This window comes from Nonomuraea sp. NPDC050451 (assembly GCF_044458585.1).
Genome location: NZ_JBITHZ010000021.1, coordinates 119,392 through 204,091, shown reverse-complemented (window position 1 = coordinate 204,091; position 84,700 = coordinate 119,392). Strand labels below are relative to the sequence as shown.

At 70.4% G+C, this 84,700-nt stretch carries 80 protein-coding genes and 1 pseudogene; 49 read left to right on the top strand and 32 right to left on the bottom strand.

Annotated features, from left to right (window positions below; all coding sequences use genetic code 11):
* Positions 1 to 467: 467 nt before the first annotated feature.
* A complete protein-coding gene (locus ACIBI9_RS43405; RefSeq protein ID WP_397231550.1) occupies positions 468 to 1,193 on the bottom strand; it encodes a helix-turn-helix domain-containing protein in 726 nt (241 codons plus the stop codon).
* A gap of 539 nt (positions 1,194 to 1,732) precedes the next feature.
* Here ACIBI9_RS43405 and ACIBI9_RS43400 point away from each other — a divergent pair.
* The 3 genes from ACIBI9_RS43400 to ACIBI9_RS43390 all read left to right on the top strand — a co-directional run bounded on the left by ACIBI9_RS43400 (position 1,733) and on the right by ACIBI9_RS43390 (position 4,738).
* A complete protein-coding gene (locus tag ACIBI9_RS43400; RefSeq protein ID WP_397231548.1) occupies positions 1,733 to 2,062 on the top strand; it encodes a hypothetical protein in 330 nt (109 codons plus the stop codon).
* 503 nt (positions 2,063 to 2,565) lie between these two features.
* A complete protein-coding gene (locus ACIBI9_RS43395) occupies positions 2,566 to 3,696 on the top strand; it encodes a DUF418 domain-containing protein (protein WP_397231546.1) in 1,131 nt (376 codons plus the stop codon).
* Positions 3,697 to 3,862: 166 nt separating this feature from the next.
* Entirely contained in the window at positions 3,863 to 4,738 is an 876-nt protein-coding gene (locus ACIBI9_RS43390) for an oxidoreductase (RefSeq protein ID WP_397231544.1), read from the top strand.
* On the opposite strand, the gene ACIBI9_RS43385 is transcribed toward ACIBI9_RS43390, so the two are convergent.
* Positions 4,718 to 5,860, bottom strand: coding sequence for a helix-turn-helix domain-containing protein (locus ACIBI9_RS43385; RefSeq protein WP_397231542.1), 1,143 nt, complete (start codon positions 5,858 to 5,860; stop codon positions 4,718 to 4,720). The two genes, ACIBI9_RS43390 and ACIBI9_RS43385, sit on opposite strands and share 21 nt — an antisense overlap.
* Positions 5,853 to 6,614 carry a hypothetical protein gene (locus ACIBI9_RS43380; protein WP_397231540.1) on the bottom strand — a complete coding sequence of 254 codons (762 nt, stop codon included), beginning with the start codon at positions 6,612 to 6,614 and terminating at the stop codon, positions 5,853 to 5,855. Before ACIBI9_RS43380 ends, ACIBI9_RS43385 begins: the two co-directional genes overlap by 8 nt.
* A 177-nt stretch (positions 6,615 to 6,791) precedes the next feature.
* Between ACIBI9_RS43380 and ACIBI9_RS43375 the strand changes: the two genes are divergently transcribed.
* Positions 6,792 to 7,601, top strand: a complete 810-nt coding sequence (locus ACIBI9_RS43375) for a hydroxypyruvate isomerase family protein (protein WP_397231562.1) — start codon at positions 6,792 to 6,794, stop codon at positions 7,599 to 7,601.
* Between the two features lie 11 nt (positions 7,602 to 7,612).
* The gene (locus tag ACIBI9_RS43370; protein WP_397231560.1) at positions 7,613 to 8,494 is read left to right on the top strand and encodes a 2-hydroxy-3-oxopropionate reductase; all 882 of its coding nucleotides are present in this window, start codon (positions 7,613 to 7,615) and stop codon (positions 8,492 to 8,494) included.
* A gap of 2 nt (positions 8,495 to 8,496) precedes the next feature.
* On the opposite strand, the gene ACIBI9_RS43365 is transcribed toward ACIBI9_RS43370, so the two are convergent.
* Positions 8,497 to 9,156, bottom strand: a complete 660-nt coding sequence (locus tag ACIBI9_RS43365) for a DUF4386 family protein (RefSeq protein WP_397231538.1) — start codon at positions 9,154 to 9,156, stop codon at positions 8,497 to 8,499.
* Between the two features lie 81 nt (positions 9,157 to 9,237).
* Here ACIBI9_RS43365 and ACIBI9_RS43360 point away from each other — a divergent pair, with 81 nt between their 5' ends.
* On the top strand, positions 9,238 to 9,825 hold the full coding sequence (locus tag ACIBI9_RS43360) for a TetR/AcrR family transcriptional regulator (protein ID WP_397231536.1): 588 nt from the start codon (positions 9,238 to 9,240) through the stop codon (positions 9,823 to 9,825).
* On the opposite strand, the gene ACIBI9_RS43355 is transcribed toward ACIBI9_RS43360, so the two are convergent.
* Entirely contained in the window at positions 9,822 to 11,828 is a 2,007-nt protein-coding gene (locus ACIBI9_RS43355; protein WP_397231534.1) for a CehA/McbA family metallohydrolase, read from the bottom strand. The two genes, ACIBI9_RS43360 and ACIBI9_RS43355, sit on opposite strands and share 4 nt — an antisense overlap.
* Before the next feature lie 68 nt (positions 11,829 to 11,896).
* Between ACIBI9_RS43355 and ACIBI9_RS43350 the strand changes: the two genes are divergently transcribed.
* On the top strand, positions 11,897 to 12,586 hold the full coding sequence (locus tag ACIBI9_RS43350) for a rhodanese-like domain-containing protein (protein WP_397231532.1): 690 nt from the start codon (positions 11,897 to 11,899) through the stop codon (positions 12,584 to 12,586).
* A 6-nt stretch (positions 12,587 to 12,592) separates the two neighbouring features.
* On the opposite strand, the gene ACIBI9_RS43345 is transcribed toward ACIBI9_RS43350, so the two are convergent.
* Positions 12,593 to 12,877 (bottom strand): Fe-S cluster assembly protein HesB, encoded by a 285-nt coding sequence (locus ACIBI9_RS43345; RefSeq protein WP_397231530.1) that lies wholly within the window; start codon positions 12,875 to 12,877, stop codon positions 12,593 to 12,595.
* Positions 12,878 to 12,971: 94 nt separating this feature from the next.
* On the opposite strand from ACIBI9_RS43345, the gene ACIBI9_RS43340 reads away from it, so the two are divergent.
* The 13 genes from ACIBI9_RS43340 (at position 12,972) to ACIBI9_RS43280 (ending at position 26,718) form a co-directional block, all read left to right on the top strand.
* A complete protein-coding gene (locus ACIBI9_RS43340) occupies positions 12,972 to 13,625 on the top strand; it encodes an endonuclease (RefSeq protein ID WP_397231528.1) in 654 nt (217 codons plus the stop codon).
* A gap of 46 nt (positions 13,626 to 13,671) precedes the next feature.
* Positions 13,672 to 14,445, top strand: coding sequence for an enoyl-CoA hydratase/isomerase family protein (locus tag ACIBI9_RS43335; protein WP_397231527.1), 774 nt, complete (start codon positions 13,672 to 13,674; stop codon positions 14,443 to 14,445).
* 69 nt (positions 14,446 to 14,514) lie between these two features.
* Positions 14,515 to 14,883 carry a hypothetical protein gene (locus ACIBI9_RS43330; protein WP_397231525.1) on the top strand — a complete coding sequence of 123 codons (369 nt, stop codon included), beginning with the start codon at positions 14,515 to 14,517 and terminating at the stop codon, positions 14,881 to 14,883.
* Complete coding sequence (locus ACIBI9_RS43325) at positions 14,874 to 16,082, top strand: DUF6395 domain-containing protein (RefSeq protein ID WP_397231523.1); 1,209 nt, start codon at positions 14,874 to 14,876, stop codon at positions 16,080 to 16,082. The genes ACIBI9_RS43330 and ACIBI9_RS43325 overlap by 10 nt, the downstream gene beginning before the upstream one ends.
* A gap of 28 nt (positions 16,083 to 16,110) precedes the next feature.
* Positions 16,111 to 16,953 (top strand): M55 family metallopeptidase, encoded by an 843-nt coding sequence (locus tag ACIBI9_RS43320; RefSeq protein WP_397231521.1) that lies wholly within the window; start codon positions 16,111 to 16,113, stop codon positions 16,951 to 16,953.
* A gap of 50 nt (positions 16,954 to 17,003) precedes the next feature.
* Positions 17,004 to 18,554, top strand: coding sequence for a flavin monoamine oxidase family protein (locus tag ACIBI9_RS43315; protein WP_397231520.1), 1,551 nt, complete (start codon positions 17,004 to 17,006; stop codon positions 18,552 to 18,554).
* 75 nt (positions 18,555 to 18,629) lie between these two features.
* A complete protein-coding gene (locus ACIBI9_RS43310; RefSeq protein ID WP_397231518.1) occupies positions 18,630 to 19,142 on the top strand; it encodes a YbaK/EbsC family protein in 513 nt (170 codons plus the stop codon).
* 132 nt (positions 19,143 to 19,274) lie between these two features.
* Positions 19,275 to 21,230 (top strand): serine/threonine-protein kinase, encoded by a 1,956-nt coding sequence (locus ACIBI9_RS43305; RefSeq protein ID WP_397231516.1) that lies wholly within the window; start codon positions 19,275 to 19,277, stop codon positions 21,228 to 21,230.
* Positions 21,231 to 21,246: 16 nt separating this feature from the next.
* Entirely contained in the window at positions 21,247 to 23,073 is a 1,827-nt protein-coding gene (locus ACIBI9_RS43300; RefSeq protein WP_397231514.1) for a serine/threonine-protein kinase, read from the top strand.
* A gap of 35 nt (positions 23,074 to 23,108) precedes the next feature.
* Entirely contained in the window at positions 23,109 to 24,314 is a 1,206-nt protein-coding gene (locus tag ACIBI9_RS43295) for a serine/threonine-protein kinase (RefSeq protein ID WP_397231512.1), read from the top strand.
* A gap of 195 nt (positions 24,315 to 24,509) precedes the next feature.
* Entirely contained in the window at positions 24,510 to 25,289 is a 780-nt protein-coding gene (locus ACIBI9_RS43290; RefSeq protein WP_397231510.1) for an electron transfer flavoprotein subunit beta/FixA family protein, read from the top strand.
* A 19-nt stretch (positions 25,290 to 25,308) separates the two neighbouring features.
* Complete coding sequence (locus ACIBI9_RS43285; protein ID WP_397231508.1) at positions 25,309 to 26,262, top strand: electron transfer flavoprotein subunit alpha/FixB family protein; 954 nt, start codon at positions 25,309 to 25,311, stop codon at positions 26,260 to 26,262.
* Positions 26,263 to 26,442: 180 nt separating this feature from the next.
* Positions 26,443 to 26,718 carry a type II toxin-antitoxin system Phd/YefM family antitoxin gene (locus ACIBI9_RS43280; RefSeq protein WP_397231506.1) on the top strand — a complete coding sequence of 92 codons (276 nt, stop codon included), beginning with the start codon at positions 26,443 to 26,445 and terminating at the stop codon, positions 26,716 to 26,718.
* A gap of 229 nt (positions 26,719 to 26,947) precedes the next feature.
* Here the strand turns inward: ACIBI9_RS43280 and ACIBI9_RS43275 are convergent, their stop codons facing one another.
* From ACIBI9_RS43275 to ACIBI9_RS43215, 13 genes are all read right to left on the bottom strand, one after another.
* Positions 26,948 to 27,247, bottom strand: coding sequence for a hypothetical protein (locus ACIBI9_RS43275; RefSeq protein WP_397231504.1), 300 nt, complete (start codon positions 27,245 to 27,247; stop codon positions 26,948 to 26,950).
* 375 nt (positions 27,248 to 27,622) lie between these two features.
* A complete protein-coding gene (locus tag ACIBI9_RS43270; RefSeq protein WP_397231502.1) occupies positions 27,623 to 28,168 on the bottom strand; it encodes a hypothetical protein in 546 nt (181 codons plus the stop codon).
* Positions 28,165 to 28,458, bottom strand: coding sequence for a hypothetical protein (locus tag ACIBI9_RS43265; protein WP_397231500.1), 294 nt, complete (start codon positions 28,456 to 28,458; stop codon positions 28,165 to 28,167). Before ACIBI9_RS43265 ends, ACIBI9_RS43270 begins: the two co-directional genes overlap by 4 nt.
* Before the next feature lie 345 nt (positions 28,459 to 28,803).
* Positions 28,804 to 29,985 (bottom strand): helix-turn-helix domain-containing protein, encoded by a 1,182-nt coding sequence (locus ACIBI9_RS43260; RefSeq protein WP_397231498.1) that lies wholly within the window; start codon positions 29,983 to 29,985, stop codon positions 28,804 to 28,806.
* 61 nt (positions 29,986 to 30,046) lie between these two features.
* Positions 30,047 to 30,679: an HAD family hydrolase gene (locus ACIBI9_RS43255; protein WP_397231496.1), complete on the bottom strand. Its 633-nt coding sequence runs from the start codon at positions 30,677 to 30,679 to the stop codon at positions 30,047 to 30,049.
* Between the two features lie 259 nt (positions 30,680 to 30,938).
* Entirely contained in the window at positions 30,939 to 31,934 is a 996-nt protein-coding gene (locus ACIBI9_RS43250) for an RCC1 domain-containing protein (RefSeq protein ID WP_397231494.1), read from the bottom strand.
* Between the two features lie 158 nt (positions 31,935 to 32,092).
* Entirely contained in the window at positions 32,093 to 33,553 is a 1,461-nt protein-coding gene (locus ACIBI9_RS43245) for a sensor histidine kinase (RefSeq protein ID WP_397231492.1), read from the bottom strand.
* On the bottom strand, positions 33,550 to 34,251 hold the full coding sequence (locus ACIBI9_RS43240; RefSeq protein ID WP_397231490.1) for a response regulator transcription factor: 702 nt from the start codon (positions 34,249 to 34,251) through the stop codon (positions 33,550 to 33,552). Before ACIBI9_RS43240 ends, ACIBI9_RS43245 begins: the two co-directional genes overlap by 4 nt.
* 27 nt (positions 34,252 to 34,278) lie before the next feature.
* Positions 34,279 to 35,043, bottom strand: coding sequence for a hypothetical protein (locus ACIBI9_RS43235; protein WP_397231488.1), 765 nt, complete (start codon positions 35,041 to 35,043; stop codon positions 34,279 to 34,281).
* Entirely contained in the window at positions 35,040 to 35,939 is a 900-nt protein-coding gene (locus tag ACIBI9_RS43230; RefSeq protein WP_397231486.1) for an ATP-binding cassette domain-containing protein, read from the bottom strand. The genes ACIBI9_RS43235 and ACIBI9_RS43230 overlap by 4 nt, the downstream gene beginning before the upstream one ends.
* Positions 35,940 to 36,058: 119 nt before the next feature.
* On the bottom strand, positions 36,059 to 36,478 hold the full coding sequence (locus ACIBI9_RS43225) for a rhomboid family intramembrane serine protease (RefSeq protein ID WP_397231484.1): 420 nt from the start codon (positions 36,476 to 36,478) through the stop codon (positions 36,059 to 36,061).
* Positions 36,479 to 36,548: 70 nt separating this feature from the next.
* A complete protein-coding gene (locus ACIBI9_RS43220) occupies positions 36,549 to 37,748 on the bottom strand; it encodes an MFS transporter (RefSeq protein ID WP_397231482.1) in 1,200 nt (399 codons plus the stop codon).
* A gap of 477 nt (positions 37,749 to 38,225) precedes the next feature.
* The gene (locus ACIBI9_RS43215; protein WP_397231480.1) at positions 38,226 to 38,738 is read right to left on the bottom strand and encodes a TetR/AcrR family transcriptional regulator; all 513 of its coding nucleotides are present in this window, start codon (positions 38,736 to 38,738) and stop codon (positions 38,226 to 38,228) included.
* 53 nt (positions 38,739 to 38,791) lie between these two features.
* Between ACIBI9_RS43215 and ACIBI9_RS43210 the strand changes: the two genes are divergently transcribed.
* The gene (locus ACIBI9_RS43210; protein WP_397231478.1) at positions 38,792 to 39,955 is read left to right on the top strand and encodes a cysteine desulfurase family protein; all 1,164 of its coding nucleotides are present in this window, start codon (positions 38,792 to 38,794) and stop codon (positions 39,953 to 39,955) included.
* Positions 39,956 to 39,974: 19 nt separating this feature from the next.
* Here ACIBI9_RS43210 and ACIBI9_RS43205 read toward each other — a convergent pair whose 3' ends face one another.
* Positions 39,975 to 41,021, bottom strand: coding sequence for a DUF695 domain-containing protein (locus ACIBI9_RS43205; RefSeq protein WP_397231476.1), 1,047 nt, complete (start codon positions 41,019 to 41,021; stop codon positions 39,975 to 39,977).
* 67 nt (positions 41,022 to 41,088) lie between these two features.
* On the opposite strand from ACIBI9_RS43205, the gene mnmA reads away from it, so the two are divergent.
* A complete protein-coding gene (mnmA, locus tag ACIBI9_RS43200; protein WP_397231474.1) occupies positions 41,089 to 42,147 on the top strand; it encodes a tRNA 2-thiouridine(34) synthase MnmA in 1,059 nt (352 codons plus the stop codon).
* On the opposite strand, the gene ACIBI9_RS43195 is transcribed toward mnmA, so the two are convergent.
* Positions 42,140 to 42,772 (bottom strand): MBL fold metallo-hydrolase, encoded by a 633-nt coding sequence (locus tag ACIBI9_RS43195; protein WP_397231472.1) that lies wholly within the window; start codon positions 42,770 to 42,772, stop codon positions 42,140 to 42,142. The genes mnmA and ACIBI9_RS43195 overlap by 8 nt on opposite strands.
* Before the next feature lie 24 nt (positions 42,773 to 42,796).
* Here ACIBI9_RS43195 and ACIBI9_RS43190 point away from each other — a divergent pair, with 24 nt between their 5' ends.
* From ACIBI9_RS43190 to ACIBI9_RS43180, 3 genes are all read left to right on the top strand, one after another.
* A complete protein-coding gene (locus ACIBI9_RS43190) occupies positions 42,797 to 43,789 on the top strand; it encodes a methionine synthase (protein ID WP_397231470.1) in 993 nt (330 codons plus the stop codon).
* 82 nt (positions 43,790 to 43,871) lie between these two features.
* Positions 43,872 to 46,061, top strand: a complete 2,190-nt coding sequence (gene ligA / locus ACIBI9_RS43185) for an NAD-dependent DNA ligase LigA (RefSeq protein ID WP_397231468.1) — start codon at positions 43,872 to 43,874, stop codon at positions 46,059 to 46,061.
* A 271-nt stretch (positions 46,062 to 46,332) separates the two neighbouring features.
* Positions 46,333 to 48,405: a putative bifunctional diguanylate cyclase/phosphodiesterase gene (locus ACIBI9_RS43180; protein ID WP_397231466.1), complete on the top strand. Its 2,073-nt coding sequence runs from the start codon at positions 46,333 to 46,335 to the stop codon at positions 48,403 to 48,405.
* On the opposite strand, the gene ACIBI9_RS43175 is transcribed toward ACIBI9_RS43180, so the two are convergent.
* Entirely contained in the window at positions 48,389 to 48,817 is a 429-nt protein-coding gene (locus tag ACIBI9_RS43175; RefSeq protein WP_397231464.1) for a hypothetical protein, read from the bottom strand. The two genes, ACIBI9_RS43180 and ACIBI9_RS43175, sit on opposite strands and share 17 nt — an antisense overlap.
* Before the next feature lie 199 nt (positions 48,818 to 49,016).
* Here ACIBI9_RS43175 and gatC point away from each other — a divergent pair, with 199 nt between their 5' ends.
* From gatC to ACIBI9_RS43155, 4 genes are all read left to right on the top strand, one after another.
* On the top strand, positions 49,017 to 49,316 hold the full coding sequence (gatC, locus tag ACIBI9_RS43170; RefSeq protein WP_185068184.1) for an Asp-tRNA(Asn)/Glu-tRNA(Gln) amidotransferase subunit GatC: 300 nt from the start codon (positions 49,017 to 49,019) through the stop codon (positions 49,314 to 49,316).
* Positions 49,313 to 50,803: an Asp-tRNA(Asn)/Glu-tRNA(Gln) amidotransferase subunit GatA gene (gene gatA, locus ACIBI9_RS43165; RefSeq protein WP_397231461.1), complete on the top strand. Its 1,491-nt coding sequence runs from the start codon at positions 49,313 to 49,315 to the stop codon at positions 50,801 to 50,803. Before gatC ends, gatA begins: the two co-directional genes overlap by 4 nt.
* Positions 50,804 to 50,805: 2 nt before the next feature.
* On the top strand, positions 50,806 to 52,293 hold the full coding sequence (gatB, locus tag ACIBI9_RS43160) for an Asp-tRNA(Asn)/Glu-tRNA(Gln) amidotransferase subunit GatB (protein WP_397231558.1): 1,488 nt from the start codon (positions 50,806 to 50,808) through the stop codon (positions 52,291 to 52,293).
* Between the two features lie 135 nt (positions 52,294 to 52,428).
* Positions 52,429 to 53,790 carry an MFS transporter gene (locus tag ACIBI9_RS43155; RefSeq protein WP_397231459.1) on the top strand — a complete coding sequence of 454 codons (1,362 nt, stop codon included), beginning with the start codon at positions 52,429 to 52,431 and terminating at the stop codon, positions 53,788 to 53,790.
* Here the strand turns inward: ACIBI9_RS43155 and ACIBI9_RS43150 are convergent.
* The 3 genes from ACIBI9_RS43150 to ACIBI9_RS43140 are packed head-to-tail and all read right to left on the bottom strand — an operon-like array spanning position 53,774 to position 56,739.
* Positions 53,774 to 55,282 (bottom strand): tripartite tricarboxylate transporter permease, encoded by a 1,509-nt coding sequence (locus ACIBI9_RS43150; protein WP_394497487.1) that lies wholly within the window; start codon positions 55,280 to 55,282, stop codon positions 53,774 to 53,776. The genes ACIBI9_RS43155 and ACIBI9_RS43150 overlap by 17 nt on opposite strands.
* Positions 55,283 to 55,768, bottom strand: coding sequence for a tripartite tricarboxylate transporter TctB family protein (locus ACIBI9_RS43145; RefSeq protein ID WP_397231457.1), 486 nt, complete (start codon positions 55,766 to 55,768; stop codon positions 55,283 to 55,285).
* Positions 55,768 to 56,739: a tripartite tricarboxylate transporter substrate binding protein gene (locus ACIBI9_RS43140; RefSeq protein ID WP_366318498.1), complete on the bottom strand. Its 972-nt coding sequence runs from the start codon at positions 56,737 to 56,739 to the stop codon at positions 55,768 to 55,770. Before ACIBI9_RS43140 ends, ACIBI9_RS43145 begins: the two co-directional genes overlap by 1 nt.
* 135 nt (positions 56,740 to 56,874) lie before the next feature.
* Here ACIBI9_RS43140 and ACIBI9_RS43135 point away from each other — a divergent pair, with 135 nt between their 5' ends.
* The 3 genes from ACIBI9_RS43135 to ACIBI9_RS43125 all read left to right on the top strand — a co-directional run bounded on the left by ACIBI9_RS43135 (position 56,875) and on the right by ACIBI9_RS43125 (position 61,284).
* Complete coding sequence (locus tag ACIBI9_RS43135) at positions 56,875 to 58,449, top strand: ATP-binding protein (protein ID WP_397231455.1); 1,575 nt, start codon at positions 56,875 to 56,877, stop codon at positions 58,447 to 58,449.
* Positions 58,450 to 58,537: 88 nt separating this feature from the next.
* The gene (locus tag ACIBI9_RS43130; RefSeq protein WP_397231453.1) at positions 58,538 to 59,200 is read left to right on the top strand and encodes a response regulator; all 663 of its coding nucleotides are present in this window, start codon (positions 58,538 to 58,540) and stop codon (positions 59,198 to 59,200) included.
* Positions 59,201 to 59,292: 92 nt separating this feature from the next.
* Positions 59,293 to 61,284 carry a VanW family protein gene (locus ACIBI9_RS43125; protein ID WP_397231451.1) on the top strand — a complete coding sequence of 664 codons (1,992 nt, stop codon included), beginning with the start codon at positions 59,293 to 59,295 and terminating at the stop codon, positions 61,282 to 61,284.
* Positions 61,285 to 61,419: 135 nt separating this feature from the next.
* Here the strand turns inward: ACIBI9_RS43125 and ACIBI9_RS43120 are convergent, their stop codons facing one another.
* Positions 61,420 to 62,478 (bottom strand): PQQ-dependent sugar dehydrogenase, encoded by a 1,059-nt coding sequence (locus ACIBI9_RS43120; protein WP_397231449.1) that lies wholly within the window; start codon positions 62,476 to 62,478, stop codon positions 61,420 to 61,422.
* 149 nt (positions 62,479 to 62,627) lie between these two features.
* Between ACIBI9_RS43120 and ACIBI9_RS43115 the strand changes: the two genes are divergently transcribed.
* The 5 genes from ACIBI9_RS43115 (at position 62,628) to ilvC (ending at position 69,757) form a co-directional block, all read left to right on the top strand.
* Positions 62,628 to 63,425, top strand: coding sequence for a 2-hydroxyacid dehydrogenase (locus ACIBI9_RS43115; protein ID WP_397231447.1), 798 nt, complete (start codon positions 62,628 to 62,630; stop codon positions 63,423 to 63,425).
* Positions 63,426 to 63,661: 236 nt separating this feature from the next.
* Complete coding sequence (locus ACIBI9_RS43110) at positions 63,662 to 66,289, top strand: putative bifunctional diguanylate cyclase/phosphodiesterase (RefSeq protein WP_397231445.1); 2,628 nt, start codon at positions 63,662 to 63,664, stop codon at positions 66,287 to 66,289.
* A 204-nt stretch (positions 66,290 to 66,493) separates the two neighbouring features.
* Complete coding sequence (locus ACIBI9_RS43105) at positions 66,494 to 68,233, top strand: acetolactate synthase large subunit (RefSeq protein ID WP_397231443.1); 1,740 nt, start codon at positions 66,494 to 66,496, stop codon at positions 68,231 to 68,233.
* On the top strand, positions 68,226 to 68,750 hold the full coding sequence (ilvN, locus tag ACIBI9_RS43100; protein ID WP_394497471.1) for an acetolactate synthase small subunit: 525 nt from the start codon (positions 68,226 to 68,228) through the stop codon (positions 68,748 to 68,750). The genes ACIBI9_RS43105 and ilvN overlap by 8 nt, the downstream gene beginning before the upstream one ends.
* A gap of 23 nt (positions 68,751 to 68,773) precedes the next feature.
* Positions 68,774 to 69,757, top strand: coding sequence for a ketol-acid reductoisomerase (gene ilvC, locus ACIBI9_RS43095; protein WP_397231556.1), 984 nt, complete (start codon positions 68,774 to 68,776; stop codon positions 69,755 to 69,757).
* 957 nt (positions 69,758 to 70,714) lie between these two features.
* Here ilvC and ACIBI9_RS43090 read toward each other — a convergent pair.
* Both ACIBI9_RS43090 and ACIBI9_RS43085 read right to left on the bottom strand, forming a co-directional pair.
* Entirely contained in the window at positions 70,715 to 70,858 is a 144-nt protein-coding gene (locus ACIBI9_RS43090; RefSeq protein ID WP_397231441.1) for a hypothetical protein, read from the bottom strand.
* A gap of 325 nt (positions 70,859 to 71,183) precedes the next feature.
* Positions 71,184 to 72,497 carry an RNA-guided endonuclease InsQ/TnpB family protein gene (locus ACIBI9_RS43085; RefSeq protein WP_397231440.1) on the bottom strand — a complete coding sequence of 438 codons (1,314 nt, stop codon included), beginning with the start codon at positions 72,495 to 72,497 and terminating at the stop codon, positions 71,184 to 71,186.
* 54 nt (positions 72,498 to 72,551) lie between these two features.
* Between ACIBI9_RS43085 and tnpA the strand changes: the two are divergent.
* From tnpA to ACIBI9_RS43060, 5 genes and pseudogenes are all read left to right on the top strand, one after another.
* Positions 72,552 to 72,952 (top strand): annotated as a pseudogene (tnpA, locus tag ACIBI9_RS43080) (IS200/IS605 family transposase).
* A gap of 296 nt (positions 72,953 to 73,248) precedes the next feature.
* A complete protein-coding gene (locus ACIBI9_RS43075) occupies positions 73,249 to 74,226 on the top strand; it encodes an NAD(P)-dependent alcohol dehydrogenase (protein WP_397231438.1) in 978 nt (325 codons plus the stop codon).
* A 38-nt stretch (positions 74,227 to 74,264) separates the two neighbouring features.
* Positions 74,265 to 74,912, top strand: a complete 648-nt coding sequence (locus ACIBI9_RS43070; RefSeq protein WP_397231436.1) for a class I SAM-dependent methyltransferase — start codon at positions 74,265 to 74,267, stop codon at positions 74,910 to 74,912.
* On the top strand, positions 74,905 to 75,351 hold the full coding sequence (locus ACIBI9_RS43065) for an NUDIX domain-containing protein (RefSeq protein WP_397231435.1): 447 nt from the start codon (positions 74,905 to 74,907) through the stop codon (positions 75,349 to 75,351). Before ACIBI9_RS43070 ends, ACIBI9_RS43065 begins: the two co-directional genes overlap by 8 nt.
* Before the next feature lie 113 nt (positions 75,352 to 75,464).
* Positions 75,465 to 75,905, top strand: coding sequence for an HIT family protein (locus tag ACIBI9_RS43060; RefSeq protein WP_397231433.1), 441 nt, complete (start codon positions 75,465 to 75,467; stop codon positions 75,903 to 75,905).
* Positions 75,906 to 76,034: 129 nt separating this feature from the next.
* Here ACIBI9_RS43060 and ACIBI9_RS43055 read toward each other — a convergent pair whose 3' ends face one another.
* Positions 76,035 to 76,499, bottom strand: a complete 465-nt coding sequence (locus ACIBI9_RS43055; RefSeq protein ID WP_397231432.1) for a hypothetical protein — start codon at positions 76,497 to 76,499, stop codon at positions 76,035 to 76,037.
* A 400-nt stretch (positions 76,500 to 76,899) separates the two neighbouring features.
* On the opposite strand from ACIBI9_RS43055, the gene ACIBI9_RS43050 reads away from it, so the two are divergent.
* The 3 genes from ACIBI9_RS43050 (at position 76,900) to map (ending at position 78,993) form a co-directional block, all read left to right on the top strand.
* Positions 76,900 to 77,433: a PadR family transcriptional regulator gene (locus ACIBI9_RS43050; protein WP_397231431.1), complete on the top strand. Its 534-nt coding sequence runs from the start codon at positions 76,900 to 76,902 to the stop codon at positions 77,431 to 77,433.
* Positions 77,430 to 78,152, top strand: a complete 723-nt coding sequence (locus tag ACIBI9_RS43045; RefSeq protein WP_397231429.1) for a siderophore-interacting protein — start codon at positions 77,430 to 77,432, stop codon at positions 78,150 to 78,152. Before ACIBI9_RS43050 ends, ACIBI9_RS43045 begins: the two co-directional genes overlap by 4 nt.
* Before the next feature lie 73 nt (positions 78,153 to 78,225).
* Complete coding sequence (gene map / locus ACIBI9_RS43040; protein WP_397231428.1) at positions 78,226 to 78,993, top strand: type I methionyl aminopeptidase; 768 nt, start codon at positions 78,226 to 78,228, stop codon at positions 78,991 to 78,993.
* On the opposite strand, the gene ACIBI9_RS43035 is transcribed toward map, so the two are convergent.
* The gene (locus tag ACIBI9_RS43035; RefSeq protein ID WP_397231427.1) at positions 78,980 to 79,171 is read right to left on the bottom strand and encodes a hypothetical protein; all 192 of its coding nucleotides are present in this window, start codon (positions 79,169 to 79,171) and stop codon (positions 78,980 to 78,982) included. The two genes, map and ACIBI9_RS43035, sit on opposite strands and share 14 nt — an antisense overlap.
* Positions 79,172 to 79,721: 550 nt before the next feature.
* Between ACIBI9_RS43035 and ACIBI9_RS43030 the strand changes: the two genes are divergently transcribed.
* The 3 genes from ACIBI9_RS43030 to ACIBI9_RS43020 all read left to right on the top strand — a co-directional run bounded on the left by ACIBI9_RS43030 (position 79,722) and on the right by ACIBI9_RS43020 (position 80,928).
* On the top strand, positions 79,722 to 79,991 hold the full coding sequence (locus tag ACIBI9_RS43030; protein ID WP_397231425.1) for a hypothetical protein: 270 nt from the start codon (positions 79,722 to 79,724) through the stop codon (positions 79,989 to 79,991).
* Between the two features lie 203 nt (positions 79,992 to 80,194).
* Positions 80,195 to 80,461 (top strand): hypothetical protein, encoded by a 267-nt coding sequence (locus ACIBI9_RS43025; RefSeq protein ID WP_397231424.1) that lies wholly within the window; start codon positions 80,195 to 80,197, stop codon positions 80,459 to 80,461.
* Between the two features lie 194 nt (positions 80,462 to 80,655).
* Positions 80,656 to 80,928: a hypothetical protein gene (locus ACIBI9_RS43020; protein ID WP_397231423.1), complete on the top strand. Its 273-nt coding sequence runs from the start codon at positions 80,656 to 80,658 to the stop codon at positions 80,926 to 80,928.
* A 245-nt stretch (positions 80,929 to 81,173) separates the two neighbouring features.
* Here ACIBI9_RS43020 and ACIBI9_RS43015 read toward each other — a convergent pair whose 3' ends face one another.
* Positions 81,174 to 82,100 carry an adenosine deaminase gene (locus ACIBI9_RS43015; protein WP_397231421.1) on the bottom strand — a complete coding sequence of 309 codons (927 nt, stop codon included), beginning with the start codon at positions 82,098 to 82,100 and terminating at the stop codon, positions 81,174 to 81,176.
* 176 nt (positions 82,101 to 82,276) lie between these two features.
* Here ACIBI9_RS43015 and ACIBI9_RS43010 point away from each other — a divergent pair, with 176 nt between their 5' ends.
* Positions 82,277 to 83,434, top strand: a complete 1,158-nt coding sequence (locus tag ACIBI9_RS43010) for a PucR family transcriptional regulator (RefSeq protein ID WP_397231419.1) — start codon at positions 82,277 to 82,279, stop codon at positions 83,432 to 83,434.
* Here ACIBI9_RS43010 and ACIBI9_RS43005 read toward each other — a convergent pair.
* Positions 83,390 to 84,583, bottom strand: a complete 1,194-nt coding sequence (locus tag ACIBI9_RS43005; protein ID WP_397231418.1) for an amidohydrolase family protein — start codon at positions 84,581 to 84,583, stop codon at positions 83,390 to 83,392. The two genes, ACIBI9_RS43010 and ACIBI9_RS43005, sit on opposite strands and share 45 nt — an antisense overlap.
* Positions 84,584 to 84,700 lie beyond the last annotated feature (117 nt).

Sequence of the window (84,700 nt, the reverse complement as noted above, 5' to 3'; positions counted from 1 at the left end):
GACATGATCCACATTCCCCCGAATGCTGTGTGGTTGATCTTTACCTTCGATCATCTACCCAGAGTGATCATTTCCACACTTAGAGTGATACCCCCGCACCGACCCTCGCCAGCTCAGATCGTGACGAGCGGAAAGGGTCCAGGGCGCCCCAGTCGCCAGTCCGCTCGGCGGTGGTCGGCCAGCATTGGCCCGCTCTGCGGCGGCCCAGTCGCCATTGGCCCAGTCGCCATTGGCCCACTCGGCGGTGGTCGGTCGTCGGCAGTGCGCTGGCGGTGGCCAGTTGTCGGCGAGTGCGCTAGCGGTGGCCAGCCGGCAGTGCGTCCTGTGGTGGTCCATTGCGTTTCGGTGTGTCTGGTCGGTGCCGAGGTCGCGTGTTCGGGCGTATGGCATGGTTGCGCTCGTCCGCTGGTTGGCGATGGGCGTCGGTGTTGCCGTTTCGGGGGGTCGCGTTAAATTACTCCTCGTTACTAAGGGTTATCGCGGGCTTGTGGGATCAAAAGGTGACGCCAGCGTTCGGCCGTTTGGAGCATGTCCTCGCCGGTACGTCGAAGGAATTCGCCCACGAATTCACAGCGTGCGCCGGCGGGTGTCGTGGCGCCCAGGATGCGAGCCCCGTTGCGGGCGGTCTCGGCCAGCAAGAAGTTTCGCTGGGCGCTTGCCAGAAACGACCGATACCAAACGTTGTTGTCGACGCTGTACAGCTCGCGGCGCCACCGCGGATCCCGGTCGCGTCTGATCAGCTCCTGGTCCTCGAGGTAGGCGATGGCGGTGGAGATCGAGGCCGGGCTGACCTGCAGGCGCTGGGCGAGGTCCTTGGCCGTGAGCGCGCCGGTGTCGGTGGTGTAGAGGCAGGCCAGGACCCTCGATGCCATCCGTTGCAAGCCCGTGTGTACCAGGATTTCGACGAGGTGCTCCGCGAATTCGCGTATCTCCTCGGGGTCGCGGCCGTACGCCGTGTTGGTGGCCAGTGGCGCTGATCGCGGGGTCTGCTTGCGGCGGCGGGCGCGTCGTTCGGTCGCCTGATGAGCCCGGTCGGCCCGGTACGTTCCCAGGCCCCCGTTGCGGCTGACCTCCCGGCTGACGGTGGAGGTCGGTCGGCCCAGGCGCCGGGCGATCTCGGCGTAGCCGAGCCCTTCCGCCAGGCCTGCGGCGATGTCCCGGCGGTCCTGTTGGGTCAGCCTGCCTCCCGGCATTGGCACTCGCCTCCTGGGGCTCTGTCCCTGCGATCTGATGGGTCCCAGTATTGCGTTCGATTGCATTCCATTGCAATAGCAGTGAGCTTGGGAGTTGCATTCAGCTTCAGGTTTATTGCAATCTTCATCCCTATCTAGCTGCATAAATGCACGATTCTCCGGCTCTGGCTCATTGACATAAAGCTAAATGCAACGTAGCTTTTGGGTTCGACTAAACACGTACTATCGCGAATGGAGGGATGGTGGGAGTCCTTGTTCATGCGGGTGTCCGGCGGGCGCTGGACGAGGGGGCCGTGCCCCTCGCCGACGTTAGTGACGATCACGACAGGGAGTGCGGCACAGCAGGGGCCACCGACGTCACGACCGGTCGTGAGCGCGGCTCCGAGGCACGGTTCGGCTTCGGGAGCATCCCGGGTCGTTCGCAGCGACCGTGGTGCCGTTGACGCCGTTGACGCCGTTGACGCCGTTGACAGAGGTGACGGAAGGCGCAGATGACGAGGTGACGGAGGTGAGGTGACGGAGGTGATGAGCTGAGCCGGGTGACGCCGCTGGCGCTGCTGACGTTCGTGCTCACGTGGCTGGTGGCCGGCGTCGGCCTGGTGAGCAAGACCGCCGGGTCCACGGGCAGTGCCGCCCTGCCGCTGCGATTCCCACCCTTCCTCGGTAGTGCCATCGTCCCCCTGGAGTCCATGCCCGCTGGGGTGCGGTGGTTCGCCGAGTGCCAGCCGTTCGCCCCGATCATCGAGACGCTGCGCGGCCAGTTCACCCGAACGCCGGTCGGTGCCACCGGTCTCGTCGCCGTGGCCTGGTGGGCCGCCCTCGCGCTCGTCGGGTACGGCTGGGCGCGGGCGAGGTCCCCCCGCACCTGAGCGTTCAGCGTCGAGCGCAGCAGTTGGTCGAACGGACAGCGCCGTTGCTCGCGGCAGAACTCTGTCGAAGCGGCTCCCGGCCTGTCGTGGCTCCGCTGGTTGCGGATGAGTGCGGTGTCGAGGCGGTTCCTGGTGAGCCGTGGTGTCGCTGGGTGCGTGTGAGCGGTGCCGTCGAGGCGGTTCCCGGTGGGCCGTGGCTCCGCTGGTTGCGGATGAGTGCGGTGTCGAGGCGGTTCCTGGTGAGCCGTGGCGTCGCCGGTTGCACGTGAGCGGTGCCGTTGAAGCGGCTTCCGGCCAGTCGTGGCGTCGCCGGTTGCGCATGAGCAGCGCCGTCGAGGTGGCTCCCGGTGAGCCGGGACCTCGACGGACACGCGTGAGCAGTGCCGTTGAGGCGGCTGTCCGCGCAGGACAAGAAGCGGCGGACCTCCCCGCCGTGTCCCCAGTACTTGAGCGGCGCCGTCAGACCGCAGTGGTCCGGCGCGCAGAATCGGAAGGAAATCGACATGACCCTCACGGCCCCCACCAGCGTGACAGCGAGAGCGCTGGCGCCGGATCTGGCACGCGGCTTCATGCTGCTGCTGATCGCCCTGTCGCACGCGCCGGCGTTCGTCGGCGACTGGGACGCCGGGCCTGCCGCGCTCAACACCGCGGCGAAGTTCGTCAAGTCCCTGCTCGCCGACAACCAGGCCCGCGACATGTTCGTGTTCCTGTTCGGCTACGGGCTCGGGCAGTTGGTCCACAGCCAGGAGATCAGAGGGAGCGACTGGACCTCGATCCGGAGCCTGCTGCGACGCAGGGCGCTCTGGCTGATCGTCATCGGCTTCCTGAACACGCTGGTGCTCGTGCCCATCGACATCATCGCGGTGTACGGGCTGACCCTGCTGGTGCTCGCTCCCCTGGTGCGGGCGCGGGATTCGGTGCTGTGGTGGACGGGCCTGCTGACGCTCGTCCCCGCGACCCTCCTGCTGGCCTGGCAGAGCGTGGCGGCCCAGGCGAAGCCGGTGACCATGGCGGAGTTCATGGAGCCCACGTTCGCCGCGCACCTCGTCGCCGGCATCCCGTCCTGGCCGGTGGAGACCGCGATCTCCACCATCATGGTGGTGCCGGGCATGATGCTGGGCATCTGGGCCGCCAGGCGCCGGTTCCTCGACGAGCCCGAGCGGCACCTGCCGTTGCTGCGCCGCGCCACCGTGGTGCTCATCGGCGTGGCAGTGGCGGGCAGGCTGCCCGCGGCGCTGCTCGCGGCCGGTGGGTGGATGCCCACCTCGGCCCCTGTCAGCTGGGCGGTTGCCGTCGCGCACGATCTGACCGGGTACGCGGGCGGCATCGGCATGGCCGCCGCCGTCGGACTCGTCGCGGTCAAGGTCCGGGGCGGCCGGCTCACCACGGCTCTGGCGGCGCTGGGGCAGCGGTCGTTGACGTTCTACCTGTTCCAGGCCGTGGTCTGGGTGGTGCTCTTCTACCCGTTCACGCTGAACCTGCACGACGGCGTGAGCTTCGCCGCCACCTTCGGGATCGCCGTCGGGGTCTGGCTGCTGTCGATCGTGCTGGCCGAGTGGATGCGCGTCGTCGGCCACCGGGGCCCGGCGGAGGTGTTCCTCCGGCGGATGTCGTACGGCCGCCCCAAGCGGTGAGCCCGCGCCGGAAGCGCTGAGGCTGTCTGGCTGTGCGTGGAAAGGTGACCAGGGTGAGGTCGTCGACCAGTGGATGCCGCGGGCCATGTGGCTCCAGGAGCAGCGGGTACTGCCACCTGGAGCAGGCACGTTGCAGCGTGTCGACGGAATGAGAGGAAAGCATGAAATGTCGGATAACGTCCTGACACTTGCGGACGACCTCACCCTCAACCGTATGGGGTACGGCGCCATGCAACTGGCCGGCCCCGGCGTCTTCGGGCCGCCCGAAGACCGCGACCAGGCCATCGCCGTGCTACGCGAAGCCATCGAACTCGGGATCAACCACATCGACACCAGCGACTTCTACGGCCCCGCCGTGGTCAACGAGCTCATCAAGGAGGCCCTGCACCCGTACCCGGCGGACCTGCGCATCGTCACCAAGGTCGGCGCGCGCCGCGGCCCCAACGGGGAGTGGATGCCTGCTCAGGACCCCGCGGACCTCAAGATCGCGGTGCACGAGAACCTCCGGCACCTCGGCCTGGACGTCCTCGACGTCGTCAACCTGCGCGTGGTCACGCACGAGGGCACCACCGACGAGCCGCTCGCGGAGCGGTTCGGGGCGTTGGCGGAGTTGCGTGAGGAGGGCCTGATCCGCCACCTCGGCCTCAGCGCCGTCTCCGCGGCCCAGCTCACCGAGGCACAGTCCATCGCGCCCGTCGTCACCGTGCAGAACCTCTACAACGTGGCGAACCGGCAGGACGACGCCCTCGTCGAGCGGTGCGCGGCCGAGAACATCGCCTACGTGCCGTTCTTCCCCCTGGGCGGCTTCACCCCGCTCCAGTCGGACACGCTCCGGAACGTGGCCGCCCGCCTGGGCGCCTCGCCGCAGCAGGTCGCCCTGGCCTGGCTGCTGCAGCGCTCGGCCACGATCGTCCTCATCCCGGGGACCTCCTCACCGGCCCATCTCCGCGAGAACGTCGCCGCGGCCGACCTGGTCCTGCCCGCGGACGCGGTCGCGGAGCTGGACGCCATCGGCGCGGGGCTAAAGGACGAGCTTGAGTGAGGGCCGCTGGTCGGGCAGGCCGATCAGCTCGCGTACGCGGGTGATGGGCCAGGCCAGCTCCCGGGCGAGGGTGGCGGCGGTCAGGTCGCTCTCGCGGGTGGCCAGGTCGAAGGCGTGGGCGAGCAGGACCGGCTGCTCGCCGGGGTAGCCGGAGACGGGCTCGTTGGTGAAGCCCGGCTGGTCGCGCAGGGCGGCCAGGCGCTGGTAGGCGCGGCCGGCGGCGGAGTCGGAGATCAGCCCGGTCTCGCGGCACCGGTAGAGCAGCGAGTCGACCGACACCCCCCATGTCCGCCGCAGCTCGGCGAGCTTGCGCAGGTCGGCCCGCTGCGGCAGCTGCGGCAGGATGCTGTCGCGCGGCGTGAGGAACTCGGCGGCGAACGCGTCGGCCTCGCGCTCCTGATGGCTGTCGCCCGCCGCGGTGTCGCCGTGCAGGACGAGGTGGCCCAGCTCGTGGGCGGCGGTGAAGCGGTGGCGGTAGATGTCGTCGAACCGGTTGGGGGTCAGCACGACGATCGGCCGCGGCAGGCTGGAGGTGGAGAACGCGTCGACGGTGACCGCGTCGGGGTCGTGGCGGGGGAAGGCGACGACGATGCCGTGGGACTCCATGTGGCGTACGAGGTGGCTGACCGGGCCGGTGCCGAGCCCCCAGTGGGCCCGCAGCGCGCGGGCCGCGCCCGCCGGGTCGCGCGGCAGCGACGAGTGCATCTCGCCGCCCGCGAACCCGGGCAGGTCGACGGCCGGCAGCTGGACCCGCTTCTCCAGCGCGTACGTCAGCTCCCACACCTGCTCGACGAAGGCCACGGCCTTGGCCCGCTGGTAGGCGCGGGTGGAGCGCAGGCTGCGGAAGTGGGCCATGGAACCGTCGAGCTTGCCGTGCGGCCGTCCGGGCAGGAAGAACGCCATCGGCACGGCCAGCGCCTCGGCCAGCAGCGGGACCAGGTCGGGGCGCGGGCGGGTGACGCCCGCCTCGTATTGCCCGACCGCGGCGGGGGAGACGCCGAGGAGCTCGGCCACCTCCTTCTTGGTGAGCGCGGCCAGGTGACGGGCCTGGGTGAGGCGGGTGGCGTCGAACGCGTCGGCGACGGCCTGCGGGGTCGGCGTGCCGGTCTTGAACTCACTCACCGCCGGCGGCTTCTGCCCTGGTGATCGGTACGGCCTCGCTGACGGGCGCCGTGAGCCGCCCGGCCCCCGTGCGGGGGTTGAGCGACGGGGTGGGCAGGACGCCCTGGTCGAACGCGGCCGGCTGCGCCTCGCCCTGCCCGGCCGCCGTCGCGTCCTGAGCCAGGGGGATCGGCTCGCACACGTGCCAGCGCAGGCTCCCGGTGCGGTCGAGCAGCTCGGCCTCGCCCCACCAGGCGTCGAGCAGCCCCGCGTGCGCGTTGCAGGCGTAGGCGATCAGCACCAGGCCCGTGTCGTCGGGCAGGTCGGACAGCGCCTCGGCCACCGGCACCGCCTGCGGCGCGAGGTCGTGCAGCGAGAGCTGCCGCATCCGCGGCTCGGGCCCGAACCGGTTGAACAGCGCCTGCACCAGCGCCGACGGCCGGCCCTCGCCGATGCGCGCGCTCATCACGCTGATCGAGCGGTCCTTGGCATAGCGGAACGGGAACAGCAGCTTGCCGTCGAGCACCACCAGCTCGTGGGGGGACCCGGCGGGCTTGATGATGCGCACGTCGCCCATGTCCTCGAACGCCTCGGCCAGCGCCTCGAACTTGCGTGACATGAGCGTGAACCCGAACGGGTGCGTGTGCTCGGTCTGCGCGGCCGTCTGGGCGTCGCGGGCGTTGTCGAGCGCGACCGACAGCGCCTCGGCGATCGCCTGTCTGATCGCCGGCACCCGCTGCCCGAACGTGTCACGGGCCCACTGCGACTCCAGCATGCGCCGACCTCCGAACGCTCTGCCCGGCGGCGACCGGGGACCGGAGCCGCTTCAGTTTCCAACATCATAGACCCGCCACGACTTCACGAAGCCACTCCGCCGACACGCGCGTGTCGCCCGGCTTTTGTAACTCCTGCGCACTTGCGTGACAATGTTCCGAGTCTGACGGGAAGAGGCCTGCGCGTGACCAAGTGGACCGTGAACTGCTCGATCCTCTACACGGAGCTGCCCCTGCTCGAACGCCCGGCCGCGGCGGCCGCCGACGGATTCTCGGCGGTGGAGTTCTGGTGGCCGTGGCCGGTGGCCGTCCCCGCGGACCGGGACGTGGACGCGTTCGTCCGCGCCGTCCAGGACGCCGGGGTGCGGCTGACCGGGCTCAACTTCTTCGCCGGTGACATGCCGGGCGGCGACCGCGGGCTGGTGTCGTGGCCGGGGCGTTCGCGAGAGCTGCTGGACAACGTCCCCGTGGTGGCGGCCATCGGGGAGCGGCTCGGCTGCCGGGCGTTCAACGCGCTCTACGGCAACCGGGTGGACGGGGTCGCGGCGCAGGAGCAGGACGAGCTGGCGGTCGAGATGCTGGCGGCCTGCGCCCGGGGCGTGACCGGGACCGTGCTGCTGGAGCCGGTCAGCGGCGCGCCGCGCTATCCCCTCCTGACGGCGGACGACGCCGTGGCCGTGCTCGACCGGCTGGGCGACGGGTCCGGCGTGGGGCTGCTCGCCGACTTCTACCATCTGGCGACCAACGGCGACCACGTGCCCGCCGCCATCGAGCGGTACGGCCCGCGCATCGCCCACGTACAGATCGCCGACGCCCCGGGGAGGGGCGCGCCCGGCGAGGGCGCGCTGCCGCTCCAGCAGTGGATCGACGACGTGTACGCCGCCGGATATGACGGATATATCGGCCTCGAATACCGTTCCGAGGGCCCGGACCGCTTCGCCTGGCTCCCGCGCGACCGGCGCGCGGCCCCGGGAGCCTTGGGGCGCTGAAACGGGAAAGGATCAACGTGACCACCATCGCCTTCATCGGCCTCGGCATCATGGGCAGCCCCATGGCGATCCACCTGGTCAAGGCCGGGCACACGGTGACCGGCTACAACCGTTCGCCGGAGAAGGCCAAGGCCCTCGCCGAGGCCGGCGGCCGGGTGGCGGAGTCGATCGCCGACGCCGTGTCGGGAGCCGAGGCGGTCGCCCTCATGGTGCCCGACTCGCCCGACGTCCAGGACGTGCTGACCGGCGAGGACGGCGTGTTCGCGCACGCCGCCCCCGGCGCGCTGGTCATCGACTTCTCCTCGATCCGCCCCGACGTCACCCGCGAGCTGGCGGCCGAGGCCGCCCGCCGCGGCCTGCGCTATCTGGACGCCCCCGTCTCGGGCGGCGAGGCGGGCGCGAAGAACGCGGCCCTGTCGATCATGGTGGGCGGCGCGGGCGACGCCTTCGAGGCCGCCCGGCCGATCTTCGACGCCCTCGGCAGGACGGTGGTCCACGTCGGGCCGAGCGGCGCGGGCCAGACGGTCAAGGCCGCCAACCAGCTCGTCGTCGCCGCCAACATCGAGGCGCTGGCCGAGGCGGTCGTGTTCCTGCGCGCGTACGGGGTGGACCTGGAGGCGGCGCTGGAGGTGCTCGGCGGCGGCCTGGCCGGGTCGGCGGTGCTGGCGCAGAAGCGCGCCAACATGCTGAGCCACTCCTTCGAGCCCGGCTTCCGCATCGCCCTGCACCACAAGGACATGGGCATCGTCACGTCGGCGGCCCGCGAGGCGGGCGTCGTGCTGCCGCTCGGCGCGCTGGTCGCCCAGCTCGTGGCCGCCGCGAACGCGTCCGGGGACGGCGCGCTCGACCACTCCGCGCTGCTGCGCGTCGTCGAACGCCTGTCGGGGGAGTGAGCTCAGCCCGAGTGGGCGGGGACGGCCGGGGCGCGCCGGGGCAGGAGGCGGTCGCGGAGCGCGGCCAGGGCCACCACCCAGGCGCTCCAGGCCACGTACCCGGCGAAGTTGGCCAGGTCGGCGCCCGGCACGGCGAGCGGCGTGAGGACGCCTGCCGCAATGGCCAGCGCCGACCCGATCCCGAGCGCGGCGAACCAGCGCGGCGACCGGGGCAGCGCGGCCAGCACCAGCACGGTCCAGCCGGCCGTGAGCAGGTAGCCGAGCGTCTCGCCGACGCCGGTGCCGAGGTAGCCGTGCAGCGCCGCGAAGGTCGTCTCGGCGGCGCGCGGGTCGGGCGCGTCGACCAGGGCGGGCACGGCGTACGGCCACCGCAGCAGCCCGAGCACCTGCACGAGCCCGGCGAGCACGCCGACCGGCGTCGACAGCGAGGCCGCGGGCCCCGGGGGCAGCAGCCGTCCCAGGAGGACGGCGCCGGGCACGAGCGCCAGCGAGCTCGCCGCGAGCACCAGGAACCAGGCCGAGACCGCGCCCTGGTGGGCGGCGAACGCGGCCAGGATCCGCGCGGGAGGCTCGGCGAGCACGCCGGGGTAGCCGAAGGTGGCGGAGAGGCCGGCGAAGGCGACGTTCGCGGCGACGACGGCGACGATCAGGGTCCATCTCATGGCAGGGCTCCTAACTCTGAACGATGTTCAGTATTAAACACCGTTTAGAGTTGTCTTGTGAAGAGAGGACCTCAACGTTCGGTGGACCAAAGGGCCGTCCTGGACGCCGCCCTGGAGCTGATCGACGCCGGCGGGCTGACCATGCGGGCCCTGGCCACCCGCGTGGGCCTGACGCCCGGCGCGCTCTACACCTACTTCCCGGACCGGGCCGCGATCGTGACCGAGCTGGCCGACCGGCTGCTCGGCCAGGCCGACCTGGCGCTGCTGGAGGACGGGAGCCGCCCGCCGGGCGAGCGCATCGTCGCGTTCTCGCTCGACCTGCGCGACGTGCTGATGCGCCACCCCGCGGCGGTCCCCGCGATCCTCGGCGCCGCCTTCAGCGGCCCGGTCGCGCTGCGCGTGGGCGAATGCCTCCTGGCCGCCCTGCCGGATCCGCGGGCGTCGTACACGGTGATGGTGTACGTGCTGGGCGCGATCGCGCTGGAGGCCGCGGAGGTGCACGGCCCGGTCCCGCCGGAGGAGGAGCGGATCGCCGCCCGCCGCGCCGCACTCTCGATCGACCCCGAGGCCTTCCCGCGCACGCACGCCGCGACCGACGCGATCGCGGCGTACGTGTCGACGGAGCAGTTCCGCTGGGGCCTCGAACGCGTCCTGGCGGGCCTCGCCTAGGGGAGCCGCCGACGGTAGACGGCCCTGGCGCGCTCGTACAGCTCCAGATGGTCGTCCAGCTGGGCGGGCGTCTCGAACGTGCCGTACTGCCGCAGCAGGACCTCCAGCCGGTCCAGCCACGCCAGGCACCAGCGCACGTCCGCCTCCCTGGCCACGTGCCCGCCCGCGACGTCCACGTACACCGGGCTGGTGTGCGCGTACGCCCCCGACCGGTGCGCCGTGCGCGGGTGGGGCCCGCCCGAGGCCACCGCGACCACGTACGTCGGCTCGCCCGCCGTCATCGAGGCGACCAGCCGCCCGGGCGGCCCGTGCGCCAGGACGCCCTCGGCGGTGCGGATCTCCAGCGACTCGACCTCGGGCCCGATCGAGGAGACCACGATCTCCACCCGCTGTCCGGGCGCCAGCTCCAGCGTGTCGCCCGGCCCGTGCCCGTTCACGGTCAGCTCCAGCCACGGCCCGGTGGTGGCGAACGTACGGCCGAGCAGGATCGCCTCGGCGTAGGACTCGGCGGTGAGCGGGCCCCCGACGTTCGCGTAGACCCGCTCCCACCCCGGCGGGCTGGACGCGGTGCCGCGGCGGCAGAAGGACAGCACGGCGTCGGTGCCCGCGGTCACCGTGAGCCTGTTGCCCGCGCCGATCAGGCGGCGGTAGACGGCGGCGGTGCCGGCGATCGAGGAGTGGTTGAGCACGTCGAGCGTGTCGATCAGGCCGAGCGCGGCGTCGGCGACGATCTCCCTGGCCGAGCAGTCGCGCCCCCGGTCGAGCACCACGTCGGGCGGGTCGTCGTCGGAGAACGCCGTGTGGAACGGATGCCCGTACCCCGTCACCCCGCCGAGCCCGCGCAGCTCCTCCAGCGCGACCGCGTTCGGCGGCCAGTCGACCGTGCCCTCGAACCCCGTGTGGTAGCGCCGCGGCGGCTCCCGCAGGCCGAACGCGGTCAGGTGGCCGACGACGTCGTTGCGGTACTCGACGCCGAGCCTGGCCAGGTGGCGGTCGTCGGACCAGGGCAGGTCCTTGCCCACCCAGTGCTCCAGCGCCTCCACGTCGTAGACGCGCCCGCTCGCGACATTGCCCGCCACGAGGTTGAGCACGTGCAGGTCCTCGCCGTGCTGCGCCGCCGCGGCCAGCTCGGGCGCGGCGGGCTCCTCGCCCATCCAGTTGAGGTGAACGTGCAGGTCGCCGCCGTACCAGCCGCGGGCCGCCGCGTCGTACAGGCGCTCGGGGGCGAGCTCGACCAGCGTCTCCGCGCCCGCCTCCGGAGTGATCACGATCTCGGACGCGGTGTACTCCATGCCCCTGGCCACCGCCACCGTGACGGGCTCGGCGGGCACCGCGATCACGAGGTCGTCGCCGTGGAAGAACGGCCTGCGGTGGACGTCCACCTTGGGCAGGGCGCCCTCGGGGTACCAGCCCTGCCCGTTGGCGCCCGTCACACTCCACCGGCACGGGAACCCCGCCCGCACCCTGATCGTGGCCGCCTCCGCCCGCCTGCGCAGCGGCGACAGGTCCACGGGCTCCCCGGCCACGCTGACGTCCCGCTCGAGGCCGACCACCCGGGCGCCATGGGGAGGCACCTCGTACGGCGTGCCGTCCACGACCACCGTGACCGGCTCGTCCACGCCGGAGTCGAGGAGCAGCGACGTACGGAAGGGCCGCTCGTCCAGCACCACCCGGGTGACGGCCTCCAGCGCGAACCCCTCGGGGGTGAGGCGCAGCGCGGCCAGGTTGTCCAGCACGTCGCCCGCCAGCGCGTCACGCACCACCCGCTCCGGGTCCACCTCGTCGAGATGCTCCTCGATCTCCTCCGGGGGATGGCGCCCGGCGAGCTGCCGCAGCGCCGCTTGCCAGTAGTTGTGGCGGTGGTCGAGGAAGACGGTGGCCCAGGCCTGGACGACGTACGGGATGGGCGGCTCGCCCCAGCAGGGGCCGTGCGCGTCACGCAGTTCGCGATAGTCGGCGAGCGCGCGGGCCACGGACGCGGGCAGCAGCGGATCGTCACACATCGGGCACTCCCTGAAGAGGACGCCTCGTCATCGTGACACGAATCGCCGTCTGAGGGTACGTGGACGCCATGACGAACATCATCGATCGCGAAGCCGTGCGGGACCTGGTCGCCAACCGGCGGGCCCAGCTCGTGGAGGTGCTGCCGGAGAAGGAGTACACGTGGGCGCACCTGCCCGAGGCCGTGCACCTGCCGCTCGCCGCCATGCGCACGTCCGCCGGCGAGCTGGATCCGGGTCGGCCGGTCGTCGTCTACTGCCACGACTGGCTCTGCGACCTGAGCCCGCGGGCCGCCCACCGGCTCGAACACCTCGGGTTCGAGGACGTGTACGACTACCGGCAGGGCAAGATGGACTGGCTCTCCGCGGACCTGCCCTATGAGGGCACGGCCGCGCTGGTGTCGCGGAACCTGCGCCGCGACCCCGTACGGGCCGCCCTCGACGACCCCCTGGACGAGATCACCGAGCGCATCATCGGTGACCCGGCCGGGCTGGCGGTCGTCGTGGACGACGACGACGTGGTCCAGGGCGTCATCGGCTCGCGCGAGCTCAAGGGCGTCGACCTCAACGGCGTCGCCGAGCGGGCCATGCGGGTCGGCGTCACCACGGTACGGCCGAGCGAGGAGCTCGAACCGCTGGTCCAGCGCATGGACCGGGCCAAGGTGGACCACGTCGTCGTCACCCGGGTGGACGGGACGCTGGTGGGTCTGTTCGGGCTGGGCGACGTGCGCCCGCCCGAGACCGGGCCCGATTTCGGGTAGGACCTGTCAGGCCCGCCGATCCAGCCGGAACGTCGGCTGCCCCGGCGCGCCCGGCTGCGCGTCGAGCGCCTTGTCGTCGAGGATCTCGACCACGTCCTCGGCGACGAAGACGCGGACGTCCTCCTTCTCGACGACCTGGTCACCCGCTTCCGGCGTACTCGTCAGCGAGAGCTCCAGCGTTCCCGCCTCGTCGGGCTTCGGGGAGATGCGCAGGCCCGCGTCGGCGGGCACGTCCTCTCCGACCATCAGATCGCGGATCGCCTCGACGGCGTTGTCTGTCAAGGTCAGCACGGCTAGCTCCTTCGCAGTCGCCAACCCTCCGCCTCCCCAGCGACCTGCACCCCAAACCCGGCATGTCACGACACGCCGTGGGTAGCGGGCGGGCATGGGTAAGACCGAGAAAGCCGTCGTGGACGTGCTGCTCGACCGGTACGGCCGGACGTTCGCCCGGGAGGCCGGCATCAAACTCGCCGACCAGCCCAAGCCCCTGTACCAACTCCTGGTCCTGGCCACGCTGCTCAGCGCGCGCATCTCGGCCGAGGTCGCCGTCGCGGCCGCCAGGGAGCTGTTCGAGGCCGGGTACGGCACGCCGAAGGCCATGCGGGAGGCGAGCTGGCAGGACCGGGTGGACGCACTGGACCGCGGCCACTACGTCCGCTACGACGAGCGCACCTCGACGATGCTGGGCAAGGGCGCCGAACTGCTCATCGACCGCTGGAAGGGCGATCTGCGCCGCCTGCGCGAGGAGGCCGGCGGCGACGACCGCAGGATCGCGGCGCTGCTGACGGACTTCCCGGGCATCGGTCCCACGGGGGCCGACATCTTCCTGCGCGAGGTCCAGGCCGTGTGGCCCCAGGTCGCGCCGCACCTGGACCAGCGGGTGCTGGAGGGCGCGGGCAAGCTCGGGCTGCCGCGCCAGGCGCGCCCGCTGGCCAAGCTGGCCCACTCCAACGACGAGCTGGCCCGGCTGTCGGCGGCGCTCGTCCGCGCCTCCCGGAGCAGGAAGACGGTGGACGAGGTGATCTCCGCCGCTCGCTGACCGTGGCTGCCGTGGACGAACGCGATCACTCTGTTAGGTTCGGCTCATGGGTGAGTTTGTGAGCGTCGAGGTGGCCGACCAGATCGCCACGATCCGTCTTGACCGTCCGAAGATGAACGCCCTCAACGGGCAGGCCCAGCAAGAGATCGCCGAGGCGGCCCGCGAGGTGGACGCCGACCCGCAGGTGCAGGCCGTGATCGTCTACGGCGGCGAGAGGGTCTTCGCCGCGGGCGTCGACATCAAGGAAATGGCCGACATGTCCTACGCCGACATGGCCGCTCACTCCCGTACGCTCCAGGCCTGCTTCACCGCGGTCGCGCGGATCGGCAAGCCGGTCATCGCCGCCATCACCGGCTACGCGCTGGGCGGCGGCTGCGAGCTCGCCCTCTGCGCCGACTTCCGGGTCGCGGGGGAGTCGGCCAAGCTGGGCCAGCCGGAGATCCTGCTCGGCCTCATCCCCGGCGCGGGCGGCACCCAGCGCCTGCCCCGCCTGATCGGCCCGGCGCGGGCGAAGGACCTGATCTTCACGGGCCGCCACGTGCCCGCCGCCGAGGCCCTCGACCTGGGCCTGGTGGACCGGGTGGTGCCCGACGAGCAGGTCTACACGGCCGCCCTGGAGTGGGCCGCCACGTTCGTCGGCGGGCCCTCGGTCGCGCTCCGCGCCGCGAAGCAAGCGGTCGATCAGGGCCTGGACGCCGACCTCGACACGGGGCTCGAGATCGAGCGCCTGCAGTTCTCCGGGCTGTTCGCCACGGACGACGCCAAGGTCGGTATGCGGGCGTTCTCGGAGAAGGCCAAGCCCAAGTTCACCGGCCGCTGAAAAGGGAAAGTCGACCCATTCGAACGGCTCGTCCTATCGGGCGCGGGTTTGCCAGTATGGTGGCGTTTCATGATGCGCGTCCTGGTCCCTGCGCGGCTCCGGAAGGCCGTGCGTACGTGGTTCGACTCCCGCTACATCTCCATTTCCGACCACCGTCAGGACATCAGGGACGCGCTCTGGGAGGTCCAGACGCTCCGGCGGGAGATGGCCACCCTCCAGAGCGAGGTGGAGCGGCTCAGGAACGCCCGCCCGACCGCGACCGGCGCCGGTCTCGGCAAGGCTGACAGGGCGAAGCTGGACGACACCCACCGGCTCGCGCAGGAGACGGCCAAGGCGCTGGACGGCGTGCTCCAGAACGAGGTCCTGGTCTGGCAGGCCATCGACGACCTCCGCGCCGGCCGCGCCTCCGGGCAACCGGGGGAGCAGCCGTGCGCGTGACCTGGAGCGGCACGAGCCTGACCTTCCGCCTCGACGCGGAGGACGAGATCACGGGCAAGGCCTCCGACGAGCATCCCATCAAGCTGGCCATCAACTCCTGCTCCATCGGCGGCGTCCCCGACGACGCCCACCCGGACCTCTTCGCCCTCGCCGCCTGGACGGTCGTGGCGCCGTGGACCAGGAAGCGCATCTCCTTCGACCGCGCCATCTCGGCGGACCTCGCCGACGCCCTGCACTCCGGATGGGGCGTCGAGGCCGGGCCGGTGGGAGCCGAGCCCCGCCGTCCCGGGGCCCGGCTCGCGATCTCGTACAGCGGTGGCGCGGACTCCGTGGCGGCGGCCACCATCTACCCGCAGGCGCCGTTCGTGCACTTCCGGCGGGTGCCGCACCCGCGCGTCCCCAACCGCTGGTCCCACTACCGGTCGGACGTCCTGGCCAAGCTCGCCGCCAAGACCGGGCGCGAGCTGAGCACGGTCACCTCCGACCTCGAGTTCACCCTGGCCGAGCCGCGCCCCGGTTATCCGGAGCACCACGCGGTCGCGGCCGGCGCGCTGCTGCTCGCCGACCAGCTGGACCTCGGCGGGCTGGGCTTCGGCTACGAGCTCGGCTCGCGCTGGCTCGGCGGGGGCCGCTACCTGTGGCGCTACACGCCCGACAATCCCATGTGGTCGCCGCACGGCAGGTGGGGCCGGCTGTTCGCCGCTGCCGGCGTGCACATCGTGCTCCCCGTCGGCGGGGTGAGCGAGGCGACCACGATGCGCCTGGCCCTCGGATCAGACCTCAAGGACTATGTGCGCTGGTGCCTGCGCGGCACCGACGGCCCGTGCCGTACCTGCGGTAAGTGCCTCTACAAGGAGCTCATCCAGGCGGCCGTCGAGCGCCGCCCCCTCGACACGCCCATCACCGCCGACCGCCCCGTCGCGCAGAAGTATCTCAAGAAGCCGCCGTACGGCGGGCAGGAGATGATCCAGTACGGGTTCGCCCGCGTCCCCGGCATCGAGAACACGCTCTTCGCCAAGGCGCTCGACTACTTCGACGTCTCGGAGGAGTCGACGGCCTGGCTGGACCGCTGCTACCCGCGAGCCCTGGCCGAGATCCCGGATCGGTGGCGCGAGGAGGCCGCGGCGTTCGTCGAGAAGCACGTGGGGCTCATGACGGAGGACGAGGTCCGCCGGGTGGAGACATGGGGCACCCGATGAGGAGTGGCCTGATGAGGAGTGGGAGCGCGTGAAGGTTTATCTGTCCGTCGACATGGAGGGCGTGACGGGGCTGACCGACCCCGAGGAGATGCACGCCGGCAAGCGTGGGTACGAGCGCGGCTGCGAGCTGATGACGGCCGACGCGAACGCCGCCATCGAGGGCGCGTTCGACGCCGGGGCGACCGGCGTGCTGGTCAACGATGCCCACGGCTCCACCAAGAACCTCCGGATCGACCTGCTCGACCCGCGCGCCAGCCTCATCCGCGGCCCGGGCAAGGCGCAGCGGATGGCCCAGGGGCTCGACGGCTCGTTCCAGGCGGCGTGCTTCGTCGGCTACCACGCCCGCGCGGGCGTGCCGCACGGCGTGCTCAACCACACCTGGATGGGCAAGGAGATCCAGAACGTCTACCTGAACGGCGAGCTGTGCGGCGAGACCAGGCTCGTGGCGGCGTGCGCCGGGTTCCACGGGGTGCCGGTCGTCCTGGTGGCCGGGGACGAGGCCGTCGGGGAAGAGGCGCGCGAGGTGCTCGGCGACGTCGAGACGGTCGCGGTGAAGAAGGGGATCGACAAGTTCTCCGCCGAGTTGCTGCCGCCGAGCGTCGCGCAGGCCAGGATCCGTGAGGCGACGGCTCGTGCGCTCAACCGGTTGAGCGACTTCACGCCTTATGCGGTGGCTGCGCCGTACACGCTCGGGGTGGAGTGGAACTCCACCGCCATCGCGGCGGCCGTGGCGCTGATCCCGGGCGTGAAGTCGGTGGGGCCGCGGCACATCGAGTTCACGACGGACGACTTCGCGCAGGTCATGGCCCTGTTCGGCATCTTCGCCACCATCGGCGGCCAGATCGCCTGCGGCAGCGGCCCGTACGGCTGACCTTGGGTTTACGGCGCGGAGCGGTTTGTGGAGCAGGGAGGGAAGGCGGCGTGGAGGGTGCGGCGCTGACCCGGCGGGGGTTGCTCGTCGGGATCGGGGCGGTGGGCGGCGCGGGCGCCATGTACGCCGCCATGGGCGCCCTCGGCCTGGCGCCGTCCGAGCAGGACAAGCAGTTCGCCGCCCCCAGGCCGGGCGACTTCAGCCTGAGCGGCAAGGGGGCGGCGAAGGTCGTGATCCTCGGCGCCGGGGTGGCGGGGCTGACGGCCGCGTACGAGCTGGGCAAGGCCGGCTACGACTGCACGCTCCTCGAGGCCAGGGAGAAGGCGGGCGGGCGGAACCTCACGTTGCGCGGCGGCGACCGGCTGGCCGAGCTGAACGGCCCCGCCCAGGACGTGAAGTTCGGCGAGGGCGTCTACTTCAACGCGGGCCCCGGCCGGATCGCCCCCTGGATGGTGACCCTCGACTACTGCCGTGAGCTGGGCATCCCCATCGAGACCTTCGTCAACAACAACGCCGCCGCCTACGTGCACACCAACGGCCGGACGGTGCGGGCGCGCACTGCCCGAGCCGACATGTACGGCTATATCGCGGAATTACTGGCGAAAGCGACAAATGTCGGCGCGCTGGACAGGGCCATCAGCAAGGCCGACCAGGAGAGCCTGCTCGACTTCCTCAGGAGGTTCGGCGACCTGGGCCCGAAGCACGAGTACGAAGGGTCCATGCGCCGCGGTTTCACGAAATATCCGGCGATCGACACCGGCACCCCCCTCGACGCCCCGGGCACCCTCCACCAGGTCCTCGCCGCCGGCACCGGCCGGGCCATCACCAACGACTTCGGCTACGACCAGGCCACCCCCATGTTCCAGCCCGTCGGCGGCATGGACGCCATCGTCACCAAGCTGACGGAGGCCGTCGGCCGCGACCGGATCAAGACCGGCGCCAAGGTCACCAAGATCACCAGCCTGGCGGACGGCGTCGAGGTCGCCTGGGAGGGCGGCGGCATCAAGGCCGACTACTGCATCGCCGCCCTGCCGCCCCACATCCTCGCCAAGATCCCGCACAACCTCGGCGCCCAGGTCACCACCGCGCTCAGCACCCCGATCCCGGTCGCCGCCGGCAAGATCGGCTTGGAGTACGGCCGGCGCTGGTGGGAGCTGGAGGACCGCATCTACGGCGGCGTGACCGAGACCGACCTGGACATCACCCACATCTGGTACCCGTCCCACGGCTACCACTCCGAACGCGGCCTCCTCGTCGGCTACTACAACACCGAGCGCAACGCCGAGCTGTACGCGGCCCTCGCCCCCGAGGACAGAAGGCGCAGAGCGCTCACCCAGGGCAAGAAGATCCACGGCGACAAATACCGCCAGAACATCCTGTCCAGCGTCTCCATCGCCTGGGAGCGCCAGCAGCACATCCAGGGAGGCTGGGTGCGCTGGCCCGACTTTGATTCGTCCTTCACTTTTCTGCAACGCCCCGCCGGAAGGGTTTACTTCGCGGGCGACTGGCTCACCCATCTGATCGCGTGGCAGGCGGGGGCCATGGAGTCCGCCCGCAGCGCCGTCACCCAGCTGCACCAGCGAGTGCTGCAGTCCGCGTGAGGCCGCACGCTACTCCCGCGGCCACCGTAGGCTCCTGGGAGAAGCGATCTGCGGAGATGAAAACGAGGAGATGGGATGGCGTTGCACTGGGTGCCCGCCAACGAACGGACCGACCTGCTGGCCGACCCGGTCGCGCTCGCCGTGCCGGAGCTGGAGGGCGTCGACGTGGCCGAGATCGATCCTGAGCTGGCCGACACGGCGGCGTTCTGCGAGCGGTACGGCGTGACGCTCGACGAGTCGGCCAACTGCGTGGTCGTCGCGGCCAAGCGCGGCGGCGAGACGCGCTACGCGGCCTGCATGGTGCTCGCGACGATGCGCGTGGACGTCAACGGAGTGGTCCGCCGCCATCTTGACGCCCGCAAGGCGAGCTTCGCGCCGATGGCCGACGCGGTCGAGCTGACCGGGATGGAATACGGCGGCATCACGCCGCTGGGCCTGCCCGCCGACTGGCCGATCCTGGTGGACACGCACGTCGCGGAGCACCCCAGAGTGGTGATCGGGAGCGGTGTGCGCAGATCGAAACTGGCCGTGTCCGGTGCCGCGCTGGCCGGGCTGAAGAGCGCCGAGGTGCTGCCGCTGGCCGGTTGAGGGAAAACTGAAGCCGATTCGAGACCGTTGGATGGGAAACCGATGGGGCCTTTCTGGACGTTGTACGAGTGGGAATGTGGCCTCATGGTTCATCTCGTGGGCGGGGATTAAGCCGGTATGGTGCTTCATGCCATGAACGATGACCGACTAGGCCCTTACCGGCTGCTCAGGCGGCTCGGTGAAGGCGGGATGGGCGTTGTCCACCTCGCTGTCGACCCGCAGGGGCGGCAGGTGGCGGTCAAGGTCCTGCGCGGAGAGGTCGCCGGCGACGAGGTCGCCAGGCGGCGGCTTTCGCGCGAGGTCGAGACGATGCGGCGCGTGCGGAGCAAATACATCGCCGAGGTGCTCGACGCCGATGTCACCGGCCATCGCCCGTACATCGTCACCCGTTACGTCCCCGGCCGTCCCCTCGACGAGATCGTCAAGGACGACGGGCCCCTCGACCTGCCCTCGCTGGTCAAGGTCGCGCACGGGGTGGCCGCCGCGCTGGCCTCCGTGCACTCGGTGGGCGTGATCCACCGCGACCTCAAGCCCGGAAACGTGCTGATCCTCGACGGCGAGCCCGTCCTGATCGACTTCGGCATCGCCCAGGCGGTCGACGCGACGCGGCTGACGCAGACCGGCATGTTCATCGGCACGCCCGGCTATCTCGCGCCCGAGATCATCGAGGGCCAGGAGGCGGGGCCGGAGGTCGACGTGCACGCGTGGGCGGGCACGCTGCTGTTCGCCTCCACCGGCCTGCCGCCCTTCGGCAAGGGCACGCTGGAGATGATCTTCTACAACATCACCGCGGGCAAGGCCGACGTGAGCGCCGCCCCGGCGACGTTGCAGCCGCTGCTGAAGGCCGCGTTCCAGCGCAACCCGGCCAAGCGTCCCAGGGCGGCCGAGCTGGCCGAGCAGACCGCCCGGATGCTCCCGAAGACGCCGAGCACCTCGCCCGACGAGATCTCGACCGTTCCCCGGCCGACCGAGGCCCCGCGGGTGCAGGACAAGCCGTCGTACGACGTCTCCACGCCGCCGGTGACGCCCAAGCGCCTGCTGGAGCCCCAGGAGCAGCCCGCCGCGCCGCCCCAGGACCAGCAGTACGTCTCGCTCCTGCCCAACCAGCCGGACCCGTGGCCGACCCGCAGGGTGACGCCGGAGGAGTTGCGGCGCATCCAGCGCGAGAGCGGCCTGACCCCGCCGCCCTGGCAGCCGCAGCAGCCGGTCAACAACCACGGCCTCGCGGCCCCGCCGGGTGAGGGCGACGTGCCCACCCGACGGGTTCGCCCCGACTCGGCCGACTACGGGCGCATCCACACGCCGGTCCCGAACGCCCAGATGCCCAATGCCCAGGTGCCGAGCGCGGGTCCCGACGTGCCCGACTACGCCAGGCCGGCGCCGAGCCCGCTCCAGCCGCCCCCGTACATTCCGCCGCAGTACCCGCAGCCCGACCCGAGCACCAAGCGGGAGCCGTACATCCCGTCGGTCGCGCCGGGCAAGATGCTGCAGCGGTCCAGGGCGTACGGCGTGGCCGGCGCGATGCTGCTGGTCCTGCTGATCGTGGCGGCCGTGATCGCGCCCGTGCTGGTCGCGGTCGTGGCGATCCCGGCCGCGGTCCTGCTGCGCGCGGCCGACCTGGCCCAGCCCCAGCTGGCCTCCCGCAGGGCCGCGGGGGCCGCGGCGCTCGACGTGGTCAGGGTCTTCGCCTTCCCCCAGGCGCTGGCCAAATCGGTGGGCATCACGCTGGCGCTCGTGCTGTACGCGCTCATCCTGGGGCTGCCGGTGACGCTGCTGCTCACCGTGGTGGCCAGGATGGACCCGTCCAACGCCCTGGCCTGGGGCGCCGCGGTCGCGCTGTGGACCGTCTGCGCGGGCCCGGGAGTGGAGGGTCCTGGCAAACAGATGCGCAGAACGCTCTCATCGCTCGTACCCTCGAGGACAGTGGCGATGGTGATGGCGGGGGCTCTCGCGGCGGCCGCCGCGCTCTCGCTGATCCTCGCCGCCGGCACGTTCGGGGACAAGCCAAGGGGGGCCGTATGGACTCCGCTGAACGTCAATCCAGTGGTCGAACAGCTAGATGGGCTAAGGGGGAATTCCGGGGGATGACGCGGGGAAGGTGGCGATGAGCACCCAAGCACCAGAACGGCTGGGCCCGTACCGGCTGGTCAGGAAGATCGGCGAAGGTGGCATGGGGGTCGTCCACCTCGGTCTCGACGGTGAGGGCCGCGAAGTCGCCATCAAGGTTCTCCACCCGCACGTGGCCGCCGACCTCAAGGCCCGCGACCGGTTGACCCGCGAGGTCGAGACCATGCGCCGGGTGCGCAGCCCGCACGTCGCCGAGGTGATCGACGCCGAGCTCGTGGGCGGCCAGCCGTACGTCGTGACGCGCTTCGCCCCCGGGCGCACGCTGGAGGACACCGTCCTGGCCGACGGGCCGCTGGAGGCGCGCGAGGTCATCAGGCTCACCCAGGGCCTCTGCCAGGCGCTGGTGGCCATCCACACGGCCGACGTGATCCACCGCGACTTCAAGCCGTCCAACGTCATGCTGGTCAACGGCGAGCCGCTGGTCATCGACTTCGGCATCGCCCACCTGGTGAACGCGACCAGGCTGACCCAGACGGGCATGTTCGTGGGCACGCCGGGCTATCTGGCGCCCGAGATCATCCGCGACTCCGAGATCACCCAGGCGGCCGACGTGCACGCGCTGGCCTCGACGGTGTTCTTCGCCGCGACGGGGGCGCCGCCGTTCGGCACGGGAACGTTCGAGGCGGTCTGCTTCAACATCATGGAAGGGCGGGCGCAGATCGACAAGGCGCCCGCGTGGCTGCGCGGCTGGCTCGGCAGGGCGCTGCAGGTCGACCCCGCCTCCCGGCCCAGCGCGCACGAGCTGCTGCGGATGGCCAGGGCGCTCGACCCGGCCGTGACCACCTTCAACGAGACGTCCTTCGACGGGCCGACCGGCACCAAGCGCATGGGCAGCGGCACGCGGACCATGGACACGTTCTCCGACCTGCTGCCGCCGGTCGAGTACGGCAAGACCGCGCCGCCCCCGGCCAGGGAGGAGCGGCCGCCCACGCGCCGGGAGGAACGGCCACCTACGCGCCGGGAGGAGCGGCCGTACCGGGAGGAGCGGCCGCCGCCCTACGTGCCCGCGCCGGTCGCGGCCAGGCCGCCGATGCCCCGCACCGACCAGCGGGTCGCGGGCTACCCGGCGCCGCCGCCCACCTCGCCGTCGCAGGTCAGGCCGTACACGCCGCCGCCCCAGTACACCCCGCCGTCCGAGCGGAAGAGATACCTGTTCGGCAGCCAGGTCGTGGGCCTGCTCCTGCTGGTCACGCTGGTGGCGCTGACCGTCATGATGCCGGTCATGGTCGGCGCGATCGCCGTCGCGCTCGCGCTGGTGCTGCGGCTCGGCGAATACCTCTTCGGCGACCTGGTCAAGCGGCGCCAGATGCGTGGCAGCAGCTCGGCCGACCCGCTGCTGGCGGTCGTCGGCACGCCGTGGGCGCTGGTCAAGTCCGCGCTCGTGACGGCCGTGCACGTGCCGCTGGCGCTGCTGTTCGGCCTGTGCGTCTGGGGCCTGCTCCACTGGGTCGGCGGGATGAGCGTCAACGAGGCGGCCTCGTTCGCGTCGGGCGCCTTCGCGGCCGGGCTGTTCGTGCTGCCGGGCGGCGGCGCGCCACGCCAGGCCGTCACCCGCACGCTGACCGGCGTGCTGCGCAGCCCCGGTGCGGCGCTGGTAGCGGTCGTGCTGGTGGGCACGGCGGCGCTGTTCGCGGTGATGTTCGCGCTGGGGCAGGACGCGGTGTGGTACCCGTGGCGGGCGCCGGAGTCGGTCATCGACGAGCTGGCGAGCAACGCCAGGCAGAGCACGGTCGGGCTGATCACCGGGTTGATCGACAGCCTGCTCAGCGACCTCGGGCTGGGGTTCCTGACTCCCTGGTCCTGAGTGTCCCCATGGGCTCTCGGGGGGAGAGATGAGGTATGAGCGAGCACCTCGGCCCATATGAGCTTCTTTCGAAGCTCGGGGCTGGCGGGTTCGGCGAGGTTCATCTCGCCCTCGACGCCGAGGGCCGGACGGTCGCGGTCAAGGTGCTCCACCCCCACGTCACCGCCGACGGCGGGGCGCTGGCCCGGCTGGCGCGCGAGGTTGAGACCATGCGCCGGGTCGGCGGGCCGCACGTGGCGGAGGTGCTCGACGCCTCGCTCGATGACGACCGGCCCTACCTCGTGACCCGCTACGTCCAGGGCCGCCCGCTCAGCGCCGTGCCCGTGCCCGTACCCGACCTGCGCAGGCTGGCCTCCGGGCTGGCCGACGCGCTGCTCGCCATGCACGAGTCCGGCGTGGTGCACCGCGATCTCAAGCCGGCCAACGTGATGATGGCCGACGGCGAGCCGGTCGTCATCGACTTCGGCATCGCCAGCGCGCTCGACTCGCTGTCGGTCACGGCCTCCGGCGCCGTGGTCGGCACGCCCGGCTATCTGGCCCCCGAGGTGCTGGAGGGCAAGAGCGCGGGCATGGAGGCCGACGTGTTCTCCTTCGGGGCGACGCTGGCGTACGCGGCGACCGGGCGGCAGCCGTACGGGCAGGGGCCCGCCTCCGCGGTGGCCTACCGGGTCGTGCACCATTCGCCCGACCTGGAGGGCGTGCCCGAGTGGCTGGCGTCGCTGTTACGCGAGTGCCTGTCCACCGACCCCGCCGCGCGGCCGACGGCCGCGCAGCTCTGCGCCAGGCTGGGGGTCGAGCCGGTCTCCCACGTACGCCACGTCCAGCCCCGGGCGGTGGGCGCCGCCGACGACCTGACCACGAGGGAGTGGCGGCCGGGCAAGGAGCGTCCGCGCAGGTCGGTGGAGGAGTCCAGGGCCAGGCATCGGGAGAAGGTGCGCAGGCGCTGGCTGATCGGCTCGGGGCTGTTCGTGTCGCTGCTGGCCGCCGCCGCCCGCGAGCCGCTGCCCGAGGTGGCGCTGTTCCTGCTGGCGGCGTACGCGCTGGTCGTGGTGGCCGACGCCGGGGTGGCGCTGCTCTCGAAAGGCCTGTTCCGGCGCAGCCGCATGATCACGGACCTGGTCAGCGTGGCGGGGGCCGTGGGACTGTGTTTCGGGCTGGCGGCGGTGTTCAGCACGTTCACGCTGGCGCTGTTCGCGGGTACGGCACTCGTGGTGGGGGTCGTGTTCCTGCTGTCCGCCTAGACCGAACAAAGTTCTGTATAGTGGGTAGCTGCGGGTTTGCAGTTAAGCTACCCACGGGTAACATAACTCGCGAAAGCTAGGGCAGACCCTCTGTCAGTGGCCCGGTGGGCACCTGGCAGTCTGGACAGCATTGCATTCGGCGCCGGCCGCAACGAGGCGGTGGCGCACGCGAACACGGGAGGTCGGCCACCGGCCATGAACATCGTCGTCTGCGTGAAGCAGGTCCCCGACACTGCGACCGAGCGCAAGCTGCGGTCCGATGACAAGACGCTCGACCGCGACGCCGTCGACGGCGTGGTCAACGAGCTTGACGAGTACGCGGTCGAGGAAGCGCTGCGGCTCAAGGAGGCCCACGGTGGTGAGGTGACCGTGCTCACCATGGGCCCCGGCAAGGCCACCGAGACCATCCGCAAGGCGCTGGCCATGGGCGCCGACAAGGCCGTCCACCTCAGCGACGACGCGCTGCACGGCTCCGACGCGCTGTCCACCTCGTACGCGATGGCGCAGGTGCTCAAGAAGATCGGGTTCGACCTGGTCATCCTGGGCTCCGAGTCCACCGACGCGCGCACCGGCGTGCTGGCCGCGATGCTGGCCGAGCGCCTCGGCACGCCGCAGCTCACGCTGGCCAACAAGGTCGACGTCGAGGGTTCCTCGATCGCGATCCAGCGCATCACCGACTACGGCTTCGACAAGGTCGAGGCCGCGCTGCCGGCCGTCGTCTCCGTGGTCGAGAAGATCAACGAGCCGCGCTACCCGTCGTTCAAGGGCATCATGGCCGCCAAGAAGAAGCCGGTCGAGACGCTGGCCATCGGCGACGCCTCCATCGACGCCGCCCAGGTGGGCCTGGCCGCCGCGTGGTCCTCGGTCGTCGACTTCGCCGCCGCCCCGCCGCGCGCGGCCGGCACGATCGTCAAGGACGAGGGCGACGGTGGCGCGAAGGCCGCCGACTTCCTCGCGTCCAAGAAGTTCATCTGAGAACGGGAGTTTTGCTGATATGTCGGAGATTCTCGTTCTCGTCGAGCAGGTCGAAGGCGAGGTCAAGAAGGTCACGCTGGAGCTGCTGACCCTGGCCCGCTCGCTCGGCACCCCCTCCGCCGTCTGGGCGGGCCCCGGCCTCACGGCCGAGGCCAAGGCCAGGCTCGCCGAGTACGGCGCTGACAAGATCTACGTCGCTCCGTCGAGCGACATCGTCGACTACGTGGTCGCGCCCAAGGCCGAGCTGCTCGCCCAGCTCGTCGCCGCCAAGTCCCCGGCCGCCGTGCTCGTGGCCGCCACCTCCGAGGGCAAGGAGGTCGCCGGGCGCCTCGCCGTCAAGACCGACTCCGGCGTCATCACCGACGCCGTGGGCCTGGGCGAGGGCTTCGTGGCCGACCAGTCCATCTTCGGCGGCGGCACCAACGTGCAGTCCAAGGTGAGCAAGGGCACGCCGATCGTCGCCGTACGCCCCAACTCGACCGCCCCTGCGGCTTCCCCCGCCGCCGGCGCCGAGGAGGAGGTGTCGGTCACCCTGTCCGACGCCGCCAAGGCGGCCCGCATCGTCGAGCGGGTCAAGCAGGAGAAGGGCGCCCGGCCGGAGCTGACGGAGGCCGCGATCGTGGTCTCGGGCGGGCGCGGCGTCGGCTCCGCCGACAACTTCTCGATCATCGAGGGCCTGGCCGACTCGCTCGGCGCCGCCGTCGGCGCCTCCCGCGCCGCCACGGACGCCGGTTGGTACCCGCACCAGTTCCAGGTGGGTCAGACGGGCAAGACGGTCTCGCCGCAGCTGTACATCGCGGCGGGCATCTCGGGCGCCATCCAGCACCGGGCCGGCATGCAGACGGCCAAGACGATCGTCGCGATCAACAAGGACCCGGAGGCCCCGATCTTCGAGCTGGCCGACTACGGCGTGGTGGGCGACCTCCACCAGGTCGTACCGCAGCTCACCGAAGAGATCAACAAGCGCAAGTAGCGGCAGGGGGAAAGCATGGTCTTCGCGCTATAGCGCTCAGGCTGTGACATTGGGGGGCGCGGCCCCCCAAACCCCCGCCTAAAACCCGCTTCGCCGATTCGGCAGCCGATTCCGTGCGCGACAGGCATACGAAGTGGGAGAAGCTGTTGCTGGGCGTAGCCACTTGCCCACAGTTATGGCATGACTGTCATTCGTGCTCAGGAACTGCGCAACAACACCGCTGAGGTGCTGCGGAGCGTCGGGTCCGGCGAGGAGATTGAAGTTCTCCGGGACAATCGACAGGTTGCGAAGATCATTCCAGTCTCTTGTCGTCGCCGCTGGATTTCCGCGGTGGAAATCGGTACCGAACTGATCGGTCTCGACGTTGATAGGGCTGGCCTGACGGACGACCTTCGGGACGCTCTCATCGAGACGACGGACGATCTGCCGTGGGGCGCGCAAGCGCGCGCTGATTGATACGTCGAGCTTCAGCAGATTGGCAGCGGCGTGCTTCGACGCCAGTCGGTTCGCGTAGGGGATGTCGGTGGTGACGCTCGGGGAACTCAGCCTCCGGGGTGCTCCATGCTCGCGATCCCGACACATCCGTCCGCCCGCTCGACCCGTACCAACTCGCCGAACGCTTCAAGTTGATCGCGATCGACGAGGCTGTCTCTGACGCGTGTGCCTCGCTGGACATCTGGGCGAGTTACCCGCGTCGCCAACGTTCGGACTCTCTCCACGCTCGCTCGGCCTCGGCTATCGCTTCGTCGCTAACCGGTTCCAGCCAGGTGGTGGCCTCGTCCAAAGCGTCCTGAACATCGTCCATGGCGAGCTGGCGAGCCACCGCTCCATCGACGTAAGCGGAGAAGTCGCGGCTACCAGTGCGGGCCTCCACCCGTGCGACGGTCGAACGGCGCAACGTCACGGTCTTGCGCACCATGGTGTCGGCCGACACGGTCACGCCCTCTGGCGGCAGCTTCGGCTGCTTCTCGGATCTCGCGGCCATGCCGTCAATTGTGTGACACATAGTGTGATAGGAACTCGGGGTTTTGAAGTAGCCGGCTGACAGTCAAGAGCGGACTCGCCGACCGTCGTTGTGATGGTGGTAATTGTGATGATCAACCCGTCTGCAGGGGACTGCGGTGTCATCAGGCCGACGTGGGACCCGCGATCAAGCTGTGACCAGTAGCCGCGGTTCCCGGGATGAAAGACTCATGTGGGATGCCCTACCCCGTCGGCGGCATCGGCATGGAGGGGGAAGAGTGGGCAGCAACGCGGGCTCTCAACCCGCGGCGGCGTGAGGAGCCTCAACCGCGTTGCTGCCGTCTATGAGCGCAGCGATGGGGGCAGCTCCCTTCACGCTGGACAGGACGCCACGCCATCACCGAGCCTCCTCTCGTTCGGCTTGTGAGCCCACCACCTGCTCGACGCAAGCGGGACATGCTGCGGCCACCGTGGGCAGGAACTGCAGGGACCACCCGCATACTGGAGGACAGCGGACCTGCTCTCCACACAAAGCCTGGCCATGGTCCGGCTCAATGACCTCTTCGCCCAGCTCATGCGGATCTTGGTTCAGCATGACCGCATGCTGGAGCGCTCTGCCTTTGGCCAGCGACAGACCCACGCGGTAGGGAATGGCCCCTTCCCTGGTGCCTTGCGCTGCGGGCTCAATCACGTCGAGGTCGCGCCAATGCACCGCCCAGCGTCGGCAACCCTGCGGGAAGTCGTAGGGGTCGCCGTCGAGCTTGACCAACGCCACCGAGCCGGAAAGCACCACCCCAACCGTCACCCCTTGCCGGCCCAGCAAATGCCTGGCGTAGCGGCGCGTCGTCCCGGGGCTGTGTTCCATCCTTGCGATCTCGATACGGTTTCCCACCTCCTTGGGCGTCCTCATGACCGTCTGCTCACTTGACGCGGTGGTGGTCATCGCTCGGTCACCACCTCGAGAAGCGTGTCCCGGCGACGGGAGCGCAACAGAACCGCGCCGTGAACGTACGCGGGCTGGCTGGCTTCCCGGTCCAGGCGTACCAGCTCAACGACGCCGACCGCGCCCGCTTCGAGGGTGTCGAGGGCCGCGTTCAGCCGGGCCTCAGCACGGGCGGGCTCGTTGGTGACGCCGCACGCACCACGGCCGTTCTGGTCTTGGGCCGACCAGGAGAAGAATCCGTCGTAGGGGTTCATGGGGCCAGTTCGGCGTTCGGCGATGTCGTCAGTCATGGGTCAGGAGCCTCGCTTCCTGATCAAGTTCCCGGGCCAGCGGTGATGTCGTCTGGCCCGGGGGCGGATACAGACGGACGTGGAGATCGCAGGCGACGACGGGCCACAGGCGGCCTCGATGCGACACGCTTCCCACAGCGTGCAGGCGCTTTGTCTCGGCGCCGCAGTTGATGCAGGCAAGGCCGTGCAGGCGGGCGATGCTGGTGGTGTCGTGGATGAGAATCGGCCTGGAGACGCCGGATATTCCTGGCTCCGCCATACTGACCCCATCTCGCTGTCGTCGTGACAGTCAGATAGTGGGATCTGCGGGCAGGCGGAAGTGACCCAGTGTGGGTCAGCTCGGTATCAGGTCGCGTGGCACCACTCGGCGAAGCTGGTGAGACTCTTGGCGTCGGCGCGCTTCAGCCTGCGCAGCGTGGCGGCGTTCTCGCGGACCCAACGGTGGTCCCGAGTGTGCTGAGGCGCGATCTTCCTGGCGACCTTGAGCGACTCGAAGGCGTGGTCGGGCAGGCCCGACCAGAGCTGGGCGCGCGCCAGCTCGATGTAGAAACCGCTGCGCCGCTCGGCGGGCAGCTCCGGTGGCGGCGCCCACTCTCGGGCTACTTCAAGGGCGCGGTGCACATGCTCGCTGCCGAGGCTGACCGCGACGGACACCTCGTGGATGCGGACCGAGGACGGTCCAAAAGCGGTGCCGCTGTACACCGCCTCCGGCACCTGGTCGCCGAGGCGGCGGGCCTCGGCGAGATGCGTGTGGGCCGAGTCGACGTCGCCGGCCCGGCCCGCGAGGACCGCGGCCCGCATGTGGAGGGCGCCTCGAGCGGCTGTGGAGGCCGCGCTGCCGGGCGAAGCTGCGGAGTCGAGCGCGACCTCCAGGGCGCGCAGGCCGTGCTCGTGCGCGTGAGCAGCGAAGAATGTCTCCGTGCGGACATACGCGACCATGCTGTCGAGGAGGCTGTCATCGGTCTGCCCCGCTGCCCACCGCATCAGATCGATGAGTCGAGCGCTCAGATCGTGGGCGCCGAATTTGTAGGCGACGGCGTCGGCCGACCGGCACGCGGAGGCGACGAGCCGGGCCACATCGGGCTGATGCCGGGGCGGAGCGGCCTGCAGCGCGCGGAACAGTTCGGTGAGCAGACTGGGCGCGTGGCGGGTGATCTGCACGTATTGGGCGGCGAGCCGCCAGGTCACCGCCTCGGCGACGGCGCCCTGAAGCAGGGGCAGTGCGCGTACGGGAGCATCGTCAGGCACGTCGTAGGCCGCGATTGCGGCCGACAGCGCGGGGATCGCGGCCTTGATGCGGGAGCTCGCTTGCGCCCGATCGGCCAGCAGTAGCGACGGGTCGATGCCGAGCGCGGCCGCGATCGACTCCACGACCCCATCGCTTGCCCCACGTGCTCCGCGTTCGATTTTCCGTAGCGTCCCGACATGGATGTCGGCAGCGTCGGCCAGTTGCTGCTGCGTGAGGCGGGTGACGCTCCGGTGGTAGGCGATGCGCCGGCCTATCCCGCTGTGGGGGGCTGAAGACATTAGGGCTCCAGTGCGAGGCTCTTCCCGGACTGTAGTCGCCTCGTGACAGATCTGCCCAGGCTTACGTGACGATCGCCGCCAGCTCGGAAAGCGTGCTGATCCGCCAGTCGGCCGCTGCGGCGGCAGGGGTGTCCGCCCACAGATGACCCCACGGGCCGCGGCGAATGTGCGCGGCTCGCAGGCCCGCAGCCTTGGCCGGTGCGACGTCGTTGGCCGGATGATCGCCGACGTACACGATGCGATCCGGCGGGGTTCCGGCGAACTCGACCAGCCGGTCGAAGAAGCGCGGGTCAGGTTTGGCGACGCCCCACTCACCAGAGGTGGCAATCGCATCGACCGGAAGATCAAGCGCGCGCAGCAGATGGGCAGCCCGCGTCGTCTGGTTTCCCGCGATCACGAGGCGGTGGCCGGCCGCCCGGAGCGCGATCAGGGCAGGGCGGACGTCGGGATAGATGTCGTCTTCTTGGATGCGCTCGCCACGCCCGGCGGCCTCGCGCGCCTCGTACTCGGCTTCGAGGTCGATGCCGGGGCGGAGGAGGCGTAGGGCGTCGGCGTTGTCCCGGCCTTGGGCGACGACGGCGCCGACGAGGGCGGACAGGGTGTGGTGGGGGAGGTCGAGCCAGTCGGCCCACGCCGCCCAGTATCGGTCGTCGCGGATGATGGTCTCTCCGACGTCGAAGGCGAAGGTCAGCACATGCTGAGCCTAAGAGGCACCCCTCGAGGGCGGAGACCGTAACCCATCGCGGACTGCTCTCGGCCCGGCTCGGCCGGACCAGCCGCCGTTTGTGGCATTTCCGCAGCCAAAGGCCGCTGACCACACGATCGGGCCCGGCGCGCTCTGCCGGGCTCGTCCGAGGTGAGCGGGATCTCTTCGCCGGCCTCCATCCAGGCGAGGGTGGTGTCGTCCCGGCCAGCCCCCGTCGCGGCCGGGACGACTCAGTCCCGCAGTTCCGTCACAGCAGCACCATGCAGACGTACCCGCACGAGATGGCGCTCGCCCCGCATTGCGCCTCCTCGGGGATGTCGAGTTGCCCGTAGAAGTTGTAGGCCCACGTGACGATCTTGCCGCTGGCGGTCAGGGCCATGCTGGCCAAGTTCCCGGCGGAGATCGCGACGACATCGGACTGTGCCTCGTACGGGACTTCCAGTTGCCCGTACTTGTTGTCGCCCCATGCGATCACGGCGCCGTTCTTGAGGGCGAGGCTGAAACCGCCGCCCGCGGAGATGGCGGTGACACCGGACTGTGCTTCGGCGGGCACCGCCAGGTTCGCGGGGAGGTTGGGCCCCCACGTGATGACGCGGCCGTCCTCCCGCAGCGCAAGAGCATGTTGCCGGGCGGAAATCGCGACGATGCCCTCCTTCGCCTCGTCAGGAAGGGCGACATATCCATTCCATTGGATGACGCCGCCGTCCTTGAGAAAGAGGCCGTACGAGCTTCCGCCATTCGCGCCGGCGATTGCGGTGACACCGGATTTCGCCGTTTCCGGGAGGGATAACTGGCCGTCGTGGGTGCCGCCCCAGACGATTACGCCACCGTCTCTGAGCGCGAAGGAATACGTGCCGGCTGTCGCGATCGCCGTGACGTCTTTGGTCGCCGCGACAGGCACTCGGGACAACCTCTGCTGGTTGGTGTCGTTGAGGTTGAAGTTTCCCCAGGTGGTCACCCGCCCGTCCTTGAGCATGAGGTTGTACAGGTTCGCGCATGCCCCGGTGGAGACGGCGGTTACTCCCGACAGACCGGCCGCGGGTACTGCCGGGGCGCTGGCCGGACCCCATTGGATGATCTTGCCGCTGCCCGGAGCGCACGACTGCGGCTCGCGGACTTCGGCTGTGTTCGATTTCGTCCGTGAGTGCGCGTGCGCAGCGGACATTTGCGAAACCGTCCCGCCCAGTACGGCGGTCGGCAGGCCGACCGCAACCGTACGCATGAGCTGACGTCTACTGATCACGAAGCCTCCATGGCATGAACCCGGCGTGAATCGGCGCCGTCGCCAGGCACCGGCGCGCTCGGTCAGCGCTTCTCCCGCCTGGTCATGGCCGATGCCTGAGGACGCTACGAAACCGATCTTCCGTTCTTCTTCCGTTCCGGCCGGGGACTCCGGGCCGGTCAGCGGTCGGTCGTGGGGAGGCGGACCTGGAAGGCCGCGCCCTTGCCCGGCGAGGAGCGGACCTCCACCCGGCCCCCGTGAGCAGTGACGATGGAGCGGACGATCGCCAGCCCGAGCCCCGCGCCCCCCGTCGCCCGGGCGCGGGAGGCGTCCGCGCGGTAGAAGCGGTCGAAGACGCGGGCCTCCTCCTCGAGGCTCAGCCCAGGCCCCTCGTCCTCGATGACCAGGACCGACTCCCCGCCCTCCGTTCCGACGCCGATCCGCACCGGGGTGCCGGCGGGCGTGTGGGTGATGGCGTTGCCGACGAGGTTGCTGACCACCTGCCGCAGGCGGGCCTCGTCCCCCAGCACGGGCGCGGATGCCGCCGGGCCGCCGGAAGGGCCGGTGAAGGCGATGGGCCTGGACGGGGCGAGCGCGGCGAAGTCGTGGCGGGCGTCGGCGGCCAGCGTACGGAGGTCCATGGGGGTGAGGTCGAGCCCCGGCCCGTCGCTCTCGTCGAGACTGGCGAGCAGCAGCAGATCCTCCACCAGCCGGGCCAGGCGCCCCGACTCGCTCTCGATGCGGGCCAGCGCGGGCCCCGCCTCGGTGCCGCCCATGCGGTACAGCTCCGAGAAGCCCTTGATGCCGAACAGCGGGGTGCGCAGCTCGTGACTGACGTCCGCCACGAACCTGCGCATCCTGGCTTCCGACTCCACCTTCGCCGCGACGCCCTGCTCGATCTGGGCCAGCATCTTGTTGAGCGAGCGGGCCAGCCGGCCCACCTCGGTGGACAGGCCGGCCGGTTCGGGCATGCGCCTGGTCAGGTCGCCGTCCGCGATGGCCGCCGCCGTCTCCTCCACCCGGCGCAGCGGCGCCAGCCCGGCCCTGATGGCGACCCCGCCGACGAGCGCGAGCACGCCGAGCAGGACGGCGCCGGTGAGGAGGCAGGCCACCCGGAGGCGGTCGACCGTGGTGTGCATCTCGGCGAGCGAGACCGCCGCCACCACCGCGGTGTGATCGGCCGGGCCCAGGCTCCTGCCGCCGGAGCCGGGGCGCGGGCCGTTCATGCCCGCACGGGGCAGCGCCACCGCCCGCCACTCCTCGCCGTCCGTGCCGTTCACCGTGAACGGCCGCCCGGCGCGGGCCGCCACCGCGGCGCTGTCGAGCCGGGGCAGCGTGGGCCCGGCGAGCTCACCGAGCTCGCGCAGTACGGACCCGTCCGCCGCCAGGTAGGCCACGAACCCCTTCCCCATCAGGTCGAACTGCCCGGTCGGGATCGGGCTGCGCGACAGCTTGACGACCAGGTCAGGCGGGATCGCGGACGCCGCCTTGCCCATCGGCTCCAACTGGGCGTCCACGCGCGTCATGAGCTGGGTCTCGAGCTGGCGCAGCACTACCGAGCTGATCACCACCAGGCCGACCACCAGCAGTGCGACCGCGATGGCCAGCAGGCGGGCGGCGAGCGACAGCCGGCCGATCATCGTTGGGGCTTGCGCAGGACGTAGCCGACGCCGTGGACGGTGTGGATCAGCTTGGGCTCGCCGGCGTCGAGCTTGCGCCGCAGGTAGCTCACGTACGTGTCCACGATGCTCGTGTCGCCGGCGAAGTCGTAGCGCCACACGTGCTCCAGGATCTGGGACTTGGGCAGCACGCGCCCGGCGTTGAGCACCAGGTGGAGCAGGAGGCGGAACTCCGTGGGCGACAGCCGTACCGGACGCCCGGCCCTGGTGACCTGGTGGCCGTCGGGATCGACCTCGAGGTCCCCGACCACCAGCGTGGAATCGTCGGGGGCCGCGCCCGTGCGGCGGAGGATGGCCCTGATGCGGGCCAGCAGCTCCTCCAGGTCGAACGGCTTGGTCACGTAGTCGTCGCCGCCCAGCCTCAGCCCGTTGATCTTGTCGGCCGTGGCGTCCCGCGCCGTGAGGAACAGCACCGGCACCGGACCGGGCCGCCCGCCGCCCCTGGGCAGGCTCCGCAGCCGACGGATCACCTCGAACCCATCCAGATCAGGCAGCATGACATCGAGCAGGACCAGGTCCGGCGGGTCGCGCCGGGCCGACTCCAGCGCCTGCGCGCCGTTCTCCGCCGAGCTCACCGTGAAGCCGGCGAATCGCAGCGTCGCGGAGAGCAGCTCCTTGACGGTGGGCTCGTCGTCGACCACGAGCAGCCGTTCTCCCACGAGAGGCACCTCCCCGGTCCAGCGTAGTCAGGCGTCGCGATTCTTGAGCTGGACGTACGCGGCGACCAGCATTGCCGCCACGAACCCGACCAGCAGCCCGAACCCCAGCGCCCCCGGCAGCTCGGACTTCCCGGAGACGGACTGGAGAGCGGCCATGCTGGGCCAGTAGACGCCGATGAGATCGCGCAGGAAACCGGGCGACGCCCCGGCCATGACGGGGAGCAGGAGGAAGGCGGTGCTGACGTTCACGGCGGCGGCCGTGCCGCGCAGCAGGACGCCCAGTGCCAGGCCGAACAGCGCCAGGAGCGTCAGCACGAGCGGCCCGAACAGCAGCAGCCGCAGCGCGACAGGATCGCCCGGCATGACCGACGGCGCTCCGCCCGCGGACAGCGTCATCTGGCTCGTCACGAACATCAGCCACACCGCGGCCACGCTCACCGGCAGCGCGGTCAGCACGGTGATCCCGCACTTGGCCGCCAGCAACCGGCCGCGACTGCTCACGGCGGCCAGGCTGGCCCACATCGTGCCGGAGCCGTACTCGGAGGAGGCCACCAGCACGCCCAGCGCCGCCACCAGCAGCTGCACGATGAACACACCGCGCATGCCCAGGTCCAGCGGCTGGAAGTCGAGCCGCTCCTGCGCCGTGGCCGTGGCGTACTCCTTGGCGGCCGTGCTGCTGAACAGCCACCCCAGCAGCCCCGCGACGGCGGCGGCTGCCACCGACAGCACCATGGTGGACCTGATGCTGCTGAACTTGGTCCACTCCGCTTTCAGCACCCCAGCGTCGATCATCGTGCCACCCCGTACTCGACGCTCTCCCGCGTGAGCTCCATGAACGTCTCCTCCAGCGACGCACGGCGGGGGGCCAGCTCGAACAGCGGCACGCCCTCGGCCGCCGCGAGCCGCCCTACGTCGGGTGCCGTCATGCCGGTGACCAGCAGTTCGTCGGCGCCGCCTGGCTGGACGTGGGCGCCGGACAGCTCCAGGCGCCGGGCGAAGGAGGCGGCGTCGGGCGTGCGTACGAACACCGCCGCCCCGCCCTCGGTGAAGTCGCCGACGTCCCCCTCCGCGATGAGCCGGCCCTTGCCGATCACCACGAGGCGGTCCGCCGTCACCGCCATCTCGCTCATCAGGTGGCTGGACACCAGCACCGTGCGCCCTTCAGCGGCCAGCCCGCGGATGAGCGTGCGGATCCACAGGACGCCCTCGGGGTCCAGGCCGTTGACCGGCTCGTCGAGCATCAGCACCGGCGGATCCCCCAGCAGCGCCGCGGCGATGCCCAGCCGCTGCCCCATGCCCAGCGAGAACTCGCCCGCCTTCCTGCCCGCCACCGCCGTGAGCCCGACCAGGTCCAGCACCTCGGCGACGCGGACGTCGGGGATGGCGTTCGTCTGGGCGAGGTAGAGCAGGTGCTTGTACGCGCTGCGCCTCGGGTGCACGGCCTGCGCCTCCAGCATCGAGCCGACCTCGCGCAGCGGGTGGCGCAGCTCGTGGTGGGCACGGCCGTTGATCGTCGCGGTGCCCGAGGCGGGCAGGTCGAGGCCGAGGATCATGCGCATCGTGGTGGTCTTGCCCGCGCCGTTCGGGCCCAGGAAGCCCGTGACTAGCCCCGGGCGCACCGTGAAGGTGAGATCGTCCACGGCGAGCACGTCGCCGTAGCGTTTGGTCAGTCCGTCGAGCTGGATCATGGGTCCAGCGTGTGGGCGGTGGTTGGGGGAGTTCTGAGGAGTCTGTGAGTTGTCTGTGAGCCGGGGCGCCCCCACGTGGGCGTGCGCGCCGCCGCCTGCCGTGGATCCACAGAGAACTCTTAGGACGTCACGCGGGCTTCGTACGCCTGGACGTCGAAGGGTACGTTCCTTTCAAGATCCATCCCACGATGATGCCACTCAGCAGCGCGACCCCGTGGAGGTCCGTCAACGCGGCCCAGTAGATATCCGGCCGCTTCCCCGGCCACGGCGCCCGCGGCGTACAGGGTGAGCCAGCGGGCCGGGCCGAACGTCCGCTCGGCGAAGTAGCCGAGCACGGCGAGGCACACCAGGTTGAACAGGGTGCCCAGCAGGCCGCTGTCCTGTACCACCAGCGCCGTCCCCAGCCGCCACCACTCACCCCCGCCGATCGCCGCCGGGTCCCGCATCAGGGCGGGCTCCAGGCCGGGGATCGCGAACTGGAGGAGGCTGGGGACCGCCGTGATCACGAGGACCACGGCTGTGGTGTACGGCTTGAACATGGCGATCAGCCTCGCACGGCGGCCCTGAACGGGGCAGTGGCCTATGTACGAGGCTGAACGGTGACAAATGTCAGGCCGCGACCTCGACGGGCTCGCGGTCCGTGAGCGTGACGGCGGCCGGGGTGAGCGTGGCCGGCTCGCTGCGGGGGAGGAAGCGGGAGGCGGCGGCGATGAGCACGCCCAGGACGACCCCGATGCCGAGCGCGGTACGCAGTGACGTGGCGTCCGAGATGAAGCCGATCACGACGGGCCCGAGCAGCAGGCCGGCGTACCCCATGGCGCCCGCCTGGGCGATCGCCGGTCCTGGGGAGTCGGTCGCGGTGCCCGCAAGCGACAGGGTCAGCGGCGAGATCGTCGCCACGCCGAGCCCGACGAAGAACATCGCGAACACCGCCACCAGCGCCGCCGGCGCCATCAGCACCACCGCGAAGAACCCGGCCGTCGCCACCCCGGAGACGGTCAGCATGCCCCGGACGCCGAACCTGGTCCGCAGCCGGTCACCGGTGAGCCTGGCGATCAGCATGCCCGCCTCGAACACCGGGTAGCCGAGGGCGGCCAGCGCCTCGGGGGCACCCAACTCGTTCCGCATGTAGAGGCCGTTCCAGTCGGCGACCGTGCCCTCGACCATGAACGCGAAGAACATGATCGCGCCCAGCAGGTAGACGATCGGCGGCATGCGCCGGCGGGCCGCCGTCGTGTTCCCGGCCGCCGGGGGCTCGGGCAGGTACGTACGGCCGATCAGGACCATGACGGGCAGCGAGATCAGGCCGATCAGCGCGACGTTGGCGGTGAACGGCAGCCCCACGGCGATCGCCAGGCTGCCCAGCGCGCCCGCCGAGATGGCGCCCACGCACCAGCCGGCGTGCATGCCGTTCATCAGCGGCCGTCCGTACGCCTGCTCGACCGTGGAGCCCTGGGCGTTCATGGCCACGTCCACGGTGCCGAACGCCATGCCGAAGAACGCCACGGCCACCATGAGCAACGGGAGGTTCGGGGCGAACGCCACGGCCACGAGTCCCAGCGCGGTGAGCGGCCCGCCGATCCGCAGCACGGCCCGGCTGCCCGCACGGGCCATGATCCGGCGCATGGACTGCATCGTCACCAGCGCGCCCAGGCCCCACACCAGGAGGACGGCGCCGACCGTCGACTCGGACAGGCCGAGCTTGTCGGTCAACGCCGGGATGCGCACCGTCATGGTGCCCACCATCAGTCCGCCCAACACAAACGTCAGAACCGCCCCGTAACGGGCACTCCTCAGGGAACGGGTCATCGCTTAACTCCTCACAAGAATTCGCACTGTTTAGGTCTCGTTGCCGCCCGTCCCACGTCCGAGCGTCGCGCCGGGTGGCCGGAGCGAGCTCGTGTCGAGGGGTTGAGGGGTTCGGCTGAAGGGTTCTGACCCGCTCGTACCGAGCACCGTCACCGGCCGAGGCCGCCGCTCCCGGCACCGAGCGCCCAGGTCGAGCGCTGAGGGCCGGGTCTCTGGCCGGGCGCCCGAGGCCAAGCCCGGCGCCGAGGCCGAGTGGTCGGGTCGGCGGCGTGCGCCTGGGTCGGGCGGTGGTCGGGTGCCGTCCCGTGCCTGGCAGGTCCGCGGCCCGGTCCGGGCATCGGCTCGGACGGGAGCGCGGCCTTGAGCAGGACGCGCTCCAGCCGGAGGCGCTCCCGGTCGGGGCGGCGCCGTACCGGCCGTCGTCCGAGCGAGCAGTCGGGAAGGCGGCAGAAGGGCCCGCATGGGCGGGCCAGGGGGTCAGGAAGGGGGTTTGAGCAGCGCTTTCATCCGGGTCTCGAGCGCCTGGAGATCGTCCTCCGTGTTGAGCTCCGGGTCGTGGCTGGCCACGTCCCAGAGCCCCTCACACGCCAGTCGTACGATCTGCGACGCCTGGGGATCCGGCTCCTCGCTCAACCCCTCGCGATGCCAGCGGGCCATCGCCTCGCGTAGCGGCGCGAGCAGGAAGAGGTTGCCGGAAGCGCCCGTGACCACGGCCCATCGTCGCAGCCGCCCGGAGCGGACGGCGGCCAGCGTGGCGTGCAGGTAGCGCTCGGTGTAGGTCTCCCCGGACTGCGCGGCCATGAGCTGGTCGAAGTCCTCGATCAGGCGCTCCACCATGCCCTTGATCAGGGCTTCTTTGGTGCCGTAGTGATAGAGGAGGCCGCCCTTGCTGACGCCCGCCCGGTCCGCCACGGCGGCCAGGGTGAGTGCGGACGAGCCCTGATCGCAGAGCAGGTCCTCTGCCGCGTCCAAAAGCTCGTCTCTTCGCATGCCTCTACTGTACCGTCCGGACGGTACAGTGGCAAACGAGATACCCTGATCGGGTGACCAGACCGTCGGCCTATCTTGATCATGCGGCTACCACGCCCATGCTGCCCGAGGCGATCGAGGCCATGACGGAGCAGCTCAAACGCGTCGGCAACGCCTCCTCGCTGCACGCGGCGGGCCGCCGGACGCGCAGGGTGGTCGAGGAGGCGCGCGAGACGATCGCCGACGCGCTCGGCGCCCGGCCCAGCGAGGTCGTGTTCACCTCGGGCGGCACCGAGGCCGACAACCTCGCGATCAAGGGCCTCTACTGGTCGCGCCGTCCGAGGCGGCGCGTGCTGATCAGCTCCGTGGAGCACCACGCCGCGCTCGACCCCGCCCACTGGCTGGCCGACAGCCAGGGCGCCGAGGTCGAACTGCTCGACGTGGACGAGTACGGCCGGGTCCATCCAGAGACGCTGCGCGAGGCCGTCGAGCGCGACCCCGACGACGTGGCCATGATCAGCGTCATGTGGGCCAACAACGAGGTCGGCACCGTCCAGCCCGTTCACGTGCTGGCGGCCATCGCCCATGACCACGGCATCCCGTTCCACACCGACGCGGTCCAGGCGGTGGGGCAATTGCCCGTGTCGTTCTCGGCCTCGGGGGTCGACGCGCTCACGCTGACCGGCCACAAGGTCGGCGGCCCGATGGGGGCCGGCGCGCTGCTGCTGGCCAGAGGGCTGACGCCGGTCTCCGTGCAGCATGGCGGAGGTCAGGAGCGCGACGTGCGCTCGGGCACGCTCGACGCGCCCGCCATCGCCGGGCTGGCCGCCGCCGTCAGCACCGCCGTCAAGGAGCAGGAGGCCCTGGCCCGCCGCCTGACGTCGCTGCGCGACGAGCTCATCCAGCGCGTACGCCAGGCCGTCCCCGACGTGGTGCTCAACGGCGACCCCGCCGACCGGTTGCCCGGCAACGCCCACTTCTCCTTCCCCGGCTGCGAGGGAGACGCGCTGCTCATGCTGCTCGACGCCAAGGGCGTGGAGTGCTCGACGGGCTCGGCCTGTTCGGCGGGCGTGGCGCAGCCGTCCCATGTGCTGCTGGCCATGGGGGCCGAGGCGGCGGCGGCGCGGGGGTCGCTCAGGTTCACGCTGGGCCACACCTCGACCCGCGACGACGTCGACCGCCTGATCGAGGTGCTCCCCGCCGCCGTCGAACGCGCCCGCCGAGCCGGCCTCAGCTGAGACCCGGGCAGCCCGGGCGTCAGGTCAGGAAGGCCAAGACGGCGGACCAGGACGGATCGGTGGCCACGTCCACCCGGGGCTCGCCCTCCTCCCAGCTGACGATCAGCTCTTTCGCATGGATCGCCGCGTCGCCGGTCGGGTCGGCGTACACGTGGATGATCCGATGCCCCTCGGCGCTCATGTGCGCCGCCAGCACCGCGTCGTCGCGCAGCTTGAGCAGCCGCGCGGCCAGCCGCTCCTCGAAGTCGCGCAGCGCCGTCAGCGAGTCGCCGACCGGCAGGCCGTTCTCGTCGCGGTGGGTGTACGGGAGCGTGATCGCGATGTGTTGGTCGAACAGCGGATAGTCCACCGGCCGCAGCGGGTGGCGGGCCGTGGCGACCAGCGGCGCGCCGCTGCCGGTCTGCCCTTCGAGCAGCACCCACTCCTCCTCGGTGTAGCCCGAGGCCACGTCGGCGACCACGGCGGGCAGGTGGACGGCGGCCACGGAGTCGATCGGCTGGAACGTGGCCGGCGTGATCTCCCCGACCCACCGGGCCACGTCGTCCTCGCCGAGCAGCCAGTCGAGGGCCAGCAGGGTGGCCTCCATCCTGGTGTCCTCGTCCAGCTCGCCGAAGATCGGGTGGTACGCGGACACGTCGACCCGCGGCTGGTCCCTCGGCACCCGCAGCCCCAGCATCAGCTTGTCGAGCGCGAACTCGAAGCCGCCGACGTCGAGCGTCAGGTCCATGGCCTGCGGATTGGCCTGCCGCGACGGGTGGTACTCCCACAGCATGTCGGACGGCGGCGCCGCCTTGGCCCAGCGGTGCGCGAGCGAGCGCAGCTCGGGGTCGCCCGCCGCGGTCACCACCAGGGCGTGCGCGGCCTCCTTGCCCGGGGCCACCTCCCAGACCAGCCCCGGGTGGATCGCGGCGACCGCCGGGGCCAGCCGCTCCTCAAGCCCTTCGACGTCGCCGTTCGCGACCAGGGAGTCGAGCCCCGGCCTGGACTCCTGCCACCACGCCCAGAACTCGGCGATCCCGTCGCCGGCCTCTTCGTCGTCTGCGCCCTTGCGCCCGAACAGTCGCATGGCCTGAATACTCGCAGACCCCGGCCATGGTCGCGCACTCCCGCGCGGACAGTACGCTGGAACGGTCATGGGACTGCGTGTGCTTGCCGCCATGTCGGGCGGCGTCGACTCCGCCGTGGCCGCCGCTCGGATCGCCGAGGCCGGTCACGACGTCACTGGCGTGCATCTCGCTCTGTCGGCCAACCCCCAATCCCACCGCACGGGCGCGCGGGGCTGCTGCACGATCGAGGACTCGCGCGACGCGCGACGCGCCGCCGATGTGATCGGCATCCCCTTCTACATCTGGGACATGGCCGAGCGCTTCCAGCGCGACGTGGTGGAGGACTTCGTGTCCGAATACGCCGCGGGCCGCACGCCCAACCCCTGCCTGCGGTGCAACGAGAAGATCAAGTTCTCGGCGGTGCTCGACCGGGCGCTGGCGCTGGGCTTCGACGCGGTCGCCACCGGCCACCACGCCAAGCTGGTCGACGGCGTGCTGTCCAGGAGCCCCGACCAGGGCAAGGACCAGTCGTACGTGCTCGGGGTGCTCACCCGCGAGCAGCTCAGCCACGCGATCTTCCCGCTGGGCGACTCGACCAAGGCCCAGGTGCGCGAGGAGGCCGCCAGGCGCGGCCTGACCGTCGCCGACAAGCCCGACAGCCACGACATCTGCTTCATCGCCGACGGCGACACCCGCGGTTTCCTGGCCGAGCGGCTCGGCGCGGCCGAGGGCCCCATCCTCGACCAGAGCGGTGAGGTCGTCGGCAGCCACCAGGGCGCCCACGGCTTCACGATCGGGCAGCGCAAGGGCCTGCACATCGACCGCCCGGCGGCCGACGGCCGGCCCCGCTACGTGCTGTCGATCGAGCCGGTGTCCAACACGGTCACGGTCGGCCCGCGTTCCGCGCTGGAGGTCACCTCGATCACGTGCGGCAGCCCGGTGTGGAACGGCCCGTCCACTTTCGAGGACCTGACCGTGCAGTTGCGGGCGCACGGAGAGGTTTACGCGTGCCGCTTCGAGGAGGGCGGCGGCGGCCTCCGCATCGACCTCGACCGCCCGGCCACCGGGGTGGCGGCGGGCCAGGCGGCGGTGCTCTACTCCGGCGACACCGTGATCGGCTCGGCGACGATCGTCTTCGCTAGTTGAGCGTGGCCGACTCGCCGACCGTCAGGCGGCGGATGTCGGCGCTCTGGTGTTCCGACTCCATCTTCAGCCAGGTGTCCACCAGGCCCAGGCCGATGTCGTTGTACAAGCCGTCATGGGTGGAGAACGCCCTCTGGGGGCGGATCTCGCGGAGATATCCGATCATGTCCCCGAGCTTCAGCCATGGCCCGCCGGTCGGCACCAGCAGGGTGGGCACGTCCACGCCCGGGAGCGTCAAGGCGTCACCCGGGTAGAAGATCTCGTCGTCGATCAGGAACCCGACATTCTGAACGACGGGCACGTCGGGATGGTTCTTGGCGTGCCACTCGCCGAAGGCCCGCACGCGGAAACCGGCCGCCTCGAACGCGTCGCCGTGCCGTACCACCTGGATCTTCGCCGGAACATCCGTCAGATCCGCGGCGACGCCCTCGCAGGTGTAGATCTCCAGGGCGGGCGAGGCGGCCTTCAACTTGTCGACGTCCACGTGGTCCCAGTGCTCGTGGGTGATCAGGACCGCGTCGGCGCCGTCGAGCACCGGTCCCTTGCTGAACGTCCCGGGATCGATGACCAGGACCTTGCCGTTCTTCTCCACGCGTACACAGGCGTGCTCGTGTTTCGTCAGCTCCATTCCGCAGAGCCTACGCTTGTGCCCATGTCAACGTGGGAAGCCACCGGAGTCGGCTCGCACCCGGGCGAGGACCATCTCGAGGCGATCAGGGTCGTGTTCGGTGAGGTGCCCGGACTGCCGTACCTGCCCGAGCTGCCGGCCAGAGGTGTCGGCGCCGACATGATCGGCAGGACGGCCGGGCTGCTCGTCGAGCTGCCCGTCGAGGTGCAGCCCTCCGGGTGGCGGCTGAGCGGTCGGCCGGGGCGCGACCACCAGCGGGCCGTCGATCATCTGCGGCGGGATCTCGACGGGCTGGAGGAGGTCGGCCACGACTACTCCGGGCCGCTCAAGCTGCAGGTCTGCGGCCCGTGGACGCTGGCCGGGTCGATCGAGCTGAAACACGGCGACAAGATGCTCTCCGACGCGGGGGCCGTCCGCGATCTGACCGCCTCGCTGGCGCAGGGGGTCGCCGACCACTGCGCCGAGGTGCGGCGGCGGCTGCCCGGGGTGACGGAGATCGTGCTGCAGCTCGACGAGCCCGGGCTGCCCGGCGTGCTGGCGGGGACCGTGCCGACGGCGTCGGGGTTCGGGCGGCTGGCGGCCGTCGAGGAGTGGCGGGTGGAGGAGTCGATGCGCTCCTTCGACACCCCGATCGTGCACTGCTGCGCGCCGTCCGTGCCCTTCGACGTGCTGCGCAGGGCCGGGGTGCGCGGCGTGTCGGTGGACGCCGCGCTGCTGCGGCGCAGGGACGAGGAATCCGTCGGGGAGGCCGTCGAGGCGGGTCTGCGGTTCCTGCTGGGGGTCGTGCCCGGCCGGGACACCCGGCTGCCGGGCGTCGGGGTGGTCGCCAAACCGGCGCTGGACCTGTGGCGGCGGCTCGGGTTCGCGCCCGACCGGCTGGCCGAGCAGGTCGTGCTGACCCCGGCGTGCGGGCTGGCCGGGGCGTCACCCGCGTACGCCCGCGCGGCCCTGGCGGCCTGCCGGAAGGCGGCCCAGGTGCTCAGGGAGGACCCGGAGGCCGGGCCGCAAGAGGGGTGAGCACTGGTTGTCGGTGCTCGGCGGTAGCGTTTGCACAGGTTGACGTACGGGTTCGGGTTCGGGTTCGGAAGGGGAGCATACGGTGAGTGAGCCAGGCGCCGAGGTGGCGGGTGTGCCCGTGGCCGCGCTCAAGCGGCATGCCGAGCTGAGCGAGCTGGTCGACGACGCCCGCTGGCGCTATTACGTGCTCGATCAGCCGACGGTCAGCGACGCGCAGTTCGACGGGTGGTTCAGGGAGCTGCTCGCGCTGGAGGAGGCGCATCCGTCGCTCCAGACGCCCGACTCGCCGACGCAGAAGGTCGGCGCTCCCGTGTCGGGCGACTTCGCCAAGGTGCAGCACCTCAACCGGATGGAGAGCCTCGACAACGCCTTCAACGAAGCCGACATGGCCGCCTGGATGCAGCGGGCCGAGCGGCTGGCCGAGGGCGATCCGGGGCCCTACCTCTGCGAGCTCAAGATCGACGGGCTGGCGATCGCGCTGGTCTACCGCGACGGCAAGCTGGAGCGCGGGACGACCCGCGGCGACGGGCGCACGGGCGACGACGTGACGGCCAACGTCCGCACGATCAAGGGCGTCCCCCACCGGCTCACGGGCGACGACGTCCCCAGCCTGGTCGAGGTGCGCGGCGAGGTCTACATCCCGGTCGAGGACTTCAAGAAGCTCAACGAGCAGCTGGTCGAGCAGGGCAAGACGCCGTTCGCCAACCCGCGTAACTCCGCGGCCGGCACGCTGAGGCAGAAGGACCCGCGCGTCACGGCCCAGCGGCCGCTGCGGATGCTGGTGCACGGCATCGGCATCTGGGAGGGCTCGGCCGTGCCTCGGGCGCAGTCCGACGTGTACGACCGGTTGCGGGAGTTCGGGCTGCCGGTCAGCGATCTCTACCAGGTGGTGCCGGGGCTCACCGAGGTCAACGGGTTCATCGAGAACTACCGCGTGCACCGGCACGATCCCCCGTACGAGATCGACGGGGTGGTCGTGAAGGTCGACGACTTCCGCACGCAGCGGGAGCTGGGCTCCACGTCGCGGGCGCCGCGGTGGGCGATCGCCTACAAATACCCGCCGGAAGAGGTCAACACCAAGCTGCTCGGCATCGAGGTAGGCGTCGGCCGCACGGGGCGGGTCACGCCGTACGCGGTGATGGAGCCCGTCGTGGTGTCGGGTTCGACCGTCGAGCGGGCCACCCTTCACAACGCCGCCATCGTGGTCAAGAAGGGCGTGCTCATCGGCGACACCGTGGTGCTGCGCAAGGCGGGCGACGTCATCCCCGAGATCGTCGGGCCGGTGACGGCGCTGCGGGACGGGTCGGAGCGCGAGTTCGTCATGCCGACCCACTGCCCGGAGTGCGGCACCGAGCTGGCGTACGAGAAGGAGGGCGACGCCGACCTGCGCTGCCCCAACGCCCGCAGCTGCCCCGCCCAGATCCGCGAGCGCATCTACTTCGCGGCCGGGCGGCGCGCGCTCGACATCGACGGGCTCGGCTACGTCGCGGCCACCGCCCTCACCCAGCCGCTGCCGCCCCAGCAGCCGGTGGTGCGCACCGAGGCCGACCTGTTCGACCTGACGCTGGAGCAGTTGCTGCCCATCAAGTCGGTCGTGCGCGACCAGGACACCGGCCTGCCCAAGATCGACCCCAAGACCGGGGAGGAGAAGGTCGTCACCTTCTTCTCCAACATCGACGGCGGGGCCAGCCAGAACGCGCTGCAGCTCATCGAGGAGCTGGAGCGGGCCAAGCAGGCGCCGCTCGCCAACGTCCTGGTCGCCCTGTCGATCCGGCACATCGGCCCGCCGACCGCCCGCGCGCTGGCCGACGAGATGCGCTCGATCGAGCGCATCATGAATGCCTCGGAGGAGGAATTGGCCGCCGTCGAGGGCATCGGGCCCCGGGTGGCGGCCACGATCCGGGAGTGGTTCTCGGTCGACTGGCACCGGGAGATCATCGACCGGTGGCGGGCCGCGGGGGTCCGGATGGAGGACGAGCCCGCGCCGGAGAAGGGGCCGCAGACGCTCGAGGGGCTGACGTTCGTGGTGACGGGGACGCTTGAGGGCTACACCCGCGATTCGGCGGCCGACGCGATCACCAGCCAGGGCGGGAAGGTGTCGGGGTCGGTGTCGAAGAAGACGTCGTTCCTGGTGGTGGGGGAGAACGCGGGGTCGAAGTACGACAAGGCGGTGAGCCTCGGGGTGCCGATCCTGGACGGGGCCGGGTTCGAGGTCCTGCTGAAGGACGGCCCGGACGCGGCGGCGGAGGTCGCGGTAACCCCGGAGGCTTAGCACCTTCCGACGACCGGGCGTCGGTGCGCGACGCCCGGCCGATGCGCGGGAGGCGGTGGCGGGGTGGGCCGCGTATTGGGGCCGTGGTGTGGCGGCGGTGTCGCGGCGCTCGGCAGGGGCGGGTGTGTGGGGAGGGTAGGCAGGTTGCTACCCAGGGTGGTTTTTGGGTATATGTCGGAAAGGAGAAGTGACGGAACGTACGCGCTTGGTTTCGCGAAGTGGGGTGAAGGTCGTACCCTCCCATAGTGACCTAATGGGGGTTCTGTTACCGATGACTGACCCAACCGACACCCGCGACACCGGACCACGCGTCGGCACGCCGCTCTGGGCGTTCCTCGCGGGCGTAACCGTGATCGGCTTCACCGCGCTCGTGGTGGCCATGCTGCGGCTGGACGCCGCCGGGCTGGTGGAGCTCGCCCGCACGCCGCTGTTCTGGGCGCTGTCGGTGCTGGTGATCCTGGGCGAGCTGAGGCCCGTGATGGTGTCGTCCGCCGCCTCGGTGGGTGGCACGTACCCCTCCACCATGTTCACCTTCGCCGTGCTCCTGCACTTCGGGCTGCCCGTCGCGGTGCTCATGCAGGCCGTCGCCGTCGCCATGAACGGGGTGGTGACGCGTAAGGCGTGGCATCGGGTCATGTTCAACATCGCGCAGTCGACGCTCGCGCTCACCGCGGCGGCCGTGGTGATGGGGGTGTTCGGGATCGCGCCGAGTCCGGCCGCGCCCTGGGTGCCGGACGGGTCGGACCTGCCGGCGATCGCGCTGGCCGGGGTCGCGTACTTCGCCACCAGGGCCGCTCTCGTGTGCGGCGCGGTCGCGCTGCACGAGCGGCGCTCGATCACGCGGGTGTTCAAGGTCACGCTCGTCCCGCAGAGCCTCGTGTACGTCGGGCTGCTCGGCCTGGCGCCCCTGGTCGTCGTGGCCATGGAGCACTCGCCCGGCATGGTGCCCCTCTTCGTCGCCCCACTGGCCGCCGTCTACTTCACCGCCACGCTCTCGATGCGCCGTGACCACCAGGCCCTGCACGACGAGCTGACCGGCCTGCCCAACCGCAAGATGCTCATCGTCAGCACGGAGGAGGCGCTGGCCGAGGCCCGGCAGGACGAGCGGGTCGGGCTGTTCCTCCTCGACCTCGACCGGTTCAAGGAGGTCAACGACACGATGGGGCATCCGGTGGGCGACCGGCTGCTGCAGATGGTGGCGCACCGGCTCACCCATTCCGTACGCCCCGGCGACGTCGTGGCGCGGCTGGGCGGCGACGAGTTCGCCGTGCTGCTGCCCTCGATCAGGGACGCCCACGCGGCCAGGGAGGTCGCGGCCCGGCTGCGGGCGGCGCTGACCGAGCCGGTCCGGCTGGAGGGCATGACCTTCGACGTGGACGGTTCCGTCGGGATCGCGCTCTACCCGGACCACGCCCCCGATTTCGAGTTGCTCCTGCAGCGGGCCGACGTGGCCATGTACCTGGCCAAGGAGGGGCGCAGCGGGGTTGAGCTCTACCAGCCCGACAAGGACCGCAACTCTCCCGAACGCCTCAATCTCCTCGGCGACCTGCGCCGCGCCATCGACAACCGCGAGTTGCGCCTGCACTTCCAGCCCAAGGTCAGCCTCGGCACCGGCGCCGTCCAGGGCGTCGAGGCGCTGCTGCGGTGGCGCCATCCGGTGCACGGGATGATCCCGCCGTCGGAGTTCGTGCCGCTGGCCGAGCAGTCGTACCTGATGCGGCCCCTCACCGCGTACGTCATCGAGGTGGCGCTGGAGCAGGCGGCCCGCTGGTGGCACACGGGGCTGCAGGTGCAGATCTCCGTCAACATCTCGGCCCGCGACCTGCTCGACTCGGCCCTGCCGGAGCAGCTGGAGGTCGGCCTGGCCGCCTCCGGGCTCCCGCCGGGGGCCATCCAGCTGGAGGTGACCGAGCGCATCCTGACGGGCGACCAGGCCTACACCCACGAGACCATCAAGGCGCTGGCCGCGCTGGGCGTGCCGCTGGCGCTCGACGACTTCGGCACCGGCTACTCGTCGCTGATCCGGCTCCAGCGCCTGGCGGTGTCCGAGGTCAAGATCGACGCCTCCTTCGTGCGCCGGATCGCCGAGTCGGAGGACGACTACCGGATCGTCCGCTCGATCGTGGACCTGGTCCGCTCGCTCGGCCTGCGCTCGGTCGCGGAGGGCGTGGAGTCGGACGAGGTGGCGATGCGGCTGGACGAGATGGGATGCGACATGGGGCAGGGGTGGCTGTTCGGGCGGCCCATGCCCGCCGCCGACGCCACCGTCTGGCTCAGGGAGCACACCGGCGCGGGGCCCGGGATCGAGTACGGCTACCAGCCCGAGGTCAGCCGCTCGGCCTGACCCGGTGGCCCGAGCCTGGCGGCTGTGGCGAGTGCTTCCGCAGCGCGCGCCGGAGCAGGTAGGCGGGCAGGAGCAGGGCGGCGAGCGAGAGTACGGACAGCAGGAGCACGCCGGGCCAGTCGTAGTGGCCCGGACGGAACACCTTGACGTCGTGGCCCGCGTCCAGGGCGGGCACGCGGTCGCCCTCGGACAGGTCGAGGGGCTCGTACCCGTAGATCCAGGCGTCCTGCCGGGTTCGCGCGGCGGACTCGAAGACGCCCTCCCAGCGGCAGGGGCCGCGGCCCGAGCAGTCCAGGTCCGTCGCCGTGAAGGTGCCCATCGTGCCCTCCCCGTGCGCGGCCCGGTACTCCAGCTCGGCGGCGGACACGGTGGCGGCCGCCAGCAACACTCCGGCGATGAGAACCAGAGGCATCGTCACCACGATGAGCACCACGAGGCATCCCGCGCCGCAGCCGTTCCGCTCCACAGCCGACCCCCTGTCCCCAAGCGGATAACGAGCGGGCGCAGGGGGAGGTTCGTTTCGGCGCGGTTAATCGGTTCGGGGGTGCGACGTCAAGCCCCCTAGGATGGCATTGTCCAAGACTCCATCCACGAAACGGGTTACACGACTCATGTCCGCCATAACCCGCGACGAGGTCGCACACCTGGCCCGGTTGTCCAGGCTGGCACTCACCGACGACGAACTCGACCACTACGCCACCCAGCTCGATGCCATCATCGAAGCGGTTGCGAAGGTGGCCGAGGTCGCCGCCGAGGACGTGCCGCCATCGTCGCACGCGCTTCCGCTGACCAATGTCTTCCGTGCCGACGAGGTACGACAGTGCCTGACACCTGAGCAGGCGCTCTCCGGCGCGCCGGCCGTCGAGGACGACCGCTTCCGGGTGCCGCGCATCCTCGGGGAGGAGGCATGAGTCTGATCAGAAAGACCGCCGCCGAGCTGGGATCGATGATCGCCGGCGGCGAGGTGTCGGCCGTCGAGGTGGCCGAGGCGCATCTCGACCGCATGGCCGAGGTCGAGCCCAAGGTCCAGGCGTTCCTCCACATCGATCGCGAGACGACGCTGGAGCAGGCGCGCGCCGTCGACGCCAGGCTGAGGGCGGGCGAGAAGCTCGGCCCGCTGGCCGGCGTGCCGATCGCGCACAAGGACATCTTCACCACGCGCGACATGCCGACCACGGCCGCGTCCAAGATCCTCGAGGGCTGGCGCCCGCCGTACGACGCGACCGTCACCGCGCGGCTGCGCGAGGCGGGGCTGGTCTTCCTGGGCAAGACCAACCTGGACGAGTTCGCCATGGGCTCCTCCACGGAAAACTCGGCGTACCAGGTCACCCACAACCCGTGGGACCTGACGAAGGTGCCGGGCGGCTCGTCGGGCGGCTCCAGCGCCGCCGTGGCCGCGTACGAGGCGCCGCTGTCCACGGGCACCGACACGGGCGGCTCCATCCGGCAGCCGGCCGCGGTGACCGGCATCGTGGGCATGAAGCCCACTTACGGTGGCTCGTCCCGTTACGGGATCATCGCGTTCGCCAGCTCGCTCGACACGCCGGGCCCGTTCGCCCGCAACGTGCTCGACGCGGCGCTGCTGCACGAGGCGTTCTCCGGGCACGACCCGATGGACTCCACCTCGATCGACGCGCCCGTCCCGAGCGTGGTCGAGGCCGCGAGGCACGCCGACGTCGCCGGCATGCGGATCGGCGTCGTCAAGGAGTTCGCCGGCGAGGGCTACCAGGCCGGCGTGCTGGCCCGCTACCACGAGGCCGTCCAGCTCCTGGAGTCGCTCGGGGCCAAGGTCGTCGAGGTCTCCTGCCCGTCGTTCACGACCGCGCTGCCCGCCTACTACCTGATCGCGCCGTCGGAGTGCTCGTCCAACCTGGCGCGCTTCGACGCCATGCGTTACGGCCTGCGCGTCGGCGACGACGGCACCCGCAGCGCCGAGGAGGTCATGGCGCTGACCAGGGCCGCCGGGTTCGGCGCCGAGGTCAAGCGGCGCATCATGCTCGGCACGTACGCGCTGTCGAGCGGCTACTACGACGCCTACTACGGCCAGGCGCAGAAGGTCCGCACGGTCATCTCCCGCGAGTTCGAGGCCGCCTACCAGCAGGTCGACGTGCTGGTGTCGCCGACCACGCCGACCACGGCGTTCGGGATCGGCGAGCGCGCCGACGACCCGATCTCGATGTACCTCGCCGACCTGTGCACCATCCCGTCCAACCTGGCGGGCAACGCGGCCATGTCGGTGCCGGTCGGCCTGGCCGACGAGGACAACCTGCCGGTCGGCCTGCAGATCATGGCGCCGGTCCTGGCCGACGACCGCTGCTACCGCGTCGGTGCGGCCGTCGAGAAGGCCCTGGAGAGCCGCTGGGGCGGCCCGCTGCTGAAGGAGGCCCCGTCGCTATGACCATGGTCTATGACGAAGCGCTCGACCGGTTCGAACCGGTGCTGGGCCTGGAGACGCACGTCGAGCTGGGCACCAGGTCGAAGATGTTCTGCGGCTGCAAGACCGCCTTCGGCGCCCCGCCCAACACGCAGGTCTGCCCGACCTGCCTGGCGCTCCCCGGGTCGCTGCCGGTGGCCAACGCCGCGGCCATCGAGTCGACCATCCGCATCGGCCTGGCGCTGAACTGCTCGATCGCCGAGTGGTGCCGCTTCGCCCGGAAGAACTACTTCTATCCGGACATGCCGAAGAACTACCAGATCTCGCAGTACGACGAGCCGCTCTGCTTCGACGGCTACCTCGACGTCGAGGTCGAGGGGCAGATCGTGCGGATCGGGATCGAGCGGGTGCACCTGGAGGAGGACACCGGCAAGTCCACCCACGTGGGCGGCGCGACCGGGCGCATCCACGGGGCCGACTACTCGATCGTCGACTACAACCGCGCAGGCATCCCGCTGGTCGAGATCGTGACCAAGCCCATCCCGGGCACCGACCGGCTCGCGCCCGAGGTGGCCAAGGCGTACGTCACCGAGCTGCGCGAGATCATGCGCTCCCTCGGCGTCTCCGACGTGCGCATGGAGGAGGGCTCGCTGCGGTGCGACGTCAACGTGTCGCTCATGCCGCGCGGCTCCGAGGAGTGGGGCACCCGTACGGAGACCAAGAACGTCAACTCGCTGCGTAGCGTCGAGCGGTCCGTGCGGAGCGAGATCGAGCGCCAGGCGGCCATCCTGGCCGACGGCGGGAAGATCATTCAGGAGACCCGCCACTTCCACGAGGACACCGGCACCACCACGTCGGGCCGGTCCAAGGAGGAGGCGCAGGACTACCGCTACTTCCCCGAGCCCGACCTGGTGCCGATCGCGCCCGACACCGCCTGGGTGGCGGAGCTGAAGGCGGCCCTGCCCGAGCTGCCGTCGGTCAAGCGCAAGCGGCTGCAGGCCGAGTGGGGGCTGTCCGACCTCGACATGCAGGCCATGCACAACGCCGACGCGATCGATCTGGTCGAGGCCACGGTCGCGGCGGGCGCCCCGGCGGCGGACGCGCGCAAGTGGTGGATGGGCGAGCTGGCCAGGCGTGCCAACGAGAGCGGCACCGCGCTGGCCGACCTGCCCATCACCCCGGCGCAGATCGCCAGGGTGACCGAGCTGGTGGCCTCCGGCGCGCTCAACGACAAGCTGGCGCGCGAGGTGCTCGAAGGCGTGCTGGCCGGTGAGGGCACGCCGGACGAGGTGGTCGAGAAGCGCGGCCTGCAGATCGTCAGCGACGAGGGCGAGCTGCTGGCCATCATCGACCAGGTGCTGGCCGGCAACGCCGACGCGGCCGAGAAGGTCAGGTCCGGCAAGATCGCCGCGGCCGGCGCCCTGGTGGGCGGCGTCATGAAGGCCAGCCGGGGGAAGGCCGACGCGGCCCGCGCCCGCCAGCTGATCCTGGAGAAGCTGGGCGTCTCCGAGTAACACGGGCAAACAACGAGGGCCTCGCCGTTCCGACGGCGGGGCCCTTCTTGGCGCCGGGTCCTAGGCCCAATTGCCGGGGCCGGCTAGGACCGGGGCTGGAGGTGCCGGGAGGTAGGCCTCCGTAGCGTTCGAGGCATGAAGAGAAAAGCGTTGACGGCGGGCCTGGTGGCGATGGTGTCGCTGGTGGCCTTCGAGTACATGGCGGTCGCGATCGCCATGCCGGTCGTGGCCAAGGAGCTCGGCGGGCTGGAGCTCTACGGTCTGGCGTTCAGCGGGGCGATGGCCGCCAGTGTGGTGGGCACCGTGCTCGGGGGCCGCTGGGCGGACGTACGCGGCCCCCTGGCACCCCTGTGGACCGGCGTGGCCGGGTTCGTCGGCGGGCTGACGGTGGCGGGGTTGGCGCCGAGCATGGAGATGCTGATCGCGGGCCGGTTCCTGCAGGGGTTCGGCGGCGCGCTGGTCAGCGTGGCGCTCTATGTCGTGGTGGCCCGGGTCTATCCCGAGGAGCTGCATCCGCGGATCTTCTCCCTTTTCGCGACCGCGTGGGTGGTGCCCTCGATGGCGGGGCCGGCGATCGTGGGGGTGGTGACCGAGACGCTCGGGTGGCGCTGGGTGTTCCTGCTGGTGCCGATCCTGACCGTGGCGGGTGGCCTGGTGCTGCTGCGCGGGCTGGCGGGCCAGCCTCTGGCCGGCGGGCAGAGCGAGTCCGAGCCCGGCCTGCTGGGGAAGATCGGCTGGGCGGTCGTGACGGCCGTGGGCGCCGGGCTCATGCAGTACGGCAGCGACGGGCGGCTCGTGCTGCTGATCGCGGGCCTGGCGGTGCTGCTCGTGGCGCTGCCCAGGCTGCTTCCCACCGGTACGCTCCGGGCCGCCCGCGGGCTGCCGTCCGTGGTCGGGCTGCGCGGCCTGGTCTCCGGCGCGTTCTTCGCCGCCGAGGTGATCGTGCCGCTCATGCTGATCCAGGCGCGCGGCCTGTCGACGCTGGCGGCCGGCCTCGTGCTCATGGGAGGCTCTCTGACCTGGTCGTTCGCCTCGTGGCTGCAGGGCCGCGAGACCTTCAGCCAGGTGACGAACCTGCGGCTGGGCGCGGCCATGATGGCGCTGGGCATCCTGCTCATGGGCACGGTGACGTTCACCGCGGTGCCGGTGGCGCTGGCCTACCCGGCGTGGATCATCACGGGGTTCGGGATCGGCCTGGTCTACCCGACGCTGTCGGTGCTGACGCTGGAGCTGTCGGCGCCCGGCGAGCAGGGCAGGAACAGCTCGGCGCTGCAGGTGGGCGAGTCGGTGTTCTCGGTGGTGGCGGTGGCCGTCACCGGTGCGCTGTTCACGGCGGCCCACTCGGGCTACTGGACGGTGTACGCGGCCACGCTGGTCATGGCGCTGGCCGGGCTGGCGATCGCGCCCCGGTCCTTCGCGCGGCGGGCAGCGAGCGGTTCCGCCGATCCGGTCGCACCGGCGGAACCAGCTCGTGAGCCCGTCAATCGACCGGCGTGACCTCCCGCCGCCGGGCCGACAGCGTCCTGAACACCGGCGTGAGCAGCGCCAGGGCGGCCAGGACCAGCAGCACCACGGCGACCGGGCTGCGCACCAGGACCGTCACGTCGCCCGCCCCGATCGCCAGGGCGCGGCGCAGCTGGATCTCCGCCATCGGGCCCAGGATCATGCCGATCACCGCGGGGGCGACCGGCAGGCCGAAGCGGCGCATGGCGTAGCCCAGGAGACCCAGGACGTACAGGACCACGAGGTCCACGACGGTGCCGTTCAGGGCGTAGACGCCGAGGGCGGCGAACAGGACGATCCCGGCGTACAGGTACGGGCGGGGGATCCGCAGGACGCGGGCCCAGAGGGGCGCGAGGGGCAGGTTCAGCACCAGCAGCATCGTGTTGCCGATGAACAGCGACGCGATCATGCCCCACACCAGCGCCGGGTTGTGGTCGAACAGCTGCGGCCCGGGCTGGAGCCCGTACTGCTGGAAGGCGGCGAGCAGGATCGCGGCCGTCGCCGACGTGGGCAGGCCCAGCGTGAGCAGCGGGACCAGGGTGCCCGCGGCGGAGGCGTTGTTGGCCGCCTCGGGCCCGGCCACACCCTCGATGGCCCCCTTGCCGAACTCCTCGCGGGCCTCCCCGCGCGCCAGCCGCTTCTCGGCCGCGTACGACAGGAAGGTGGGGATCTCCGCCCCGCCGCCGGGCAGCGCGCCGAACGGGAAGCCCAGCGCCGTGCCGCGCAGCCACGGGAACCAGGAGCGCCGCCAGTCCGCGCGCCCCATCCACGCCCGTCCGACGGGCACCACTTCGGGCGCCGCGTGGCGCAGCCGCGAGGCCACGTAGAGGGCCTCGCCGAGCGCGAAGAGCCCGACCGCGACGATCACGACGTCGATGCCGTCGAGCAGTTGCGGGATGCCCATGGTGAGCCGGGCCTGGCCGGTCTGCTGGTCGATGCCGACGAGCCCGATCACCAGCCCGAGGCCCAGGGAGGCCAGGCCGCGCACGACCGAGCGGGACAGCACCGACGACACGGCGGTGAAGGCGAGGATCGCCAGCGCGAAGTAGTCCTCAGGGCCGAACGAGATCGCGAAGCTCACCACGGCGGGCGCGGCCACGACCAGCAGGGCCGTGGCGATCGTCCCGGCCACGAACGAGCCGATGGCCGCCGTGGCCAGCGCCTGCGCCGCCCGGCCGCGCCGGGCCATCTTGTTGCCCTCCAGCGCCGTGATCATGGACGAGGACTCGCCGGGCGTGTTGAGCAGGATGGAGGTGGTCGAACCGCCGTACATGCCGCCGTAGTAGATGCCCGCGAACATGATGAACGCGCTGGCCGGCGGCACCGTGAACGTGATCGGCAGGAGCAGCGCCACGGTCATCGCGGGCCCGATGCCGGGCAGCACGCCGACCAGGGTGCCGAGCGTGACGCCGACGAGCGCGTACAGGAGGTTGACCGGGGTGAGCGCGGCGGCGAACCCGTCGATCAGCAGCTGGAACGACTCCACCTAGATCACCCCCGCCAGCAGCCCGCCCGGCAGCGCCACGCCGAGGCCCTTGACGAACAGCAGGTACGTGGCGAGCCCCACGACCACCGAGACCACGGCCGAGCGGCCCTTGTGCTCGGCCCCGAGCGCCAGCGACAGCCCGAAGAACAGCAGGCTCGCGCCGATGATCCAGCCGAGCACGTTGAGGAGCGCCGTGAACGCCAGGAAGATCCCGCTGACCAGCCCGACGCTGCGCCAGTCCGTGGGCGCGTCCACGTCCACGTCCTCGCTCTCCTCGGGGTCGCCGTGGCCGCCGCGGATGACATCGACCACGTAGAACAGGCCGATGAGCACCATGGCGCCGCCCACCAGCATGGGGAAGAATCGGGGCCCGATGCCGAGCTGGGAGGCCGCCGCGGAGACGTCCAGCGTCCCGATCACGACGAGCACGCCCAGGCCCAGCACCACGACCGCCAGCCCGAGCTCGGGCCGCCACCAGCGAGCCATCAGGAAACGAGCCCCATCTCGGCGATGATGCCCTTGACCCGGGTCTGCTCGGAGTTCAGGAAGTCGGTGAACTGCTGCCCGGTCTGGAACGAGTCGATCCAGCCGTTCTTGGTCACCGCGTCCTTCCACGGCTGCGAGTCGTGCATCTTGGTGACCAGGTCGGTCAGCGCCTTCTTGTCGGCGTCGGACAGGCCGCCGGGGGCGACGAAGCCGCGCCAGTTGGCCAACGAGACGTCCAGGCCGCCCTCCTTCAGCGTGGGCGCGTCCAGGCCGGGGATCCGCTCGGCGGAGGTCACGCCGAGGGCGCGCAGCTTGCCGGACTTCACGTGCTCCGCGAACTCGGCCACGCCCGAGATGCCCGCGCTGACCTTGTTGCCGAGCAGCTCGTTGAGCGCCTCGCCGCCGCCCGAATGGGCGATGTAGTTGACCTGCTTGGGGTCGACGCCCGCGGCCTTGGCCATCAGGCCGGCCACGATGTGGTCGGTGCCGCCCGCGGACCCGCCCGAGATCGACACCTTCTTCGGGTCGGCCTTCCAGGCCGCCACCATGTCGGCGAGCGACTTGTACGGGGACTCGGCCGGGACGACGACGATCTCGTACTCCTCGGTCAGCTTGGCGATTGGGGTGGTCTCGGCCAGGGTGACCTTGGACTTGTTCTGCTCGATGGCGCCCACCATGACCAGGCCCATGGTCATCAGCAGGTTGCCGTTGCCCTTCTCGCCCGCGAGCTGCGCCAGGCCGATGGTGCCGCCCGCGCCGGGCACGTTGTACACCTCGACCTTCCGCTTGGAGTCGGCGGCCTTGATCGCCTGCTCCGCGATGCGGGAGGTCTGGTCCCAGCCGCCGCCGGGGGAGGCCGGAGCCATGATCCGCAAGGAGCCGCTGGCGGACGTGCCGGTGCCTGACTCGCCGCAGCCGGTCAGCGCGGCGAGGGAGAATGCCGCGAGGGCGGCGAATACGCGCAAGCGCATGATCACTCCAGGGGGTGTTTCACGGTTGTAAAACTGGGATCGTGAAGCCCCATCCCGCCCACGTCGAGGCTTTGCACGCTTGCCGTCATAGTGGTCGTATTGGTCGCAACCTGGCCGTGACCTGCGTTTGTTTCCATGTGCAACGTGAGACGCGTCCGTGACGCCTCCCTCGGGACCCAACTGTTCGTGCTCCAGATGGTGATCGTGATCCTCGCCGTCGGGGGCACCGCAGGGGTGTGGGCCGAGCACACGCGCGACCAGCTCGACTCGCTGCACCAGCAGCGGGCGCTGGCCATCGCGCAGTCCGTGGCAGGGCTCCCACAGGTCAGGGAAGCGTTCAAGCTGAAGAATCCGGAGTCGGTCCTGCAGCCGCTGGCCATGAGCGTGCAGCACGAGACCGGCGCCGACTATGTCGTGATCGCCAACGCCGAGCAGAAGCGCTACGCCCATCCCAACACCCTGCTGATCGGCAAGCAGCTGTCCACCGACGGCACCACCGTGCTCAAGACGGGCAGGAGCTGGGTCGGCACCGAGACCGGCACGATCGGCACCACGGTCAGGGGCAAGGCCCCCATCCGCGACGAGTACGGCGGCGTGATCGGCCTGGTCTCGGTCGGCGTGCTGGAGACCACGGTCGTCGGCCAGCTCGGCGCCGCGCTCCCGCCGCTGATCTGGACGGCGCTGGCCGTGCTGCTGGCGGGCCTCACGCTGGCCGCGGTGATCACCGCGCGGGTGCGCAGGCAGACGTTCGGGCTGGAGCCGCGCGAGATCGCCGCGCTGCTGGAGCAGCGCGAGGGCGTGCTGCACGGCGTCAAGGAGGGCGTGCTCGCGCTCGACCTCAACGGCCGCGTCACGCTGGTCAACGACGCCGCCCGCGAGCTCCTGGGCAACGTGGGCGAGGACCTGACGCAGATGCCGGTCTCCGAGCGCATGCGCGACGTGCTCGGGGGCGCCGACCCGGGCGAGGACCGCGTCGTGCTGCACGGAGAGCGCGTGCTGGTGCTCAACCGCACCCCGGTCTCGGTACGCGGCCAGCACCGCGGCTGGGTCGTCACCCTGCGCGACCGCACCGAGCTGACCCGGCTGGCCCGCGAGCTCCACGACACCAGCAGCGCGACGGACGCCTTGCGGGCCCAGGCGCACGAGTTCGCCAACCGCATGCACACGATCGTCGGCCTGCTGGAGCTGGGCGAGCACGAGGCGGCCGTCAACTTCATCACCCGCACCACTCACGGCACGTACGCCACCGACCTGCGCGAACGCGTCCAGGATCCCACCCTGGCCGCCCTGCTGCTCGCCAAGTCCGCCGAGGCGGCCGAGCGGGGCGCCCGGCTCGTGCTGTCGGAGGACTCCGCCGTGCCCGAGGGCCTGCTCGGCGACCCGCAGGACGCGGTCCTCGTGGTCGGCAACCTGGTCGCCAACGCCATCGACGCGCTCGACGGCGCCGAGGGCACGATCGAGGTGTCGGTGCAGGCCGACGCCGACGGGCTGCGCGTACGGGTGGGCGACTCCGGGCCGGGCATCGCGCCCGATCTGGTGGAAGAGGTGTTCAGGGAGGGGTTCACCACCAAGGCCGCCCGGTCGGGGCCGCGCGGGCTCGGGCTGGCGCTGACCCGGCAGGCGTGTCTGCGCCGGGGCGGCTGGGTACGTGTACGGAACTCGGGCGGCGCGGTCTTCACGGCCCTGCTCCCGGCGAAGGCCCGCACGTGATCCCGGTGCCGGGACCCGCGGCAAAGGTGCGCGTGCCGGGACCCGCGGCAAAGGTGCGCGTGCCGGGACCCGCGGCGGAGGTGCGGTCATGAGTGACATTCGGGTGCTGGTGGTGGACGACGACTTCATGGTCGCCCGCATCCACAGCGGCTACGTGGCGCGCGTACCCGGATTCCGGGTCGTGTCCGTGGCGCACAGCGGGGCCGACGCGCTCGCCGCGGCGGCCGAGCTCCGGCCGGACCTCGTGCTGCTCGACATCTACCTCCCCGACATGTCGGGACTTGAGGTGCTCAAACAGCTCCATGACGTGGACGTCCTCATGATCAGTGCCGCCCGCGACGTGCCCACGGTCAGGGAGGCCATGCGCGGCGGCGCCGTCAACTACCTCATCAAGCCTTTCACCGCCGCCGCGCTGACCGACCGGCTCCAGCAGTACGCCGACACCCGCAGGCGCCTGACCGCCATCGGCCCCGAGGCGCGGCAGGACGACGTGGACCGGCTCTTCGGGAGCCCCAAGACTTCCGCGCCGATGCCGAAGGGGCTGTCGGCGGCCACGTGCGAACTGGTCGCGGAGACCCTCCGGGAGGCGGGCCGCGACCTGTCGGCGACCGAAACGGCCGAGCTCACGGGCCTGTCGAGGGTGAGCGTCCGCCGCTATCTCGAATACCTGTGCGTGGCCGGACAGGCCGAGTTCCGGCCCCGTTACGGCACCGCCGGCCGACCGGAACATCGCTACCGGTGGCTAGGTTGACACACTTCCGTAGCCATTTCCCGTGACATATGCGGATCCGCGTGCCTTACTGTTGCCTGAGACTTGGCTGCGGACCGGGAGGAGATTGAGGCGTGCGTAACGCCGGACCGATCGAATCACCGACCGACCCGTTCGCCTCGGTGCCATTACCCACGTCGGGTGTCTCCAAGAAGCCGCGGATCGAAGGGCTGCCCCCGGGTGTCTCCCGGGACATCTTCGGCCCCACGGACAGGCAGGAACCCCGGCCGGCCCAAGGCCCGAGCGCCCCGGGCGGTCCCTCGGGCGGCGCGCTGCCCCCTGTGGCGCCGCCGGCGCAGCCATGGCCGGTGACCGGCAAGGAACCGCCGACCCCGCCCGCGCCCGTGTTCGGCGCCCCCTCGGAGCGGCAGAGCCCGTACGAGCCCGAGCCGCCTCGCAAGCGCCGCCTCCTGCCGGGGCTGCTGGTGTTCATCGTGGTGCTCGCGGCGCTGGCGTACGTGGTGCCCGCCGTGCTCATGTCGGGCTCCGTCCTGCGCGGCACCCATGTCTCGGGCGTCGACATCGGCGGGCTGACCGTCACCCAGGCGGCCGACAAGCTCCGCAACGAGCTCGGCACCCGGCTGAGCCGCCCGGTCGTGGTCGACATCGCCGGCCGGAAGGAGACCATCCAGGCCGACGAGGCCGGTCTCGAACTCGACGTGGTCGGCACGATCGGCCAGGCGCCCAGCGGGTTCCCCAGCCCGCAGGAGGTGTGGCGGGGACTCACCGGCAAGACCCAGCTCCAGCCGAAGGTCAACCTCGACTCCTCGCAGCTGACCAGGACCGTCGAGGGCCTGGCCGAGGCAGCCGACAAGAAGGCCCATGAGGGCCGGGTGACCTTCTCCGGGCTGGAGCCGAAGGTCCGCCAGCCTCAGGACGGCGTGCTGCTCGACCGGGAGGACGCCGTACGCCGGATCGGCGACGCCTTCCTGCAGGGCGGCGGCAACGTCGTGCTCACCCTCAGGCCGGCCAAGCCCGTCACCACCGCCGAGGCCGTCGCGACCGCCCTCGCCAGGGCGAAGACGGCCGTCTCCGCGCCCGTCACGCTGACTCTCGGTGACAAGCAGGCGCAGATCACCCCGGCCATGATCGCCGCCAACCTGACCTACAACTCCGACGGCTCCGGCGGGCTCGCGCCCCAGTTCGACACCACGGCGGTGCTGGCGGCCCTGGAGACCCGGCTGGTGGACGCGGCCCAGCAGCCGCGTGACGCCACGTACGACATCGTGAACGGCAAGCCGGTCCTGGTGCCCGCCCGCACGGGGCGGGGCGTGAACGACAAGCTGCTGGCCAGGGACGCCGAGCGGGTGTTCGCCGAGGGCGGCAGCCGGACGATCCCGGTCCGGCTGGGCGCCGTCGCCCCCGCCGTCACGACGGAGCAGGTACGCGACCTCGGGATCAAGGAGACCGTGGGCGCGTTCACCACGTCGTTCGACGCCGGCCAGCCTCGCGTCAAGAACATCCAGCGCATGGCGCAGCAGCTCGACGGGCACCTGGTGAAGCCGGGGGAGACGTTCTCGATCAACGAGGTCATCGGAGAGCGCACCGTCGAGGACGGGTACGTCGAGGCGGGACAGATCGTCGGCGGGCGGATGGTGAGCATCGTCGGCGGCGGGGTCTCCCAGTTCGCCACGACCATGTACAACGCCGCCTTCTTCGGCGGGTTCGACCTGGTCGAGCACCAGCCGATGGACTACTACGCCCCCCGTTACCCGCCTGGGCGGGACGTGGCGCTGCTCTATCCGGAAACGGACCTGAAGTGGCGCAACGACTCCGACTTCGGCGTGCTGGTCAAGACGGCCTTCACGGAGACGTCGGTGACGGTCACCTTGTGGAGCACCAAGCGGTACGACGAGGTGGAGGCGGTGGCGTCCGAGAAGCGGGACTTCCGGCCGTTCCGGACGGAGAGCAGCTCGGCGCCCGGGTGCTTGCCGACGGTGGGGGAGCAGGGGTTCACGATCGACGTGACCCGGGTGTTCCACGAGGACGGCAAGGTGGTCAAGAAGGACAAGAAGCTGACCACCAAGTACCGGCCCCAGCCCCAGACCACCTGCGCCACGAACTGACCCTCCTGCCAGGGCCGCGCTCCGGGGGTGGGGCGCTCCCGCGCGGTGTGTGGCGCGTGGGCGGCGCCGGACCCGTCCGGCCGGTACCCGGGCACCCCGAGAGCGTGTGCTCCGGTCTGGGGACGTCTGAGGCGGTTACGAGAGCGGGACCGAGAGGATGCGGTCGTCGCCCGGCCGTGGGGAGCCGCGGCCGTCCTGGTTGCTGGTGCCGACCCACAGCGTGCCGTCCGGAGCCGCGGTGACGGCGCGGAGGCGGCCGTAGCGGCCGGTGAAGCGGGCGACGGGCGTGCCCGCCGAGCCGTCCGCCCCCAGCGGGACCTGCCACAGCCGGGTCCCGCGCAGCGCCCCCACCCACAGCGAGCCGTTCGCGTACGCCATCCCTGACGGCGAGGCCTCGTCGGTGGACCAGGTGACGATGGGGTTGACGTAGCGCGAGTCGTCGCTGCGCCCCTCGACCTCCGGCCACCCGTAGTTGCCTCCCGCCTTGATGAGGTTCACCTCGTCATAGGTGTTCTGGCCGAACTCCGACGCGTACAGGCGCCCGGACTGGTCCCAGGCGAGCCCCTGGACGTTGCGGTGGCCGTAGCTGTAGACGAGCGTGCCGAACGGGTTGCCGGGTGCGGGGGTCCCGTCCACGGTCATGCGGAGGATCTTGCCGCCCAGCGAGTCGCGCTGCTGGGCGAGCTGGTCCTCCCCGGTCTCGCCCGTGGAGGCGTACAGGAACCCGTCGGGCCCGAACGCGAGCCGTCCCCCGTTGTGGATCCCGCCCTTGGGGATGCCCCGCACGAGGACCCGCTCGTCGCTGAGGCGGTCGCCGGTGAGCTGGTAGCGGACGATCCGGTTGTCCTGTTCGGCGGTGTAGTAAAGGAATATTTGCTGATCCTTTGCCGCCACCCCCATCAGCCCGCCCTCGCCGGCCGGGCTCACGCCCGGGATGGTGCCCAGCGAGGTGACCTTCCCGTCCCGGGTCACGCGCAGCAGCCTGGCCGTGTCGCGCTCGGTGACCAGCGCGTCGCCTCCGGGCAGGAACGTGATCGCCCACGGCACCGCCAGCCCCGTCGCCACGTCCCTGGGCTCTCCCGGCCCGGCCCCGGCCGGCACGGTGGCGGTCGGCGTCACCTCCCCGTCGCTGGCCAGACCGCTGGAACAGGCCGTGAGCACGGCCATGAGCATGATCGTCCAGAGCTTCCTCATGTGTTCCATACTTCCCGTGGAGCCGTAAGGTTCTCGGCATGAAGACCTGGGTTGCGTCCGATTCGGTGGCTGATGTTCTGTCCGACCTGCCTGGGGTCGAATGTGCTGTTTACGATGGCACGGCCCCGATGCCGGAAGGGATCGAGGAGGTGGAGGTCTGGATTCCGCCGCTCGTCACCGTGCCGGACGTGCCGGGCACGCTGGCCAGGATGAGCTCCTTGCGGCTGGTGCAGACCGTCACCGCGGGCGTGGAGCCGTACCAGCCGCACATGCCGGACGGCGCGGTGCTGTGCAACGCCCGCGGCGTGCACGACGCCGGGACCGCCGAGTGGGCCGTCGGGGCGATGGTCGCGGTGCTGCGGGAGTTCCCTGGGTTCGTGGACGCGCAGCGCAGGGGCGAGTGGACCTACCACCACACCGACGTGCTGGCCGACTCGACGGTGCTCATCGTCGGCCACGGTTCCATCGGCGCCGCGCTGGAGAGGCGGCTGGAGGGGTTCGAGGTCGAGGTCGTACGCGTGGCCAGGAACGCCCGCGACGGTGTGCACGCCATGGACGAGCTGCCCGCCCTGCTGCCGGAGGCGGACGTCGTGGTGCTGCTCGTGCCCGCCACGGCCGACACCGCGGGCATGGTCGACGCGGCTTTCCTGGCGCGGATGAAGGACGGCGCCGTGCTGGTCAACGCCGCCAGGGGCGGGGTCGTCGACACGGACGCGCTGATCGCGGAGCTCAAAAACGGTAGGCTACGCGCCGCGCTGGATGTGACCGCGCCCGAGCCGCTGCCCGAGGGCCACCCCCTCTGGAGCGCTCCGGGCGTACTGATCACTCCGCACGTCGCGGGCAGCACCCCCGCGTCCGGGCGGCGCATGCTGCGCCTGATCCGCGCCCAGCTGTTGCGCTACCTCGCAGGCGAACCGCTGGTCAACGTCATCACCGACTCGTACTGAGAGGATCCCGGAACGTGGCTGGTCCGTGACCTTCGGTGCGTACGGTTGCCTTTGCGAGGAGGTCCTGACTCGCTGTCAAGGATCTCTTGGCGGAAATTGGTCTGTGTGGTTATCAGATCGGTGACGACATCGGCGTTGTCACCACCCGCGCACCCACGAGCGCACACACTGGCGAAGTGATCGACCGGGCTTCGGCGGTCGCAGGTGCAGGGTTCGAGACGGGATGGGCAACGACTGTGATCCGCTGGCGTGATCCACGGGTGCCGCTGACCGCCGCGGCGGCGGCAGGCGCGGTGGCCTTCGCCGCCGCGCTCGGCGTACGCGGTCAGGCCTTGCTCACCGGCGCTGTCGCCGGCGGGCTGGCGGCGCTGATCGCGGCCGGTTCGCTGCTGTTCGCCTCGGTGAAGTCGGCCGGTCACCGGCCGACGGCGCTGGGCGCGCGCTGGATGGGCGGCGGAGCCGTCATCTGGGCCGCCGGCGTGGCGCTGCGCCCGTTCGCCGAGAGCTTCCTGGTCAGCTTCGCCGACCTGTTCGTGCTGCTCGGCACCGTGGTGACGGCCGGAGGCGCGCTGATCGCCGCCGACCGCAGATTCCCGGCCAGGGTCGTTTTACGGCATGTCACCGACGCCTACCTGTGCGCGGCGTCGCTCTTCCTGATCGGCTGGGTGGCCGCGCTGCGGCACGTCTACGACGACGCGGCGGACCCGGCGGCGTTCACGCTGGTCATGCTGCCGCCGATGATCGCGCTGCTGGTGACGTGCGCCGTGATCCCGTCGGTGCTGACGAGCCGGGCCTCCTCCTGGCCGCTCGCCCTGGCAGGCGTCGGCGCGCTCGCCACCATGACCGTGGCGGGCCTGGCGGCCGGGGTCGCCAGGCTCGACGGCGGCGACCCGCAGATCTGGACCGTCATGCTCGCGCCTGTCGCGTTCCTGCTGCTCGCCGCCGTCCCGTGGGTGCCGCATCCGGGCGCGGCGGGCAGGTCCGCCGTCGGCGGTGTGGTCGCGCTGGTGCCGATGGGGCTGGTCGCCGTGGCCGCCTGCACGCTGCTCGCCCACCTGGTCGGCGGCGGGGCCGAGCGGCCCGTGACCGGCGTCGTGGTGGTCGCGGTCTCCGTGGTGCTGCTCCTGCTCGTCCGCCTGTTCTTCGTCTCGGCGACCAACATGCGCCTGCGCGGCCTGGTCAAGCTCGGTGAGCGGCAGCTCAGGGAGCTCGCCCAGAGCACCGGTGACGTGGTGTTCCTCTGCGACTACGAGGGCGTGGTGAGCGAGATCGACGCCGGGGTCGAGGTCACGTACGGCTACCGCCCCGAAGACGTGGTCGGCGGGTCGATCTTCGACTACATCCACCCGGAGGACGTCCCCGGCATCCAGGTCGCGCTGCGCGCCATGCACCTCGACGAGGACAACGCCGCGCCGGGCGCCTGCCTGATCGCCTGCCGGGTGCGCGCGGCCGACGGCACGTGGCGGCCCACCGAGTCCGTCGCCACCCGCCACGTCGGCGGCGACGAGCTGCTGCTGGTGACCACCAGGGACATCAGCGACGAGGAGGCGCTGCGCAACCAGGTCGCCCACCTGACCTTCCACGACGGCGTAACCGGGCTGCCCAACCGCGCCTACTTCGAGGAGCGCACCCGCGAGGTGCTCTCGGGGCGCACCTCCGGCACGGGAGGGGCCAACGTCGCGGTCATCTTCCTCGACCTCGACGGGTTCACCTCGGTCAACGACTCGGTGGGCCACGCCAGCGGCGACTACCTGCTCGGGCAGGCCGCGCGCAGGCTGCGCGGCGCCGTACGCGCCGACGACACGCTCGCCCGGTGGGGCGGCGACGAGTTCGCGGTGCTCGTGGAGACGGGCGGCGACGCGCAGGTCGCGGTCGACCTGGCCGAGCGGCTCGTACGCGCGGTCTCGCAGGAGCCGTTCCGCGTCGCCGACCGCGACGTGGCGCTCACCGCGAGCGTGGGCGTGGCCTTCACCGAGGACGACATGCCGGCGGGCGACCTCATCCGTAACGCGGATGTCGCGATGGCGCGCTCCAAAGAGCTGGGCGGGCGGCGGGTGGAGGTGTTCGCCGCGCAGATGCACGCCGACGTGGTGCGCCGGCTGGAGCTGGCGGCCGACCTGCAGCGGGCGCTGATCGAGCAGCAGTTCGCGATCGAATACCAGCCGATCGTCGACCTGGCCACCTCGCGGGTGACCTCGGTCGAGGCGCTGGTGCGGTGGTGGCGCGGGTCGGTGTTCGTACCGCCCGAGCGGTTCCTGGGCCCGGCCGAGGACACCGGGCTGATCGTGCCGCTGGGGGAGTGGATCCTGCGCGAGGCGTGCCGCGAGGTGGCCGCCTGGCGGGCCTCGTCCTGGGACATCGGCCTGTCGCTCAACCTCTCGGCCCGTCAGATCACCGCGCCGCGGTTCGTCGAGACGGTCGAGGAGGCGCTGACCGAGAGCGGGCTGCCGGCCTCCGCGCTCACCCTTGAGGTGATCGAGGAGATGCTGGTCGAGGACGCCGAGGAGACGATCAAGCGGCTGTCGGAGCTGCGGGCGCTCGGTGTGCGGCTGGCCATCGACGACTTCGGCACGGGTTACGCGTCGCTCGCGTTCCTGCGGCAACTCCCGGTCGACATGATCAAGATCGATCCGTCGTTCGTGTCGGGGCTGGGCAAGGACGACACGCTGACCCTGCTCACCCGTACGATCGTGCGGCTCGGCCACGACCTCGGGCTTATCGTGGTGGCAGAGGGGATAGAGCGTCCCGAACAGCTCGATCTGCTCAAGCGGATGGGGTGCACGAAGGGTCAGGGTTTCCTAGTCGCACGGCCGATGGCGGCGCGCGGAGTCGACTCGTTGATGCGTACGAGTCTCACTGTTTGAGACAAGTGTCCACGAAGTTGACACCAGGGCGTTCGGTGCGGCTATGGTGTAGGCCATGCTTCGCAGTGAGATTCTCGTAGTACTTCGCCGGCGCGCAGGCCGATAGCGAAGCACGACGACCTGCGCGCCGCCCCAGACCCGCCGTCCGGTGGGAAGGGGCATTTTTTATGTCCTTAAGCGAGTAGCCACGCAAGGAACGAGCCGATGACCGAACGGATGACAGGTGCACAGGCCCTGGTGAGGGCGCTGGAGCACGTTGGAGTCGACACAGTGTTCGGGATCCCGGGCGGTGCCATTCTGCCGGCCTACGATCCTCTCTACGACTCGACCAAGGTCCGGCACGTGCTCGTACGCCACGAGCAGGGCGCCGGTCACGCGGCCGAGGGCTACGCGCAGGCGACCGGCAAGGTCGGGGTGTGCATGGCCACCAGCGGCCCCGGTGCCACCAACCTGGTGACGCCGATTGCCGACGCGTACATGGACTCGGTGCCGATCGTGGCGATCACCGGCCAGGTGGCCAGCGCGGCCATCGGCACGGACGCGTTCCAGGAAGCCGACATCTCCGGCATCACCATGCCGATCACGAAGCACAACTTCCTGATCACGGATCCCGCGGACATCCCCCGCACGATCATGGAGGCCTTCCACATCGCCTCCACCGGCCGTCCCGGCCCGGTGCTCGTGGACATCTCCAAGGACGCGCTGCAGGCCGACACCACCTTCAGCTGGCCGCCGACCATGCAGCTCCCGGGCTACCGCCCGGTCACCAGGCCGCACTCCAAGCAGATCCGCGAGGCCGCCAAGCTGATCGCCGAGTCCAAGCGGCCCGTCCTGTACGTCGGCGGCGGCGTCCACAAGGCGCATGCCTCCGCCGAGCTGCTGCAGTTGGCCGAGCTGACCGGCATCCCGGTCGTCACCACTCTGATGGCGCGCGGCACGTTCCCCGACAGCCACCCGCAGCACATGGGCATGCCGGGGATGCACGGCAGCGTGTCGGCCGTGGGCGCGCTGCAGAAGGCCGACCTGCTCGTCGGGCTGGGCGTGCGCTTCGACGACCGGGTGACCGGCGACCTGGGGTCGTTCGCCCCGTACGCCAAGGTCGTGCACGCCGACATCGACCCGGCGGAGATCTCCAAGAACCGCCACGCCGACGTGCCGATCGTGGGCGACTGCAAGGAGGTCATCGGCGACCTGGTCGCCGTGATCGAGGCGTCCGGCCAGAAGGGCGACTACACCGAATGGTGGACGACGCTCAACGGCTACAAGCAGACCTACCCGCTGGGCTACGAGACGTACGAGGACGGCACGCTGGCGCCCCAGTACGTCATGGAGCGGCTGAGCGCGATCGCCGGGCCCGACACGTACTACGTGGCCGGGGTCGGGCAGCACCAGATGTGGGCCGCGCAGTTCATCGACTACGAGAACCCCGGCACGTTCATCAACTCCGGCGGCCTCGGCACGATGGGCTTCGCCGTCCCGGCCGCGATGGGCGCCAAGATGGGCCGCCCCGAATCCACGGTGTGGGCCATCGACGGCGACGGCTGCTTCCAGATGACCAACCAGGAGCTGGCCACCTGCGCCCTGGAGGGCGTGCCGGTCAAGATCGCCGTCATCAACAACGGCAACCTCGGCATGGTCCGCCAGTGGCAGACGCTCTTCTACGACCAGCGCTACTCCAACACCGACCTGCAGACGGTCCGCCGCATCCCCGACTTCGTCAAGCTGGCCGAGGCCTATGGTTGTGTGGGCCTGCGATGCGAGCGTGCCGAGGACGTGGACGCCGTGATCAAGAAGGCCATGGAGATCAACGACGTGCCCGTCGTGGTCGACTTCGTCGTCCACCAGGACGCCATGGTCTGGCCCATGGTCGCGGCAGGCACCAGCAACGACGACATCAAGATCGCCCGTGACATGGCGCCCAAGTGGGAGAACGAGGATGAGTAGGCATACTCTGTCGGTGCTTGTCGAGAACAAGCCGGGCGTACTGGCACGCGTGTCCGCGTTGTTCAGCCGAAGGGGCTTCAACATAGACTCGCTGGCAGTGGGGCCGACCGAACACGACGACATCTCGCGCATGACCATCGTGGTCAGCGTCGAGGAGCTGCCGCTTGAGCAGGTCACCAAGCAGCTCAACAAGCTGGTGAACGTACTGAAGATCGTCGAGCTCGACCCGTCGCAGTCCGTCCAGCGCGAGCTGATGCTGATCAAGGTCAAGGCCGACGCCGACAGCCGCTCCCACGTGCTGGAGCTGGTCAACCTCTTCCGCGCGCGCTGCGTCGACGTGGCCGCCGACGCCGTGACCATCGAGGTCACCGGCACCCCCGACAAGCTCGAGGCGTTCGTCAAGGTCCTCGAGCCGTTCGGGATCAAAGAACTCGTCCAGTCGGGCATGGTGGCCATCGGCCGCGGCGCCCGTTCCATCACTGACCGGTCCCTCAGGGCACTGGACCGTACCGCCTGAAAGGTTTTGAGCAAGTGACCGAGATTTACTACGACGACCAGGCCGACCTGTCGATCATCCAGGGACGCCACGTGGCCGTGCTGGGGTACGGCAGCCAGGGCCACGCCCACGCGCTCTCCCTGCGTGACTCCGGCGTGGACGTGCGCGTCGGTCTGCCGGAGGGTTCCAAGAGCCGCGAGAAGGCGGAGAACGACGGGCTGCGGGTCGTCACCCCGGCGGAGGCGGTGGAGGAGGCCAACCTCACCATGATCCTGGCGCCGGACCACATCCAGCGCCACCTGTACGCCGAGGCCGTCGCCCCCAACCTGGTCGAGGGTGACGCGCTGTTCTTCGGCCACGGCCTGAACATCCGCTACGGCCTCATCGAGGCCCCCGAGGGCGTCGACGTGTGCATGGTCGCCCCCAAGGGCCCCGGCCACCTCGTCCGCCGCCAGTTCGAGGCCGGGCGCGGCGTGCCGTGTCTCGTGGCCGTCGAGAAGGACGCCTCGGGCAAGGCGCTGGACCTGGCGCTCTCGTACGCGAAGGGCATCGGCGGCACCCGCGCCGGCGCGCTGCGCACGACCTTCACGGAGGAGACCGAGACCGACCTGTTCGGCGAGCAGGCCGTGCTGTGCGGCGGCGTGTCCGAGCTCATCAAGGCGGGCTTCGAGACCCTGATCGAGGCCGGCTACCAGCCCGAGGTCGCCTACTTCGAGTGCCTGCACGAGATGAAGCTGATCGTCGACCTCATGTACGAGGGCGGCATCTCGAAGATGTACTGGTCCGTCTCCGACACGGCCGAGTACGGCGGCTACACCCGCGGCCCGCGCGTCATCACCGACGAGACGCGTCAGGAGATGCGCCGCATCCTGGGCGAGATCCAGGACGGCACCTTCGCGCGGCAGCTGGTCGAGGAGTTCGACAGCGGCCAGAAGGAGTTCCAGCGTCACCGCGACGAGCTGGCCGAGAACCCGATCGAGAAGACGGGCGCCAAGCTGCGTCCGATGATGAGCTGGCTGAAGGCGTAGTCAGTTCTTCGGGGTACGGGTGGGGCGTCGGCGTAGGTGAGCCGGGCGCACCCACCCGTTTTCCGTCTGGGTGGTCAGCCTGCTGGAGCCCGCCCCGAGCCAAAGGTCTTCGCAGGGGGCCGCTTCGCGCCAAGGGGCTCAGGCGTTCTCATTTGGGTGCCTTGCGGCGCACCCCCGTGCCTTACGGCGCCATCGCCCACCCGGGACCCGGTTACCGGCTTGGCCTGCTGGAGCCCGCCCCGAGTGGTCCTCGCTGCCGCTCGGGCGCCTTCCCGGGGCGCGCCTGACGGCGCGCAAGGTCTTCGCATGGGCCGCTTCGCGCTGGAAAGCTCAGGCGGCGCTTCCAGTCGGGCCGGAGCCCCGACCCCTGTAGGACTTCGCTTCGCTCAGACGCCCCTGCTTGAGGCGCCTGCGGCGCACACCCCGAGCCAGCGCCGCTGTCGTCCCCCATTCCTTGGCTGGCTAGGTGCCAGAGGCCTTCCAGCGGTCGTCCTCTTCGGCGTTCACGAGCGGCCACCAGTAGTGATCGATGACGGCCCTTCCGTCTGCGTTCGGCGTTCTCCCACGAGCCGAAATGGAAGAGGACGACCCGTTCGACATGCTCTCGGCTGGTTGGCCGGTTGCGCGGGTCCTTGAAGTAAACAGCCGCGATCACGGCGCTGAGACTCATGACCGCGCACTTCTCGCTTCCGAGCGTTTGGAGAGGTGTCGGTGAGCGCCCAAACCGTCGACCATTCGCGGGGGAGCCAGCGCACCCCCCACTGCATCGACATCGCGCCGACCAGCCAGAGCCCCCGTCCTCAGATCTCCTGCGGATCCGGCTTGGATGGAAAGGGATCTTCGAATATTCGTGGTGATGGTGCGGGAGCCAAGAAGGTAGCCCGCAAGCTTGCACGTCAGGAGGGTGATTCTGTCGATCCCGGACAGCTGGAACGACGCCTCGAATCGTAGGGAGAGCTATGCGTGCCGCTCCTCGATGACGGAGAATTCGATCTCTCCTGCGGCCACCATCTCACGCATGCGAGCCACTGCAACCGCCCGCCTACGCCATTTCTCGGATTCCCCGGCTTCGGCCGTGGCCTCGTCGTCGAGGTTGATCACAGTTCTGCTCATGCTGTCAGCCATCATCGACGCCTCTGCGTAGATTTCTGCATGAATGATCCTTAGGGCAGTCAGTAAGGCCGATCGGGAGGCGCAGCAGTTCAATGGCTACAAACCCGCTCCAGCTGCGAGAGGCGATCCCCCTGCGACTAGTTTCGGTGGTTCATGATCATTACGGCATCTACGCTTGATCATCGGCCGAGAGGGTGGTTTCCTATAACGCTCATCAACCGGAAGACCCACGGGAGAGTGTGGGGTGCGGTGGTGGTCGGCGTACTGGATTTGACATGCTCCTCCCCGTGAACGGGGAGGATTCTCATGGCCGCTACGCGGCCACCCCTTGCGGGGCGGGCGTGGTCTCACTATGAGTGGCTTGACGCTTCACAGGCCCCAGTACCGCAAGGCCTCCACGTCCGTTTACCGCCTGTCCGACGGCTGAGTTGTACCGGTACACCTGGACGCGGGCGGCATTGGTGTCGGCGTTGCCGATCCACCCGCAAGCTGGGTTTTTGCACACGAACCTGGCCTGGGATTGCCGTGATCCCTGGGTGATCGTGTGGCACTGGTGGCATTCCCGGCTGGTGTTCGCCGCCGGGATGTAGGCGACTTTTCCGCCCTTGTCGAGGGCTTTGTAGGCAAGGAACTCGGCGGTGCGCGACCATGCCTCACCGGCGATGGCGCGATTCAGGCCGCGTTTTTGGGCGACGTTCGTCCCCGGTTCCTCCACGGTGCCCGAGGCGGCGGCCATCATGTTCTTGACCTTGAGGTCTTCGAGCACGATCACGCTGTAGCGGTCGGTGAGTTTCGCGGTGGTCTGGTGTTGCCAGTCGATCACCCGGCGCTTGGCTCTCGCGCGCAGGCCGGCGATCTGGTCATAAGTTCTCTTCAACCGGTTCGAGGTCGGCCGGCCCGGCTTGGCGGCCCGTTTCTGGCGGGCGGCCTTGCGTTCCAGCCGGAGCAGACGCTCGGCCTCCTTGTGCGACAGCCACTGCTCGCGGTGGCGGATCTTCTGCCCTGAAGCCAGGGCCAGGGGGACGGTGATGCCTCGGTCGATCGCGGTCACCGGACCCTCATGCGGGGTCGGGGGTATCTCCATCGTTTGGGTGCGGAAGATGATGTGCCAGCCGTCGGCCTCCTTGACCAGCCGGGCACCGGTGATCTTCCCGTCGGCGGAGGATCCGGTGATGCCGGGTAGGTCCTTGGTCCACCGGAACCGGACCCGGCCCAGTCTGGGGATGTTGACCTCGCCCCACCGCCGGTTGACCCGGGTGATGTGCAGATCCCGCCCCTGCGGAACATCCACGGCCATCCGGGACCGAAAACGCCCTTTGAATTTCGGCCGCTGCGCGGGATGGTCGGGGTTGAAGAAGTTCGCCCACGCCTGCCGATAGGTCTTGAGCACAGCTTGGGAAGCCTGCGCGGGCAGGTCCTTCAACCAGTCGATGTCCCTGCGCGCCTCCCGGATCGCCTCATCGCAGTCCTTCAGTGTGGCGAAGCGGCCCTGCCGGAAGGTGTAGTACTCGTGCAGCAGGTTCCACAGCGCCCGCGCGCTGTGCGCCTGGCCATCCAGGATGGCCGACTGGCGACTGTCCAGGTCCAGGCGCGCCACATGAGCGCGGTTGCGTTTCTCCAGCTCCACAAACCACATTTTGTCATTTGGTGTACGTCACCGAGGTGAGAACCGAATCCTCAAATCAGAACGGGTCGCCATTGCGTTCACGAACTCACCGCGCATTTGGGGTTCATCACCAAATACCGGCGCAACGTCTTCACCGATGAGATGCTCACGCGCTGCCAGCAGATCATGAAGGAGGTGTGTGAGAAGTTCGCCTGCGAACTCGCCGAGTTCAACGGCGAGGACGACCACGTGCACCTCCTCGTCCACTACCCGCCCAAGGTCGCTCTGAGCTCCTCGTTAACAGCCTCGACGGGGTGTCGGCCCGCTACCTGCGCCAGGAATACGCCGCCCACGTCCGCAAATGCCTGTGGGGCGGGCACTTCTGGTCCCGCTTCTACTACGCGGGCTCGACCGGCGGCGCGAACCTGACCACCGTCCGCACGTACATCCAGTCCCAGGACCGACACCAGAAATGACACAAGACTGGGCGCGTGGTGACGCTCGGTCCTTCAGTTCAGGCCAGCGCACGCTCAGGCCCAAGAGGGGCTTTTCCGCGCGGGCCTTCACCTGCCACCTAAGAGTGGGAGCGCTCGCCCGCATTGCGGTAGAAGCCGCCGTTGAGATGGAGCTGTGGGTCCATCTCGTAGCTGCGGACCTTAGCAATTGCTATCGATCAGTGAGCATTGTCGGCTGCGATCGGCGAGTGTTACCGTCTTTCATGTGTAAGAAGAACTTTACACATGACCGAAGACTCTGACCAGGGAGCATCGCCATGAAGGCCATCCGCTACTACTCCTACGGCTCGCCCGACGTCATCAAGCTCCAGGACGTCGACAAGCCCGAGATCGGCGACGACGACGTGCTGGTCCGCGTCCGGGCGGCCTCCGTCAACGCGGGGGACTGGCACCTGCTGCGCGGCCTGCCCTACATCTTCCGGGCGCAGGCCGGGCTGACCCGTCCCAAGGCCCACCTGCTGGGCGCCGACCTGGCCGGGGAGGTCGTGGCGGTGGGCAGGAGCGTCACCGTGCTGCAGCCTGGCGAGGGGGTGTACGGCTTCTGCCGCGGCGCCTTCGCCGAGTACGTGGCCCTTCCGGCGGAGGGGTTCGTGGTGCGCAAACCCGCCGGGCTGACGTTCGAGGAGGCGGCGGCCGTGCCGGTCGCGGCCGTCACCGCGTTACAGGCGCTCCGCGACAAGGGGCAGGTCAGGGCCGGGCAGAAGGTGCTGGTCAACGGGGCGGGGGGTGGGGTGGGGCCGTTCGCGGTGCAGATCGCCAAGGCGCTGGGCGCCGAGGTGACCGGCGTGTGCGGCCCCGGGAACGTGGAGATCGTGCGGTCGATCGGGGCCGATCACGTCGTCGACTACACCAAGGAGGACTTCACGCGCAGCGGCGAGCGCTACGACGTCATCCTCGACAACGTGGCCAACCGCTCCCTGTCGGACTGCCGGCGCGTGCTCGCTCCTCGGGGCATCTATCTCCACAACAGCGGCGACAGGGGCGGGCGCTGGGTGGGGGTCATGGTCCGCATCCTCCACGTGATGGTGTCGTCCCTGTTTGTACGGCAGAGCCTGGTCGCGGGACACGTGGCCGACGAGAACCCGCACGATCTCGTGGCCCTGCGCGACCTCCTCGAAGCGGGGAAGATCAGGCCGGTCATCGACAGGACCCATCCGCTGAGCGAGGTCCCCGAGGCGATCGGCTACATCGAGCGAGGTCACGCTCGGGGCAAGGTCGTCATCACCATGGCATGACGGCGGAATTGTCGGTGGCGGTTGAGAGGATCGGGCCCATGTCCGATCTCACCTCCGCGATCACCGGCTACTGGGACGCCGCCGCCCCCACCTTCGACGAGGAGCCGGACCACGGCCTGCGGGCCGACCGCACGCGTGCCGCCTGGGACCGCCGCCTGCGCGCCTGGACCCCGTCCCACCCGGCCGACGTCCTCGACGTCGGCTGCGGCACCGGGTCCCTGTCCATGCTGCTGGCCGCGGCCGGGCACCGGGTGACCGGTGTGGACGTGGCGCCGCGGATGATCGAGCAGGCCCGCGCCAAGCTGTCGTCCGCCGGGCTCGCGGGGCGGTTCCTGGTCGGCGACGCCGCCGCCCCGCCCACCGGCGACGACCGCTTCGACGTGGTGCTCTGCCGGCACCTGGTGTGGACCCTGCCCGACCCCGAGGCGGCCCTGCGCGAGTGGGCCGGCCGCCTGCGCCCGTCCGGCAGGCTCGTGCTCGTGGAGGGGCGCTGGCGGGAGACCGGGTCGCCCTATGTGGAGGGAGCCGGATCGCTGCCCTGGAACGGCGGTCTCGGCGCCGCCGACCTGGCCGCCGCCGTCCGCCCGCTGGTCGCCGACCTGCGCGTCGAGCCGCTCAGCGACGACGCCGACCTTTGGGGCGGTCCGGTGTACGACGAGCGCTATGCGATCATCGCCTATGCCTGACAGACCGATCCGCGACAAAGCCCTCTGTTACATCGTCCGCAATGACGAGCTGCTCGTGTTCCGCCACGTGGACTACAGCCCTGAGGAAGTGGGCGTGCAGGTCCCCGCGGGGACCATCAAGGAAGGGGAGGACCCTCGGGACGCCGCGCTCAGAGAGGCGCGGGAGGAGACCGGGCTCCACGATTTCACCGTCGTGCGGAAACTCGGTGTGGCCGAGTACGACACGACCCCCTACCGCGCCGAGCTCCAACGCCGCCACATCTTCCAGCTGGCCCTCCACGAAGAGACCCCGGATCGGTGGGCGAGCAGCGAAGACCATGACGGTAACGAGCCGCCCACGCTATTCGAGTGCTTCTGGATCCCGCTCCGACACGGCCACGTGCTGCAATCCGGCCAGGGCGCGCTCCTCCACCGCCTGTTCGAGCACGACGCCGGATAAACGGTTGAGCGGGTTTCGGAGGGGCTGCGATCATCATGATCCGTGACCGATACCGAGCCCGTTCGCCGGCGCTACGACGCTCTCGCCTTCGATCGCATGCGGAAGCCCGCGGCGTGAGCGGCGCCCAGTGCGTCTTCTGCCGGATCATCGAAGGCACCGAGCCCTCACAGACGATCCACGAGGACGACCACACGATCGCCTTCCTCAACCTCGCCCAGGCCACCAAAGGGCACACGCTCGTCGTGCCGAGAACGCATCACCGGGATCTGACGGAGATCCCGCTCGACGAGGCGGCCCACGTCATGCGGGCCGCGGCGGAGGTGTCTCGCCGGCTCACGGGTGCGCTGGGGGCGCAGGGCGTCAATCTGTGGCACGCGAGCGGCGAAACCGCGTGGCAGAGCGTCTTCCATTTCCACATTCACGTGGTTCCGCGCTACACCGACACGGATCTCACGCCTCCGTGGACGGAGACCGAGCTCCCGGTCGAGTCGCTGCGCGGGTTGGGGGCGGAGATCCGCCGGTTCCAGTCAGCGCCCCGCCGCCTCCTTTCCTGAAGCGGCGGGGCGCTCACCCGGCGATCAGTTCTCGCCGGACTTCCCGGACTCGGCGTCGCACCTGTGCGTGCCATCGCGGCCGCCGGCCAGGTCGGTGCCCGCGTCGCCGGAAAGCACGTCGTCGCCCGACTACATCTCGATCACGTTGCCGGAGCCGCCGATGGTGGCGACCCCGTTCCCCGAGATGAGGTTGTCCCGCCCTGGCGCCAAATGGGCCTTCATCGGCAGGCGCGTACGGTTGCGCATCGTGTCGTCGCCCTCTCCGGTGAGCGCCAGGATCGACTCGATCTGGTCGGCCGGGCAGGCCACCCGGTTGGCGCTCTGCTGTTTGCACGGCGCGGACGTGGCGATCGAGTCGCCGGCGTTCGAAACGATCACGTAGCGGCCGGACAGGGACACGTCGATGTTGTCGGACGCGGCGCCCCCGAAGATCTGCAGTTCCGAACCGGACACGCCCACGTCGGTCGCAGCGTGCGCCGGCCCGGCGACGGCCAGCAGCGAGGCGGCCAGTGCGCCTCCCACGGTCAGCGCCCGTACGCCGTGCGCGCGCAGCCCCCTCATCCGCAGCCGCTTGCCGTTCCCCCGTGTACTCATCAATCCCCCTGTGTTGGATGGCTCGCCCCGCGTGCCCCGGACCTTGGATGAGTACAGTGCCACGACGGTCGCGCTCTGTGACGAAGCGGAGACGCGTTCTGTGGCTTGTGCCATGTTCGCCGAGGAGCCGGGCATAGACAGGCCATAGCCTTGTTTTCAGACGTCCGTCATAGCGGGCGTCGGGCGGAAGCGGGGCATACGGTGCACCCGCCCTCCGGCAACAGCAACCCACACCCTCCACAACAGCACCGTAAGCCTCCATACCCCCGCCAGTGGCATCACCAACCGCTGCCATCACCTCCGAAGAAGAGCCCTGTCCTGCGGCTTTGCCGGGTGGCCGGTCCGCGATGAGCTCGATCGATACTTGCTTAGCTATATCGTTCGATATAGCATCCGAGCCATGATGAACGCACGTCGCGGCCCCCAGCGGGGCCTCACCGGGCGCTTCTTCGGTCCTGGCGAGCTTCGCCTGGCCATCCTGGCCTTGATCGTCGAGCGGCCCGGCCACGGTTACGAGGTCATGGGCCGCCTCGCCGACCGCTTCAACGGCACCTACGAGCCCAGCGCCGGCTCCATCTACCCCACCCTCCAGCTCCTGGAGGACGAAGGGCTCGTCCGCGTCGAGCAGACCGACGGCCGCAAGGTCTACCACGTCACCGAGGACGGCAGGCGGGCGGCCGAGGAGCAGGCCGACGAGATCGAGCGGCTGTGGGGGCGGGCGGCCAGCAGGGGCGAGTGGGGGATGTTCCGCGAGCCCGAGGCCGCCGAGATCGTCGGACCGGCGTTGCGCCTGGTCAAAGCGGCCGTGAAGGCGCTGGCCCACGCGCACGGCGACCCTGCCGTGGTCGAGCGCATCCAGGAGGTCTTCGTGGAGGCCCGCCGCAGGATCGAGGAGCTGGACACCAGGAGGCGGCCATGGAAGGAAGCGCCATGAGGCGGAGCGTCGCGCGACGGTTACTCGACCGGATGTTCCTCACGGGTGAGGTGGTCGAGGTCGAGGAGGTGACCGCCCGCATGCGGCGGGTCAGGATCGGGGGAGAGGCGCTCGCCGGCCTGGAATGGACGCCCGGCCAGCACGTACGCCTCTTCATCGGTGACGGCGGCGGCCTGCTGGGCGGCGTCCTGCGCACGTACTCGATCTGGCAGCACGACCCGACCTGGGAGGCCCTCGACCTGATCGGCTACGACCACGGCGGCGACTCGCCGGGCGCCTCCTGGATCAGGAACGCCCAGCCCGGCATGGAGATCTCCTTCACCAGGCCGGACGGCAGTTTCGTCACGCAGGAAGCCCGTTACCACCTGTTCGCGGGTGAGGAGACGGCCTCGGTGGCGTTCGGCGCGATGTTGCGGGCGCTCCCGGAAGGCGTCGCGGCGTACGGCGCGGTGGAGGCCGAGGGGCCGGGCGACCACCTGGAACTGCCCAAGGAGCTGGTCAAGGTGTGCCGGGGGGACAAGCCGGCGGCCAGGTCGGAGGTCCTGGTCGACGCCGTCAGGGAGCTGGACCTGCCGGACGAGCCCGGCATGGCCTATCTGGCCGGGGAGGCGCGCACGATCCAGGCCATCCGGGCCCACCTGGTCAACGAGCGCGGCTGGCAGCGCAGGGACGTCCGTACGAAGCCCTTCTGGACGCCCGGCAGAAAGGGGCTCGACTAGAGCGATGCGCCCGCCCCTCGCCGCGTGATAGTAATACCGGTATAGTTATTGGTGTTGCACGTGAGGAGGGGTCATGATCGAGCTGAAGAGTGCCGGGGAGATTGACGCGATGCGGGAGGCGGGGCGGGTCGTCGCCGCCGTCCACGCCGCGGTGCGCGAGCGGGCCGCCGTCGGCGTCTCGCTGAAAGCGCTCGACGAGGTGGCCCGGGCGGTCATCGGGGACGCGAAGGCCGGAGCGTCGTTCCTCGGGTATCACCCGTCGTTCGGCGCCACCCCGTACCCGGGGGTCATCTGCACGTCCGTGAACGGGGTCATGCTGCACGGCCTGCCGACCCCGTACCGGCTGCGTGACGGCGACCTGATCAGCGTCGACTGCGGCGCGTTCGTGGACGGGTGGCACGCCGACGGCACGGTCAGCTTCGCGGTCGGCGAGCCGCGCGCGGAGGACCTCAAGCTCATCAGAGTCGCCGAGGAGACGCTGGCCGCCGGCATCGAGGCGGCAGTGCCCGGCGGCCGGATGGGCGACATCGGCCACGCCATGTCCACGGTCGGGCGCGGCGCGGGATACGGCATGCAGAACGACTTCGGCGGCCACGGCATCGGGCGGGCCATGCACGAGTCGCCGTTCGTGCCCAACGAGGCCCGCGCCGGACGCGGGATGCGGCTGCGTCCCGGCCTGGTGATCGCGATCGAGCCGAGCCTGATGGCCGGGGGCGACGACGCCTACTACATGGCCGAGGACGGCTGGTCGGTGTGCTCGGGCGACGACAGCAGGAGCGTGCACGTCGAGCACACGGTCGCCATCACCGCGGACGGCCCGGTCATCCTCACCTTGCCGTAGGCTCCCGCATCCCGAACAGGAACCTGGTGACCCTGGTGCGCCGCACCAGCACGTCGTAGGCCGCCACGGTCAGCACGAGCGCCAGCGCCACGATCAGCAGATACTCGACCGGGATCGGCACCGGCCATCCCACCACGAAATAGGCCACCGCCACGACGACGATCGGCTGGTGCAGCACTTTGAGTGCTCTCCTCCGGTGAACGGGGGAGATTCCCTCCTGCCTTACGGTGGCGGGCTTGACGCGGCGAGCGCGCCTGACGACTGCCCTCCCGGCAACCGGGATGGTTCGCCTCGCCCCCCGTCTGAAGGCCGGAGCACTGCGGACAAATCCGGTAGAAGTCGTCCTGGGAGTCGAACACCAGCGACGCGTGGAAGAACACCAGCCCGACCACCACGAGGGCACGCATGGCGTCGAGCTCGGACCGCCGTTCGGGAGCCGCCCGAAGGTCCGGATCGTCACACATGGTCATGATCACCCCCCGCATGTACCAGTGTGAGCCCCCAGCTGCGCCCGCGCCATGGTCTGTGGCGAGGCTGGAAAAGGTACAGGAATCCCCGCAGGGGAACACCGCAACGTCAAGATCAGCGAACTGTGCACCGGTTCGACCATGCAGGCCATTTCGCCAGGTCAAGAGCAAAATTGTGGGCGTTTGTCGAACTTGGGGGCCGGGGACATCTCATCTCGGCAGCTACGGAGAGTAGTGGACATGTACCAGAGAGGAATCGATATGTACAGACATGGGCTCGTTCTGGCCGGCCTCGTCGCCGGGATGGCTGTGTTCGGCGGCTCCGCGTTCGCGGCTACCACCACCAGCTGGCCGAAGGACAAGGACGACAACAGGAAGATCCTCTTCGTCTGTGGCGACGACAACTACATCGCCGGCGGCGACATCAACAAGAACGAGAACCGCCTGCTGAACGTCGAGACCGGCGACATCCTGAGCAACATCCTCGGCAGCCACAGCGAGGACGACAACCGGAAGTGCACGCTCGCCTGAAGCAGTCTCCTCAGCGGTTGAGAAACGTAACCACGGGGCCCGCCTGGAAGGTCGGGCCCCGTGGCTCGCTCAATTTCGCCTGCGAGACAGGCTGCGCGCGGGGTTAAAAGTGAAAAGTGCGGGTGTTTGTCGAAGTTGAGGGCTGGGGACATTCCTCTGGACGGCTACGTAGAGTAGTCGACATGTAACCGAGAGGAATCGACATGTATAGACACGGGCTCGTTCTGGCCGGCCTCGTCGCCGGGATGGCTGTGTTCGGCGGCTCCGCGTTCGCGGCCACCACCACCATGCCGAAGGACAAGGACGACAACAGGAAGATCCTGTTCGTCTGTGGCGACGACAACTACATCGCCGGCGGCGACATCAACAAGAACGAGAACCGCCTGCTGAACGTCGAGACCGGCGACATCCTGAGCAACATCCTCGGCCGGCACAGCGAGGACGACAACCGGAAGTGCACGCTCGCCTGAAGCGGTCTCCTCAGCGGTTGAGAAACGTAACCACGGGGCCCGCCTGGAAAGGTCGGGCCCCGTGGCTCGCTCAATTTCGCCTGTGAGATGCGGGCCAAAAGTGAAAAGTGTGGGTGTTTGTCGAAGTTAAGGGCCGGGGACATTCCTCTCGACAGCTACGTAGAGTAGTTGTCAGGTAACTGAGAGGAATCGACATGTATAGACACGGGCTCGTTCTGGCCGGCCTCGTCGCTGGGATGGCTGTGTTCGGCGGCTCCGCGTTCGCGGCCACCACCACCAGCTGGCCGAAGGACAAGGACGACAACAGGAAGATCCTGTTCGTCTGTGGCGACGACAACTACATCGCGGGCGGCGACATCAACGACAACGAGAACCGCCTGCTGAACGTCGAGACCGGCGACATCCTGAGCAACCTCATCCTCGGCAGCCACAGCGAGAACGACAACCGGAAGTGCACGCTCGCCTGAAGTCTCCTCAGCGGCTGAGAAACGTGACTGAGAGGCCCGCCCGCAGGGTCGGGCCTCACGGTCCCGCCCAATCTCGTCTGTGAGAGAGGCCGCGCGCAGGTGGTCGGCCCGCACTTCGAATCCGCGTCCGCCACCCTACGCAGGCCCCTCGGAGGCGGCGGTCTCGAACACCTCGCCAGAAACAGCGATGCCGCTACCGGGCCTGCTCCTCGGCGGCCGATGCCGAGGGGCAGGTTCCCGCATGGTCAGCCTTCGTACGCGAACGACGCGTCGAAGGAGTTACGGGCGATCCGGTCGAGCTGTTCGTCCGTCATCCCCAGCTCCCGCTGGAGCGCCGCGTAGTTGTCCTCGACGTAACCGCCGAAGTACGCGGGGTCGTCCGAGTTGACGGTCACGACGAGCCCTTCGTCCAGCATCGCGGGCAGGATGTGGTCACGCAGGGACGGCACGGCGCGCAGCCGTACGTTCGACAGCGGGCACACCGTCAGCGGGATCCGCTCGTCCCGGAGCCTGGCCACGAGCTGCGGGTCCTCCATGGCCCTGATCCCGTGGTCGACCCGCTCGACGCGCAGGATGTCCAGCGCCTCCCACACGTAGTCGGGCCCGCCCTCCTCGCCCGCGTGCGCCACGCGGTGCAATCCCTCGGCGGCCGCGATCTCGAAGACCCGCCTGAACAGCGACGGCGGGTAGCCCACCTCCGCCGAGTCCAGCCCCACCCCGATGAACGACTCCTGGTACGGCAGCGCCGCCCGCAGCACCTGCTCGGCCTCGTCCGCCCCCCGGTCACGCAGGAAGCACAGGATCAGCGCGGCCGACACGTCGCCGTCCTTCAAGGCCGCCGACAGCCCGCCGAACACCACCTCCAGCGGCACGCCCCGGCTCAGGTGCGCCTGGGGGTCGAAGAAGATCTCCGCGTGCCGCACTCCCTGCTCCTTGGCCCGCCGCAGGTAGGCGGCGGCGAGGTCGTAGAAGTCCTCCTCGGTGCGCAGGACCGCCATGTGCTCGTAGTAGAGGTCCAGGAACGACTGCAGGTCGGTGAAGGAGTAGCGGGAGCGGATGGCGTCCACGTCGAAGGTCGGCAGGTCGATCCGGTTCCGCCTGGCCAGCTCGACGACGAGCTCGGGCTCGAGGGTGCCTTCGATGTGCAGATGGAGCTCTGCTTTGGGACGCATGGCAACGAGTAAACCCGACCCCGGCTGATGGAAGTATCGTGCGAACCTCTGAACGCGCGGGCTTTTCCGATGAGAAACCTCCTAATCAGACTGCCGCTCCACTGTCGCGCCGGGGTGCGACCGTAGCGGCAGTCCGCCTCGGAGGTTTCTCATCGTCTGGCATAACATCGGAACTCATGAGGCTGTCGGACCTGCTCGCGCGCGACGACCTGCGGCTGACGCTTGTGACAGGTCACGAGGAGGTCGACCGCGAGATCCGGCGCGCGTACCCGACGGACCTGCCCGACCCGCGACGCTACCTGCAGTCCGGCGACCTCGTGCTCACCAGCGGCGTCTGGTACGGCGAGCCGGCCGACTGCGAGCGGTTCGCCGACGCGCTGTGGGCCACCGACGTCGCCGGCCTGGTCGTGGGGCTGATCGTGCTGGGAGAGCTGCCCGAGGAGCTGGTCAAGGCGTGCGAACGGCGCCGGCTCCCGCTGCTCCTGGCCGCGCCCGACCAGTCGTTCGGCGCGATCACCCAGGTCGTGACCGCCGAGGGGTTCGCGGCCGAGCAGCGCAGGGCCGAACGGATGAGGGCGCAGACGCTGCTCGACGTGCTGGGCCACATCCCGCCGGGCGAGGTCTCCGCGCACCTGCGGCTGCTCGGCGCCGACCCGGGCCTGCCGACCGCTGCCATGGTGGTCACGCGGACCGGACCGGCCAACAATGAGTACGACCTGCCCGAGGTCCTGCACGAGGGCCTGGCCAGGAGCGGCCGGCACCTGGTCGTCGGCGGCGCCCCGCACGAGGCGATCGTGCTGGTCAACGGCCGGGCGTCGCGCAAGAGCCTGGCCGACGAGCTGCGCGGCCTGGTGGCGGAGCGCCCCGGGCTGAGCATCGCCGCCGGGATCAGCGAGATGGCAGCCAGCGTGTCGCAGCTCGGCGAGGCGCTGGAGACGGCCAGGCGGGGCATGGAGTCCGCGCGGGGCGGGCCGGGGCCGGTGTCGATCATGTCGGTGGCCGACATCGACAGCTTCGACCTGCTGATGGCCGCGCTGCCTGCCAGCGCGCGCCGGTCCTTCCGCGATCACCTGCTGGGGCCGGTGGAGGAGTACGACGCGCGGCACGGCTCCGAGCTGCTGCGCACGCTCGACATCTTCCTGGAGACGTGCGGCTCCTGGCAGCGCACGGCCGACGAGCTGTACGTGCACGTCAACACGTTGCGCTACCGGATGCAGCGGATCGAGGAGCTGACCGGGCGGCGCATGTCGTCGATGCGCGACCGTACCGACCTCTATCTGGCGCTGCGGTCAGGGAGAGACGGGCAGGCGGCCCGCGACGACGCGGCCCCGTGAGACCACGGCCACGATGTTCTCCGTGGCCAGGTCCTCGATGCGCTCCCACGGGCGGCCGCGCAGCACGACGAAGTCGGCGCCCAGACCCGGCGCGATCCGTCCCACGGGCATGCCGATCGAGTCGGCCGCGTCGGAGGTGGCCGCGCGCAGCGCCGACTCGGCGTCCATGCCGAGCACCCGCGTCATGTGGACGACCTCGGCGTACTGGTCGCCGAACTGCACGTGGTGGCCGTTGGCGTCGGTGCCGAGCACGAACCGCACGCCCAGCGCGGCGGCCTGGGCCAGCAGCACGTCGCGCTGGGCGATCAGCTCGGCGGCCTTGGCGCTTGCCTCGGGCGTGACGGGGACGCGGCCCTGGGCGATGGCCTCGTTGATCAGCAGCGTGGGCGCGACCGGAGTGCCCCGGGCGGCGAGCGTCTCGGCCAGGTCCTTGGCCATGAGCGTGCCGTGCTCGATCGAGTCGACGCCCTCCTCGACGGCCACGCGGATGCCGTCCTCGGAGTGGGCGTGCGAGGCCACGAGCATGCCGAGCGCGTGCGCCTCGTCCACGACCGCCCTGATCTCGTCGCGGGTGTAGTTGCGCCAGGCGTTCTTGTCGCCGATCGACAGCACGCCGCCGCTGGTCGTGAGCTTGATGCCGTCCATGCCGGCGCGGGCCCAGGTGCGTACGAGCTTGCGGCACTCGTCGGGGCCGTCCGCCGTGGGCTTGCGCACGGGGAACGCGGGCGGCACGAACAGGTCGTTGTGCCCGGCGGTCATCCCCACCACGCCGTGCACCTGGATGCGCGGACCGGGCAGCACCCCGGCGTCGAACACCCGGCGCAGCGCGATCTGAGCCTCGTCACCCGCCAGGTCGCGCAGCGTCGTCACGCCGTGCCGCATGGCCCGCTGGGCGTGGGCGACGCCGTGCAGCACCTGCTCGTCCCGGGTGGTCACCAGCGGCCAGGTCGCGAAGTCCGGCGGGTCGCCGGGTCCCGCGTAGCCGACCAGGTGGACGTGCGTGTCCACCAGACCCGGGAGCACGCACAGACCGTCATTGCCAGGCACGACGTCCGGCTGCACGCTGATGATCCGGTCCGGCTCCCAGCTCAGATCGACTGGGCCGCGATATTCGGTACCGTCCCAAAGGGGGATTCCGTCGAGTCTCATTTCATGCCCGACGCTACCGGAGCCGCCGGGTGGCTGGAGGGATCTACGGTCCTCGGGTGGCCCTCTCGTAGGGACCTACAGGGCTCGCCAGCGGTTTTCCCGCATTCTCCCTGCGTG

Coding starts and splice junctions, on each gene's coding strand:
- gatA (WP_397231461.1), top strand. CDS start 49,313: ATGAGTCTGATCAGAAAGACCGCCGCCGAGCTGGGATCGATGATCGCC.
- ACIBI9_RS43005 (WP_397231418.1), bottom strand. CDS start 84,583: ATGAGACTCGACGGAATCCCCCTTTGGGACGGTACCGAATATCGCGGC.
- ACIBI9_RS43225 (WP_397231484.1), bottom strand. CDS start 36,478: ATGTTCAAGCCGTACACCACAGCCGTGGTCCTCGTGATCACGGCGGTC.
- ACIBI9_RS43030 (WP_397231425.1), top strand. CDS start 79,722: ATGTACAGACATGGGCTCGTTCTGGCCGGCCTCGTCGCCGGGATGGCT.
- ACIBI9_RS43025 (WP_397231424.1), top strand. CDS start 80,195: ATGTATAGACACGGGCTCGTTCTGGCCGGCCTCGTCGCCGGGATGGCT.
- ACIBI9_RS43175 (WP_397231464.1), bottom strand. CDS start 48,817: ATGCCTCTGGTTCTCATCGCCGGAGTGTTGCTGGCGGCCGCCACCGTG.
- ACIBI9_RS43205 (WP_397231476.1), bottom strand. CDS start 41,021: ATGCGACTGTTCGGGCGCAAGGGCGCAGACGACGAAGAGGCCGGCGAC.
- ACIBI9_RS43245 (WP_397231492.1), bottom strand. CDS start 33,553: ATGATCGGCCGGCTGTCGCTCGCCGCCCGCCTGCTGGCCATCGCGGTC.
- ACIBI9_RS43230 (WP_397231486.1), bottom strand. CDS start 35,939: ATGATCCAGCTCGACGGACTGACCAAACGCTACGGCGACGTGCTCGCC.
- ACIBI9_RS43140 (WP_366318498.1), bottom strand. CDS start 56,739: ATGCGCTTGCGCGTATTCGCCGCCCTCGCGGCATTCTCCCTCGCCGCG.
- ACIBI9_RS43050 (WP_397231431.1), top strand. CDS start 76,900: ATGATGAACGCACGTCGCGGCCCCCAGCGGGGCCTCACCGGGCGCTTC.
- ACIBI9_RS43395 (WP_397231546.1), top strand. CDS start 2,566: ATGACCCTCACGGCCCCCACCAGCGTGACAGCGAGAGCGCTGGCGCCG.
- ACIBI9_RS43270 (WP_397231502.1), bottom strand. CDS start 28,168: ATGACCACCACCGCGTCAAGTGAGCAGACGGTCATGAGGACGCCCAAG.
- ACIBI9_RS43330 (WP_397231525.1), top strand. CDS start 14,515: ATGATGCGCGTCCTGGTCCCTGCGCGGCTCCGGAAGGCCGTGCGTACG.
- map (WP_397231428.1), top strand. CDS start 78,226: ATGATCGAGCTGAAGAGTGCCGGGGAGATTGACGCGATGCGGGAGGCG.
- ACIBI9_RS43130 (WP_397231453.1), top strand. CDS start 58,538: ATGAGTGACATTCGGGTGCTGGTGGTGGACGACGACTTCATGGTCGCC.
- gatC (WP_185068184.1), top strand. CDS start 49,017: ATGTCCGCCATAACCCGCGACGAGGTCGCACACCTGGCCCGGTTGTCC.
- ACIBI9_RS43355 (WP_397231534.1), bottom strand. CDS start 11,828: ATGTGTGACGATCCGCTGCTGCCCGCGTCCGTGGCCCGCGCGCTCGCC.
- ilvN (WP_394497471.1), top strand. CDS start 68,226: ATGAGTAGGCATACTCTGTCGGTGCTTGTCGAGAACAAGCCGGGCGTA.
- ACIBI9_RS43365 (WP_397231538.1), bottom strand. CDS start 9,156: ATGAGATGGACCCTGATCGTCGCCGTCGTCGCCGCGAACGTCGCCTTC.
- ACIBI9_RS43280 (WP_397231506.1), top strand. CDS start 26,443: ATGACTGTCATTCGTGCTCAGGAACTGCGCAACAACACCGCTGAGGTG.
- ACIBI9_RS43010 (WP_397231419.1), top strand. CDS start 82,277: ATGAGGCTGTCGGACCTGCTCGCGCGCGACGACCTGCGGCTGACGCTT.
- ACIBI9_RS43190 (WP_397231470.1), top strand. CDS start 42,797: ATGTCAACGTGGGAAGCCACCGGAGTCGGCTCGCACCCGGGCGAGGAC.
- gatB (WP_397231558.1), top strand. CDS start 50,806: ATGGTCTATGACGAAGCGCTCGACCGGTTCGAACCGGTGCTGGGCCTG.
- ACIBI9_RS43295 (WP_397231512.1), top strand. CDS start 23,109: ATGAGCGAGCACCTCGGCCCATATGAGCTTCTTTCGAAGCTCGGGGCT.
- ACIBI9_RS43015 (WP_397231421.1), bottom strand. CDS start 82,100: ATGCGTCCCAAAGCAGAGCTCCATCTGCACATCGAAGGCACCCTCGAG.
- ACIBI9_RS43405 (WP_397231550.1), bottom strand. CDS start 1,193: ATGCCGGGAGGCAGGCTGACCCAACAGGACCGCCGGGACATCGCCGCA.
- ACIBI9_RS43020 (WP_397231423.1), top strand. CDS start 80,656: ATGTATAGACACGGGCTCGTTCTGGCCGGCCTCGTCGCTGGGATGGCT.
- ACIBI9_RS43335 (WP_397231527.1), top strand. CDS start 13,672: ATGGGTGAGTTTGTGAGCGTCGAGGTGGCCGACCAGATCGCCACGATC.
- ACIBI9_RS43045 (WP_397231429.1), top strand. CDS start 77,430: ATGAGGCGGAGCGTCGCGCGACGGTTACTCGACCGGATGTTCCTCACG.
- ACIBI9_RS43300 (WP_397231514.1), top strand. CDS start 21,247: ATGAGCACCCAAGCACCAGAACGGCTGGGCCCGTACCGGCTGGTCAGG.
- ACIBI9_RS43265 (WP_397231500.1), bottom strand. CDS start 28,458: ATGACTGACGACATCGCCGAACGCCGAACTGGCCCCATGAACCCCTAC.
- ACIBI9_RS43215 (WP_397231480.1), bottom strand. CDS start 38,738: ATGCGAAGAGACGAGCTTTTGGACGCGGCAGAGGACCTGCTCTGCGAT.
- ACIBI9_RS43065 (WP_397231435.1), top strand. CDS start 74,905: ATGCCTGACAGACCGATCCGCGACAAAGCCCTCTGTTACATCGTCCGC.
- ACIBI9_RS43195 (WP_397231472.1), bottom strand. CDS start 42,772: ATGGAGCTGACGAAACACGAGCACGCCTGTGTACGCGTGGAGAAGAAC.
- ACIBI9_RS43075 (WP_397231438.1), top strand. CDS start 73,249: ATGAAGGCCATCCGCTACTACTCCTACGGCTCGCCCGACGTCATCAAG.
- ACIBI9_RS43310 (WP_397231518.1), top strand. CDS start 18,630: ATGGCGTTGCACTGGGTGCCCGCCAACGAACGGACCGACCTGCTGGCC.
- ACIBI9_RS43260 (WP_397231498.1), bottom strand. CDS start 29,985: ATGTCTTCAGCCCCCCACAGCGGGATAGGCCGGCGCATCGCCTACCAC.
- ACIBI9_RS43180 (WP_397231466.1), top strand. CDS start 46,333: ATGACTGACCCAACCGACACCCGCGACACCGGACCACGCGTCGGCACG.
- ACIBI9_RS43070 (WP_397231436.1), top strand. CDS start 74,265: ATGTCCGATCTCACCTCCGCGATCACCGGCTACTGGGACGCCGCCGCC.
- ACIBI9_RS43305 (WP_397231516.1), top strand. CDS start 19,275: ATGAACGATGACCGACTAGGCCCTTACCGGCTGCTCAGGCGGCTCGGT.
- ACIBI9_RS43380 (WP_397231540.1), bottom strand. CDS start 6,614: ATGCTGGAGTCGCAGTGGGCCCGTGACACGTTCGGGCAGCGGGTGCCG.
- ACIBI9_RS43290 (WP_397231510.1), top strand. CDS start 24,510: ATGAACATCGTCGTCTGCGTGAAGCAGGTCCCCGACACTGCGACCGAG.
- ACIBI9_RS43105 (WP_397231443.1), top strand. CDS start 66,494: ATGACCGAACGGATGACAGGTGCACAGGCCCTGGTGAGGGCGCTGGAG.
- ACIBI9_RS43120 (WP_397231449.1), bottom strand. CDS start 62,478: ATGAGGAAGCTCTGGACGATCATGCTCATGGCCGTGCTCACGGCCTGT.
- mnmA (WP_397231474.1), top strand. CDS start 41,089: ATGGGACTGCGTGTGCTTGCCGCCATGTCGGGCGGCGTCGACTCCGCC.
- ACIBI9_RS43285 (WP_397231508.1), top strand. CDS start 25,309: ATGTCGGAGATTCTCGTTCTCGTCGAGCAGGTCGAAGGCGAGGTCAAG.
- ACIBI9_RS43155 (WP_397231459.1), top strand. CDS start 52,429: ATGAAGAGAAAAGCGTTGACGGCGGGCCTGGTGGCGATGGTGTCGCTG.
- ACIBI9_RS43340 (WP_397231528.1), top strand. CDS start 12,972: ATGGGTAAGACCGAGAAAGCCGTCGTGGACGTGCTGCTCGACCGGTAC.
- ACIBI9_RS43145 (WP_397231457.1), bottom strand. CDS start 55,768: ATGGCTCGCTGGTGGCGGCCCGAGCTCGGGCTGGCGGTCGTGGTGCTG.
- ACIBI9_RS43135 (WP_397231455.1), top strand. CDS start 56,875: ATGTGCAACGTGAGACGCGTCCGTGACGCCTCCCTCGGGACCCAACTG.
- ACIBI9_RS43275 (WP_397231504.1), bottom strand. CDS start 27,247: ATGGCCGCGAGATCCGAGAAGCAGCCGAAGCTGCCGCCAGAGGGCGTG.
- ACIBI9_RS43235 (WP_397231488.1), bottom strand. CDS start 35,043: ATGATCGACGCTGGGGTGCTGAAAGCGGAGTGGACCAAGTTCAGCAGC.
- ACIBI9_RS43220 (WP_397231482.1), bottom strand. CDS start 37,748: ATGACCCGTTCCCTGAGGAGTGCCCGTTACGGGGCGGTTCTGACGTTT.
- ACIBI9_RS43390 (WP_397231544.1), top strand. CDS start 3,863: ATGTCGGATAACGTCCTGACACTTGCGGACGACCTCACCCTCAACCGT.
- ACIBI9_RS43055 (WP_397231432.1), bottom strand. CDS start 76,499: ATGAGTACACGGGGGAACGGCAAGCGGCTGCGGATGAGGGGGCTGCGC.
- ACIBI9_RS43350 (WP_397231532.1), top strand. CDS start 11,897: ATGACGAACATCATCGATCGCGAAGCCGTGCGGGACCTGGTCGCCAAC.